This window comes from Mucilaginibacter sp. GW821-FHT07G05 (genome assembly GCF_059418565.1).
On record NZ_JBWKQC010000002.1, the window covers coordinates 1 to 115,343 of the forward strand.

The 115,343-nt window shown below is 44.0% G+C and carries 88 protein-coding genes; 40 read left to right on the forward strand and 48 right to left on the reverse strand.

What is annotated here, in order from left to right; translation table 11 throughout:
* Positions 1–176 precede the first annotated feature (176 nt).
* The 4 genes from aroC to AC07NA_RS04445 form a co-directional block, all read right to left on the reverse strand.
* Positions 177–1,268, reverse strand: a complete 1,092-nt coding sequence (gene aroC / locus AC07NA_RS04430; RefSeq protein ID WP_494896014.1) for a chorismate synthase — start codon at positions 1,266–1,268, stop codon at positions 177–179.
* A gap of 298 nt (positions 1,269–1,566) precedes the next feature.
* Positions 1,567–2,880 carry a 3-phosphoshikimate 1-carboxyvinyltransferase gene (aroA, locus tag AC07NA_RS04435; protein ID WP_494896015.1) on the reverse strand — a complete coding sequence of 438 codons (1,314 nt, stop codon included), beginning with the start codon at positions 2,878–2,880 and terminating at the stop codon, positions 1,567–1,569.
* Positions 2,881–2,885: 5 nt separating this feature from the next.
* Positions 2,886–4,010, reverse strand: coding sequence for a chorismate mutase (locus AC07NA_RS04440; RefSeq protein ID WP_494896016.1), 1,125 nt, complete (start codon positions 4,008–4,010; stop codon positions 2,886–2,888).
* A 227-nt stretch (positions 4,011–4,237) separates the two neighbouring features.
* Complete coding sequence (locus AC07NA_RS04445; RefSeq protein WP_345210387.1) at positions 4,238–5,077, reverse strand: prephenate dehydratase; 840 nt, start codon at positions 5,075–5,077, stop codon at positions 4,238–4,240.
* Between the two features lie 657 nt (positions 5,078–5,734).
* Here AC07NA_RS04445 and AC07NA_RS04450 point away from each other — a divergent pair.
* Positions 5,735–6,277 carry a hypothetical protein gene (locus tag AC07NA_RS04450; protein WP_494896018.1) on the forward strand — a complete coding sequence of 181 codons (543 nt, stop codon included), beginning with the start codon at positions 5,735–5,737 and terminating at the stop codon, positions 6,275–6,277.
* An 89-nt stretch (positions 6,278–6,366) separates the two neighbouring features.
* Here AC07NA_RS04450 and AC07NA_RS04455 read toward each other — a convergent pair whose 3' ends face one another.
* The 3 genes from AC07NA_RS04455 to AC07NA_RS04465 form a co-directional block, all read right to left on the reverse strand.
* Positions 6,367–7,215 carry a PH domain-containing protein gene (locus tag AC07NA_RS04455; protein ID WP_494896020.1) on the reverse strand — a complete coding sequence of 283 codons (849 nt, stop codon included), beginning with the start codon at positions 7,213–7,215 and terminating at the stop codon, positions 6,367–6,369.
* A gap of 348 nt (positions 7,216–7,563) precedes the next feature.
* Complete coding sequence (gene aroB / locus AC07NA_RS04460) at positions 7,564–8,625, reverse strand: 3-dehydroquinate synthase (protein WP_494896021.1); 1,062 nt, start codon at positions 8,623–8,625, stop codon at positions 7,564–7,566.
* A gap of 1 nt (position 8,626) precedes the next feature.
* Positions 8,627–8,833: an RNA-binding S4 domain-containing protein gene (locus tag AC07NA_RS04465; protein WP_345210391.1), complete on the reverse strand. Its 207-nt coding sequence runs from the start codon at positions 8,831–8,833 to the stop codon at positions 8,627–8,629.
* Between the two features lie 70 nt (positions 8,834–8,903).
* Between AC07NA_RS04465 and AC07NA_RS04470 the strand changes: the two genes are divergently transcribed.
* The 3 genes from AC07NA_RS04470 (at position 8,904) to AC07NA_RS04480 (ending at position 12,099) form a co-directional block, all read left to right on the forward strand.
* A complete protein-coding gene (locus tag AC07NA_RS04470) occupies positions 8,904–10,115 on the forward strand; it encodes a proline dehydrogenase family protein (protein WP_494896024.1) in 1,212 nt (403 codons plus the stop codon).
* A gap of 121 nt (positions 10,116–10,236) precedes the next feature.
* Positions 10,237–10,800, forward strand: a complete 564-nt coding sequence (locus AC07NA_RS04475) for a carboxymuconolactone decarboxylase family protein (protein WP_494896026.1) — start codon at positions 10,237–10,239, stop codon at positions 10,798–10,800.
* Positions 10,801–10,827: 27 nt separating this feature from the next.
* Positions 10,828–12,099: a sensor histidine kinase gene (locus AC07NA_RS04480; protein WP_494896028.1), complete on the forward strand. Its 1,272-nt coding sequence runs from the start codon at positions 10,828–10,830 to the stop codon at positions 12,097–12,099.
* Here the strand turns inward: AC07NA_RS04480 and AC07NA_RS04485 are convergent.
* Both AC07NA_RS04485 and AC07NA_RS04490 read right to left on the reverse strand, forming a co-directional pair.
* Positions 12,096–12,479, reverse strand: coding sequence for a DUF779 domain-containing protein (locus AC07NA_RS04485; protein ID WP_494896029.1), 384 nt, complete (start codon positions 12,477–12,479; stop codon positions 12,096–12,098). The genes AC07NA_RS04480 and AC07NA_RS04485 overlap by 4 nt on opposite strands.
* 75 nt (positions 12,480–12,554) lie before the next feature.
* Positions 12,555–14,057 carry an aldehyde dehydrogenase family protein gene (locus AC07NA_RS04490; RefSeq protein WP_494896030.1) on the reverse strand — a complete coding sequence of 501 codons (1,503 nt, stop codon included), beginning with the start codon at positions 14,055–14,057 and terminating at the stop codon, positions 12,555–12,557.
* Positions 14,058–14,217: 160 nt separating this feature from the next.
* Here AC07NA_RS04490 and AC07NA_RS04495 point away from each other — a divergent pair, with 160 nt between their 5' ends.
* The 9 genes from AC07NA_RS04495 to AC07NA_RS04535 all read left to right on the forward strand — a co-directional run bounded on the left by AC07NA_RS04495 (position 14,218) and on the right by AC07NA_RS04535 (position 28,120).
* Positions 14,218–15,144 carry an AraC family transcriptional regulator gene (locus AC07NA_RS04495; RefSeq protein ID WP_494896032.1) on the forward strand — a complete coding sequence of 309 codons (927 nt, stop codon included), beginning with the start codon at positions 14,218–14,220 and terminating at the stop codon, positions 15,142–15,144.
* Between the two features lie 120 nt (positions 15,145–15,264).
* On the forward strand, positions 15,265–15,519 hold the full coding sequence (locus AC07NA_RS04500) for a hypothetical protein (protein WP_345210400.1): 255 nt from the start codon (positions 15,265–15,267) through the stop codon (positions 15,517–15,519).
* 144 nt (positions 15,520–15,663) lie between these two features.
* Positions 15,664–16,197: a 5' nucleotidase, NT5C type gene (locus tag AC07NA_RS04505; protein WP_494896033.1), complete on the forward strand. Its 534-nt coding sequence runs from the start codon at positions 15,664–15,666 to the stop codon at positions 16,195–16,197.
* Between the two features lie 168 nt (positions 16,198–16,365).
* Entirely contained in the window at positions 16,366–16,701 is a 336-nt protein-coding gene (locus tag AC07NA_RS04510) for a hypothetical protein (RefSeq protein ID WP_494896034.1), read from the forward strand.
* A gap of 1,028 nt (positions 16,702–17,729) precedes the next feature.
* Positions 17,730–20,909, forward strand: a complete 3,180-nt coding sequence (locus tag AC07NA_RS04515; protein WP_494896035.1) for a SusC/RagA family TonB-linked outer membrane protein — start codon at positions 17,730–17,732, stop codon at positions 20,907–20,909.
* A 19-nt stretch (positions 20,910–20,928) separates the two neighbouring features.
* On the forward strand, positions 20,929–22,908 hold the full coding sequence (locus tag AC07NA_RS04520; RefSeq protein ID WP_494896037.1) for a RagB/SusD family nutrient uptake outer membrane protein: 1,980 nt from the start codon (positions 20,929–20,931) through the stop codon (positions 22,906–22,908).
* A gap of 40 nt (positions 22,909–22,948) precedes the next feature.
* Positions 22,949–24,154, forward strand: coding sequence for a DUF5000 domain-containing lipoprotein (locus AC07NA_RS04525; protein WP_494896039.1), 1,206 nt, complete (start codon positions 22,949–22,951; stop codon positions 24,152–24,154).
* 31 nt (positions 24,155–24,185) lie between these two features.
* Positions 24,186–25,433, forward strand: coding sequence for a DUF4998 domain-containing protein (locus AC07NA_RS04530; RefSeq protein WP_494896041.1), 1,248 nt, complete (start codon positions 24,186–24,188; stop codon positions 25,431–25,433).
* A gap of 239 nt (positions 25,434–25,672) precedes the next feature.
* Positions 25,673–28,120: a TonB-dependent siderophore receptor gene (locus tag AC07NA_RS04535; protein WP_494896043.1), complete on the forward strand. Its 2,448-nt coding sequence runs from the start codon at positions 25,673–25,675 to the stop codon at positions 28,118–28,120.
* Positions 28,121–28,209: 89 nt separating this feature from the next.
* Here the strand turns inward: AC07NA_RS04535 and AC07NA_RS04540 are convergent, their stop codons facing one another.
* Positions 28,210–29,088, reverse strand: coding sequence for an AraC family transcriptional regulator (locus AC07NA_RS04540; RefSeq protein WP_494896045.1), 879 nt, complete (start codon positions 29,086–29,088; stop codon positions 28,210–28,212).
* 356 nt (positions 29,089–29,444) lie between these two features.
* Here AC07NA_RS04540 and AC07NA_RS04545 point away from each other — a divergent pair, with 356 nt between their 5' ends.
* The 3 genes from AC07NA_RS04545 to AC07NA_RS04555 all read left to right on the forward strand — a co-directional run bounded on the left by AC07NA_RS04545 (position 29,445) and on the right by AC07NA_RS04555 (position 37,369).
* Positions 29,445–33,578 carry a hybrid sensor histidine kinase/response regulator gene (locus AC07NA_RS04545; RefSeq protein ID WP_494896047.1) on the forward strand — a complete coding sequence of 1,378 codons (4,134 nt, stop codon included), beginning with the start codon at positions 29,445–29,447 and terminating at the stop codon, positions 33,576–33,578.
* A 336-nt stretch (positions 33,579–33,914) separates the two neighbouring features.
* Positions 33,915–35,051, forward strand: coding sequence for a glycoside hydrolase family 43 protein (locus AC07NA_RS04550; RefSeq protein WP_494896049.1), 1,137 nt, complete (start codon positions 33,915–33,917; stop codon positions 35,049–35,051).
* A 158-nt stretch (positions 35,052–35,209) separates the two neighbouring features.
* Positions 35,210–37,369 (forward strand): glycoside hydrolase family 43 protein, encoded by a 2,160-nt coding sequence (locus tag AC07NA_RS04555; protein ID WP_494896051.1) that lies wholly within the window; start codon positions 35,210–35,212, stop codon positions 37,367–37,369.
* Positions 37,370–37,537: 168 nt separating this feature from the next.
* On the opposite strand, the gene AC07NA_RS04560 is transcribed toward AC07NA_RS04555, so the two are convergent.
* Positions 37,538–39,811, reverse strand: a complete 2,274-nt coding sequence (locus AC07NA_RS04560) for a GH92 family glycosyl hydrolase (protein ID WP_494896053.1) — start codon at positions 39,809–39,811, stop codon at positions 37,538–37,540.
* A gap of 661 nt (positions 39,812–40,472) precedes the next feature.
* Here AC07NA_RS04560 and AC07NA_RS04565 point away from each other — a divergent pair.
* Positions 40,473–41,717, forward strand: a complete 1,245-nt coding sequence (locus tag AC07NA_RS04565; protein ID WP_494896055.1) for an SMI1/KNR4 family protein — start codon at positions 40,473–40,475, stop codon at positions 41,715–41,717.
* Between the two features lie 368 nt (positions 41,718–42,085).
* On the opposite strand, the gene AC07NA_RS04570 is transcribed toward AC07NA_RS04565, so the two are convergent.
* From AC07NA_RS04570 to AC07NA_RS04580, 3 genes are all read right to left on the reverse strand, one after another.
* The gene (locus AC07NA_RS04570; RefSeq protein WP_494896057.1) at positions 42,086–44,911 is read right to left on the reverse strand and encodes an outer membrane beta-barrel protein; all 2,826 of its coding nucleotides are present in this window, start codon (positions 44,909–44,911) and stop codon (positions 42,086–42,088) included.
* A gap of 5 nt (positions 44,912–44,916) precedes the next feature.
* Complete coding sequence (locus AC07NA_RS04575; RefSeq protein WP_494896059.1) at positions 44,917–46,182, reverse strand: DUF4934 domain-containing protein; 1,266 nt, start codon at positions 46,180–46,182, stop codon at positions 44,917–44,919.
* A 152-nt stretch (positions 46,183–46,334) separates the two neighbouring features.
* Positions 46,335–47,114: a DUF5995 family protein gene (locus tag AC07NA_RS04580; RefSeq protein WP_494896061.1), complete on the reverse strand. Its 780-nt coding sequence runs from the start codon at positions 47,112–47,114 to the stop codon at positions 46,335–46,337.
* A 129-nt stretch (positions 47,115–47,243) separates the two neighbouring features.
* Here AC07NA_RS04580 and AC07NA_RS04585 point away from each other — a divergent pair, with 129 nt between their 5' ends.
* Positions 47,244–48,446 carry a glycosyltransferase WbsX family protein gene (locus AC07NA_RS04585; protein ID WP_494896063.1) on the forward strand — a complete coding sequence of 401 codons (1,203 nt, stop codon included), beginning with the start codon at positions 47,244–47,246 and terminating at the stop codon, positions 48,444–48,446.
* A gap of 358 nt (positions 48,447–48,804) precedes the next feature.
* Here AC07NA_RS04585 and AC07NA_RS04590 read toward each other — a convergent pair whose 3' ends face one another.
* Positions 48,805–49,578, reverse strand: coding sequence for an HAD-IIA family hydrolase (locus AC07NA_RS04590; RefSeq protein WP_345210427.1), 774 nt, complete (start codon positions 49,576–49,578; stop codon positions 48,805–48,807).
* Positions 49,579–49,816: 238 nt separating this feature from the next.
* Positions 49,817–51,250 carry a cyclodeaminase/cyclohydrolase family protein gene (locus AC07NA_RS04595; protein WP_494896066.1) on the reverse strand — a complete coding sequence of 478 codons (1,434 nt, stop codon included), beginning with the start codon at positions 51,248–51,250 and terminating at the stop codon, positions 49,817–49,819.
* A gap of 785 nt (positions 51,251–52,035) precedes the next feature.
* Here AC07NA_RS04595 and AC07NA_RS04600 point away from each other — a divergent pair.
* The 5 genes from AC07NA_RS04600 (at position 52,036) to AC07NA_RS04620 (ending at position 65,753) form a co-directional block, all read left to right on the forward strand.
* A complete protein-coding gene (locus tag AC07NA_RS04600) occupies positions 52,036–56,166 on the forward strand; it encodes a hybrid sensor histidine kinase/response regulator transcription factor (RefSeq protein WP_494896068.1) in 4,131 nt (1,376 codons plus the stop codon).
* 293 nt (positions 56,167–56,459) lie between these two features.
* Positions 56,460–59,651, forward strand: coding sequence for a SusC/RagA family TonB-linked outer membrane protein (locus AC07NA_RS04605; RefSeq protein WP_494896070.1), 3,192 nt, complete (start codon positions 56,460–56,462; stop codon positions 59,649–59,651).
* 11 nt (positions 59,652–59,662) lie between these two features.
* Positions 59,663–61,360 (forward strand): RagB/SusD family nutrient uptake outer membrane protein, encoded by a 1,698-nt coding sequence (locus tag AC07NA_RS04610; RefSeq protein ID WP_494896072.1) that lies wholly within the window; start codon positions 59,663–59,665, stop codon positions 61,358–61,360.
* Positions 61,361–61,485: 125 nt separating this feature from the next.
* The gene (locus AC07NA_RS04615) at positions 61,486–63,882 is read left to right on the forward strand and encodes a glycoside hydrolase family 2 TIM barrel-domain containing protein (RefSeq protein ID WP_494896074.1); all 2,397 of its coding nucleotides are present in this window, start codon (positions 61,486–61,488) and stop codon (positions 63,880–63,882) included.
* Positions 63,883–63,917: 35 nt separating this feature from the next.
* Positions 63,918–65,753 (forward strand): glycoside hydrolase family 35 protein, encoded by a 1,836-nt coding sequence (locus tag AC07NA_RS04620; protein WP_494896076.1) that lies wholly within the window; start codon positions 63,918–63,920, stop codon positions 65,751–65,753.
* A gap of 108 nt (positions 65,754–65,861) precedes the next feature.
* Here the strand turns inward: AC07NA_RS04620 and AC07NA_RS04625 are convergent, their stop codons facing one another.
* Positions 65,862–66,416, reverse strand: a complete 555-nt coding sequence (locus AC07NA_RS04625; protein ID WP_494896078.1) for a hypothetical protein — start codon at positions 66,414–66,416, stop codon at positions 65,862–65,864.
* A gap of 237 nt (positions 66,417–66,653) precedes the next feature.
* On the opposite strand from AC07NA_RS04625, the gene AC07NA_RS04630 reads away from it, so the two are divergent.
* Positions 66,654–67,673 carry a patatin-like phospholipase family protein gene (locus tag AC07NA_RS04630; protein ID WP_494896080.1) on the forward strand — a complete coding sequence of 340 codons (1,020 nt, stop codon included), beginning with the start codon at positions 66,654–66,656 and terminating at the stop codon, positions 67,671–67,673.
* A gap of 437 nt (positions 67,674–68,110) precedes the next feature.
* Here AC07NA_RS04630 and AC07NA_RS04635 read toward each other — a convergent pair whose 3' ends face one another.
* Genes AC07NA_RS04635 through AC07NA_RS04645 form a run of 3 tightly spaced genes read right to left on the reverse strand, consistent with a single transcriptional unit; the run spans position 68,111 to position 69,822 of the window.
* The gene (locus tag AC07NA_RS04635; protein WP_494896082.1) at positions 68,111–68,869 is read right to left on the reverse strand and encodes an alpha/beta fold hydrolase; all 759 of its coding nucleotides are present in this window, start codon (positions 68,867–68,869) and stop codon (positions 68,111–68,113) included.
* A 45-nt stretch (positions 68,870–68,914) separates the two neighbouring features.
* The gene (locus AC07NA_RS04640; protein WP_494896084.1) at positions 68,915–69,370 is read right to left on the reverse strand and encodes an organic hydroperoxide resistance protein; all 456 of its coding nucleotides are present in this window, start codon (positions 69,368–69,370) and stop codon (positions 68,915–68,917) included.
* A 17-nt stretch (positions 69,371–69,387) separates the two neighbouring features.
* Positions 69,388–69,822 carry a MarR family winged helix-turn-helix transcriptional regulator gene (locus tag AC07NA_RS04645; protein ID WP_494896086.1) on the reverse strand — a complete coding sequence of 145 codons (435 nt, stop codon included), beginning with the start codon at positions 69,820–69,822 and terminating at the stop codon, positions 69,388–69,390.
* Between the two features lie 374 nt (positions 69,823–70,196).
* Between AC07NA_RS04645 and AC07NA_RS04650 the strand changes: the two genes are divergently transcribed.
* The 5 genes from AC07NA_RS04650 to AC07NA_RS04670 all read left to right on the forward strand — a co-directional run bounded on the left by AC07NA_RS04650 (position 70,197) and on the right by AC07NA_RS04670 (position 77,140).
* Positions 70,197–70,679 (forward strand): hypothetical protein, encoded by a 483-nt coding sequence (locus AC07NA_RS04650; protein WP_494896088.1) that lies wholly within the window; start codon positions 70,197–70,199, stop codon positions 70,677–70,679.
* 78 nt (positions 70,680–70,757) lie between these two features.
* Positions 70,758–72,044 carry a serine hydrolase domain-containing protein gene (locus tag AC07NA_RS04655; protein ID WP_494896090.1) on the forward strand — a complete coding sequence of 429 codons (1,287 nt, stop codon included), beginning with the start codon at positions 70,758–70,760 and terminating at the stop codon, positions 72,042–72,044.
* Between the two features lie 344 nt (positions 72,045–72,388).
* On the forward strand, positions 72,389–74,785 hold the full coding sequence (locus AC07NA_RS04660) for an ABC transporter permease (RefSeq protein ID WP_494896092.1): 2,397 nt from the start codon (positions 72,389–72,391) through the stop codon (positions 74,783–74,785).
* Positions 74,786–74,960: 175 nt separating this feature from the next.
* On the forward strand, positions 74,961–76,211 hold the full coding sequence (locus AC07NA_RS04665; RefSeq protein WP_494896094.1) for a BamA/TamA family outer membrane protein: 1,251 nt from the start codon (positions 74,961–74,963) through the stop codon (positions 76,209–76,211).
* 86 nt (positions 76,212–76,297) lie between these two features.
* Positions 76,298–77,140, forward strand: coding sequence for a hypothetical protein (locus AC07NA_RS04670; protein ID WP_494896096.1), 843 nt, complete (start codon positions 76,298–76,300; stop codon positions 77,138–77,140).
* Between the two features lie 54 nt (positions 77,141–77,194).
* On the opposite strand, the gene AC07NA_RS04675 is transcribed toward AC07NA_RS04670, so the two are convergent.
* From AC07NA_RS04675 to AC07NA_RS04695, 5 genes are all read right to left on the reverse strand, one after another.
* A complete protein-coding gene (locus AC07NA_RS04675) occupies positions 77,195–77,662 on the reverse strand; it encodes a DUF983 domain-containing protein (protein WP_494896098.1) in 468 nt (155 codons plus the stop codon).
* Between the two features lies 1 nt (position 77,663).
* Positions 77,664–78,038: a phosphoribosylpyrophosphate synthetase gene (locus tag AC07NA_RS04680; protein WP_494896100.1), complete on the reverse strand. Its 375-nt coding sequence runs from the start codon at positions 78,036–78,038 to the stop codon at positions 77,664–77,666.
* Positions 78,039–78,121: 83 nt separating this feature from the next.
* Positions 78,122–78,661, reverse strand: coding sequence for a carboxymuconolactone decarboxylase family protein (locus AC07NA_RS04685; RefSeq protein WP_494896102.1), 540 nt, complete (start codon positions 78,659–78,661; stop codon positions 78,122–78,124).
* A 92-nt stretch (positions 78,662–78,753) separates the two neighbouring features.
* The gene (locus tag AC07NA_RS04690) at positions 78,754–79,314 is read right to left on the reverse strand and encodes a DUF417 family protein (RefSeq protein ID WP_494896104.1); all 561 of its coding nucleotides are present in this window, start codon (positions 79,312–79,314) and stop codon (positions 78,754–78,756) included.
* Positions 79,315–79,476: 162 nt separating this feature from the next.
* Positions 79,477–80,382, reverse strand: a complete 906-nt coding sequence (locus AC07NA_RS04695) for an alpha/beta fold hydrolase (protein ID WP_494896106.1) — start codon at positions 80,380–80,382, stop codon at positions 79,477–79,479.
* A gap of 240 nt (positions 80,383–80,622) precedes the next feature.
* Here AC07NA_RS04695 and AC07NA_RS04700 point away from each other — a divergent pair, with 240 nt between their 5' ends.
* The 9 genes from AC07NA_RS04700 to AC07NA_RS04740 all read left to right on the forward strand — a co-directional run bounded on the left by AC07NA_RS04700 (position 80,623) and on the right by AC07NA_RS04740 (position 91,181).
* Entirely contained in the window at positions 80,623–81,549 is a 927-nt protein-coding gene (locus AC07NA_RS04700) for a SphA family protein (RefSeq protein ID WP_494896107.1), read from the forward strand.
* Positions 81,550–81,765: 216 nt separating this feature from the next.
* On the forward strand, positions 81,766–82,509 hold the full coding sequence (locus AC07NA_RS04705) for an SDR family oxidoreductase (RefSeq protein WP_494896108.1): 744 nt from the start codon (positions 81,766–81,768) through the stop codon (positions 82,507–82,509).
* Between the two features lie 85 nt (positions 82,510–82,594).
* Positions 82,595–83,410 (forward strand): alpha/beta fold hydrolase, encoded by an 816-nt coding sequence (locus AC07NA_RS04710; RefSeq protein WP_494896109.1) that lies wholly within the window; start codon positions 82,595–82,597, stop codon positions 83,408–83,410.
* 43 nt (positions 83,411–83,453) lie between these two features.
* Complete coding sequence (locus AC07NA_RS04715; RefSeq protein ID WP_494896111.1) at positions 83,454–84,821, forward strand: NAD-dependent succinate-semialdehyde dehydrogenase; 1,368 nt, start codon at positions 83,454–83,456, stop codon at positions 84,819–84,821.
* A gap of 50 nt (positions 84,822–84,871) precedes the next feature.
* On the forward strand, positions 84,872–85,390 hold the full coding sequence (locus AC07NA_RS04720; RefSeq protein ID WP_494896112.1) for an FUSC family protein: 519 nt from the start codon (positions 84,872–84,874) through the stop codon (positions 85,388–85,390).
* A gap of 293 nt (positions 85,391–85,683) precedes the next feature.
* On the forward strand, positions 85,684–87,012 hold the full coding sequence (locus tag AC07NA_RS04725) for a sensor histidine kinase (protein WP_494896114.1): 1,329 nt from the start codon (positions 85,684–85,686) through the stop codon (positions 87,010–87,012).
* 39 nt (positions 87,013–87,051) lie between these two features.
* Positions 87,052–89,022 carry a sigma 54-interacting transcriptional regulator gene (locus tag AC07NA_RS04730; protein WP_494896116.1) on the forward strand — a complete coding sequence of 657 codons (1,971 nt, stop codon included), beginning with the start codon at positions 87,052–87,054 and terminating at the stop codon, positions 89,020–89,022.
* A gap of 222 nt (positions 89,023–89,244) precedes the next feature.
* The gene (locus AC07NA_RS04735) at positions 89,245–90,090 is read left to right on the forward strand and encodes an alpha/beta hydrolase (protein ID WP_494896118.1); all 846 of its coding nucleotides are present in this window, start codon (positions 89,245–89,247) and stop codon (positions 90,088–90,090) included.
* 164 nt (positions 90,091–90,254) lie between these two features.
* Positions 90,255–91,181, forward strand: a complete 927-nt coding sequence (locus AC07NA_RS04740) for a LysR family transcriptional regulator (protein WP_494896120.1) — start codon at positions 90,255–90,257, stop codon at positions 91,179–91,181.
* A gap of 35 nt (positions 91,182–91,216) precedes the next feature.
* Here the strand turns inward: AC07NA_RS04740 and AC07NA_RS04745 are convergent, their stop codons facing one another.
* The 13 genes from AC07NA_RS04745 to AC07NA_RS04805 form a co-directional block, all read right to left on the reverse strand.
* Entirely contained in the window at positions 91,217–91,480 is a 264-nt protein-coding gene (locus tag AC07NA_RS04745) for a hypothetical protein (protein ID WP_494896122.1), read from the reverse strand.
* Positions 91,477–92,106: a pyridoxamine 5'-phosphate oxidase family protein gene (locus AC07NA_RS04750; protein WP_494896124.1), complete on the reverse strand. Its 630-nt coding sequence runs from the start codon at positions 92,104–92,106 to the stop codon at positions 91,477–91,479. Before AC07NA_RS04750 ends, AC07NA_RS04745 begins: the two co-directional genes overlap by 4 nt.
* 28 nt (positions 92,107–92,134) lie before the next feature.
* Positions 92,135–93,424, reverse strand: a complete 1,290-nt coding sequence (locus tag AC07NA_RS04755) for an MFS transporter (RefSeq protein WP_494896126.1) — start codon at positions 93,422–93,424, stop codon at positions 92,135–92,137.
* 200 nt (positions 93,425–93,624) lie between these two features.
* Positions 93,625–94,497: an alpha/beta fold hydrolase gene (locus AC07NA_RS04760; protein ID WP_494896128.1), complete on the reverse strand. Its 873-nt coding sequence runs from the start codon at positions 94,495–94,497 to the stop codon at positions 93,625–93,627.
* Positions 94,498–94,601: 104 nt separating this feature from the next.
* Positions 94,602–95,006, reverse strand: coding sequence for a GlcG/HbpS family heme-binding protein (locus AC07NA_RS04765; protein WP_494896129.1), 405 nt, complete (start codon positions 95,004–95,006; stop codon positions 94,602–94,604).
* Positions 95,007–95,040: 34 nt separating this feature from the next.
* Positions 95,041–95,343, reverse strand: a complete 303-nt coding sequence (locus AC07NA_RS04770; RefSeq protein WP_494896131.1) for a putative quinol monooxygenase — start codon at positions 95,341–95,343, stop codon at positions 95,041–95,043.
* 115 nt (positions 95,344–95,458) lie between these two features.
* Entirely contained in the window at positions 95,459–96,136 is a 678-nt protein-coding gene (locus AC07NA_RS04775; RefSeq protein WP_494896132.1) for a type 1 glutamine amidotransferase domain-containing protein, read from the reverse strand.
* 100 nt (positions 96,137–96,236) lie between these two features.
* Positions 96,237–97,304 carry an NADH:flavin oxidoreductase/NADH oxidase gene (locus tag AC07NA_RS04780; RefSeq protein WP_494896133.1) on the reverse strand — a complete coding sequence of 356 codons (1,068 nt, stop codon included), beginning with the start codon at positions 97,302–97,304 and terminating at the stop codon, positions 96,237–96,239.
* Between the two features lie 71 nt (positions 97,305–97,375).
* On the reverse strand, positions 97,376–98,185 hold the full coding sequence (locus tag AC07NA_RS04785; protein ID WP_494896134.1) for an alpha/beta fold hydrolase: 810 nt from the start codon (positions 98,183–98,185) through the stop codon (positions 97,376–97,378).
* Positions 98,186–98,663: 478 nt separating this feature from the next.
* Positions 98,664–99,080 (reverse strand): SRPBCC family protein, encoded by a 417-nt coding sequence (locus tag AC07NA_RS04790; RefSeq protein WP_494896135.1) that lies wholly within the window; start codon positions 99,078–99,080, stop codon positions 98,664–98,666.
* 22 nt (positions 99,081–99,102) lie between these two features.
* Positions 99,103–100,122 (reverse strand): aldo/keto reductase, encoded by a 1,020-nt coding sequence (locus tag AC07NA_RS04795; RefSeq protein ID WP_494896137.1) that lies wholly within the window; start codon positions 100,120–100,122, stop codon positions 99,103–99,105.
* 221 nt (positions 100,123–100,343) lie between these two features.
* Complete coding sequence (locus AC07NA_RS04800) at positions 100,344–100,589, reverse strand: DUF2630 family protein (protein WP_494896139.1); 246 nt, start codon at positions 100,587–100,589, stop codon at positions 100,344–100,346.
* 100 nt (positions 100,590–100,689) lie between these two features.
* Positions 100,690–101,163: a Dps family protein gene (locus AC07NA_RS04805; protein WP_494896141.1), complete on the reverse strand. Its 474-nt coding sequence runs from the start codon at positions 101,161–101,163 to the stop codon at positions 100,690–100,692.
* A gap of 445 nt (positions 101,164–101,608) precedes the next feature.
* Between AC07NA_RS04805 and AC07NA_RS04810 the strand changes: the two genes are divergently transcribed.
* Both AC07NA_RS04810 and AC07NA_RS04815 read left to right on the forward strand, forming a co-directional pair.
* Positions 101,609–103,888 carry a histidine kinase dimerization/phosphoacceptor domain -containing protein gene (locus AC07NA_RS04810; RefSeq protein ID WP_494896143.1) on the forward strand — a complete coding sequence of 760 codons (2,280 nt, stop codon included), beginning with the start codon at positions 101,609–101,611 and terminating at the stop codon, positions 103,886–103,888.
* Positions 103,889–104,238: 350 nt separating this feature from the next.
* Positions 104,239–105,051, forward strand: a complete 813-nt coding sequence (locus tag AC07NA_RS04815) for an SDR family oxidoreductase (protein WP_494896145.1) — start codon at positions 104,239–104,241, stop codon at positions 105,049–105,051.
* A gap of 117 nt (positions 105,052–105,168) precedes the next feature.
* On the opposite strand, the gene AC07NA_RS04820 is transcribed toward AC07NA_RS04815, so the two are convergent.
* From AC07NA_RS04820 to AC07NA_RS04865, 10 genes are all read right to left on the reverse strand, one after another.
* Positions 105,169–106,083 carry a hypothetical protein gene (locus tag AC07NA_RS04820; RefSeq protein ID WP_494896147.1) on the reverse strand — a complete coding sequence of 305 codons (915 nt, stop codon included), beginning with the start codon at positions 106,081–106,083 and terminating at the stop codon, positions 105,169–105,171.
* Between the two features lie 353 nt (positions 106,084–106,436).
* Positions 106,437–107,063: a phosphatase PAP2 family protein gene (locus AC07NA_RS04825; protein WP_494896149.1), complete on the reverse strand. Its 627-nt coding sequence runs from the start codon at positions 107,061–107,063 to the stop codon at positions 106,437–106,439.
* A gap of 9 nt (positions 107,064–107,072) precedes the next feature.
* Complete coding sequence (locus tag AC07NA_RS04830) at positions 107,073–107,486, reverse strand: EamA family transporter (protein ID WP_494896150.1); 414 nt, start codon at positions 107,484–107,486, stop codon at positions 107,073–107,075.
* 153 nt (positions 107,487–107,639) lie between these two features.
* Entirely contained in the window at positions 107,640–108,266 is a 627-nt protein-coding gene (locus AC07NA_RS04835) for a phosphatase PAP2 family protein (protein ID WP_494896152.1), read from the reverse strand.
* Positions 108,267–108,290: 24 nt separating this feature from the next.
* Positions 108,291–111,410 carry an efflux RND transporter permease subunit gene (locus AC07NA_RS04840; protein WP_494896153.1) on the reverse strand — a complete coding sequence of 1,040 codons (3,120 nt, stop codon included), beginning with the start codon at positions 111,408–111,410 and terminating at the stop codon, positions 108,291–108,293.
* Between the two features lie 7 nt (positions 111,411–111,417).
* Positions 111,418–112,329 (reverse strand): efflux RND transporter periplasmic adaptor subunit, encoded by a 912-nt coding sequence (locus AC07NA_RS04845; protein WP_494896154.1) that lies wholly within the window; start codon positions 112,327–112,329, stop codon positions 111,418–111,420.
* 5 nt (positions 112,330–112,334) lie between these two features.
* Positions 112,335–113,618 carry a TolC family protein gene (locus tag AC07NA_RS04850; protein ID WP_494896155.1) on the reverse strand — a complete coding sequence of 428 codons (1,284 nt, stop codon included), beginning with the start codon at positions 113,616–113,618 and terminating at the stop codon, positions 112,335–112,337.
* A gap of 2 nt (positions 113,619–113,620) precedes the next feature.
* A complete protein-coding gene (locus AC07NA_RS04855) occupies positions 113,621–114,322 on the reverse strand; it encodes a YncE family protein (RefSeq protein WP_494896157.1) in 702 nt (233 codons plus the stop codon).
* Between the two features lie 4 nt (positions 114,323–114,326).
* The gene (locus AC07NA_RS04860; protein WP_494896159.1) at positions 114,327–114,551 is read right to left on the reverse strand and encodes a hypothetical protein; all 225 of its coding nucleotides are present in this window, start codon (positions 114,549–114,551) and stop codon (positions 114,327–114,329) included.
* 154 nt (positions 114,552–114,705) lie between these two features.
* Positions 114,706–115,320 (reverse strand): VTT domain-containing protein, encoded by a 615-nt coding sequence (locus AC07NA_RS04865; protein WP_494896161.1) that lies wholly within the window; start codon positions 115,318–115,320, stop codon positions 114,706–114,708.
* Positions 115,321–115,343 lie beyond the last annotated feature (23 nt).

Below are 115,343 nucleotides of genomic sequence, written 5' to 3' on the forward strand. Positions count from 1 at the left end.
TTTTAAATACGTGTCATGAGGGCCCTCTATGTTTCTCCTTTTCTTCTGATCTATTATAGTACAAAGATATGAGAGGGTGGTCCAGCGAAGCGTAGACCGGGTGAGTTGACTATGCGCTTTGCTTTAACCCTTAAGTTGACGGCCGCCCTCCGGAGGGAGGGATAATATTTGATTTATTACAACACCGATGCCCTATTCCTCAGCAACTGATCGGCAAGCACCAGTGCAGCCATGGCCTCAACAATAGGTACAGCGCGTGGTACTACACAAGGGTCATGGCGGCCTTTGCCCGATATTTCGGCGGCATCACCGGCACTGTTAATGGTGGCCTGGTTGTGCATAATAGTTGCCACCGGCTTAAATGCCACCCTGAACTCGATAGGCATACCATTGCTGATACCGCCCTGTATACCACCCGAAAAATTGGTAACGGTTTCTACATTACCCAGGTGGTTCTTTACAAAAATGTCATTATGTTCTGATCCGCGCATTTCACTGCCCGAAAAACCCGAACCAAACTCAAAGCCGTGCACCGCGTTAATGCTGAGCATGGCCTTGCCTAAATCGGCATGCAGTTTATCAAATACAGGTTCGCCCAAACCAACCGGAACGCCTTTTACATAGCAGCTAACTTTGCCGCCAACGGTATCGCCGTCTTTACGCACGCCATCAATAAAGGCGATCATCTCTTCGGCAGTAGCCGGATCGGCACAGCGTACAATGTTCTTTTCACGCTCGTCAATAAACTCCTGCACATTGGCAATGCTTACGTTTGGCGCGTCTATTTTGCCTACGCTGCTCACGTGGGCTACTATCTCAATACCTTTCGCTTTTAAAAATAACTTGGCCAAAGCACCGGCAGCCACACGGGCAGCAGTTTCGCGGGCCGATGATCGACCACCGCCACGATGATCGCGAATACCATATTTGGTAAAGTAGGTATAATCGGCATGCGAAGGGCGAAACACATCCACATTATGACCATAATCCTTTGAGCGCTGATCTTCATTAGGGATGATCATGGCGATAGGGGTACCTGTGGTTTTACCTTCAAATACGCCCGAAAGAATCTTTACGGTATCGCTCTCTTTACGCTGGGTGGTTATTTTCGACTGGCCCGGCTTGCGCTTATCCAGTTCGGCTTGTATATAGTCAATATCAACCGGTAACTGCGCCGGACAACCGTCAACAATTACACCTATAGCCTCGCCATGCGATTCACCAAATGTTGTTATCCTGAATATTTGTCCGAAGGTATTGCCTGCCATTATTTTAGATGTGAGATATTAGATTTGAGTATTGAAATACTGTATTGTTGTTTTATTTACTTGTCATTGCGAGGTACGAAGCAATCTCGTAGTGGTTATCTAACAGAAATGCTTCGTACCTCGCTATGGCAAGTGTTTATTGGTTTATTCTATTTGTCATTTCGAACGTAGTGAGAAATCTTCTTCATGATGCACAACTTACATCCGTAGAGATTGCTTCGTACCTCGCAATGACGGGTTGGGTGCGCTTTCGCCTTTCACCTTTATGCTTTCACCTTTCCGCTTTTACCTTTCCGCTCTATGCTTTCCGCTCCTCCACCACAAACCCTACTTTTTCCAGGTCAGTCCAGAAAGCCGGGTATGATTTTTCTACCACTTTGGCTTCTTCTACTTCCAGTTGGGGCACTATCTGGGCCAGCGGCGCGAAGGCCATAGCCATACGGTGATCCTCGTAAGTGTTGATAAACATGGTTTCGGGGATGAACTTCTCGCTGCAATCCAGTTTGTAAACCTGGCCTTTTTCAATCAGCTTAACACCAATTTTAGCCAGTTCGTTCTGCAATGCTTTAATACGGTCGGTTTCCTTAATTTTTAATGTTTCGAGCCCGGTAAAGGTAGCTTCGTGCCCTAAAGCAGCACATACAACAATTACAGTCTGCGCCAAGTCGGGACATTCTTTCATGTCGAATATCTTGCGAACAATAGGTTTTACCTCTTTTGTAAGATACACGCCGCCATCCTTAAATTGCGAGGTGATGCCAAAATTGGCCATGATCTCGGTGATCACGCTATCGCCTTGCAAGCTGTACGATGTTAAACCCGGCAAAAACAGTTCGGCTTCGTCGGCCAGTGCCGCGATGGCGTACCAGTATGATGCCGCGCTCCAATCCGGTTCAACAGGCAATGCTGTTTCGCCGAACTCCTGGTTTTCAATGCTGATCACGTTATCAGTCCAGGTATGTTGAATACCCGCCTGTTTTAACATAGCCAAAGTCATTTCCACATAAGGGCGCGATGTTAGGTCGCCCTCAATATGCAGCTCCAAACCAAGGGGCAAACGGGCAGCAATAAGCAACAGCGCGGTAATATACTGGCTGCTGATATCACCTTTGATACTGATTTTGCGTGTAAACTGCTCAAAACCACCCTTTATGTTGATAGGAGGGTAGCCCTCTTTTTCCACATAAGTAATATCGGCACCTAACGTTCTTAAGGCATCAGCCAAAATGCCGATAGGCCTTTGTTTCATCCGCTCGCTGCCGGTAAGTATTACCTCGCCCGGCTGCAAAGTATAGTAAGCCGTTAAAAAACGCATCGCCGTACCGGCGGGGCCGATGTTGATGAGTTGCGGGTTGTGAGTTGTGGGTTGTGAGTTATTCCCCTCAACCCAACTTCCGGACTTTCCGACTTCCGGACTTTCCAACTCCCCACCATTCAAAATCCCTGCCAGTGTAACCGTATCGGCAGCGTCGGACAGGTTTTTAACCTTTACCCGGCCGCCGCTTAACGCCTCAATAACAAGCGCGCGGTTGCATTCGCTTTTTGAGCCGGTAAGGTGTATGGTGCCTTTTGCTGTTTTGCCTTGTTTTGTAAGGATGATGTTATGGCTCATTACAATTACACGTGCGTTAATTTCTCTGCCGGTTGTTCTTGTCCTTCGTTAAGTACTTCACCCTGGCGACGGATAGATTCGCTGTGGATCAATTCCAGCAGTTTCTCGGTAAACTCAGCGCTAAGTTTTAAAGCTTTACCATAGTCGGTAGTTTTCTTTAAAATTTCTTCCCAACGGTTAACCTGTAAAATGGTGATGTTGTTATCTTTTTTGTATTTACCAATTTGCTCGGCAATGGTCATACGCTCGGCTACTTTTTGAATAACCAGGTCGTCTATCTTGTCAATTTTGCTGCGCAGTTCTGCCAGTTTATCACTTACAGCAGGGCTTTTCACTTCCGGTTTGCGCAGGGTGATGTTCTCAATTATGTCAACCAAAGCAGCAGGGGTAACTTGTTGTTTAGCGTCAGTCCAGGCTACAGATGGGTCAATGTGCGACTCTATCATTACACCTTGCATATCCAGGTCGAACGCTTTTTGCGCTACGTAGCCAATCAAATCGCGGTTACCGGTAATGTGGCTCGGGTCGTTGATGATAGGCAGGTCGGGCGCATGTGTTTTCAGACTGATGGCCAGATCCCACATTGGCTCGTTACGGAAAGTTGACGCGCCATGTGATGAGAAACCACGGTGAATAGCCGCCAGTTTTGTAATACCTGCATTGTTGATACGCTCTAAAGCGCCAATCCATAATGAAAGATCGGGGTTAACCGGGTTTTTAACCATTACAGGCACATCATGACCTCTTAAAGCGTCAGCAATTTCCTGCACGGTGAAAGGGTTTGCAGTTGAACGCGCGCCTACCCATAAAATATCAACACCTGCATTTAACGCTTCTTCTACGTGTTTAGCAGTAGCTACTTCAACAGCGGTAGGCAAGCCGGTTTCTTCTTTAGCGCGTTTTAACCACTCTAAACCAATGCTGCCAATACCCTCAAACTCACCCGGACGGGTACGTGGTTTCCAGATACCTGCACGCAGCGCGGTAATTTTACCGGTTTTGGCCAGTAAATGCGCTGTTGCAACTAATTGATCTTCAGTTTCGGCACTGCAAGGGCCTGCAATTACCAATGGCTCTTTGCTTAGGTTTAACCATGAACTAAGCGGCTGTATGTTTAAATTTAGTTTCATTTTCTTTTTTATTTAGTCCGGAAGTCGGGAAGACCGAAAAGTCCGGAAGTTTTACTCTTTTAGACCGGAAGTTGGTGAAAGACCGAAAGTCCGGAAGTTGATTGTATATTTTTGTTAATTAATTGTTTTGTTTTTTCTTCCGGACTTTCGGTCTTACCGACTCTCGGATGGCTCACCATACTGGTTATTTCCTTCTTTCGGACTTTCCGACTTCCGGTCTTTGCGGACTAAAGATTTTCCTCATATCTCTTATATTCTCCCAGTATGTTAAAGTTGTGCGTGTATTTCAGTATCTGGCGCAGGCTGGCATCGTATTGCTTTTGCTCGGTCCATTCTACATCTACATAAAAATTATATTCGTTGCGTTTACCTAACACGGGCATGCTTTGTATTTTGCTCATGTTAACGCCTTCTTCGGCCAAAATATTAAGCACCTTGGCCAACGAACCAACCTCGTTACTCACCTGGAAACATAACGACGCTTTGTTGGCCTCAACCTTACCGGCATTATCATGCGTGGTCAATATCAAAAAACGGGTAAAGTTCTTCTTGTTCGATTCTATCCGACGCTCCAGTATCTCTAATCCGTAAAGCTTTGCCGCTAAGGTGTTGGCAATGGCCACGGTATCGGTCAGTTGCTCCTCGCGGATGCGTTTGGCACAGGCGGCGGTATCGTTACTTTCTATTACCTTAATTTGCGGGTATTCGTCCAAAAAATCAACACACTGGCGTATCGCTATCGGGTGCGACATAGCCACCTTAATATCCTCAAACGCCACGCCCGGCAGCGCCATCAGGTGTAGTTGTATAGGCAGGTAAACCTCGCCCACCACCGGGAAGTTGTAGTTAAGCAACAGCGAATAGTTAGGCAACAGGCTGCCGGCAATGCTGTTTTCAATAGCCATTACCACGTAGTCGGCCTCGCCATTTTTAAGGGCCTCAAAGGTTTGTTTAAAAGAGTTGCATTCAATGGTTTGAATGTCTTCTCCAAAAAACTTGAAGGCCGCTTCTTCGTGAAAAGAAGCGCGTATTCCCTGTATTGCAACTCTTGGTGTTTTGTGTGTCATAAACCCTGTTAAAGCAAAAAGTCCCGGCTTGTTGGGCCGGGACTTTTCAGTTTCTTGTATATGTTTTGGTTATTGCATATCAGTCCCGGCTTGTACTGGTAAAGTAAAAGTAGTAGCCGTAAAAATATGCAGTGTTAAATTTCATTTGTTGTTTTTGTATTGCGCCGTAAATGTACACGTTAAAATGAAAAGTCCAAAATAAAATTTTATTTTTTTGAAATAAAAGAGGGGGAACCAAATTTAATTGGGTGAAGGGGTGTTTTTGTGAGTATTGTAGTGTTTTTATTTGGAGCGACGGCGTGATGGTGGTTAAAAGTTTTGTTACGCACCTACGGTTAGGGTTGTTAATTTTAGTAGAACATACTTTTAAATACTGCGGCAGTAGCGTTTACTTAAGAACCAGGTTTCGTTTTGGGCGTTGCCTTCGGCCGGGCTTTGCAGGGCTCCGCTTCGCTGCGGTACCTCCTTCGTCGGCACTAAACCCTTACAATCCCTAACGCGGGAGGGTAGCGAATAGAGCTTTGTTAAAACAATTAGCTATTCGATGACTGGTATTTGCAATAAAAGTTGCAGTTTCACTGCTATAATAATATCGCTATATTTATAGTGATGCAATTATAAATACTAAGTGTCTTTTTGTAATGAAACCCTAAACCAATGAAACTCAACAAAAAAATGTTATTGTTTTTAATGATACCGGCCTCGCTTTTATTAGGTAGCTGTGAGCGTAAATTAAAGACTGAAAAAGCGGCTAACCTAATAACAGCAGAAGATACTGTTAAAACAGATAATGTGGTGTCGGTTAAAAATATACAGCCTTATAAAAAGGTTGATAGCCTGATGCAATTATTAACAAATAATTACAATGTTGCTTACGTAAACGAGTTGGAAAAAATTTGTACAAAAAGCGATGGCGACTTATCTGAATACATTAACGCTGCCAGTTATAAATTGTTTAACGAACAAATGAATGATTTTACCGCTTATTTGGTAGCTAATTCAAACGCTTGCTTGAAAGATAAGTTGATAGAGGAATTAGGCGCAAAAATTGCAGTTTACCCGCAAAGTGAACGACTTGGGAAACTACTAATAGAACAAGAAAAAACGCTTGCTTTAGCCTCTAAACAAAAGCTATCTGCCACAAAGCTTGCTTTTATAAAGCAAGTATTTAAAAAAGTAAACCCCGGATTATTTGATTGAAGGCCTAAAAGTTAACGCCTCTTTTGCTATGTAGAGTTTAGGCAGCTCGTGGCAGCGGATATTTTTTGGATTTTACATCCGGTATTTTATCAAATCAATGGATATAACCTGAACTTTTGCTTTATAATGTCCTGCTGAAATTTAGATTGTAATATATATGGCTTTATTAATAAGTTAGATAGTTTTATAGAGGTGCCATCTTTGAAAATCAGTTCCGAATAATTTATCAGGCTATTACGTTTTGTGCGGGAAAGCGGTATGGAAATTTCCACCACATCGGCTTTATCATAAACTATTGTTTTATTATCACTAATAATCTTAAACGTTTCTTTCCCCCTTGAAATTTCCAGTATGATATTTTTTGATTTAGAATAATGATTATATAACAAGCATATTAAAAAAAAGGCCACCCCCATAAAAGCAAACTCCAATAAACTGTTGGATGTATATAAAAAAAGTGTTTTACAAAAGATGAATACAGACATTGCCAAAAAAAAGGTTGCCAAGATAAAGAAGATTGAAATATGGGTGGTATTTAGGCTATATTGAAATTTTTTTGTAGCAAACACCTTCTTTACGCCAAAGGCTCTATGTCGCTCGAATTTTTTCAGATCGATATATTTTTCAAAAAAGCTTGTAACTGTTTCGGCTATCTGTTGTAATGTTTCAACGTGTGCCTCGTAAAGTTGCCCGGCTTTGTTAAAATAATAAAGGGAGAATTTCCCATTGAAAAAAAGACCTATCTTAAGATATTCATTTACGCTGCTATGTATAGTTACTGAAGGCCCCGTTAACTTAACATCGGTTAAGTGCCGTTCGGTATCCCAAGGGAAGTTTTTTATTAAAGCAAGTGTTTCTTCCAGTGATCTTTCTTGCTCATCAATAAACTCGCCGGGTTCGTAATTTTTGTATTGTAGTTTCGATATAAATTTAGGCATAGCTTTGTGAAGCCCAATTTATAAATAAATCCGAACTAATCACATCCTTCATGTTGAACTTGTTTCAACATCTCACAGAGTGTTTGATAGTAAGTTTTCCGTCATGTTGAGTTTTAAAATCCGGGGAGCTATAAAGGTGAGATGAGGCGTATGGCTTGTCACCCTGAGCTTGTCGAAGGGTGCGTGGATAAAGGCCTCTGCGCACCATCCTTCGACAGGCTCAGGATGACCCATTTATAAGCATTTTTAAACACGTAATGTTGAACTTGTTTAAAAATCCCACCTGCTAAGCATCGCGTTTGATTAGTTCACCCTTTGAGATGCCGAAATTCTTCGGCCCATGATATCTTAATTCAACCCCACATAATAATCCAGCGCTTCAAAAAGCTCGGGCTGGGTGCAAACGTTGTCTATGTTGAACTGGCCTATTTTGGTTAGCAGGGTACAGTTCACCTTGCCGTCGAGGTTCTTTTTATCTTTCAGCATGTAACCGTACATGGCTTCGTAGGCACTTGGTTTGAGGCGGTATTTTGGGTACAGCTTCATGATAACCTCGCTGATCTCGGCCAGTTCTTCGGCGCTTAAGCCTGTTTTTTTATGGGCCAGGTAGCTCTCGCATATCATGCCCAGCGCAATGGCTTCGCCGTGGGTAAGCGGGTTGTTATCGTTCATGAGCGACCATGTTTCAACCGCGTGCCCAATGGTATGGCCAAAATTGAGGCTCTTGCGTATGTTTTGCTCGGTAGGGTCTTCGGTAACTACCTTGTTCTTCAATACTACTGAAGCATGGATTTGCCCGGCTGATGGCAAACTAAGGTCGCTGTTCTTCAGGTCGGCCCAGTAGGCGGCGTCCAGTATCAGGCCATGTTTCAGCATTTCTGCCAAACCCGACAGGCGTTGCCTTGGCGATAAGGTTTTCAGAAAATCGTACTCAATAAAAACCGCTTTCGGTTGCGCGAAGGTGCCGATGATGTTTTTTACGCTATCTACATCAATACCGGTTTTGCCGCCAACAGAGGCATCAACCTGCGAAAGCAGGGTGGTAGGCATGTGTATAAAATCGATACCGCGTTTGTAGGTTGAGGCCGCGAAACCGCCCATATCGGTAATAACGCCGCCGCCTAAATTAATGAGCAGACTTTTACGGTCGGCACCAAAATCTATCAGCATTTTCCATATGCCAATGCAAAAGTCGATGTTCTTGCTTTCTTCACCGGCGTTTATTTCAATGAGGTCGTAATTATCAATCTCGTCCACCTCTTTTTTTATCAGCGGAAAGCAATGGATACTGGTATGCTCGTCGGTTAAAATAAAAAAACGCGAGTAATTGCCCCTTTTTATAAAGCTGATCAGCTCGGCAATGGTATTCTCAAAAAAAATTGGGTAGTGGTCGGTTTGTATCGTATCCATATTAAATCACCTTGATCTTATTGTTCCTGAATTCAACAATATCACCCTGCCTTACCTTCAAACGTTTGCGGTAATCAACTGTGCCATTGTATTTTACTTCACCTTCGGTAACAACAATTTGCGCTTCGCCACCGGTTTGTACCAGGTTGGCGGCCTTTAATAACTGTATCAGCGGAATGTATTCGCCTTCTAATTTAAACTCGATCATGGATAGGCAAAAATAAAGTATTAACTTGATAATGGGTTATGTTAATGCATTTTCTACTTTTGTACCTGATATGACCTCTTCTTCTGTACAAACCACCGGCAGCGCTGCGCCCGGCAGTGAGCTGTCTTTTGATAATACCGAAATCGCTTTTCGGCATTCGTCTAACCGCGACCTTAAACGTGCCTATTGGCTGTTTAAACTCATTAATGTTAACTTTTTGGTTAAAGTAGGCCCGCCTATCACCAATTTTGCCATCAATATAGGCTTGCCTATCAAGGGCATTATTAAGGCTACCATTTTCCGCCAGTTTTGCGGCGGCGAAACCATTACCGAGTGTACACCAACCATTAAAAACCTGCAATCGGGCGGGGTAGGTACTATTTTAGATTATTCGGTTGAGGGCGAAGATGAAGAGGAAGTGTTTGATAACACCCGCGACGAAATCATCCGCACCATTGTACGTGCCGATGGCGATACCGCCATACCTATTACCGTATTTAAAATTACGGGCGTAGGCCGTTTTTCGCTGCTGGAAAAACTGGATGCAGAAGAAACCTTGACTGCCGACGAAGAGCAGGAATGGAAAAAAGTACAGGCACGTGTACTGGCCATTTGCCAAAAAGCTTATGATGCCGGTGTGCCGATCATGATAGATGCCGAAGAAAGCTGGATCCAGGAAACCATTGACGGCCTGGCGTTGGATATGATGCGCCGCTTTAACCGCGAAAAGATCATCATTTACAATACTTACCAATTATACAGGCACGATAAGCTGGAGTCGTTAAAGGCCGACCATGCTATTGCCACTAAAGAAAGCTTTATACTGGGCGCTAAAATTGTACGCGGCGCCTATATGGAAAAAGAGCGTAAACGTGCCGAAGAACGCGGTTATGTATCGCCGATACAGCCAAATAAACAGGCTACAGACCGCGATTATGATGAGGCTGTAAAGTACTCGGTACAAAATATTAACAATCTTGCCATAGTGGCCGGCACGCATAATGAGCACAGCTGCCGCCTGCTGGCCGACCTGCTGAATAAGCACAATGTAGACCACAATCATCCGCACATTTATTTCTCACAATTACTCGGTATGAGCGATAATTTGAGTTTTAATTTGGCAAATGCGAGGTATAATGTGGCAAAATATGTACCTTACGGACCAATTAAGGCTGTGTTGCCTTACTTGTTCAGAAGAGCGCAGGAAAATACCGCTATTGCAGGCCAAATGAGCCGTGAGCTTGGGCTAATTGTTAAAGAAACAAAACGCAGAGGTATATAATCGTTATTCTTTTCGGTACAGGTAACAACGCCGTTTTAATAAAAAAATATTACCACACATATCCCCCTGATTAGTTGCCAAAACCGGTAAGGTAGTGATATGTATATTTATGTGCGATTCTATGTCCGAAAGGTTTAAAATTGTTGATTACCAAAGCGCGAGCCCCGAAGTAAAGGCCATCTACGAAGAAACCATGAAGGAAATGGGGATCCCATTTGTACTTAATTGGTTTAAATGCCAGGGTAACAATGCCACCGTATTACGAGGTAACTGGGAAAAACTGCGCAACACCATGCTGCGCGGCAAAGTGCCTTTCGTTTTAAAACAGCTTATTATTTATAATATATCAAACCTTAAGGGTTGCGATTATTGCTCGCAGGCACATGGCATTATTGCCGATAGCCTGGGTAAATCGCTCACGGGGACTGATGATATTAAGCTCACTGCCGATCTGAACAGCACATACATCCCATCGTCGTATCGCAAAGCTATAGAGATAGTTACTAAGTGCGCCCTTGTGCCGCGTAATACTACCGATGCCGATTTTGAATCGCTGCGCGATGAAGGTTATAGTTTGGAAGAAGTGCAGGAGCTGATGGCGCTGGCTGATTTAACCAATATGATCAATACCATTGCCGATATATCAGGGATACAAATAGATAACGAACTGGTAGAGCCCCGTTAAGTAGTTATGGAAGCGCTACAGGGGATAATGCAAAACGCAAAAAGACTTCGGTACGAAGCGCTGTCGGCCTTTGCGGCCGACCTTAATAAGGCAGCCAAGTATACCGAAATATGCGATGCCCTGTCGGCCCATATCAAATACATTATCGATTTTTTTCAGTTAAGGCTGCATCACTTCAACAAAGGCGAGTCGGGTTGTTTTGAGATGTCGCGCGGGGAATGCGTTTTTTTTAAGCCCCGTCAGGATGGCTTGTGGAAATACGAAATGGAGGTTTTTGAAGCCGGTTTACCCGTTAACTATTTCGGCGATGCCATTCAGGAGCATAAACTACTGGCCCGGTCGGTTTTTAACAACCCCAAGGTAGCGGCCGTGTATTCACTGCCTGTATCTTATTTTAAAGATCAGAAGATCCTCATCACCATAGCAGTAAAAAGCCAGATCCATTATATTGATATCGACTTTAAGTTTCTGAAATCGATAGCAGATCTGGTGGCCAATAAACTAATGCAGCTCGATCTGCTTAAAAAGATTGAAAATACCAACAAGGAGCTGAAGGCGAAAAACGCGCAGATCACCAAACTGAACTATGACCTGGAGCAAACGGTAAACCTGCGCACCGCGGAACTAACCAACGCCAACGAAGAACTCAAAACCCTGTTTTACCGTACCTCGCACGATTTTAGGGCTCCGCTTGCCAACATCATGGGTTTGGCCAACATAGCCAAACTGGTAACCAAGGATAAGGACGCGCTGAATTTATTTGAAAAATGCGAAGAGGTGGCCCATAAAATGGATGCCATGCTATCCAAGCTGAATGTGTTAAGCACCTACTCGTACGAGCACCAGATAAAGCCGGTAGATTTCAGGCAGATATTAAGGGAATTGCGCGCTAAGTTTCAGGACAAGCTGCAAGAAATAGGCGGGCGTTTAATTTTTGATATAGTACTTGACGATGAGCACCTCGCCAACCCCGATACTTACGTAACCATCCTCGAAAACCTGCTCGAAAACTCCATCAATTACCATAATAATAACCTCATTGTACAGGTATACATCTTCAGGTACAAGAACGATCTGGTGATCAAATTCAGCGATAACGGACAGGGGATCCCGCTCAAAATAATAGGTAAGATATATGATATGTACTACCGCGGCAATTCCGAATCGACAGGTAGCGGCCTGGGTTTATACGTGGTACGCAAACTGGTACGTTCGCTCCATGGCAACATTTTCGCGCAAAGCAAGCCTAAAAAACATACTCACTTTATTATTAAAGTACCATTGGTACAGCCGTCTTAATAAGCATCATCCTCCAAATATGTAACGGGTGCTAATTGGCCTAATTCTTCATCGGTAAACAACCGGGAGTGGATCATGAAGCGGTAGCCGGTTGGTATCTCGATAGAAAAGCTGGAACCCCGGCCTTTGGTAATGCCAATGGTAAGCTGGGTATGCTGCCAATATTCAAACTGATCCTTACTCATCCAAAATTCGCAGTCGTCAATTTCGCCAAGGCATACATCGCTGCCGCCAAGTTTAAAATCGCCTTTTGCAAAACACATGGGCGATGAGCCATCGCAGCAGCCCCCGCTTTGGTGAAACATCAGTTCGCCGAAACGGGCTTTCAGGTCGGCTATCAGGTTTGATGCTTCGGGGTTTACCAGTACTCTCTTTATCATTGGGCTGTGCATAATAGTAAAAGGCACATACAAGAAAAATGTTTCCCTGCACGTGCCTTGTCCCTTTTTGTGTTTTTAAAAGAAGCCTAATTTGTTTTTGTTATATGAGATCAGCATATTCTTGGTTTGACGATAATGCGCCAGCATCATCTTGTGGTTTTCGCGCCCGAAACCCGATTTTTTGTATCCGCCGAAAGGCGCGTGTGCCGGGTAAGCATGGTAATTATTCACCCAAACACGACCTGCCAGTATAGCGCGTGGCACTTCGTAAATCTCGTGCGCGTCGCGTGTCCATACGCCTGCACCGAGGCCATAAAGAGTATCGTTGGCAATGGCAATGGCTTCTTCGGTAGTTTTAAAGGTGGTAACGCAAGCCACCGGTCCAAAGATCTCTTCCTGAAAAATGCGCATTTTATTGTGGCCTTTAAACAAGGTTGGCTGTATATAGTAACCACCTTCCAGTTCACCGTCCAGCTTTTTAACATCGCCGCCGCAAAGTACTTCGGCGCCTTCTTCTTTACCTATTTTAAGGTACGATTGTATCTTTTCGTATTGATCGTTAGATGCCTGCGCGCCCATCATGGTGCTGCCATCCAGCGGGTGCCCCATTTTAATGGCATTGGTGCGTTCTATAACACGGGCTATAAACTTATCGTATATGTTTTCGTGCACCAATATGCGCGACGGACAGGTACAAACCTCACCCTGGTTAAGTGCGAACAGCACCGCACCCTCAATGGCCTTATCAAAAAACGCATCATCTGCATCGCCTACAGATTCGAGGAAGATGTTAGGCGATTTACCACCCAGTTCCATGGTAACCGGTATCAGGTTTTCAGACGCGTACTGCATAATCAGTCGGCCGGTAGTGGTTTCGCCGGTGAACGATACCTTGGCAATGCGTGGCGACGACGCCAGCGGTTTACCTGCTTCCGGCCCGAAACCGGTAACAATGTTCAGCACGCCCGGAGGCAAAATATCGCCTATCAGTTCCATCAACACCATAATGGAGGTTGGCGTTTGCTCGGCTGGTTTTACCACGCAGCAGTTACCGGCGGCAAGTGCAGGGGCAATTTTCCAGGTAGCCATCAGCAGCGGGAAATTCCAGGGGATGATCTGGCCTACTACTCCCAGTGGTTCGTTCAGACAAATACTTACAGTGAATTCGTCGTGTTCGGATATGCTACCCTCTTCGGCACGGATAACACCGGCGAAGTAACGGAAGTGATCTATCACCAGCGGTAAATCGGCGGCGCGGGTTTCGCGGATGGCTTTGCCGTTATCAATAGTTTCTACCACGGCCAGGTATTCAAGGTTGGCCTCAATGGTATCGGCTATCTTATTTAATAGTGATGCCCTGCTTACAGCCGAGGTTTTACCCCATGTTTTAAAAGCCTCGTGCGCGGCATCTAAAGCCAGTTCTACATCATCTTTTCCCGATCTGGCGGCCTGGGTAAATACCTTGCCGTCAATAGGAGATACATTATCAAAATATTCACCTTTAACAGGCGGAACAAATTTGCCGCCAATGAAATTGTCATACCTCGCTTTAAACGAAGGTTTTGCAGGAATGCTCATAATTAGAAATATTTAGTTTTAAATGGTAGTACTAAGGTAGCCGGATGGTTATTGGGGCATTTGCATTATGGTATCAAATGGTAGCACAATGGTGTCAATTTTTTTGGGGTATTGTTTATGCTGATATATATACCTAATTTGCTTTGAATTATGAGAGGCTATGAATAACAAGAACCTGTTATCACCTATAAACCTGTCTCACAGCAAACAAATACAAACACTGGTAGAAAACCGAAAGGCTTACACGCTTAACCACTGCGAGCTTAACGTTTTTGAGACTTATCAGCGCAGCGAACGGGTACCCTTAACTTTTAGCGACCTGGTAATTACCAGCATGCTAAGAGGGAAAAAGGTGATGCACCTGTTTGATAAACCCGGCTTTGATTACCTGCCCGGCGAAACCGTGATAGTGCCGCCCAATATTACCATGCGGATTGATTTTCCGGAAGCTACAGCGCAGCAGCCATCGCAGTGTACGGCACTGGCCATTAACCAGCAGGAGATTGCCAATACGCTCGATTTTTTGAACGAGAACTACCCGCGCGAGGATAGCCGTACCTGGCAGCTCAACTATAACCAGTTCCATTTTTTTAATAATTACGAACTGGCGCAGCTCATTAATAAACTCATCCGCATTAGTACGGGTGATGCCTTAACTAAAGATGTACTGGCCAACCTTACTTTGAAAGAATTGCTGATACGTATTATGCAAATGCAAAATCTGCACGATATACAGGATAACCTGCACGAGCTATCCAGCGGCAGCCGCTTTGCCTACGTGCTGGAATACATCAGGGTGCATTTGAGCGATAAGCTGAATATTGACGCGCTTAGCCAGATGGCCTTCATGAGCAAGGCCAGTTTTTTCCGGGCCTTTAAGCATGAGCTGGGCATATCGCCGGTTGATTATATTATAAAGGAACGTATACAACTGGCCAAGCAACTGATGAATAATCCGAATAACAGCATATCCGAAGCCTGCTTTAAGGCCGGGTTTAATAACCTTAATTATTTTAGCCGCGCATTTAAAAAGGTAGAAGGTATTACCCCGAGTTTGTTTAAAGCGCGCTACAGGGCGGTAGGTTAACCCGATGATTTTAATTGTGGATTACCGATGGTAAATAATGGTAAAAATTAAAACCATTTTGTGCTATATTGGGTTATCCAATTAGCAATAACAGTACGATCCATTTTTGTTTTTAAACTTATGCCTACTCATTTATTTAACGCCTATATTGATGCCCCCGATGGCACAACACTCGCCGGTCCGGTTACGATGGATAAAGACGAATACCTGTTTGTAAATAAGAACACGGTAGATGATATTTACTTCAACCTCAAAAAAGCTGACGACGGCTGGTATTACTCGGGCGGCCCGGTAACCCACGATGTGCCCAAACAATTTATTGACGAAGTAGGGCGGCAGATAGACGAATATCACGCCCATAAAGATAACCACTAATATAAGAGACAGAACAGGCCATGCTTAACCGTATGGCCTGTTTTGTTTATAAATAATTTACGCTGCGCCGATTTTTATTTAGCGATACTAATGCTATCTATGCATCAGCTTAGCGGGTAATGCTTCGCGTAAAAGATTATACGAATGAAAAGATCTGTCGCTATTGATATGGATGGGGTTTTGGCCGATGTGGAAAGCCACTTTTTTGAATGGTACAAACGCGACTACGGCGTAAGCCTTACCTTACAGGACATTATCGGGAAAACTGAGGATGATGCCTTTCCCGAAAAAATGGTGATCCGCAAGTTTGCCACTACTCCCGGCTTTTTTACTACTGTGCCCGTAATGCCCGGTGCTATTGAAACTGTTAAAAAGCTGATGGAAGATTTTGAGGTATACGTGGTATCGGCAGCTATGGAGTTTCCGCAGTCGTTAAGTGAAAAACGGATCTGGTTAACCGAGCATTTTCCGTTCATCAGCTGGCGCAATATTATTTTTTGTGGTGATAAGAGTATTATCAGTACCGACTTTATGATTGACGATCACATTAAAAACCTCGACTATTTTAAGGGTAAAACCATACTTTTCAATGCTTTTCATAATGTAAACTACCATCACCATACCCGTGCCAATAACTGGGATGAGGTATTGGCGCTGATGCAGGAAAGTCCACTTTAAAGATATCAGTTTACCGGTTAGGCAATAAAGAATATTTATTGCGTTTGTAACAAGGGATGCAGGTAACTATCTAAACCACGACTTGTTTTGTCATGCTTTGTTGATAAAATAATCGGCTCATTTATTATTGATTATCTTTTATCCAAAATATTCATACCTTGTAACTCAATGGAAGAATACCTGAAATTATTTAAAGACTTTGTGGTTAGTCTGGGCGAAAAGCACCAGGTTGATCCATTATTGCTTGGCTGCCTATACCTGGTAAGCAAGGTATCTTTGGTATTCTTTTTGGGCTGGGCACTGAAAAATTTAAGAGCCAAAAAGCCATTCTCCACACAACTCATCATAGCTTCGGTAAGTTTCAGCCTGCCTTATCTTTACCTAATTATCGCCGGTCGTAACCTGTCTGTTTGGGTATATGTATTTATCGGGGCGATGTTCGTTTACGGCGGCTACTCCATCTGGCGCAAGATCGCTACTAAGGCTGATCCGGCAGATGCTTGATGCCTGTTAATTAAATATTATATACTTGCCATTGCGAGGTACGAAGCAATCTCCTCGCGTTTTAGCTCATTTGCTATTATCGTTGTCATTGCTGTAAAGTACGAGCAATCTCTACTTAGACTGAAGCTTGTGCTGTAATTAACGTTAGCCTGCTCTTGGGCGCAGGGCCCCATTACTTTTGAGGGTAAAAGTAACAAAACCCTTGTCCAGCAAAAGGCTTCTTTGCTGCACAGGGCCATTGCCATGCAAACGTGCAGAACTTAGGGCTGGAACTTTTGCCCCTCCGCTCATTTCCTCCTCACATGCAACAAGTTCGCTATGCCCGCCTTTGCGCTCATTGGCCACCAAAGTTGTGCCCGTTTTCGCCCGAAGCTCTTTGCTGACGGATAGCTCCCCTCAAAGATCGTCATTGCGAACGTAGTGAAGCAATCCCCGAGTGGCAGAGCCGCTCTGTGAGTTTAGAGAATTGCTTCGTGCCTCGCAATAATAAAAATCATATTACATATTTTATTATTGTTTAAAAAACACTTAATGGATTTCTATTCAATCCTCCACTGATTCCTTTTGCTAAATCATATTACCTGCTATTTACCTAAATATAGTATTAGAATACCATAAAATAGTTGTTTTATAAGGTTTTTAAAACCCTTAACATTGTATTATTATAAATCATATATCAAATACTAAGCAGGCAATATTTTTTTATTTAGTTGGTTTTTAGCCAAGTAATAATATAAATAATTGTTGAACGCACACTATTAATTCATTGTTTGGCTATTAAAGCATCACCACTATAAACTTTACAGGTTTATTGATTGTGGCGACTCTCTTTTAACAAATCAACCATGCTTTTAATGGCTTGCGTTTTAGCATGTTATTGCTTGTATATTAAAATAAGCGTTGTATTAACACTAATTATTAAAATAAACTATCCTGATTATGGCAGAAAAACGGAGAGCATAGGCGTAGCGTACGGCATTCAAAGAAATGACCATTCCGAATCACAAAATTTTTAAGAGAGACATTATATGGAAAAATTATACAAAGCATTAATTTATACTTTAAAAGTACTGCCGGCAACGGTTTTGATCATGCTCAGTTCGGCGGCAATGGCGCAAACCGTGCATGTTGAAGGTTTAGTAAAAGATAAAACCGGTCCGCTGCCGGGCGTATCAGTAATGGTGGAGGGCACAACCAACGGCCGCACTACCGATGTTAACGGTAAATACAAAATAGATATATCTAAAACCAGTCTGTTAACATTTACATCGGTAGGGTATACCACGCAAAAAATAAACCTTAAAGATTATACACAGCTAAGCAACGGTACCTACGTTGTTGATATCATCCTTGTGGAAAGCGAAAACTCGCTGAACGAGGTAGCGGTTGTGGCTTATGGTACGCAAAAGAAGGCCAGTTTGGTAAGTTCGATCACTACCATTAACCCTAAAATATTAAAGGGGCCTTCAAGCAACTTAACTACTATGCTGGCGGGTGCAATTCCGGGTATGGTGGCTTATCAGCGCAGCGGCGAGCCGGGTGCCGATAACGCGCAGTTCTTTATCAGGGGGGTAGGTACATTCGGTGCCGGTAAGGTTGATCCATTGATACTGATAGATGGTATCGAATCAACTACTTATGATCTGTCTCGCTTACAGCCCGATGATATAGCCGGTTTTTCGGTACTTAAAGATGCTACGGCTTCGTCACTATACGGCGCGCGTGGTGCTAACGGCGTAATACTGGTGGTTACCAAAAAAGGTGATCAGGGTAAGGTGAAATTCAACGTTCGTGTTGAAAATTCTGTTTCACAAAACACCAAGAACATAGCCCTTGCCGATAACATTACCTACATGACGCTCGCTAATGAGGGCGTGCTTACCAGAACGCCGCTGGCTAATTTGCCTTATTCGCAAAATAAAATTGATCACACCGCCGCCGGCGATGATCCGCTGTTGTATCCTAATAACAACTGGATTGATCTGTTGATTAAAAAGCGTACCAATAATCAGCGTATCAACGTGAACGCGAGTGGTGGCAGCGAAAAAGCCAAGTACTACCTGGCCATGACCTACAATATTGATAATGGTATTTTAACCGATAACAAGCTGAACGATTTTAGCAATAACATCAAATTGAGCTCGTACTCCCTTTTATCAAACACTACACTAAACCTAACCAAAACTACCGAGGTGCTGGTGAGCCTTAAAGGGCAATTTGATAGTTATAGCGGACCGGTAGGCGGCGGCGCGGCAGTTTTTAACAATGCCTTGTACAGTAACCCGGTAGCATTTCCGGCTATTTACCCATCAAGCTTGTTGCCTTACGTAAACCACCCGTTGTTTGGTAATGCCCCAATTGTTAAAGGCGGTAGCGCGATATATAATAACCCTTACGCGCAGTCTTTATCAGGTTTTCAAACTTCTACCACCAGTACTTTAACGGCACAGTTAAACATTAATCAAAATTTAGATTCATTTACCAAAGGCTTGTCAGCGAGGGTAATGGCTTATACTACCCGTTTTGCCAACTTTTTTGTAACCCGCCAATACAGTCCGTACTACTACAGTTCAAATATAGTAGATGGTCAGTTCGCAGGTTTAACCCTGCTTAACGATGGTTCTATTGGTAACCCTTTGCCTGCGCCTACAGAGTATCTTACCTATAATCAAAACCCGGCAGCTACTGGTGTTAACGCCATCTCTTACATTGAGGCGGCAGTTAATTACTCGCGCGTATTTAACGAGAAGCACAGCATTGGCGCGATGTTAATTGGTACCATGCGCCAGTTCAATACAGGTAACGCGCCAACTTTACAACTATCATTGCCATCGCGCAACCAGGGTGTATCAGGCCGTTTTACTTATGGTTATGATACCCGTTACCTTGTCGAGTTCAACTTCGGTTATAATGGATCAGAGCGTTTTGCGAACAATCACCGCTTTGGTTTCTTCCCGTCGGTAGGTGCTGGCTGGATCGTATCTAACGAAAAATTCTTCGCTGGGCTGCGCAACACTATCGATCAGTTAAAGTTAAGGGCAACCTACGGTTTGGTGGGTAACGATCAGATCGGTTCATCGGTAGACAGGTTCTTCTATCTATCGGAAGTTAGCCTTAACAACGGTAACAGCGGTTCGTTTGGTACCAACTTCGGTACTAATCGTCCGGGAGTGGCTATCAGCCGTTATGCAAACCCGAATATTACCTGGGAAGAATCAAAGCAGCTTAACCTGGGTATGGACCTAACCGTTATGCAGAATTTTACCTTAACGCTTGATGCTTACCAGCAACACCGCGATAACATTTTAATGGTGCGCAGTACTATACCTACATCAATGGGTTTACAGGCCAACATATCTGCCAATGCCGGTAAGGTATTCAGTAAGGGTATTGATGTGGCTATGGATTATAAAAAGAATTTCAGCAATTCATTCTGGATTCAATCGCGCGGTACGTTCACTTACGCGGTTAACAAGGTGGTTAAAAACGAAGAGCCCGAGTACAGCGATAACTTAAAATACCTTTCGCGAGTGGGTTATTCAACTAACCAGGTTTACGGCCTTATTGCCGAACGCTTATTTATTGACGATAAAGATGTGGCCAACTCACCCTTCCAGGATTTTGGCGAATACAAGGCCGGTGATATCAAATACCGCGATATGAACGGTGATGGTAAAGTAACCTCTTCGGATATTGTGCCTATTGGTTATCCGGTAGTGCCAGAAATGATCTTCGGTTTCGGCTTTTCGGTAGGTTATAAAAACTTCGATATCAGCGCATTCTTCCAGGGCTCGGCACGGTCGGCATTTTTTATCAACCCATCTAACATAACACCTTTTTACCTGAACGGCGGTTACCAGAACGGTTTGTTGCAGGCTATCGCCGATAGTCATTGGTCTGAAGAAAACCGCGACTCTTATGCTTTTTGGCCAAGGTTAAGCAATACCATACAAGGTAACAACGTGCAAACTTCCAGCTGGTGGATGCGTAACGGCTCATTCTTAAGGTTGAAATCAGCCGAGCTGGGTTACAATTTCCCGCAATCGCTGGCTAAGAAAATACACATCGGTAATGGCCGCTTGTATGTTAACGGTTTAAATCTCCTGTCGCTCACAAGTTTCAAATTATGGGACCCTGAAATGGGTGGATCCGGCTTGGGCTACCCAATTCAAAAGGTGTTTAACCTTGGTTTAAGGGTGGAATTGTAAACTTTTTTAAGATAGTTTTATGAAAAAGAATTTTAGTAATAACAAAATATCCGGCCGTTTACAGCAGGTAAGCGGCAAAAGCAAATGGCTGGCGTACGCGCTGTTTGTTTGCATAATAATTCCGGCTTCTTCGTGTAAAAAGTCGTTTTTAGATGTAGTGCCCGATAACGTATCAACCATTGATAACGCTTTCGTATCAAAGTCAGAAGCCGAAAAATACCTGTATACCTGCTACTCTTACCTGCCTACCAATACCGATCCTACCTACAATGTGGGGCTTACAGCCGGTGATGAGGTTTGGGTAGAAGATCCGGCAAACGCCATTCGCTCTACCAACGTATTACGGTTACCGCGCGGCGGACAAAGCGCATCAGACCCTATAGCTAACTTTATGAACGGCACGCGTGATGCCAGCCCTAATTACAGAGCCATACGCGATTGTAATATTTTTATTGAGAACGTAAGTAACCTAAGTAAGGTGCCCGATCTGGATATTGATACCCGCGACAGGTGGATAGCTGAAGTGAAGTTTTTGAAGGCGTTTTATCATTTTGTATTGTTAAGAGCTTACGGCCCTATCCCAATTATTGATAAAAACCTGGCTATTGATGCCCCGATAGAGGAGATAAGGGTAAAACGCGAACCTGTGGATAAGGTGGTTGATTATATTGCCAACCTGTATGATGAGGCTGCCGCTAAACTGCCTTTAACCATTTTAAACAAAGCCAGCGAATTAGGCCGTATCACCAAGCCTGCCGCCTTGGCTATGAAAGCTAAACTGTTAGTTACGGCTGCCAGCCCGCTGTTTAATGGTAACTCTGATTATGGCTCATTTAAAGATAAAAGCGGTGTGCAACTCATTAGCACCACTTATAGTGCCGAAAAATGGAAACGTGCGGCTGATGCTTGTAAGGCGGCCATTGACTTATGTGCCGAGCAAAACATAAAACTATACAAGTTCCCTGAGCCGCTGATACACCTGAGCGATACCACCATGACGCAAATGAGCATCAGAAACGCGATGAGCGAAAGATGGAATGAAGAGTTGATATGGGGCCTTACAGCGAACAACAATATCAATTACAATAACTTCTTCCAGTCGATGTGTGCGGGTATGTATGATTTTGATAACCTTTCGGCTACCAAAACAGCTAACCGCCCGCTGATGGGGCCAAGCCTTAAAATGGCCAAAATGTTCTATACCGAAAACGGTGTACCTATTGATGAGGATAAAACGCTTGACTTTACCAACATATCTGAACTGCGCACAGCTAAAACCGAAGATCGTTTTAATATCAAGGAGGGCGAGGTAACGGCAAGGCTCAATTTCAACAGGGAAAACCGCTACTATGCCAACCTTGGTTTCGACCGTGGAGTATGGTACATGGAAAACAGCAAATCGAAAAGTGATGAAAATACCTTTTGGCTGATGGCCCGCGGTGCCGAGTTAAGCCAGTCGGCAACGGTGCCTGTGGCCGGGTTTTACATGAAAAAGTGTTTGAACTGGCACTTCGAGTGGACATCGGTAACCTACACCAACTACCCATGGCCCGAAATGCGTCTGGCCGATTTATATTTACTATACGCCGAAGCGCTTAACGAAGCCGAAGGCCCGGGTGGCGATGTGTATACCTACATTAACCGTGTGCGCGAGCGCGCAGGTTTAAAAACAGTACAGGAGGCATGGACTACCTACAGCACCAGCCCTACAAAATATACTACCAAAGAGGGAATGCGTGCCATTATACAAAGAGAGCGCGCGCTGGAGCTTTGTTTTGAAGGTGGTCGTTTTTGGGATTTGCTGCGCTGGAAAACCGCCGGTAAAGAATTGAACGCTAACGTTACGGGCTGGTCAATATCTGAAGATACCCCGGAGCTGTACTATCGCGAAATAAGCATATTCTCAAGACAGTTTGTAGTACCGCGCGATTATTTGTGGCCTATAAGAGAGAGCGATCTGCTTGTTAATCAAAACCTGGTACAAAATCCTAACTGGTAAAACACGGCTTAATTGAGGTTTTAACGAAAAATATAGCAAAATGAAAACAATAAAATATATACCTGTACTGGCTGCATTAACCCTGTTGATGTACTCGGGCTGTAAGCAGGATAGCATAAATACACCTACCATAACCAATAAGAACCAGCCGGGGGCGGTATCAAATGTTGATGTGGTTAATAAGAACGGGGCTGCAACGCTTACGTACTCATTACCATCAAACCCCGACTTGTTATACGTAAAAGCAGTTTATGAAACAGGCCCAGGTAAAAAGCGTGAGGTAATAGCCTCAAACTATACCAACAGCTTAACCATTGATGGCTTTGCCGATACGTTGGCTCATGAAGTGCAACTATACGCGGTTAACTCAAGCGAGGTGCTGTCCGCGCCGGTAACGGTTACGGTTACGCCATTGGTGGCGCCATTTATACTGGCTTTCCGCTCGTTAAAGGTAACACCAACTTTTGGCGGTTTTAACGTGGTTTGCGCTAACCCAAGCAAGGCCGATCTGAGCATTGTGCCTATGGTTGATACCGCTAACAACGGCCAGTTGGTGCAGCCAACCGGTATGGATAATATTTACGGTAACAGCGTAGAGATTAAGAAAGTACAGCGCGGGCAACCATCAGTTGAACGTACCTATGCCTTTTATGTGCGCGACCGTTGGCTCAACCATTCAGATACTCTTTTTGTAAAACTTACACCGTTTTACGAAGAGCGTTTTAACAAATCAGAGTGGACAACCTACACGCTGCCAGGCGATGCTACTATACTATATCCCGGTACTACCGATGTGCGTAAGATCTATGATAACGATTATACCTCGGGCTGGCCGAACACTTTGTTCACTGTTGAGGGGGTAGGTACACCGCAAATGGTAACTATCGACCTTGGTAAACAGCGCACCTTCAGTCGCTTTATCATGAATCCTTTTGTTGAATTGGGTAATGTGTATTACGTGCGTGGTAACCCTAAAGATTTTGAAATATGGGGATCAAACAGTCCTAACATCAGCGGTGCCTTAGATGCCTCATGGACCAAAATTATGACTGTAAACATTATAAAACCTTCAGGCTCACCTTCGGGCATTGAAACCGCCGCCGACCAAACTTATGCCCGCGATGGCTGGGAGTTTGATTTTCCGGTAGGGGTAAGCGCTTACAGGTATATACGCATACGCAATTTGCGCAACTGGTCAAACTCTTACTTTATCAGTATGAGTGAGTTTACCTTGTTTGGTAAGTAGTTAATAGTAAATGTTTTATTTAAGTATAATTATGAAACAATATAAAATAACAGTTTGCTACCTGCTGGCATTAGTAATGCTGGTGGTAGGTGCCTGTACCAAGATAGATGATTTTAAGGATAAGTTTGCAGCCGGCGGCCCGCTTACGTATCCCGGTAAAATGGATTCGGTAAAGATATATTCGGGCAAAAACAGGGTGCTTTTAAAAGGACTGTTCACTTCCGACCCGAAGATAACCAAGTATAAGGTATACTGGAGCAGCAAGCAAGATTCGGTAGAGATACCTGTAACCAGAACCAACGGTGTTGATACTGCTAAACTGATCATTCCCTATCTGCCCGAAGGCAACATGACCTTTGAGATAAGAACGTATGATAAAGACGGCCACATTTCTATCCCGGTTACGGCAACCGGTAACGTGTACGGTACTTTGTATCAAAACTCGTTAGTTAACCGGGGCGTTGCCAAGGCCGAAGTGCAAGCCGATGGTTCGGCGTTGATTAACTGGGCCGATGTAAATGCCAATGCCGGTTTAATATCAATACAAATACGCTATAACGATGCCAAAAATATAGCGCATGATACTATTGTAAAATCAAAGGCTACTGAATTTAGTACCTCACTGCCTAATTTTAAAGTGGGTAATGGCTTTAGCTATAAAACAGCTTTCAGGCCCGATACAAGTGCTATTGATACATTTTATGTTGACTTTCAAACCCATAGCGTAAAAGCCGAAATTACCAGCATTTACCTGTCAAACTCCAGCAAACCATTTCAGCGTAACACTTTTGACGGCAGATGGGGAACACTGGCCGCGCCATGGATCACTAACGCGGCCGCTAAAAATAAAGGCGGCGTAAACGGTGGTTACAGTTCAGACGAAGGCGGCGTAATTAACTGGGAAACCTGGGGCAATACCCCTGTGGTGAACGGTATCATTTATCAGCCTACCTCGGCACCTCTTCCGGCCGGAACATACATCGTTTCGTTTGAGGCCTACTCCGAAGTGCAAAATAACTCATCCGTTTACTGTATAGCCGCCGCGGGGGGGGATGGATTGCCGGTATTGGCTAATTTGAATACAGCTTTAGGTTATGTTGGTATGTATAACAGCATTAACGTAGGCAGCACAGGCCCAAGTACCAAAGAAACCCGAAGCTTTACATTTACACTTGCCGCGCCACAGGTTGTTTCCATTGGCTTTTTGGGCAATATAGTGGGCAGTGGTAACCCGGGCAGTTACTTCCAGGTGTTTAATATCAAATTGTTCCAAAATTGATATTTGGCAGAAGTATACCTAAAGTGCTTTAAACCAAAATATCTACATAAAAAAACGGGCTGTATACAAAGGTATGCAGCCCGTTTTTTTATGTAATAAATTTTATAAAATGTTGGATGATTAGCGGGGGCAGTAGCACGAGATTGATCATATGTTTAAACATTGAATTTTATATATAATTAGTCTAAGTAAGAATAAAGTGGTTTATTTGTGCTTTTGAACATATTAACTACCACATTATGCGCTACATTCTACTTCTTTTTTTCTTTTTTACATCCACACATCTGCTCAAAGCACAACAAATATCAAAAGGTGCTGTACATGGTACAATAACCGGGCAAAACGGAGAAACAATGCCATCTGTAACCATATCCGTAAAAGGCCACTCAATAGCTACAAGCGCGGATGTTGACGGCAAATACGAACTTAAGCTCGATGCAGGCAAGTACACCCTTGTATTTAACTACATAGGATATGAAGCTGTACAACAGGTTGTTACTATTGAAGGTGATAAACTTGTGCTGCTGAATATCCAACTAAAGGGATCGGAATACGGTTTGCAGCTGGTTGAAATTACCGGCCGTAAAGAGAGAGGTTATAAAAACACCACATCCTTTAGCGGTACCAAAACGGCTACGCTTATTAAAGAAACCCCTCAAACTATCAGCTATGTTACCAAAGAAACCCTGGAAGACCAGCAAGCTTTTAAAACCAGCGACGCGGTGAAAAACGTAAGCGGTGTAAACCAGGCTTCTTACAACAATAACGATTTTGTGTTGAGGGGTTTCCGTGCCAGTAACACACTCATCAACGGGCTGCGTATTTCAACCCGGGCCTGGTCGCAAAACTTATTGCCTTATGTAGAGCGAATAGAGGTGATCAAAGGCCCGGCTTCTGCATTATTTGCTAATACTGATCCGGGCGGTACCATCAACACCATAACTAAAAAGCCGTTGGATGTGGCACGCCGTTCGGTAAACTTTACTACGGGTAGTTTTAATACTTACCGTACCAGTTTTGATTTTACAGGGCCTATGACCGATAACAAAAAGCTGCTTTACCGCCTTAATCTCGCTTATCAGAATGCCGAATCGTTCCGGATGCTGCAAGATGGCTGGGCAATGGTTATCGCCCCATCGTTCTCTTTTATTCCTAATGATAAAACAAGAATAAATTTCGATCTGGTTTATCAATATAATAAAGGGCGTTTAGATCGGGGCCAGCCAATTTTTGGCGGAACAAGCGCTGCCGACCTTTATTCTACACCAACCTCCTTTGCGCTTGGCCGCAGAAACGATTATCAAAACGAGCTGAACTTGTTTTCAACCATCTCTTTACAACATAAATTTTCAGAGAATATCAGCTTTAACGCCTCTTATTTAAAATCGATGTATGACGAAGACTTGCTGGAACACCGTACATCAAACCGTTACGCCACCGACTCGCTGGGTACGCAAATACCAACGCTAATGGAAATGCAAACCATCAGAAGGTTACGCAAAAACTATGTGGATAATTTGAGTACGTATTTTAATTTCAGGTTTAACACCGGTGAATTTTCGCACCAGGTATTGGTTGGGTATGATCGTATTACAGAACGTTTTCCGTTAGGTAACTCCAGTTATAATGCCGGTGGTTACTTAAACGCCGCGGGTACAGGTACTATTAGTCGTTACGATAAAAACCACCCCGAACTTTACCAGTTTAAAAACGGTATCCCGGTACCTAATGTGCCTTACTTTGACCTGGCTAATCCCGATTATTCTATTTCCGAAATATCACGTTACATCAACGTGTCGCAGCAGGAAACACCAAGCCGTTATTTTGTGAACGGAATATATGTACAGGAGCAACTGAAATGGAAGCAGCTTCAGTTATTGCTGGGTTTCAGGCAGGAGTATTATACCGATCAGCTTAATTATACTAAACCCAACCAAAGAAATGTGCAGCAAAAAGCCTTTATTCCGCGTGTTGGTTTAGTGTATACGCCTATTGAGCCGGTAAGTTTTTACGCCACTTATGTAGAAGGTTACCAACCGCAGTCGGCAGGTACTATCGGCGCGCCCGAAACATTTGGTGGTCCGTTTGATCCGCTGATCAGCAATATGGTGGAAGCCGGTGCCAAAATGGACTTTTTTAATAAAAACCTTTTCGTTACCACTTCTTTGTACCGCATTGTGCAAAACAACATATTAGTTAATGCCAGTGCCGCCGAAAACCCTGATCTGCTGAGGCAAATTGGTCAGCAGCAGGCAAAGGGTGTTGAATTAGAGGCCTACGGAAAAATTTTGTCAAACTTTAGCGTTACCGGTAACTTCTCTTACAACGTAGCCAAAATAACCGAAAGCGACGACGCCACAGAGGTAGGAACCATTATGCCTAACGCGCCAAAATCGCAAGGTAACCTTTGGATGCGTTATAACTTTTTACGCGGCGCGCTCGACGGCTTCGGGCTTGGGCTTGGTGCCAATTATGCAACCGTGCGCAATACTGATAATACAGCGCTGCAATTGCCGGCGTATTGGGTAAGCAATGCCGCGGTATATTACACAGTTGATCAGTTTAAAATTCAGGCCAACGTTAATAACCTTTTGGATAAAACCTACTGGGTTGGCGGGTTCGATTTTAACCGCCTGTTCCCCGGTGCTCCGCGAAACGTGTTGGTTTCTATAGGTTATACTTTTTAACACGCGTCAAATTCTGATAATGTAAAAAGAGGCTGCTCTCCTGTCGTCAGGAGGACAGCCTCTTTTTTATATGATGAATAATTCCGCTGTTAGCTTGCCCGGCGCAATTGTACATTGCCGCTGCTAACCATAAAATCTTTCCTGAAGTTTGAGGGTGATACGCCCTTATAGCGCAAGAATTGTTTGTTAAAATTAGCCGGGGTATTGTACCCGCACCTCAAGAAAATTTCAGAAATGTTTAGTTCCGATTCGATGAGTAGCTTGCAGGCGAAGCTTAGCCTTATCTCGTTTAAAAATTCGATATAGGTCTTTTTAACGCTCTTTTTAAAGTATTCGCAAAAGGCCGGTATGCTCATGCTTACAATAGCCGCCACTTCTTGCAGGGCTATTGGCCGGGTAAATTCTTCAATGGTAAATTTAAATACCTTATCGAGCCTGTCGCGCTGCTGGCTGCAAAAGTTGTTGGTATCAATGGTGGAGAGTAACTGGTGCTCACTGTCGCACGCGATGAGGTTGAGGCAGCAGCACAGGTTGATGATACGGTCGAAGCCGGTTTGTTGTTCAAGCGCTTTTATCATGCTGTAAAGCTGCATTTTACAGGTATCGCTTACCTTGATGCCGCATTTGGCACGTTCAAACAGGTTCTTGATCTCGGCCGATTCGGGGAGGGCTATAAAATCTTCGCCCCAAAAGTTCGATTTAAACTGAACCAGCACCGCGCCCGACGCGCCGTTGTCATCGTGTCTTTTAAATGTATGGGGTACATTGGCGCCTATTAAAAACACATCGCCGGCTGTAAACTTGCCTGCGTAATTGCCTACAAAGCAATTGCCGCCGCCCTCCAGTATCAGTATAATTTCCAATTCGTTATGATGGTGCCAGGGCACATCAAAATGCGGCGACTTTAATGTTTTGGCAAAAAACGCGGCGCCGTGTGTAACAGGCAATTTTTGTAAAACTGGTACCATACAAGTTGTTTTAGTTTAAATAATTGGTTTAAAAGTGGTATCGTAACGGCGTTGCACCCGGTGTGCAGCAATCGGTTTAAAATTGGTTTATGGTATTACGATACCCGGCAACTAAATTACCCCTTGCCTTATTTTACAAAGGGGGTATAAATCTCAAATAAGGGGGATAAACTGTTAATTTAACACCGTTCGGGCTGGTTAATGCAAAAAGGTATACCTGATAAATTATATTTATTAAAAGATGCGGCTTAAATAAATGGTGTATATTAGCTGTTAAAGCCAATTGTCCTCTTACGCTCAACTATTAATTGCCGTATAAGCCCTAAGTAAGTATGCTGTATTTTTGCCGAATTATTGTGTTTTTTACACTTATAAATAGCTGCCTGCCGGTAGCTGTTCACGCGCAAAACCAGTTTTTGATCAGTAGGTTATCCATAAAAGAGGGCTTATCCAATAATTCGGTACGTTGCATTTTTAAGGATAAGAAGGGCTTTATGTGGTTTGGTACTTTTGATGGTCTCAACCGCTATGATGGGTACGATTTTAAGGTGTTCCGCAATAAATTTAACGATACCACATCGCTGCAGCACAATTACATTTACGCCATTGGCGAAGATAGCCGTCAGAATATTTGGATAGGCACCGGGCAGGGCTTAAGTATATTAGACCCGGTTTCGGGCAACTTCAGGTGGGCGTATTACATTGACTACGTAACGCGTAAAAAGTATAAACTGCAACGTAGTATCACCCAAATTAAAAGCGATGATAAGGGCAACCTGTTTATCGGTACCAATAGTTCGGGGATGTTCATAAAACCCTTTAACAGCGATGTATGTATTGAACTGCCTTACCAAAAGGCCGATATTAACCTGCGCGATTATACCTGCCAGGGTATAAGCATTGATGGCGATAAGCGGGTATGGATGTTCCTTTTTGATATCGGCTTGTGCTATTATGATTATACCACGGGTAAGATCAGGCTGTTTGATGCTTCGATAAAAACGGTTAATACGATTGCTGCCGATAGCGAGCACAATATATGGATGGCTACTTTTAACGGGCTGATCAAATATGGTATCCCCCATAAAAAAATAGTAGCCGATTACCATGCCGGACCGGGGCAGCTTTCGGGCAATAATGTGATCAGTTTGCTGGCAGGTAACAAACACGAGCTTTATATAGGTACCGATGGCGACGGCATGAGCATTTTGAACCAGGCCACAAACACCTTCAGCTATGTTAAACCCGGCGAAAACGAATGGTCGTTAGGGAGTAAGGCGGTGATGGATCTTTACCAGGATAATGAATCGCGAATCTGGATAGCTACATTACGGTCGGGCATTAACATTATCGATGCCCAAAAAAAATATTTCCATACCATTAGCCACGAAAAAGGGAATAGCAATAGTTTGGTAAACAACTATGTGTCTTCTTTTTGCGAACTTGATGAGAATGCCCTTTTTATAGGTACGGAAGACGGCGGTCTATCGCTGTGGAACAGGAAGAGCAACCACTTTACCAATTTTGTACACAATGCCGCTGATGCAGGTTCGCTAAGCAGTAATGTGGTTACCTGCCTGGTAAAAGATCAGCTGAATAAAGTATGGATAGGCACATTTGCCGGCGGTATTAACCGTTATAATGCCCAAAGCCGGTCGTTTGAACATTTTGATTGTTACAATCCATCAACCCGCAAAACAGATAAAGATGTTTCATTATTATATCGCGATAGCTGCGACAACCTTTGGGCAGGCACATTCTCTGATGGCACCTTATATAAGTTTGACAGGCAACTGCAAAAGTTTACCGTTTTCGATCAACGCATTAGCGACCCTTACACGTTTTATGAAGACCGTAAAGGTCAGCTATGGTGTGGTACCGCCGAATACATAATCAAGCTGGATACCCTTAAAAAAGCCCATGCCTATTATAGGTTAGATAAACCCGTACGGGCGATACATGAAGACAAGGCAGGTAACTTTTGGATAGGCACAGAAGGTGCGGGTTTGTGCCTGTTTGACAGAAACACCGGCAAAGTAACCAAGCGCTATACCCATACCGAAGGATTATCCAATAATGCTGTATTGAGTATTCTCGAAGATGAATCGGGTAAGTTATGGCTGAGTACCTTTCAGGGGCTCACGAGTTTCAATTATCGCGATCAAAGTATGGTTAGTTATTACGAAGGGGATGGCCTGCAAAGCAACCAGTTCTCTTTCGGCGCGGCCCTGCCTTTAATCTCGGGCGAACTGGCTTTTGGCGGTATTAATGGCTTTAACATTTTTTATCCGGATAGTATTGTCACCCGTAATTATATGCCTGCCGTTGCGTTTACCAATATCAACGTTAACAATAAAAAAATAAGCGATGCCAATACCATTGTAAATAATAACGGCGCACGCAATATTGTAGGGTTAAGGGTGCCTTATAACGAGGCGGTGCTGTCATTTTCGTTTGCCGGGTTAGAGTATTCATCGCACGATCATATCAAGTATGCTTATTACCTCGAAGGTTGGGATAAAAACTGGATACAGGCAGGTAACCAGCGCACCATCAACTACAATAACATCCCCGAAGGCAATTACCGGTTACATGTACGCAGCACCAATGCCTTAGGGAAATGGAGCACGAAGGAAACCACGCTGAAGCTCATTATTTTGCCGCCATGGTTCCGGAGCTGGTGGGCATATTTGCTGTATGTTAGCGCCGGGGTAGGGATGATCTTCGCGTTCATCAGGTACAAAACCAACCAGGCTAAGCTTAAATATCAAATCAAGATAGAACGGATAAACAGCGAAAAAGAACACGAACTGAATTTACGAAAGACCTCCTTTTTTACCCATGTGTCGCACGAGTTCCGTACGCCGCTGATGCTCATTATTAACCCGTTGCAGGAAGTGCTGGCGAGGGTGAACCGGCAAACCAACGCCGAGCTTGATATAGTTTACCGTAACGCCCGCCGCCTGCTTAGCCTTATTGATCAGTTATTGCTCTTCAATAAAACCGAAAATGATGGTACCGATCTGCACCTGAGCCGCATCAACTTTTACGCGCTGTGCAAATTAACTTATGAAAATTTTGTTTACCAGGCCCGTAACAAACATATACAGTACGAATTTGAGGCCGACAGCGAGGCTATATTTATTTACGGCGATAAAGCCAAGCTGGAGGTGATACTGTATAACCTGCTATCAAACGCGTTTAAGTTTACAAAGACCGATGGCAAGATCGTGTTTAAACTAACTGAATCGGCGGAGCGTATCGAAGTATCCGTTTACGATAACGGTACAGGCATTGCGCCCGAGGTGGGCGATCATTTGTTCGAAAAGTTTTACCGTTCGCCAGGCCAGGAATCGGCACAGAAAGCGGGTTTTGGTATCGGTTTGTATCTGGTGCACCAGTTTGTACAATTGCATAAAGCTGAGATAAATTATAAAAGCAGCGCGGAGGCCGGGACAACCTTTTACCTGAATTTCAGGCTGGGCATGTCGCACTTTGAGGGGCTGCCTGTAGCCGCCGAGGTTGATGATGAATGCGTCCTTTTAACCGAACTGGCAGGCGAGCAGGAGCTGGTATTGAATAATATTGATCGTTTAGCTAAACCAGACGGAGCAGAGGTGCAAAATAATGTGGTAAGGACTAATGATACATCACCCGAGCTGACCGGGCAAATGGTATCTGCCCAAAAAACAATGCTGGTTATCGACGACCATCCCGATATGCGTGCATACATCAGCCAGATATTTAAAGATCAGTTTATTATTATCGAAGCATCTGACGGTAACGAGGGCGTGCAAAAGGCTAAAGAGTATATCCCCGATATTATTATCAGCGATATTATGATGGATGGAAAGGACGGGCTCGAACTGTGTAAGGACATCCGCGAGAACCCTTCCCTGACACATATTCCGCTTATTTTGATCACGGCCAACTCATCGGCAGCTATCAAACTAAGCGGCATTAAAGGCGGTGCCGACGATTATTTTACCAAGCCTTTTGATAAGGACCTGCTAACGGCCCGTATAGCTACTTTGCTCAATAATCGTAACAATCTGCAAAACTACTTTTACAAAAAAGTAACGCTTAACGAGCAGAACGTAAAGATATCCGAAGAGGAAAAGCTGTTTATTGACAGGTGCATCACCATTATAGAAAACCGTTTAGATGATGACGATTTCACTATTGATGAGCTGGCCAAAGAAATAAACATGAGCCGCTCCAACCTTTTTAAAAAGATAAAGGCGGTATCCAGCCTGTCGCCAAACATATTTGTAAAGTATGTACGCTTAAGGCATGCCGCCGAACTGTTCATCAACACTACCCATAATGTAAACGAGGTAGCGGCCATTGTGGGCTTTAAGGATATTAAGTATTTTAGGGCACAGTTTTTTCAATTGTTCGGACTTAACCCATCAGATTATATCAAAAAATACCGGGATCTTTTTTCAAAGAAACTCTCCCTAAATCCCGGTCTTAAAAAAAGCAGGTAGCGGGGTTGTGTTGCTTCCTAATGATTGGTTTTCGGCCTGTTTGAGCCGATAATGCCGCTTATTAGTTAATATAGTTTATAATCTTGATAAAAAAATGGTGGTAATAAATACACTTATTATCTAAACTTGCTTGTACTAAGAGTTTTAAAAAAAAGGAAACAATTGTCATTGCGAGGAGGAACGACGAAGCAATCCCGTAGTTGTACAGAGCATACTTAAAGAGCTACGAGATTGCTTCGTACCTCGCAATGACAAGTTTTTTAGATTTTATTGCCACACAACATTCTTTAATTCAAAACTATACAGCATGCTTCAGCCTGCAATGAACGCATAAAAATGAGCAAAATAAAAACCCACCTGTTACTAATCATATTACTGGCCACCGCCACGCTGCAACAAGCCTCGGCGCAAACCGGAAATGCTATCAGCGAATTTAAACCCGGTACCGTATGGTACGATAATAAGGGCGTAGCCATTAACGCGCATGGCGGCGGCATCCTCTATAAAAACGGACTGTACTATTGGTTTGGTGAGCACAAGGTTGAAGGCTCGGCCGGTAATACCTCTATGGTTGGCGTGCATTGCTATTCATCTGCCGATCTGTATAACTGGAAGGATGAAGGCATAGCGCTGGCCATGTCAGATGATCCGCAGAGCGATATTGTGAAAGGCTGTGTACTGGAACGCCCTAAGGTAGTGTACAACAAAAAGACCAAAAAGTATGTAATGTGGTTCCACCTGGAGCTGAAAGGTAAGGGCTACAGCGCGGCCCGTGCAGCTGTTGCTGTGAGCGATAAGGTAACCGGCCCGTACCGGTTTATAAAAAGCTACCGCCCCAATGCGGGCAAAATGCCTTTCTATCCGCAAGGCACGCCCGAAACTGAAAAAGTAAACTGTGCTGCCGTAGCAGATAACGACAAGTTTTTTTGCCGTGACTTGGATGGCGGACAAATGGCACGCGACATGACCGTTTTTGTTGACGACGATGGCAAGGCCTACCACGTATTCTCATCCGAAGAAAATTATACCCTGCATGTAGCCGAGCTTACTGCCGACTATACAGGCCATACCGGCAAATACTCCCGCGTATTTATTGGCAAACAAACCGAAGCCCCGGCGCTTTTTAAGCGGAACGGCATTTATTATATGATTGGTTCGGGCTGTACCGGCTGGGCGCCTAACGCGGCACGATGGTTCACGGCTAAGTCCATTTTTGGCCCGTGGGAATATCATGGCAATCCTTGCGAGGGGCCTAAAAAAGAGATCACCTTTGGCGGGCAAAGTACCCATGTACTGCCTATAGCAGGTAAAAAGGACGCCTTTATATTTATGGCCGATAAATGGGTGCCCGATAACGCCATTGATGGCCGGTATTTATGGCTGCCCATTACCTTTAAAGGCGATGATATAAGTATTGCCTGGAAAGATAGCTGGAGCCTGAACGATAAAAGCAGTTTCAGTTTGGGTAATTAAAACCGATCGTATACCGAATTAAGAAAAAAAGGGGTGCACATGCCGAATGGTTAATTAACCCCTGTTGATTTACATATTTGTCCCCCATGCTTATTGATAAATTGGCGGATATTGCAACGTTTGATAAACTTGATCAATTAAAACGAAAATACAATTTAATGAGTTTCTCTATAAAGAAATGTACTTTACCGGCATTGCTGGTGCTTTTGGCGCCGCTTTTTACTAACGCGCAAAAGCAGCCGTCGGCACAAAAATATACCGGCTATTTGTTCACCTACTTTACCGGTAACGATAAGGCCGATGAATCGATCCGCTTTGCTTTAAGTAACGATGGCTATAATTACAGGGCCTTGAACGGCGATAAGCCTGTGGTGAGTTCAGAAAAGATAAGCTCTACAGGCGGCGTGCGCGATCCGCATATTTTGCGCGGCGCCGATGGCAAAACATTTTACATGGTAGCTACGGATATGGTATCCGGCAAAGGCTGGAACTCCAACCGGGCTATGGTGCTATTAAAATCAACCGATTTGATCAACTGGACATCGGCCATTGTCAACATTCAAAAAAGGTTTCCGGGGAACGATAATCTGCTGCGTGTATGGGCTCCGCAAACTATTTATGATGATAAGGCAGGTAAATACATGGTTTATTTCTCCCTAAAAAATGGCGACGACCCGGATAAGATTTATTATGCCTACGCCAATGCCGATTTTACCGACCTGGAGACTACGCCGAAACAACTCTTCATCAGCCCGACTAACGGTGCTTGTATTGATGGCGATATTATTTTAAAGGATGGTAAGTATCACCTCTTCTTTAAAACAGAAGGTTCAGGTGCCGGTATAAAGGTTGCCGTATCAGATAAGCTGACCGAGGGCTATGTATTACAGGATAAATACGTGCAGCAAACCACCGACCCGGTTGAAGGCGCAGGGGTTTTTAAGCTGAACAATGGCGAAGGATACATTTTAATGTACGATGTGTATACCAAAGGCCGCTACCAGTTTACCAAAACTACCGACCTGAAGAATTTCGCGGTGGTTGACCAAAACGTATCCATGAACTTTCACCCGCGCCATGGTACGGTTATGCCGATTACTGCTGCCGAGATGGCTCGCCTTACAGAAAAGTGGGGCGTGGCCGATGATGCCATTACCTGGGCAAACGCCAACGCCATTAAAAAGCAGAATGTTGTTTTTGATACCGCGGGCAAAAAGCTCTACCTGCCGGTTAAGCCGGGTACAGCGTTACGGTCGTTCGATCCGCAATTTATACAGTTCCCGGAGATAAGCATCACCCCTAAAGCCGCTAATTTTACAACAGGCTCGGTTAAGTATACCATCGCCATAAAAGGGCAGGCGGCACAACAATATGAAGTAACAGCCAGGGAAGTGCACAACCCGGTACTGGATGGTTACTATGCCGATCCGGATATTTTGTATGCGGAGAAGACCGGCAAGTTCTACATTTACCCAACCAGCGATGGTTTTACCAACTGGGCAGGTACCTATTTCAAAACCTTTTCATCGGCAGATTTGGTTAACTGGAAAGACGAAGGCGTAATACTCGATTTACCGAAAGATGTAAGTTGGGGCAAACGTAATGCTTGGGCGCCTTGCATTGTAGAGAAGAAGATAAACGGTAAGTACAAATATTTTTACTATTTCACAGCGGCGCAAAAAATAGGGGTAGCCGTGGCCGATAATCCAACCGGGCCTTTTGTTGACCTCGGTAAGCCGCTGATTGATAAGAACCCCGAGGGTAAAGGCGGGCAGGTGATTGACCCCGATGTGTTTACCGATCCTAAAACAGGTAAAAGCTACCTCTATTGGGGTAACGGCTACATGGCCGGTGCCGAACTGAACGACGATATGGTATCCCTAAAAACGGAAACCACTACCATACTAACGCCCGATGATACCTTTAGGGAAGGCACGCACGTGTTGTACCGCAAAGGAACCTATTACTTTATGTGGAGCGAAGATGATACCCGCAGCGAAAACTACCGGGTGCGCTATGGCACTGCCACATCCCCGTTAGGGAAAATAACGGTGCCTGCAAATAACCTCGTGATAGCTAAAGATAAGGCCGCAGGTATTTACGCCACCGGCCATAACTCTACCATACAAGTATCGGGTACTGATGATTGGTATATTATTTACCATCGCTTTGCTTACCCTAATGGTATTCACATGGGGCAGGCGGCAGGCTATAATCGCGAAGTTTGTATTGATAAGCTGGAGTTTAATGCCGATGGTACTATCAAACAAACCATTCCTACACACGAGGGAATCAAACCTGTCCGGGTGAAGAAATAGGCGAAATATTGATTCAACCAATGTTTTAACTTGCGCTCATTTATAATGAGTGCTTAATCTGGGTTGGCGATTGCATCGCCACCGGCATTACAAATGCCCGCCCATATTAAGCACTAATCTCAGATCAGCGCAAGTAGATTAAATAAAAAGAAACAAGACACCCCTTATTTACTTTGCTTTTGCCGACAGCGAGAACGGCTTATCTGCCACTTCAATGCCTCGTTGCTCGTTAGGTTTATCACTCATTTGCAGCACCAGCGTACCGCCGTTAATAATATCGTTATAAGTGATAAAATTATGGTTGTAGTCCTTGCCGTTCAGTGTGGCCGACTGGATGTAAACATTGCTCTTGCTGTTGTTATTGGCCACAATGGTGAATTTTTTGCCGTTCTCTAAGGTAATGGTCGCTTTGTTAAATACCGGGCTGCCTATCACGTACTCATCGGTACCGGGGCAAACACTGTACAAGCCCAACGCGCTGATCACATACCACGACGACATCTGCCCCTGGTCTTCATCACCCGGGAAACCTTTAGGCCCTGCATTATACAGCTTATCCATAATTTGCCTTACACGGTATTGGGTTTTCCAGGGCTGGCCTACGTAGTTGTACAGGTAGGGCACATGCATATCGGGCTCGTTGCCGTGGGCGTACTGGCCCATTTTACCCAGCTGCATTTCCGTCATTTCGTGTATTTGCTGGCCGTAAGTGCCCACCTTAAAGTTGCTGTTGGTGGTAAAAAAGGTATCCAGCTTGGTTGCTACCTTTTGGTCGCCGCCCATCAGATCAACCAGTCCGTTTATATCCTGAAATACCGACCAGCTATACTGCCACGAATTACCCTCGGTAAAGGGGCCTCCCCATTCAATCGGGTCGAAATTAGGGAGCCATTCGCCATTAGGCAGCTTGCCGCGCATAAAACCTATCGATGGGTCGTACAGGTTTTTGTAGTTATACATCTGGCGGGCAAATATCTCCTGGTAAAAAGTATCGCCCGTAGCCTTGGCCAACGCGTAGGCGCAAAAATCGTCGTAAGCATATTCGAGTGTTTTGGCGCCGTATTCGTATACCTCACCTTTGGGTACATAGCCCAGCGTGAAATAATCCTTCCACCCTTCGCGGCCGTTTGAACCTCCCCAGGGGCCTTTATTGGTAGCCTCGTGCAGGTAGCCAGCCAGGGCTTGTTTCGGGTCGAACGTACGGATGCCCTTTGCCCAAGCATCAGCCAGCAGCGAAATGGCATGGTTACCCACCATTACGCCCGACATGCCCGGGTTTGACCACGTAGGGAAAAAGCCGAACTGCTGCTGCGCGTCGATCAGGCTCTGCATATACCGGCCCTGCATTTCGGGGTGTAAAATGTTACTCAGCGGGAACTGCGCCCTAAAGGTATCCCAAAAGCCGTTATCAGTATACATGTAGCCGCTATGCACCTTTTCATCATACGGACTATAATAGTAAGGCTTGCCATCCTTATCCAAATCATAAAACTTGCGCGAAAACAGGTTAGCCCTGAACAGGCACGAATAAAAAGTCGCCTTGTCCTCCTCTGTACTACCCTCAACCGCTACGCGGCCCAGCAGCGTGTTCCATACCTTGGTGGCTGCGGCCTCCGTTTCGTTAAAGTTTTTGAACTTGCCCAGTTCGCGGGTAAAGGTAAGCTGCGCTTGCTCGGGGCTGATGTATGACGAAGCCATTTTAGCCTCCACCACGGCACCTTTTTTAAACTGAATGTATGCGCCTACAGCCGTGCCCTTATTGGTTTTAGCGCCTTTGGTGATTACGCCGCCTTGCTTTTGCCATGTACCGTAAGCGGTGAAAGGTTTATCGAATTGTATAACAAAGTGGTTTTTAAAGTTTTTGGGGATGAATGTGCCGTTGGTTACAAAACCGATGATCTTGCGTTCTTCGGGGATGATCTGTAGTTCGCAATTGCCCTTATAGCCATCAAAAACAATATAGCTATCCTTTGTGCCGGTAAAGGCGAAGCGCATGTGCGCGCCGCGTTCGGTAACGGTAACACCGGTGGTAATGCCGTTATCAAACTTTACCTTGTAATAGCTGGGCTTGGCAGTTTCGTTAGCATGTTTAAATGAGGCGGCACGGTCGTCGTCGGTAACCTTTAGGGGGCCTTCAACCGGCATTAACGAAAATACGGCATAGTCGCCCATCCAGGGGCTACACTGGTGCACCTGCTGAAAGCCGCGTATTTCGCCCGCTTGGTACTGATACTTCCAGCCCTCGCCGTTTTTGTTGGTTTGGGGCGAATAAAAATGCTCGGCAAATGGCAAACCAACGGTAGGGTAGGTGCTGCCGTACGACAAGCCAAAGTCGGAATGTGTACCCTGCAAGGTGTTCACATACTTTACATAATCTTGCGCACGGGCGGTAAAAAATGAAAATACCACCAATAGGGCAGTGGTTAAAATTGGCTTTCTCATTCAGGTAAATCGTTTTTCAAATAAACGATTTAATATCTGTTTTTCTAATTTAATATCAAAAAATATGGATGATATGGTTTAAAGCCAAAAATGGGCATTTGTCTGACTAATAACATATTAAATGCTTTACAACCTAAAGGAATTGTTTTTTATTTCTTATTTGTAAATACAATTGCTTACCTTTGAAGCAATGTATTCTTAATACATTATGTGATAAGGTTTAGGTTGAAATCCCCAGGCAGCGAGTGCTCTGGGGATTTTATTTTTTAAGCCTTTTTTATTGGGTGGTAATTGGTGGGTTATTCTAAATTGGTTAACATGATGAAATGCCCCTGTTGCCTATAGAAACCACGAAGTAATAGCCAGTTTTGGTTGATCTGTATAGTCTATGTTATTGGCATACGTTTTTTGTATTACGCTTTTCTCCAACACTTTTCCTGCATCCTAAAGCGTCTGTCTCAAATGTATCTCTTGTGTCCTGATTCTCAACTCTTGACTCTAATGTATTACTTCTCTCTTCTTGTATCCTGATTCTCAATTCTTGCTTCTAAACAATACGGTAATTAGATCGGGGCACACGCGACACGCGTGCGCCAGCACAGGGACTGCGCTCGCTTGTTGTTGTAAATAATTATCTTAGCAATGCTTTATCACATTATACATGTCAATAACCCGGATAATACAACGACTGCAAACTTACGATGGTAAACTTGGGCTAACACTTCATAGGGGTGCCGATGAAGCATTGATACAGGCAGTGGAATTGACTTACGGCATAACAATGCCCGACGATTTTAAACAGTTTTATAGGTTTACCGACGGTTTTGAAACTATTGAGGATATCTTTAACATGATTTCGTTAGCAGATATCGTTGCCCGCTACGAAGATAAAAATACACTGTTCGAAATTGCCGAATACATGATTTATATTGATAGCTGGCAATTGGAAGTAAATGCGGAAAACCACAATGATTACCGTATAGTTTACCATGATTTGAATAATAAACTGGTTTTAACCAATTCGCTTGCCCAATTTATTGGCAGGTTTTTAGATGGCGGTGTTTTCTTTGATGGTGGTTTGTACGATTGGCATACCGAAATTAAAGCAGATCGGGATTATCACCTCAATCCCAAGGAGTTTATGACGCTGTTGAGTGTATATCGAATGGCGCTGATATACAGTTTGATTAGCAAGGAAACAGTCATCGCATGGGCGAATGAAATTATTTTATCAAGAAACGATGCCGATAATTTCTTTATTGAACTCTCGCTTAGCAGTGACGTTAATGGGGTGCTTAACGTTCTTAACGCATTGCCTGTTACCGATAGTATTATAACAGTAAGGGTTGTATTAGGCCTGCTATATAATAAGCTGTTAAACGGTGACATTGCTACATATGCCGCTATCAATATAATGGAGCAGAATAGTTTTATAGATTTGCTTACACCTGCTGAAGAGTATGATATTGGGTATTTGACAGATGGATTATGGATGAACGCAGAGGGCGATGCCAATAAATTAACCGATGATATATTAGCATTTTTGGCCCGGTATAAAGAGTTTAACTTGCAAAACGATGATCAATGGGTGTATATTAACTTTGCTATACAAAACAATATAGATAAAGAAAAAAACCAATATGATACACGCAGGGAGGCCGAAAGACACGAAAAATTAGCAAGAACAAACAAAAAGATAAGGATTATAAGTTTTGGTATACATGCGTTAGCATTGTTTGCTTTTATTAACTGTGCTATTAATTACCAGGCCGTAGTAACAGGTAGTATACACTCAAAGGTTCAGAATGATCTATATACTGTTTCTGTTTTATATATGGTATTGTTTGCAAGCTTTTACATTATCCGGTTAATTACATGGGCTTTAGAAAAGGTTTTTTACAGATAATTCTATTGCTTATACAAACAAATATGTTGTTTTAACCTCCCGCTGGCGCACGCGTGCCGCGTGTGCCTCATCCAACTATCCTCGCGTAAGGGATAGAAGTGGATACCGGCCAAGCGCATAATGCCTTGTGCGCGTATGAACGTATAGCCCGACCCGTAGGGATACGCCCTTAGATTAGAAGCAAGGTTAAAGAATCAGGAGACAAGATGATTGCGAGCGACAGACAATAAGGTATCTCGACTAAAACATGATGTACAACCAAGACTTACGAAGTTTTTAAAACTTCGTAAGTCTGTCTTTCTACTCCAATCTGCAAATTATCGCCTCTTGTCTTGATTCCTGACTCTTAACTCTTGCATCTAACAGAACTACTTACCCTTCACCCCAAACATGCGCGGGTAGTACGATAGCGTAGCCATAAAGTATTGTTTCAGCACGGTTTGGGTGCCGGTGGTGAGGCTGTTAGAGCCGGTATAGTTGATGATATTGGTATTTTGATGCAACAGATCGAGCGCGGATAGTCTGATTTCGGCATTATTGCCCTTCAGCATGCGGTAGGTGGCGCTGGCGTTCCAGATGGTGAAGTTCACATTTACGTTGCTCGATGAGGTGTTTTTGTTGAATATGATATTACTGCTCAGGTTAAAGCGCTTAGTAACATTGTAACTGCCACTAAAAGTATTATTGTAGTTCTTACTGCTGTATTTGGTATTGAATAATACCTGCCTTGAGCTTGATGGCGAATAGCCGGTACCGGCCTCTATAGATAGCTTGTCTTTATAAGAGTAAAATATTTGCAGGTTGTTGTTACTATTAGTTGAGTTGGAGGTATTGAGCGCCCCGTTAATATAATCGGGCGATTTACGGAAATTAATGTTCGACGAAAAGCGCAGTTGCAACTGCCCTGCTTTTAAGTTGAAGGCTTTGTTAATACCTATATAGCCATACACATTTTTTTGGCCGTTAACATTGGTGTAGTATACCTCGCGGCGGTTTTGATTATCTATTTGTACGCTATCAACAATAGCATCATTAGTAATTGACGCGCTTACACTGGCGTTAAGATAAAAAGCGTTCTTAGTTTTTTGATCGTTGTGGCTAAAGTTAACAGACAAGCTTTGCGTCCTGGCTTCTTTAAGGTTAAGATTGCCGCGTACCAGGTTATAAACGTTGGTACTATCGGTTAAAGGCGCCAGTTGCCATATTTGCGGTATTTGAATGCTATTGTCATAGCTCAGGCTTAAATTGCGGTAATACTCGCCGTACTGGTTATCATAAGCGCTGATGGATGCCTTTGGCAAAAAGCGGCTGTAAGAACGGCTGATGTTTTGAAAATCTTTAAGCGAGGTGGTTTTTTGGGTGGTAAAGTTTTGCACCGCGCCAACGGTTATGTTAAGGCTTTTGTTAAACCGGTTTGACAGGCCCTTGTAAAACGAACGCTGTATCCTTAGTTCGGGCATTTCTTCAACAAAATCCGTCTTTAGGTTATTACTTAAATAGCCGTTATCAACAAAGCGGTTGGTAAGGGTATCTAAATCGGTTACGTTGTTATTATTTTTATTGGTATTTATGCGCAGGTTGTTGGCCAGCGTAACATCAATGTTTCTGAAACCATCCTCCTTAATTATATCATCCACTCCCGGAAACTCTAACCTTAGCCTGTGGGTTACATCGTTTACCGCATTATCATACTGCCGGTTTATTTTACGGTTTGATGCCGGATTAATAAACGACCGGAAATCGCTGAGGTTACCGCTTTCATTATTCCTGTCGCTCAGGGCAAATTCATAATTAGCGCTCATATCATTAAACAGCGGGAACCCTTTGCGCGGGTAAGTATAGTTACGGCGCTGGTAATTGGCGTTAAAATTGAATGTTTTATAGTCTGAATTGTTAGTATTTTCAGACCCGTTGCTGCTCACCATATCCATGTTGTTGTTCAGGGAGTTGGTTAATGAGCGGCCGGTTGATGTACTGTTACCCGTTGTGAAAGATTGTGTAAGGTTAAGCGTTCCCTTTTTTGTGTTCAGCTCGTAACGGCTATTGAATTTTTGATCGTTATTGGTTTGAATATTGGTGTTCTGAAATTCGCTGTATAGCTGGTCGGCAGCACCTATAGTGCTTTGGGTTTTGCTTACGGTTGTATTTTCAAAATCGCGGTGCTGTACAAAGTAATCTGCACTTAGGCTGTTCTTGTTATCCCATTTGGGGTCTTCATAAAAATCGTACTTAAAGGTAACACCGCCCGATGTTGGTTTGGTGATACCCGTCGCCCTGAAATCGGGCTGGTAATCAACATTGGCACCCACGCCCTTAAAGGTTGAATTTTGAATAAGCCTATCGGTGCTGAAAGCCGTTTTATTGATATTGTTGCTGGCCCCCACAATGCCTATCTGCATTTTGGAGGTGTATATATTTAAGCTGGCATCCCCCTCGTACCGTTTATCAGTACCATAGCCTCCGCTGATCTTACCGAACATGCCGAACTTTTTGGCCTTTTTCAGTTTCAGGTTCATGGTAAGGGTAGAGTCGAGCAGGTTCTTTTCGTTTGCTTCGCGATATACCTGTACTTTTTGAATAGCCTGGTTGGGTAGGTTTTGAAGCGCTACTTTGGCATTGCCGCCAAAAAAGGGCTTGCCATCTACATACACATTCTTTATTTCGCGGCCGTTAACGGTAATAACGCCATCGCCCCATAGCTGCACGCCCGGGGTACGGCGCAGTACATCTTCAATCACCGCGTTTGAGTCGAGCTTAAAGGCCGAGGGGTTTATTTCGAGCGTATCACCATTCATGGAAATAGGCGGCACACGGATCTTCACTTCCTCCAGTGTAATATCGCGCATCTGCATAAAGATGGTCTTAAAATCAAAAACCTTAGTAGCGGCAGGTATGGTAAAGGACTTTTCGAGCAGGGCATAACCGGTATAACTTACTTCCAGTTTAAGGGGTACATCAAGCGGCAGGTTATTAATATTGAACTCGGCAGACCCATTGGTGAGCTGGTAGTTTAGCAGGGTAGTGTCTTTAGCATTGTAAATGGATACGGTGGCGGTACGTAAAATATAATTGCGGGCAGTATCTTTCAGTGCCCCCTTCGCGCTACCCGGTAGCAGGGCTTTGGTTTGCCCATACGTGTGCTGATAGCCCGTTAGCAAAATAATGCTAACGATCATGGTATAAATAAGGCGCATAAGGTTTAGTTGGTTTTAGGTTTAAGCTTAACTATGATAGGATTGCTTTTGCGGCTGCCTTCTTTAAAAAGCTGTGTTAAAAGCGGGTTATAAGTGCGTTGTTTATCGGCGTTTTGGTCTTTTACGTTAAATAATACCAACGATGAATAGCTGGTATAAAAATAACCGCCTTTGTATAACTGAAAACCCCGCTGCCTGAAATCGTAACCCAAACCGGCATCTGTTACCGGTAAAAATTGCGACAGGGTATCGGGTTGCAGGTCGACAAGCGACAGTAGCCTGCCATTTTTCAAATTATAAACAAGTGCATTTTTTTGCGATTGGTTATATTCCCACTGGTGGGTTTTAAAAAACAGGTTATCGCCAATGAGGTATGAATTGCCTATGGCAAATATCTTTTTATCGTTTTTTTGCAGGTACTCGAACCGCTTGTTCTTGTACTCGGGGGCGGTTAAAAAATCGACAGGCAAGCTAAGGCTCATCGGGAAAATAAAACGGTAGGCCATATACAGCTTATCGGGCGTAGCCATGTAAATGGTATAATCGTGTGCACGTATGTAGAACAATTCTTTAGCTGCACCATAATCATATACGCCTGCGCCATTTGAAATTACACCATCCTCATTAAACTTATTGGGCGAAAAGCCGAAGTATTTGCCTGTTTGTTTATCGCCGTTATAGGTTACAATTTCGTAGTATACAGAATCTTTATCCCTTTTTTCGAGGTGATAGGTTTCAACATGCGCGCCACCTGCCCCGAAATAGGTTTTAGGTACGTTCTTCTTGCGCTCCTCGTCGTCGTTAGAGATCTTTTTTATCACTTTACCGTCAAGGTCAAAAAACAGTGTGCTTTTCCTGGTACGTACGGTAACACGCTCGGTGCCGTCGAGTTTTTCTACCACAAAGCCCCAAAAGTTGTTTTCCTCTTTTTTAGTGCTTTCCTGCGGTACCTTCTTGGCATCTATCTTGGCCCTGAATTTACCCTGGTTAGTGAAAATATATACAGAACGGGTGTCATAATCAAAAAACACAAAGTGGTTTTCAACGAGCTGTAAATTGTCAATATTGCCGAAAAGGCTTTCCTTAGTGGTTTCGAGGGGGATAAACTCAACCTCGCTGAATACATCGGATACGGCCGCGCCCATGGCGTTAACAGGGTCTATACGTAATTTAACAAGTTTTGAGCTATCGGGAAGATCTGACTGGGCCAGTAAGGTAAACGGTAATGAAATAAATAGTGATACTAAAACGAGTGCTTGATTAAGTTTCATTTAATTGTGGCTGGTTTGGTGCCACAAGTATATCAAATTAAATCATTTATGTATGTTAAATATGGTATCATTTAAATGACAAAGGGCCTAAATGGTATTTATGGCATATTATTTTGCAAGGGTTTGAAAGCAATTTAACTTTTTGTTAAATATCAGATTGTTAACGCTGCTTTCGCATCTTCTTTCTGTAAAACATCAATAAGGCCTTTTACATCTTTGCTTTCCATTATTAGCACGGGCTTTAGTAAAAAGCTTACAAAAAAGCCTGGTTTTATAACGCGTTGAGCAATCAGCAGCACGTTATCGTCAATCAGCTTAATATGCTGGGTTTTGGTATGGGCATCCTCATAAGCAAGCAGCAGGGCATTTGCCCAGGCGGCTTTGCGGGCTGCGGATATACTGAAGTTAAGAACCGCCTCTTCCCGTTTGTTGCTTATTTTGGTAAGTAAACGCAGCGGAAACCAAATCTGGCTCAGCTTTTCCTGAATGTTATTGCTGAGTACGGCGATCACCTCGTTTATTTTATTAAAATCTTTCTCCAACCCCTTGATGCTATCGCCGGGGCAGCATTCGGCCGCGGCTATTGATAGATCGAGGTTGATGTGGGTATTGATGCCCAGTAACAGGTGTTGCAGTACAATGAGGTTACCGGTATCGCAGGCGTCAAAAGCGGCACACCAGGAGTTGCTGCACGGTTTCTTGTTTCTGTAAGCATCCCAGGCACTGATGTAGCGGTTGGCAAATATTACATCAAACTTTTCCATGCGGGCGGCATCCTCAAACGCTTTATTGGTCATGCCGTTTTTAACGGCCAGGGTCATTTGCCGGTACAGTACCGCGAAATAACCTACACGGCTGTTCCGCTGCCTGCAATCGGCAATTATAGCATCAAGGCTGCTAAGTACTTCATTTATAGTAGCAGGTAACATCATATACATAGTTATAAAAAATAACGGAGAGTTTCATCGGCCCAATAGTATTTACTTAATAGCGGCATGAAAGTACAGGAAGGTTAACCGCGAAAAACAAGTAGGTTTGAAGGTTATAAACCAATCGCGCTCATGAAACCTAAAAAGATATTGAATTTACCGCTTGCCATACTTGCGCTGTTTTGCTGTTATACGGCCATGGGGCAGGCTAAAAAAACGCAGCCGAAACAGCATTATGATGTAGCGGCATTTTTGTACCCGGCCTACGCCACCGGCGACCCTCGCCTGCGACCGTTTTGGCCATCGGGTATTGGCGAGTGGGAAACCGTAACTAATATGCAAGAGCGTTATCCCGGCCATTACTGGAACCGCAAACCGCTATGGGGAACGGTGAACGAGGCCGATCCGGCTGTAATGTCGATGGAGATTAACCAGGCGGTTAAGCATGGCGTAAACGTATTTATTTTTGACTGGTACTGGTACGATGGCCGCCCGTTTATGGAGACTACCTTAGACAACGGTTTTTTAAAGGCCGACAATGTTGACCAGATGAAGTTTTACCTGATGTGGGCCAACCACGATGTGGTGAACACCTGGGATACCCGCCTCAATAAATACAACGAAAACAATGTGATTTGGGCAGGCAAGGTAAGTCGTGCCGAATTTGAAAAGATCTGTAAACGCAATATTGAAAAGTATTTTAAGCGGCCGCAATACTATAAAATTGATGGTAAGCCCGTGTTTATGATATACGATTTGCCGCAACTGATCGACGGACTTGGCGGCGTAGAGCAGGCGGTTGACGCGCTGAAATGGTTTAAGAACGAAACCAAAAAGGCAGGCTTCCCGGGGCTCGATCTGCAACTCACCATGTGGTCTATCAATGTAAATTATAGTGGGTTTGATGGCAGCAAGACTAAAAACCCGGAGAACGCCTTTGTTAAAAAGCTTGGATTTACCAGCGCCACCCACTACCAGTTCGCGCATTTTGTAAACGTGAACGATGATTATATGAACATTATGGAAGGCGTTAAAAAGGAATGGGCCCGTATTGATACCACTTTTGAACTAACGTATTACCCGCACATTAGTGTCGGTTGGGATAACAGTCCGCGTACGGGGAGTAGCGCCGTGGTGAAGAACAACACGCCTGCAAACTTTGAAAAAGCCCTGCGTTCAGCCAAAGCCTACGCCGACGCGCACCCTAAACAAGCCCCCCTCATTACCCTCAACAGTTGGAACGAGTGGACCGAAACCAGCTACCTGCAACCCGATAACGTATACGGCTACGGCTACCTCGAAGCAGTGAAAAGGGTGTTTGTGGATGATAAGTAGGGGAATATGTGCTTAAACGGGCTATATCAACTCACCCCGACTTCGCTTCGCTCGTCACCCGTCTCTCCGCAAGCGGAAAGAGGGGCTTTGCTTTTTTTACCCTCTTTGCGAAGCAGAGAGGGTGGTCCAGCGAAGCGTGGACCGGGTGAGTTGACGGCTATACTCTCAGGGAGGGGAAGCGCACATTGACCCACGCTTTTTATGAAAGCTATTATCAAGTTACCACTTGCGCTGATCTGCGATCAGTGCTTAACGTGGGTGGGCATTTATAATGCCCATGTGGCGATACAATCGCTGACCCAGATTAAGCACTCATTACAAATGAGCGCAAGTATTTTGGTAAGCCGGCATTGCTAATCTACCACCACTTCAACGGAAACTGTATCTTATCTACCGAGCCTACCACCATGTCGGGTTTAAAGGCGTAATCGCCAAGCTGACTTTGGGCGGTAATGCCCGATAGCACCAGTATGGTTTTGTAGCCCATTTGTACGCCGCCCTGTATATCGGTTTCCATGGTGTCGCCAATTACGGTGGTTTCGGCGGTTTCCAGGCCTAAGAATTTCCTTGCCGAACGCATCATAACCGGACTTGGCTTACCTGTTACAAAGGCTTTTTTACCGGTAGCTTCCTCAATCATGGCTGTGGTAGCAGCAATGCCGAGGTTGTTCCATCCCGGTTTTTTTGGGGAAGGGTCGCGGTTGGTGGTGATGAATTTAGCGCCCGAAAGTATCATGTCTATAGCGCGTTGCACCATTTCGAGCGTAAAGTTGCGACCTTCGCCTAATACCACAAATTCAGGGTCGGAGTCTACCAGGGTAATACCGTTTTCGTGCAAGCTGGTAAGCAAACCGCCCTCGCCTAAAACGTAAGCGGTGCTGTTGGGGCTTTGGTCGCCCAGGAACTTGCCGGTGGCCATGGCGCTGGTATAAACATGTTTGGTTTCTACAGTAATGCCCAGTCGTTTGAGTTTGCGCACAGCTTCGAGGGTAGTCCGTTGGCTGTTATTAGTCATGAAGGTGAACGGTATATCTTCTTTTAAAAGGTGAGCTATAAATTTATCAGCGCCGTAAATCATTTCTTCGCCGCTGTAAATAACGCCGTCCATATCAATCAGTAGTCCTTGTTTCATGGTATAGTTGTTAGTTGGTCAAATATAGCGGGAGGAATGATAAAACTATGGGTTGTTTACCGAAAAAGAATTACGGAATATACATGGGCGTACCCCTGCGGGTCGGGCTATACGTTCATACGCGCACAAGGCCTTAGGCGCATGGCCGGTATCCACTTCTATCCCTTACGCGGGGGAGGGGTAGAGGCACACGCGACACGCGTGCGCTGACGTTGGTATTAAATGCACTGAATAACGTTTAATCAAACCGAACCAATTGAAGCTCTTCAAGTCGAATAGCCATAGTTTCTATAGAAACATTAAATATCTCCGCCATTGATTTAAATGACACATTATCATAGAACGTAGCAGATGAAATGATTCTGGATAGTTCACGCAAATTTTTACATTCTTGCCTAAACCTGCCTACACTAACTCCTCTTAATGCGAAAACGGTGCTTTCATTTATTACAAAATGGTTAGTCAGAAATAATTGGCTAAAAAAGCTCTTTACTTGCTTTTTCGGCATTAAAAAATATGTGGCAAATTTATCTGCCTGAAGTTCTACAGGCTCTCTGGAATTACCTGAATTCGACCCATCCAATGCCTTGTCTCTATGTAATAAATTTTGTTTGTGTAAAAATGCATGGCCAAGTTCATGAGCAGCAGTAAAATTCTGTGTCTCTTTAGAAAACTGCTCAGAAACTAAAACTTCTTTTTTTTCTTTATCAATAATTCCAGCTATTTCAAATATCTCTCCACCAACAGGATGCTGGCCCAAAGTGTCCATTTTCAAATATTGATAATTTAATATTTTGGTCAATACATTTTGGGGTTTAAGTACGTCAATTGGATTTTCATATGATTTTTGCTTAAAAAGTTTCTCCTTGTGTTTCCATAAGGTGTTTTGTACAAGGCAAGCAACTTGTTCAATTTCTGCGTAGGATAGATTTGCACCTACCCATTGGTTTGATGAAAGCAGTTTTAAATCTTTTTGATATATTTTATTTCGTTCTGCTTCATCTTCAATAGCTGCAAGGCATTGATTTGCTTTTTTTGTCAAATTCAGATAGCTTTCCTTTAAAATATCCGTATCATTTCTAATCTGTGCGATATGATCATCTTCACCAATAGATAAAAAATTCAAGTTGACAATAGATAGACAGCCAGCAATTGCTGCTACTGCGTTATTCAACGCAACACCAGAATCTCCCCTTGCTGACTGAAAACCTTTGTGGAACAAAAACAAAGCAAAATCAGCTAATTCGGCACACTGTTTTGCAATATCAATGGGCATTTTTGTTGCAATAATCATTGCCTCATTTAATTGTTTATTTAATTCACTTTTTTTCAAGGAAACTGTCTCCTTCTTCAGATTATTACGAAGTTGTATTACAGTGTCAAATTGCTCTGAATCAGTTTGAAATAGATGAAGTAGTTGCGGATAGATGCGATTTTTTATTTCAAATTCCATCGAATTAAGCTTCGTAAGCCATTTGCTGTAAGCCGACCGTTTTTTAGTGAGATCTATCACTGTTTTAATTAATTGTGCAGCTAACATTCCCTGTAGAGCGGCCGCACTACCTGAACCAGGCTTATGTTTGCCTAAGCCAAATTTCTCAAGAAGTTCTTCAGTTGATAATTTTATTAACTCACCGTGCATAACTATCATTAATTCAAAAAGTTGTATCATATAAATTTACGAATAAATTTAGTAAAGACAAAAGTTTGGCATCGTGTAATCTCACTCCGTTCTGCTAAGCTTTTAATTTATTCATCCCAAGTTACACAGACTTATTTCTGGAACCCATCAAATGCTCAACCTCCAAACGCTCAACCTTACATGTGAGATGTTGAAACAAGTTCAACATGACCAGACTTGTGTGCCTACACATTCCCTCTACCACTCAATCCTCCCAACTACCGCCCCCGCGTTAGTGATGGCAGCGGATACCGGCCTTGCGCCTAATGCCTTGTGCGCGTATGAGCGTACAGCACGGGCCGCAGGCAACGCCCTTGTTTAAAACTAAGAAACAAGGAAATAGAAGCAAGAAATAAGAATCAGGAATCAAGAGATCGGAAGGTAGAACCGAGAAATAAGAATCAAGAAACAAGATAGAACCAGGAAATGAGAATCAAGAAACAGGAGATCAGGAAATATAAGTAAGCCTTTGCATTCTCATTCATTATCTTATTAACTATTGAAAAGCTTGATCATCAGCTTTATACCTGTTTAAAGAAAAACTGAAAAGACCAAGCCTTAACTTATTTCAATAAAAATAAACGGTAGCTTCATTTTAAAGCATTGATTTTTATTGTGTTACGGTTATTTTACTGTGTAAGATAATGTATGCCCCGTCGCATGCTATTTACATGATAAAATTTTACCTATTTTTACCACAACCAAATTATCAAACTGCTACTCTGCCGGCTTGCATACGGAAAAGAATAGGGTAACGCGTAAATTCAAAATTAGTAATGAGAGTACTGCCCGTGTTTTTATTTATTGTATCTGTAAGTTTTGGCTTTAATGCGGCAGGGCAGGTATGGCAAAAAAGTGCCGGTAAACAATTCGACCCGGGTAATTACGCGCTTAAAACGTACACTATTAATGATGGTCTGCCATCAAAAAGCACCACCGCGGCGTTAAAGGATGAACGCGGCTTTATGTGGGTAGGTACAGAGAACGGCCTGTGCAAGTTTGATGGTTACAGCTTCAAAACCTTCGTAAATACATCGGGCGATAGCTCAACCATTACCAACAATAACATTACCGCCCTGGCCGAAGATAAAAAAGGCCGCATTTGGGTAGGCACCATGGATGGCCTCAATATATTCGACCCGCTTACCGAAAAATTCGAACGCTTTTATCACCAGGACAATAACCGCGCCTCGCTAAGTAATAACAAAGTATGGGCCTTACTGGCCGACAGGCAGGGCATGGTTTGGATTGGTACCGATGATGGTTTTAACCTTTTTAACGAAAAAACGCGCACGTTCACGGTGTTCCGGCCCGATGCAGGCAACCCTTATGCCATGAAGGGTAAATCGGTAAATGCCATAATTGAAGATAAGGCGAACAACCTTTGGCTGGGCAACTGGAGCGGCGGTTTAAACAAGTTTGATAAGCGCAGCAGGCATTTCAGCAATTACAAACAGCAACAGGCGCCGGGGCAAAAAAACCCGAACGATATATGGAGCCTTTGTTACGCCGGTGACGGGCAAATATGGGTAGGCACTTACTGGAAGGGGCTTTTTAAGTTTAACCCGGCAACTGCCGCGTTTACCGCGTGGCCCTGCGGCGCGCAAAACAATACTACCATATACAATATTGGCAACGCCGGTAAAAATGAGTTGCTGGTAAGTGGCAATACCGGCTTTTACTGGCTCAACGTTAACGGCAAGCAACAGCAAAAAATTGAAGACCTGGCCAGCCTGTCAAACGGCGATATTTATACCGACAGGGGCGGCATTGTTTGGATATGCGCTAAAGACGGCCTTACCAAGCTCGACTTTAAGCAGTATAAATTTAACCTGCTGCCATTATCGCTCAGGCAAAAAGAGGTTAAAGATTTTACCGTGCGCGATTCGGTATTTTGGATAGCTACCAATAACGGCTTATTAAAGTTCGACTATAAAAAGGGTACCAATACCACCTTTACACACAATGCTAACCCCAAAAGTTTGGCCAGCAGCGAGATCCTTCGCCTGTATTTTGATAGCCGAAACACACTGTGGGTACTAACCGAGAACGGGTTCGACCAGTTTGATCAAAGCACCAATACATTTTTGCACCATCAGCATCACTCGGCCATAGGCAGTTTATTTAATGAGGATGTTTTTAGGGATATACTGGAAGTAAACCCCGGCGAATACTACCTGGCTACAGATGCGGGCCTCAAAATATATAACAGTAAAACCGGCGGCTTTACCCACTATTATAACGATAGTAATAACCCGGCATCGTTAAGCAATAATCACCTGTATTGCCTGCAAAAAGATGCGGGCGGTGATGTATGGATAGGCACCAGCGGCGGCGGGCTTAACCGTTTCAACCAAAAAACAAGGCGTTTCCGTACGTACATGATCAATAATAAGGCCCGTGGCGGTATTAGCAGTAATACCGTAAATAACATATTTATGGATAGCCATAAAAACCTGTGGATATGCACGCCCGATGGCTTAAATAAGTACGATGGCAAAAGCGATTCGTTCACAGTGTACTCAAAAAACAACGGCTTTGCCAGCAACGTATTCACCAACATTACCGAAGATAAACGCGGCAACTTATGGACAACCACCGGTAAAGGCATAGCCATGTTTAACCCAACCTCGTTGGAGGTTAAAAATTTTGATGAGGCCGATGGCGTATACGTAAACACCATATTAAGCAAAGTGCCATCGGGCGAAATGTATATTGCCGGTAATGATGGCGTAGTATATTTTGATCCGCTTAATATTAAGTATAACCGCGATGCCCCGCCTGTGTATTTTTCTGATTTCCAGGTGTTCAACAAAACGGTGTTGCCGGGTAAAAAATCGCCCTTAAAGGAAAGCCTTACCACGGCCGGTAAAATAGTGCTCAACTATAGTCAAAGTGTTTTCTCGCTGGAGTTTGTGGCGTTAAACTACAGTCATTCTGAAAAGAACGAGTACGCTTACCAGCTACAGGGCTTTGATAAAAAGTGGAATTACGTAGGCAAACAGCGTAAGGCAACCTATACTAACTTAAATCCGGGCGAATATGTATTGCATGTAAAAGCCTCCAATAACGATGGCTTGTGGAACGAAAAAGGGCGGTCGATAACCATCATCATTACCCCGCCATGGTATAAAACATGGTGGGCGTACCTGCTGTACCTGGCTACGGTATGCGGTATTATTTACGCTTATATTTTATACCGCGACAGGCAGGCTAAACTGAAATACGAAATACAAATAGCCCACATGGAGGGCGAAAAAGAGAAGGAACTCAGCGAAAAGAAGCTATCGTTCTTTACCAATATTTCGCACGAGTTTCGCACGCCGCTTACGCTGATCATTAACCCGGTTAAGGAGCTGCTTTACAAGGATGATAAAAATGTGGATACCACCAACCTCAACATTGTTTATCGTAACGCGCGTCGCTTATTGAGCCTTGTTGATCAGTTATTATTGTTCCGTAAGGCTGATGCTGAGGCCGATAAGTTGAACATTGCCTGCCTCAACCTGGTTAATTTGGCCAAGGAGGTATTTTTATGCTTTACACACCAGGCACGTACCAAAAACATCACCTTTGAGTTTGATTGCGCCGAAGACCATATTGAAGTATATGCCGACAGGGAGAAGATGGAAATCGTGCTGTTCAACCTGCTCTCGAACGCTATTAAGTTTACCCCCGAAGGCGGTACGGTAAAGGTTACGGTAAATTTATTGGCCGATGCCATACAGATAGCCATAGCCGATACAGGCTGCGGCATAACCGAAGAAGCGGGCGAAAAGCTGTACAATCGCTTTTACCAGGATCAATATGGCAGCACTTCAGTAAAGGGAGGCTTTGGTATAGGGTTATATTTGGTAAAGAGCTTTATTGAAGGCCACGGCGGTAATATCAGCTACAAAAGTAAGATCAATGAGGGCACTACCTTTTCAATTACACTGCTTAAAGGACGAAACCACCTGCCCGCAGACCTCGTACTGGACAACGCGGATACCGGCTCGGTGTTTTTAAAGGAACTGATTGAGGATGAGATAACCGCCAACCAATTGGTTGAAGCCGCCGACGAAAATTTGTACGATGAACAGTTGGCTACCGACAACAAAAGCCTGCTCATTATTGATGATAATAACGACATAAGGGAATACATAAAGCAGGTTTTTAAGCTCGATTATATTTTATACGAGGCCGATAACGGCGAGGATGGTTACCGCATGATAAAAGAACACCTGCCCGATATTGTGATATGCGATGTAATGATGCAGGGTATGAGCGGTATTGAGCTTTGTAACCTGGTAAAAGAAGACATTACCATATCGCACGTACCCATTGTTTTACTAACCGCGAGCGCTTCGCCCGAGATAAAGCTGAAAGGTATTGAGGGCGGTGCCGATGACTATATAAGTAAACCTTTTGATAAGGAAATACTTAAGGCACGTGTGGCGGGTATACTGAAAAGTAAGAACAACCTGCAAAAGTATTTTTATAACGAAATAACGCTCAACTCAAACAACCTGCGCATATCTGCCGAGTATAAAGACTTTTTGGATAACTGTATCCGTATAGTTGAACTGCACATTACCGAGCCCGACTTTACCATACAGGTACTTGCCGATGAAATAGGTATGTCGCGGTCAAATCTGTATAAAAAGATAAAATCGGTTTCGGGGCAATCTGCCAATGGTTTTATACGCTTCATCCGCTTGCGTAAGGCGGCGGAGATCTTTATCAATACCGATAATACTATTCTGGAAACCTCTTACCTGGTGGGTATTAACGATGCCAAGTACTTCAGGGAACAGTTCAATAAGGTGTTTAACATGAATCCGTCGCAGTATATTAAGAAATACCGCAAGCCATTCTCCAACAATTTAAACCTCAGTCCTGAATTGGCCAGGGCAGGCCGGCGATAATTTTATTTCCGGGCTCGGCCATATTTACTTCAACAACCTGTGGTTTTATCCGTATTGTTTGTTTTTATCGTTTTTAGGGGGTGAAATTATCTGTTCACCCCTGTAATATTGCGCATTTACCCCCTGCCAAATTATTGGTTTAGCACCAATTTAGCACTTGTAAACCAGTTAAACCATGCTAATTATTTCGGAAACGAGAAGTGGATATTCCCATTGATCGATCAATCCAATTAATCACCGTACCGGTTTTCTGCTTTAGCCAAACCAATTATTAAAACTAATTATTACAAAAAATGAGAAAAAATTTACTGTGTGAATTTTCGCCGCCATGGTCGTCAAAAAAGGCAATGTATGTGTGTGCCGCCATTTTACCCGGTCTGCTTTTAATGGCAGATACCGGATATGCCAATACAAGCATTAACAAAACACCGGGTCATTACAAAACGGCTAAGCAGGCCGAAACAACCGTAAAAGGTACCGTAACCGATGAAAAGGGAAGCCCGCTGCCGGGTGTAAGCGTTAGCGTAAAAGGTACCACCAACGGTACCATGTCTGACGTTAAGGGCGAATATAGTATCCGCGTAGCCGGCGAGAGTGATGTATTGGTATTTTCATCGGTAGGTTATGTTACACAAGAGGTAACGGTATCTGCCAAAACTACCATCAACATACAATTACAGCCCGATTCAAAATCACTTAACGAGGTGGTAGTAGTAGGTTACGGTACGCAAAAAAAAGCTACCGTAACAGGTTCAATATCGCAGGTTAAGGGTGCCGATCTGGTGAAGAGCCCGCAGCCCAACTTATCTAACTCGCTGGCAGGCCGTTTTTCGGGTGTGGTGATCAATAATCGTGGTGGTGAGCCGGGTTATGATGGTTCAAGCATTACCATACGTGGTTTGGCTACTACAGGTAGCAACAGCGTATTGGTAGTGGTTGATGGTATCCCCGGGCAAGTAGGCGGCCTTGAACGTCTCGACCCTAACGATATCGAAAGCGTATCGGTATTAAAAGACGCGTCGGCTGCTATTTATGGTAACCGCGCCGCTAATGGTGTAATACTGGTAACTACCAAAAAAGGTAAAACCGGTAAACCAACCATTAATTACAGCTTTAACCAGGGCTTTAGCTCGCCAACACGTTTACCGCAAATGGCCGATGCTGCCACTTACGCGCAGATCATGAACGAGATCAGCTATGACTCAAACCCGGCGGGTGGCTTAAACCAATCATATACCGAAGACCAGATTCAAAAGTTCAGGGATGGCTCTGATCCGCTATTATATCCTAATACCGACTGGATCAAAGAAACGCTGAAGGATGTTACTACGCAAAATCAGCATAGCCTTTCTATCAACGGGGGTAATGAGGATGTAAAGTACTTCGTTTCATTGGGTACCGTTAACCAGGATGGTTTATACAAGAACGGCGCTACCAAGTACAAGCAATACAATTTCCGTACAAATGTTGATGCCAACGTATCAAAACTACTGAAAGTAGGCTTGTCATTATCGGGCAGGGAAGAAGATCGTTTCTTTCCGCAGGTAGGCGCAGGTGGTATTTTCAGGTCGATATACCGTGCTAAACCTATCGCGGCAGCTTACTATCCAAACGGTTTGCCAACTACAGGTATTGAAAATGAAAATCCTGCCGTTCAGGTTACTGATATTGGCGGTTCGGTAAAAAGCCCTACACAAACACTTAACGCTATTTTGCGTGGTAGTTTCCTTATTCCGGGAGTGGACGGCTTATCATTGGATGGTTTTTTCTCTGTGGATAAATCAAACACCTTCAGCAAAAGCTTCAACAAACCATACCTGCTGTACAGGTATGATCAGGCTACCGATTTGTATAACAGTGTAATTGTAGGCGGTAATAACCAAAAAGCTACTTTAACCGAAATACATAATAACACATCACTTATTACCTCAAACATCAAATTGAATTTTGCACGCCGTATTGGCAAGCACGATATCAACGCGTTTGTTGGTTACGAGCAAAGCGATAACCATTACGAGTATTTTGACGCGCAGCGTTTCAATTACCTGTCAACCTCGTTGCCCGAGCTTTCGCAGGGTGGTACCGCGGCTACTGATTATTTAAACTCGGGCTACAGCTCAAACTATACCCGCCGAAGCGTGATCAGCCGTTTGGCCTACACTTTTGATGAAAAGTACTTGTTTGAAGGTCAGTTCCGTGCCGATGGATCATCGATATTTCCGCAGGGTAAACAATGGGGTTATTTCCCGTCGGCATCAGTAGGCTGGCGCATATCAAAAGAAGACTGGTTTGCCGATAAGGTAAAAGCCATAAACGATCTAAAGCTGCGTGCCTCATACGGTTCGTTGGGTAATGATAACGTAAATGGTTTCCAGTATTTTGATAACTACACCCTGGTAGGCAACGGTTTTGTAGCCATAACACCTAACGATAATGCATCTGTAATACAGCCGGGTGTAAACCTGGTTAAACTGGCCAATCCTAATATTACCTGGGAGGTAGCTAAAAAGCTCGATATAGGTGTTAACGCCGTATTCCTGAAAAACTTCACGTTAGAGGCTATCTACTTCCAGCAAAAAAGGTCGGGTATATTGGCCACACGTAATGCTTCTATACCGGGTTCATCAGGTATAGTAAACCCTTACGGGTCTGATCCGCTGGTACCTTCAGAAAACATAGGTAAAGTAAACAGCAACGGTTTTGAAGGAACGCTGGGTTACAACCATACCGGCAAAGATTTTAACTGGGGCTTATCAGGTAATATCACTTATGCCAAAAGCAAAATATTATTTATTGACGAGGCAAGCGGTACGCTTGATTACCAACGCCAAACAGGCGGCCCTTTAAATACTTACCTGTTATATAACAGCATAGGTATATTCCGTACGCAGGCCGATCTGGATGCCTATCCGCATGTATCGGGCGCTAAAGTGGGCGATTTAATGTACGAGGATTATAATGGCGACGGACAGATCACTGCTGATGACCAAACCCGTACCAAATACGGTAACATCCCGCAAATTACTTACGGTTTTACCTTCAACGCGTCGTACAAAAACTTCGATATGTCGTTGCTCTTTTCAGGGCAGGCGCAGGTAAGCCAGTACGTACTGCCGGAGTCGGGCAGCGTGGGTAACTTCTACAGCAGCTGGGCCGATAACCGTTTCAGCCCTACCAACACCAACGGAACATTCCCGAGGGTAACAGATCGCGCGTCGAACGCTATCAGCGGCGGCCAGTTCAACAACACCTTCTGGTTAAACAACGCGGCGTTCTTACGTCTTAAAAATGCCGAGCTGGGTTACAATTTCAAATCGTCGGTATTATCAAAACTCAAAATTGGAGGTTTAAGGCTGTATGCCAGTGGGTTCAACCTGTTTACCATTACCAAGGTTAAAGATTACGATCCGGAAGGTAACAGTGGCAGCGGGCAGTTCTATCCGCAGCAGCGAATTATAAACATAGGCGCCAACGTTAAATTTTAACACTTACAAAAATGAAATTAACATATAAAAAGCCGTTATTCTTAGCGTTATGCACCATAGTATCGTTGGCGGCATGTAAAAAAGATTTCTTAGATGTGCAGCCTACCGATAGGATAGCTACATCGGCCATAGAAAGTGATACAGCGGTTTTTGAGGCTTTTGTAACCAACCGTTACATAGGCGCACGCTTGCAGGACAAAGAGGCCGACGGTTCAAACCCGGGTTTTGGCCGTGGTTTTGAATACAGCATGATGAGCTCATTTACCGATGAATCCATCTACAATAATGACGATGCTACCTGGCTGATTCAAAGAGGCCAGCTGGCACCCGAAAATTTGGGAAGCGCCGGTGTAATATGGGGCCGCAGTTACAGGGGCATCCGTGAGTGTAATTATGCTTTAAGCATATTGCCAAAGCTTACCATGAGCGCGGGGCATAAGAGCAGGCTGGAAGGCGAGCTGAAATTTGTAAGGGCTTTCCGCTACCAGGACCTTATTCGTAATTACGGTGGTGTAGTGCTTATGGGCGATAGGGTAGTTAACCTTACCGATGACCTGCAAGATCCTACTCTGTTTGCAAGGGCTACCATTAAAGAGAGCATTGATTATGTTTCGGCACAGCTTGATGATGCCGCGGCTAAACTGCCTTTAGATAATAGCGGCACCTGGCTGCCCGGTCGCGCTACCAAAGGCGCTGCGCTGGCCTTAAAATCGCGCTTGCTGTTGTATGCCGCAAGTCCGCTTTACAATGCCGGTACCTGGACAGCCGCGGTTGATGCCGCGCAGGCAGTTATCAGCCTTAATAAATACGGTATTTACACCGGTGGTTACAATAACCTGTTTTTAATTAACGAAAACAACGAGGCTATCTTTTCAAGATACTTCACCAAAAATGCCAACCATACCCACCTCGAAATTGCTAACGGACCTAACGGCTACGGAGGCTGGGCAGGTAACACGCCGCTGCAAAACCTGGTTGACGATTATGAGATGAACAACGGTAAGGCTATTACCGACCCTACATCGGGTTATGATGCCACAAAGCCGTATGAAAACCGCGACCCGCGCTTTGCTGCCACTATTTTATACAATGGCGCCGCTTATCGCGAACGTAATATAGAAACGTTTGTACCGGGCGGCAAGGATAGTAAAGACGGTATTGATAACTGGAATACTACCAAAACAGGCTACTACCTTAAAAAATTCATGAACGATGCTTATCCGCTGCAAAACCCATGGGGCAACGCGGGCTTTCAGCCGTGGATCTATTTCAGGTATGCTGAGATTCTGTTAAACTTTGCCGAGGCTGCTAACGAAGCTTACGGACCGGATGTGATCCCTACCGGGTCTACGTTTTCGGCAAGGCAGGCCATTAATATGATCAGGCAGCGCCCAAGCGTAAACATGCCCGATTTGCCGAGCGGTTTAACAAAGGAGCAAATGCAAACTGCCGTACGTTACGAAAGGCGTGTTGAATTAGCTTTTGAAGAGCACCGTTTTTATGATGTGCGCCGCTGGAAAATAGCTGCTGTAACCGAAAATAAACCTGCCGCCGGGGTGGTGATCACCAAAACAGGAACAGGGTTTACCTACACATCTAAAGTAGCTTTGGATGGCCGTAAGTTTGAAGACAAGCATTACTGGCTGCCAATTCCGCGTACCGAGATACAGGCCTCTAACGGTTTGCTTAAACAAAACGACGGATACTAAAAAAATGCCATAAATGCCGGGGACATGCTCCCCGGCATTTTAATACTTTTTACCAAAGAATAATTATTAAGCTTAATAGGTAATTCTGTTTCATGCAAATAATAAATACACTACCACGTTACTTTTTGCTGATAGTACTTGTGCTCACGGGCTTTGTTCAGGCATCGGCACAAAACGTTAACGAAAAAGAACTGTTCAATACCGGCTGGAAGTTTCACAAAGGCGACCTGAGCGATGCCCAAAATGTAACCTATAACGATGCCGGCTGGCGTAAACTTACCCTGCCGCACGATTGGAGCATTGAAGAACCGTTCAGCGAAAAATGGGCCAGCGCCACGGCTTACCTGCCGGGCGGCATTGGTTGGTACCGCAAAATATTTACGCTTAGCGCCGCGCAGGCAGGTAAGCGCCTGTACATCTATTTTGATGGTGTTTACATGAACAGCGATGTTTGGATAAACGGCCATCATTTGGGCAAGCGGCCTAATGGTTTTACACCATTCGAGTATGATATTACACCCTTTGTAAATAAGAACAAACCCAATGTGATAGCCGTAAAGGCCGATCATAGCGAGTTTGCCGATTCGCGCTGGTATACCGGTTCAGGTATATACCGTAACGTGTATTTAAAAGTTAAAAACGATGTGCATTTTAAGCTGTGGGGAGTAGGTTTTAGTACCCCCGTTGTTGGTAAAGATAAAGCGGAAGGCAAGGTGAATGTCGCCATTGCTAATAACCAAAACGCGAAAGCGTCGGTTGCCGTAAAAGCCTCGCTTACAGATGATTCCGGTAAGGTAGTAGGCCAAAAAAGCAATACGGTTACCATAGCCGCTAAGGACAGTGCCGATACCGGGCTCGACTTTGTGGTGAACAACCCGAAGTTATGGTCGGTAAACAAGCCTGAGTTGTATACTTTAACCGTTAGCCTTTGGCAAAACGGCAAAAAAACAGATGAGTGGAAAGATGAAGTAGGCATCCGCAAAATAGAATTTGATGCCGATAAAGGTTTCTTTTTGAATGATGAGAAACTGAAGCTGAAAGGCGTGTGTATCCATGATGATGCCGGTGCCCTTGGCGTTGCCGTACCGCCCGAAGTATGGGTGCGTCGTTTACGTAAGCTAAAAGCCGGCGGTACCAATTCTATCCGCATGAGCCATAACCCGCATGCCGATTACCTGTACAAGCTATGCGATAAAATGGGTTTCCTGGTGATGGATGAAGCTTTTGACGAATGGGAATACGGTAAAAATAAATGGGTAGAAGGCTGGAACGTGGGTAAACCTGCCAACTTTGGCTACCATACTTATTTTAAAGAATGGGCCGAACGCGATGTACACGATATGGTACAGCGCAGCCGCAACCATCCTTCAATTATTATGTGGAGCATAGGCAATGAAATTGATTATCCTAATGATCCTTATACGCACCCTGTGCTGGATAGTGGGCGTAATCCGCAGATCTATGGTAAGGGTTACATGCCCGAGCATCCGCCGGTAAGCAGGCTTGGCGAACTATCAAAAAAACTGGCAAACGCGGTAAAAAGCGTGGATAAAAGCAGACCTGTAACTGCCGCCCTGGCCGGTGTGGTGATGTCAAACACTACCGATTATCCGGATAATTTGGATTTAGTGGGTTATAATTACCAGGAGTACAGGTATAAAGACGACCATGCCAAATACCCTAAAAGATTTATTTACGGCAGCGAAAACGGTATGGCTATCAGCGCCTGGAACGCCGTTGACAGCAACCAATACATATCGGCCCAATACCTGTGGACGGGGATCGATTACCTGGGCGAAGCCGGTAAATGGCCTTGGCGCAGTAACGAAGCCGGTTTACTGGATATGGCAGGCTTTGAAAAGGCATCCTACTATTTACGTAAAGCTTTGTGGACTAATGAACCCGTAATTTACCTGGATAGCTTTGACGGCGCCGCTAATGACAGGGCGGTGAAAAATCCGCGTGCTACCAACCGTAGCTGGAACTGGCCTGCGGGTTCAAAGATCAAAATACGCTGTTCCACCAATTGCGATGAAGCCGAACTTATACTGAACGGTAAATCGTTAGGCAAACAGGCAGTAAAAAACGATCATACATTGTTTTTTGATGCTTTTGATTATGAACCGGGCGAGCTATTGGTTAAGGGATACAGGAACGGTAAAGAAATTTGTACCGATAAGCTGATTACCGCAGGGCCCGTAGCTGCTATTAAAGCTAATGTTTACCGCGACGCTTTAATTGCAAAGCAGACTGCTTATCAGCAAATTGAGGTAAATATTACCGATGCAAAAGGTATATTAGTAAACAATGCCGATGGCGTGCTCAATGTAAAAACAAACAAGGATGCTGTTATTATGGGTATAGAGAACGGCGATGCCACCAGTCATGATTCGTTTACGGCTGCCGAACATAAGGTGAGGAATGGCAGGCTCATTATCTACCTTAAAAAATTAAACCCTTTAACAGCCGCCGGTATCGTGCTCACCTACCCGGGAGCCGCGCCTGTAACGGTTACACTATAAATACGAACAAACTTTAAAACCAAGCACATATATACATGAAGTTAATTTACCGCCACTATTTTTTACTGTTAAGTATGGCAGTGCTGCTATCGTTCAATAGTTGCAGCAACAAAGCCGAACATACCTTCGCGCTTAGCGATTCAACCTTTTTGCTGGATGGCAAACCTTTCCAGATCATTTCCGGGGAGATGCATTATCCGCGTGTACCGCGCGAAGCCTGGCGCGCCCGTATGAAAATGGCCAAGGCCATGGGCCTGAACACCATTGGTACCTACGTTTTCTGGAACCTGCACGAACCGCAAAAAGATCATTTTGATTTTACAGGCAATAACGACATTGCCGAATTTGTACGCATAGCCAAAGAAGAAGGCCTGTGGGTGCTGTTAAGGCCAAGCCCTTACGTATGTGCCGAATGGGAATTTGGCGGCTACCCGTACTGGCTGCAAAACGAAAAGGGTTTAATAGTACGCAGTAAAGAAAAGCAATACCTTAAAGAGTACCGCGAATACATAAACGAAGTAGGCCGTCAGCTTGCACCGCTGCAAATAAACCACGGCGGTAACATATTAATGGTTCAGGTAGAGAACGAATACGGATCGTACGGGAAGGATAAGGAGTACCTGGCTATCAACGAAAAGATGTTTAAGGAGGCCGGTTTTGATGGTGTGCTTTCTACCTGCGATCCTGTGCCTGACGTAGCTAACGGCCACCTGCCGGGCTTGCTGCCGGGTGTGAACGGTATCGATGATCCGGTGAAGATTAAAGAATTGATCAACAAAAATAACGGTGGTAAAGGCCCATATTTTGTGCCCGAATGGTACCCGGCCTGGTTCGACTGGTGGGGAACGCCGCACCATACCGTGCCTGCCAAAGAGTACGTTAACCGCTTGGATGCCGCGCTTAAAGGCGGTATATCCATCAATATGTACATGTTTCACGGCGGTACTACCCGTGGTTTTATGAACGGCGCCAACGATAAGGATACCACCCCTTACGAACCGCAGATCAGTAGTTACGATTACGATGCCCCGCTGGATGAGGCAGGTAACGCTACCGATAAGTTTATGCAGTTTAGAGAGGTGATCAAAAAGAACCTGCCTGCCGGGCAGGTATTGCCCGAAGTGCCCGCGGCTAAACCGTCGGCGGCAATGGCGGATATCACGCTGGGTAAATCGGTAAGTTTGTTTGATATTTTGGGTACACCGAAAACCAATGCTACGCCGCTTACCTTTGAAGATATGAACCAGGCTTACGGCTTTATGCTGTACCGCACCACCGTAAAAGGCGGTGCGAAAGGTCTGCTGAAAATTAAGCAATTGCGCGATTACGGTATTGTATTCGTAAACGGCAAACGTGTAGGTGTGCTCGACCGCAGGCTGCGCCAGGATAGTTTGCCGCTGACATTACCGGCGGGCGACGTAACGCTCGATATATTGGTAGAGAACATGGGCCGCGTGAACTTTGGCCCCAACCTGCTGAAAAATAAAAAGGGTATTACCGAAAAGGTAACCTTTAACGGCACAGATGTAAATGGCTGGACAATGTACCCGCTGCCTTTTGATAAGGTGAACACCGCCCAAATAAAAGGCAACAGCACCAAAGCCGACCAACCCGTTCTGAAATACGGAGAGTTCAACCTCGCCAAAGCGCAGGATACCTATCTGGATATGCGTAAATGGGGTAAAGGCCTGGTTTGGGTGAACGGGCACAACCTGGGCAAATACTGGAGCATAGGTCCGCAGCAAACCCTCTACCTGCCCGCCGAATGGCTAAAGGCAGGCAGGAACGACGTGGTGGTATTGGAGCTGCTTAATCCTGCTCAAAGTGTGTTGCCAAGTTTGGCGAAGCCGATATTGAGTGAGGTGAAGTAGGGGGAGAAGTTAAACTATTTACAAAGCCGTTTTCTTTTTGAGGGAACGGCTTTGTTGTTGTTAGAAATACCAGCAAAAAGTTTGTAATTGCTGCCGATATTATAACTATCAGTAAGTATCTAAAAATTCATCTAATACATCTTCGCTATCTAAAGCAAAGATTGCTTCAGCAAGCTTATGTTGACCTTTTGATACTGCAATAGCAGCTAAAGCGGAACTCGCTAATGCCAAATCCCAATCTTTATTCATGCTGAATTTGGCAAGCTCACCTAATGTAGCCAGTGCTTCATTATAATAAGGCAATAAAGCATTAGGTATTTTCGGGTTATCCCTATATCTGCGGACTTCAATCAATGCAACAAGCGCCAGTACATTATAATCAACTAATTGTTTTTCCGATGCTATTCGTACCAAATAGGGAACAGCATAATAAGATGCCAAGCCTATATCGCCCTGATGATATAATTCATCCCATAATTCTTTGTAAACCTTATCACATTCTGCTAAGTTATTTGCTTTTTCAAGTATTTTTAGAGCTACAGAGGCATCGTATTTTGTATTTCTATAACCGCCCTCAAGCTTTTTCCAGATGGGGTTATCTAAATCTAATGATGGCTCGTTAATTGGTTTACCGGCAAAGAAATCTCTTAATTTAAAGGTCATACGGCATATAAGCTTTATTCAAATATATTGAAATGATAGATAGGAAACCTCTTAATAAACTTAAAGGTTTCTTATTCCCATACGCCTCATTTTCTTATCAATTATTTAAACTTTTATTCACACCGAAACTTTTGCGGGTTGAAAACAAATAGCTAACTTTCAGCCCGTTGCAAACGGATACCCCTCGCTGCCAATTATTAACCATAATTAAAGCATATAACCAAAATTTAATTCAGTATGAAAAAGATACTATCAATTGATGGTGGCGGTATCAGGGGCATCATCCCGGGGCAGGTATTGGTGGCGCTCGAAAAAAAGCTTCAAACAAAATCAAAAAATCCGGAGGCACGTATTGCCGATTATTTCGACTTTTTTGCAGGTACCAGCACAGGTGGCATACTTACCTGTATCCATCTTTGTCCGGATGAGGAAAAACCCGGGAAAGCCCGTTTTTCGGCACAACAAGCGGTCGACCTTTATGTAGAACATGGCAGCAGAATATTTGACGTTAGCTTGTATCAAAAAATTAAGGCCGCTAACGGGATTCTGGATGAAAAGTTTAACGCGGCCGCTATTGAAGCCTGTTTGAACCAGTACTTCGGGGATGTTAAACTTAGTCAGTTGTTAAAGCCCTGTATTATCACCTCTTACGATATTCAAAACCGCGCGGCCCATTTCTTTGCCCAGCACGACTACTTAAAACGTGGCGACGGCGGCGATTTCCTGGTGAAAGACGTATGCCGGGCCACTTCGGCCGCGCCTACCTATTTCGAAGCGGCTAAGGTTAAGTCGTTAAGCAATGTAAGCTACCCGCTGATTGATGGCGGCGTGTTCGTTAATAACCCTGCCTTGTGTGCTTACTCGGAGGTGCGCAATTCCAACGGGTTCCCTACAGCCGAAAATATGTTTATCGTTTCCATAGGTACAGGCAGCGAGAACAAGGAGTATGATTATGACAAGGCCAAAGACTGGGGCGCGGCAGGCTGGATCCGTCCGCTTATCGATATCATGATGTCCGGCGCGTCTGAAACCACGCATTATCACTTAACAAAAATGTTTTCTGCCCAGGGTCATCAGGATAATTACATCCGCATCCAACCATCAAAAATGAAGAACGCCAAATTTGAAATGGACGATGCCCACCCCGAAAATATTGCCGCCCTGGTAGAGGTAGGTACTGTTACAGCAGAGGATTGCCCCGATCTTGATCGTATTGTAGATACTTTGCTTAACGATAAAGATTCGGTGACTTTTTAAGTTAGTAATTTAAATGATGTGATTAAAAATCAGTTATTTATAAATTACGTCATTGCAAGGGTTTTAATTTTTTTTGAACTTTGAAGGCAAAATGACGATGGCTCACACCCACTCTCCACTGTCATGCTGAGGAACGAAGCATCTATCGCAGATAAGCATAGCGAAGAAGATTCTTCACGATGTTCAGAATGACAGTTTTTTTTAATTCGTCAGGAATTTTTGCTGCCCCACCACGCTTATCCGGCCCACATGCAACAAGTTCGCTATGCCCGCCTTTGCGCTCATGGCCATCACAGTTCTGCCCGTTTTCGCCCGAAGCTGTTTGCTGACGGATTGAGTAGGCTATCGAATAACTAAGCCTCGGTAAAAAAACAGCCACATCTCCATTGGAGATGTGGCTGTTTTTTTACCGTATACCTAAACTTAAACCTTTTAAATTATTTAGCGCTGTTGGCAGCTTCTTCAATAATGCTTGTTACTTGTTTGGCATGTGATACCATTACAACGTGACTGGCTTCTATTTCGGTTGTTTTGGCTTTTATTCTTTTTGCCATAAAGCGTTCCAGTTCGGGGTTAATGGCTTTGTCGCTTTTGGCTACTATGTACCAGCTTGCTTTGGTTTTCCAGGCCGGTTCACCGCTTTTGTCGCCAAATACGGTTTGTGATGCCGGGGTTTGTGTTGCATAAATGGCGGCTTGTTGTGCAGCAGTCAAATCTTGCGCGAATACGGTTTCAATACCGGTTTTTGACAAGTAGATAAAACCATCCTGTGGTTCAAAATAGTCTGCCAGTTTAACAGCCGGACCATTTGCCGATAGGGTAGGTACGGTTTCGCCCAGATCAGGTACCAGCGCGGCAACATAAACAAGACCTGCCACTTTAGGATCATTACCGGCCTGGGTGATCACAAAGCCACCCCATGAATGGCCTACCAGTATTACTTTTCCTTTGGCACGTGCAATAGCCCTTTTGGTTGCGGCAACATCATCGGCCAGCGAAGTAATAGGGTTTTGTACCGAGATTACAGGATAACCTTTTGCCTGAAGCGCAGTGATCTGGTCGGCCCATGAAGAACCATCGGCCCAAATACCGTGAACAAAAATGATGGTTGGTTTAGTGTTTGTTGCCTGTGCGTTTACTTGTAAACCGCCTATTAACAAGGCAAATATGATGGATAATATTCTGAAAGTTTTCATTGTTGTGATAAATTAAATATGTGTTTGTGATGAAATGATTTTTGATCAATTAGCTGCGGCGAATTCTTCGGCGCTTAAAGTAGTGGTGGTTAAAGTAACCTCTATATTACCTCGTGTAGCGTTAGAGTACGGACAAACCTGGTGAGCTTTTTCAACTAAGGCGTTAGCTGTTTCCTGGTCAACATCGGGTACGTTCACGGCCAAACTAACTACAAGCGCGAAGCCGCCGGCATTGTTAGAGCCGATACCTACACTTGCCCTAACGCTGGTTGTACCGGTGGTCGCTTTTTCGTTTTTTATAACGAGGTTAAGCGCGCTATCAAAACAAGCAGAATAGCCTGCTGCAAATAATTGTTCGGGGTTGGTATATGCGCCGCCCGCGCCGCCTAATTCTTTAGGCATCCTTACGTCAAGGTCGAGTACGTTATCTGAAGAAACTACGTGACCGTTTCTGCCGCCTGTAACGGTGGCTGTTGCTGTATAAATTGCTTTTACTGACATGATTATTGGTTTTTATATTATTTATTATTTTGTTTAGTTCGTTCAAGTATTATGTTGATGCTGTCGCGCAGGGTGCCCATTTCTTCAATGGTAAGGCCAAGGCTGCATTTAAAAGATTCGGGTACGTTCGCCGCTTTTTCTTTTAGGTCGGCCCCGTTTTGTGTAAGGCTTATCATTACCACGCGCTCATCTTCGCGGCTTCTGCTGCGGTTAACCAGTTTCTTACTTTCCAGCTTTTTTAACAGCGGGGTAAGTGTTCCCGAATCAAGCAACAGCTTTTCGCCTATCTCTTTAACCGATAGTTCGCGGTGTTCCCAAAGTAGCATCATCACCAGGTATTGCGGATAAGTAACATCAATACCATCTAAAATGGGTTTGTAATGTGCCGTTAACACCCTTGATAGGGCGTACACCGGGAAACATGCTTGGTTTTCTAATTTTAAGTAATCCATCTTTTGCTGATTGTTGAACAAATATACATTGAGTAAAATTAAATTGTATACAATTTAATTTTACTTGACAATTGGATTACATTGATCAATCTTATAAAATGAAATGCGCCGTGTAAAAGCAGGTGCATTATGTTGCACCATAACTGACAGAAGATTGGTTTTATAGCTATACGACACCATAATTGAACTGTATACAGGCTAAATGATGCAACAAAATCGAAAGCATTTGCAACATATTCGAAAGTGTTTTTTTAGTGGGATATGTTTATTTGTAAGTAATTGCGCCGCTGTTACAATAGGTAATAGTGCTTATTATCGATGGTGGCAAAAGTTTTCTACCTAACGCATATCCTATATTTTATCTAAACCTGTAAATGAAAAAACTACAAATTATACTCATACTAAGCAGTGTACTATTTACCGCGTGCAATTTTAGTAAGGGTACCAAAAAAGACCTCCGCACCGGCTTATCTTTCACCTATAATGGCTTTAGGGTAGATGATGTGCTATTGGTTGACCCTATAGGTAAACCAATGACCGATAATAAAGTACAACTGAACACCCGCGTAGCTGTAGTAGCCGTGGGCATAAGCAATTATGCGCTTAAAGATGGCAAGGCTTATCCCGGCATGATGTTGTTGGTTACCGACAAAAAAGGAACACCTGTGATTAATGCCGCCGACTTATTCAATGGCGACCAAGGCCATCCGCCCACCGAAGCTACCGAACTACACGGCGATATCACCATAGGAAAACCAATGATAACGGGCGAAACCTACCACGTTAAGCTGCGCATTTGGGATAAGGTAAAAACCGATAACGCAATCAACGTAGAAACAGACCTGGCGGTACAATAAGTTTACCCGGCTGATACAGATATTCAGTAACATAACAACTCAATCAACACTAATCAATAAAGTTTTATAACACTACCTATGAAAACAAATTTCTACTCCGGTGCTAACCGCTTTGCGATGAACTCGTTAAAATTTACCCGGTTAATTGCCATTATCGGCCTGCTGCTGTTTGCCGGTTGCAAAAAAGATTCGCCTTCCGAAACTAAAACGGATACCGGCAACGGAACCGGAACGGGCACAGGCACCGGGACGGGAACGGGTACCGGAACAGGCACGGGGACAGGCACTGTTACCGATACCCTCACGGCCAGCAAAGTTGCGGTAGCCGCTTTGGATGACGAGGTTAATGCTTTTATGACGGCCTACAATGTTCCCGGGGTATCGGTAGCCATTACTAAGGGGGAGAAGCTGGTTTATTTAAAAGCTTATGGCGTAAGCGATCAATCAAAAGCTACCAAAGCAGTTATTAGCGACCGCTATCGTTTGGCCAGTCTTTCAAAACAGATCACCGCTGTTGCCATTATGAAACTGCTCGACCAGGGTAAGATAAAGCTGGACGATAAAGTATTTGGCGATGGCGCCTTATTGGGTAAAACCTACGGTACCAAAACTTACGGCGCTAATGTTACCAATATTACGGTTGACCAATTGCTGCACCATACATCCGGAGGTTGGGGTAACTCCGTGAACGACCCTATGTTCACTAACCCCACCTTAACGGCCGCGCAGCTCATCACCTGGACTTTAGACAACCGCCCGCTCGACCATGTACCCGGCACCAGCTACGATTACTCGAACTTTGGCTACAGTATTTTAGGCCGTGTGATAGAAAAGATCACCGGGCAAACTTATGAAGAAGCCGTAAAAACGTTAGTACTAAAACCTATCGGCATTACAGATATGGTTATTGGCGGTAACACCCTTGCCGATAAAAAAACGAAAGAGGTTACCTACTACGGCCAGTCCGGCGAAAATCCTTACGCTTACAACATCAGCCGGATGGACGCGCACGGGGGATGGATAGCTACAGCTGCCGATCTGGCCAGGTTCCTGGTTTATATTGATGGCTTTTCAGTACGTACGGATATTATTACGGCATCATCATTAAAAACCATGTATACCGGCTCAACAGCCAATGCTGCTTATGGCTGCGGCTGGTCTATAGCGAACAAAAACTATTTCCACACCGGAAGCTTGCCCGGTACAGCTACCGAACAGGCACGTTTAGATAATGGGTTTAACTTCGTTATCCTCACCAATACGCGCAGTTTCAAAGCCAATTTTGACCTTGCCTTAGACCAGATCTTCTGGAAGGCTTACGCTAAAAATCCTACCTGGGCCACGGAGGATTTGTTTCTTAAATAGTTAATTAAAAAGCCGGGGTGATCGCTCCGGCTTTTTTTATTTCTGTTTATTCTTGAATTTCCTTTCTTATTTTCCCATCCATTGTGCAAGTTATCGTTGTGCGATGATTATGATGGTATGAGCAAATAATAGTGTTCATGAGGCATACCTATCGCGCAAAATATGGCTGCGCTATTAACCGCTATTGTATCATAACCGCACACTTCGTGTTCGCAATCGCACGCTGAAATCTTACTGTTCTTTTTTTAAATTGTTGATTATTAGCTATTTTAAGATGAGGCATTTGTTTGGTTCATAATATAATTGATTATTAATCGACCTTAAACAATTTTGCGATGCTAAGTATGCGAATTAAAACAATATGGCGCAGCTTATTAAAACATAAGCTTACAAGTTTTATAAACATTGGTGGGTTAGCTGTAAGTATGGCCGCGGTAGTGTTAATATTTATCTGGGTGCAAAACGAGCTCAGCTTTGATAAGAACATACCAGACAATGCCAATATTTACCGCATCAAAAATTATATTTCGGTTGATAAAACCACTACCTGGGTTTGGGAGCACGCGCCGTTTAACATGGGCGAGGCAATGAAAAATCAAATACCCGGGATTGAAACCGTAGGCCGTGTATTGCCGCTCAGTAATATAAAAGTATACCTCAATATAGACGGGCAGTATTTTGACGAAACCCGCACCGCCTTTATTGACTCGGGCTGGCTTGATATGTATAAATATGATTTTGTACGCGGCAGCGCCAGCGCGTTTAATAGTAACGTTTTCGGTATAATACTTACCGAAAGCAAAGCCAAAAAATACTTCGGCACTATTGAAGCCATTGGCAAAACCATTAAGATAGATACCAATATTTACGCGGTGCAGGGCATAATAAAAGATATCCCCGCAAATTCAAGCTTTAATTTTGATGTACTGCGCAGCATAGCAGGCCGCCAAACCGACGCCCACGAAAAAAAGAACGACCTCAGCTGGGGCAATTTCAGCTACCTTACCTTCTTTAAGGCACAGCCGGGCACCAATGTTAAAAACGCGATGGCGAAGCTGCAAAAAATTGTAGCCAAGGCGCGTGATAATGACAATACGAAGATTTCCTATATTCCGCTTACCGACTTGCATTTTGAAAATGATTTGCAAAGCAGTTCGTTAGTGCAGGGTGATAAAAAGGTGGTGACTATTTTCGGTATATTGGGATTGTTGGTGCTTATTATAGCCTGCATCAACTATGTTAATATTACTACCGCGCGGGCAAGTCTGCGGGCTAAAGAGGTAAGCGTACGCAAAATTGTGGGCGCAAGCCGTTGGTCGTTATTTATGCAGTTTGTTACTGAAACAGCATTTGTAAGCCTGCTGGCACTTATTTTTACGCTGATAATAGTACAACTCGCACTGCCTGCATTCAACAACTTTACCGAGAAGCACTTTACCCTTTCGTTAAACAATATATGGCTTTGGATAGTACTGCTTGGTACTTTGTTCATTACTATTTTGCTGAACAGTATTTACCCGGCATTGCTGCTGTCATCATTTAAACCACTCAACTCGTTCAGGGGCATGAGTGTATTGCGTATGAACGATGCCTTGCTTCGTCGCGGGCTGGTAGTACTGCAATTTACATTCTCGGTATTTTTGATAGTGGGGGTGATTACCATTTATAAACAAATGGAGTTTATCCGTAACCAAAACCCCGGTTATAACCGCTCGCAGGTATTTTCATTTACCATGCCATGGCAAATGTTCAGAAAAGTGAGCAGCGAACAACGTGCCGGTGCCATGCAAAATGTGAAACAGCAAATTGCAGGTCAGAGTTTTGTAGAGAACGTTTCCCTTGTAAATGGTGCTTCGGTTCAAAACTTTGATAATCAATCATCCGGTGGTTTCGATTGGGATGGTCGCCAAAAAGACTTCGACCCGCCCTTCGCTGTGTTCCAGGTTGATGCGGATTTTAATAAAATAGTGAAGCTTAAATTTGTTGAGGGGCGCTGGTTCCTGCCCAACAGTAAAGGTGATGGAAAGAATATCGTTTTAAATGAAGCCGCCGCAAAGGCCATCAATCTGCATAAACCTTATGTAGGCCAGCGTTTTATTGCGCAGGGAGATACCGGCGTAGTAGTAGGCATAGTGAAAGATTTCGCTTACCGTAGCATGCACGAAAAGATTGGTCCGGCAGTGTTTAAAATCAGCAGCGATTATATGCTTACCAGCCTGGTTAAAGTAGCACCGGGTAAAAACGCGCAGGCCATTGCCGCCGCAGGCAAACTGTGGGACAGTTACAACACTGGCCGACCGTTCAGCTACCAATTTTTGGATGATGAATTTGACCGCATTTATAAGAATGATATTAAAGCATCAGGACTGATCACGGCCTTTGCCATTATAGCCGTGATTATATCGTGCCTGGGCTTATTCGGTTTGGCGGCCTTTACAGCCGAGCAACGCGGAAAGGAGATAGGCATCCGCAAGGTGCTGGGTGCAAGCGTTTCGGGCATTGTATCGCTGTTATCGAAAGATTTTATCATACTCGTAGTGCTTGCACTGGTAGTTGCAACGCCGCTGGCCTGGTGGCTGATGAGCAAATGGCTGCAAAACTTTGCCTATCGTATCCACATGGAATGGTGGATGTTTGTTGCAGGCGGATTGCTCGCGCTGATTATCGCCTTTGTTACGGTAAGCTTTCAGGCCTTCAAGGCAGCAATGATTAACCCGGTGAAAAGCCTGCGCAGCGAATAAGCGTTGCCGGTTATCATAAAGTGCGTACGGGTATTTCAAATGATAAGGTATAAGCCGGTCTGACTCGCGTCGGCAATCATCAAATGCTTTAAACAGGGGCGGATGTTTTTTCAAATAGTATATTTGCGAAAACAATTGTAACGCCTGTGGTGATATCTTACCTGTATAAACACGCATGAGAATAGCATTATTGATATTGCTTATCGGAGGGATGTCGCTTTTATTGGGGGTAGTTAACGCTCAGCATAAAACATCTATCATTCCGCTTAACCAGCACCGCTTAAATGATACGCTGGTAGCCTCAAGTGCCGATACCATACAGCAGAAAGATATTTATGATGTTATCCTGGGCATTTTTAAAAAACACTCGGCTGCCGATAATAAATCGTCGGTAATTGGTACCAAGCCGGTATTTTCCGTTTTACCTGCCGTGGGCTATACATTGCAAACTCAACTGGCCGCCACACTTTCGGGTAACGTTGCCTTTCGTATGTCGCCGGGGGCGCGTATTTCAACCATATCTTCCAACATCGCTTATACCCAGCGAAAACAGATCCTGATACCGATCCAATCAAACATCTGGACTAATAACAACGCCTTTAACTACATAGGCGATATTAAATATTATAAATACCCGCAAAGCACGTTCGGATTGGGTAGTAATTCATCTACAGCCAATAATGACCCTATGGATTACACCCTGATCCGTTTCTCCGAAACCATCCTGAAAAAAATCAAGGGCAATTTTTACGCGGGGGCGGGGTTTATTTTTGACCATCGTTACGGAATTGAAGAAAAAGGTAATCCGGATGGCAGCGTGTCTGATTATGCCCGCTATGGTCAACAAAATAAAACGATATCATCGGGTATAACGCTTAACGGGCTTTTTGATACGCGCAATAGTACCATTACACCTACAAGGGGCTTTTACGCGGCGTTAATTTATCGTGATAACAAAAAGTTCTTGGGGAGTACTTCATCATGGAAATCACTTATAGTTGATGTGCGCAAATATTACAGGCTGCCTGCCGATTCTAAAAACGTTATTGCCTTTTGGAGTTACGACTGGCTGGTACTAAGTGGAAAGCCGCCATACCTCGACCTACCCGCAACCACCTGGGATCAAAACAACGGTACAGGCAGGGGATACATACAAGGGCGTTTCAGAGGCGCTCAAATGGTTTATTTAGAGAGCGAATACCGGTACCGCATAACAGCCAATGGCTTGTTGGGCGGAGTGGTGTTTGTAAATGGCCAGTCGTTTTCGGCAGCTACCGGCACCGGCTTGCAGGCCATACAACCCGGTTACGGTGCCGGATTGCGTATCAAACTAAACAAGGTATCAAGAACCAATATCGCAATTGATTACGGCTTCGGCAACCATGGCTCAAACGGCATCTTCGTAGCCGTAGGGGAGATTTTTTAAGAGATACATTAATTTCTATAAATTGGTGTTATTGGCGTCGAGCCAGTCTCAGTATTTTTATCAGGCAATCCTGAAAATAAGGTATTATGATAAATGTCAATTTTGAAATGCTAAACAAGTGGAAGAATAATATTTTAATATTTTCCATTTACATCTTTACGCTGAATACTTTTTTTAATAGCATTCAAGCTTCTGCACAAGAAATAAAGCTTAGAGCGATAGTTCGCAAAGACAATAGTTTCGTAACAATTAATGATACAGCAAGCGCAACGGAACAATTACCTGCTCAAATTGATAAGAAAATAAAAGCTCTTTTGAAATTATATCCCTACTTCGATGAGTCAATGACTATTAAAGAAAGAGTGTCTGTTTTCAAAGTCCGCTATGAACAGGGTGTTTCAATTTACATAATAAAAATAAGGGCATTGAATACTATTGTCTATCATTTGGTTGCCTATAACAAAATCAATAACCGGGTATCATCATCATGCCCATCCATTAATGGTAAATGGATGGAGAATAACGAAGCCGGCTTTGTTAAAACTGATAGATTGCTTACCAGTCCACTTATTTCTTTCGGAAAGTTGTTCAATCGTTCCGGAAAATACGCTTTTGTAAAAGAGAGGGCTCATAATGGAACAGCTTATAATGCAGAAATTGATCATATTTATTCGATTGACAAGGAAATGAATATAACGCAGATGTTGTGCATTGAATCTAAATGCATTAGCCCAACAGATGGTTGTGTGTATGTGAGGTCACTTAAGAATCGAACACTAACAACGCGATTAGTTTGCGGAAAGAAAACAGATATTTTGGGTGTCGTAGTAATAAATAAAAACCTTGAAGGTTTTTCAATTTCTCATGTACAAGATGGCTTTAACGGCTTTCTAATTACGGCAAGTGGAATTAATGAAAAGGTTTCTTGAAAACAGGTTATACCATGAGGTATTGATGTTTTCTTCTTGAAATTCAGTTTGATATTACAAGCGGCTTTGTACATTGTTGTCCGTAGTAGTTTTGGTTTCCTGTGTTAATCGCACATGCCGTTGTTCTGCCCGTTCAGGTTCGAAATGTACACCGGGTGTAAGCCAATACAACAATATGACTCGTGAATACCTGAATGTAAACGGTGAGAAAAGAAATGCAGGAATTAACGTTGCCGCAATATATACCCAGGGATTCGAGTTGCCGGTCAGGATATAAGTTCCAACAGCGCAAATTATCATTATGGCCACGTTCATTGCATAACTTACAAACATGGCAACATAAAAATAACCCGGCTCAATTTCAAAGTGAAAACCGCAATAAGGGCAGCTATTATTCATCTTTTGCTTAAAAACGGAAGATAGTCCATTGGTAAACATCTTTCCGATTCTGCATTTTGGGCATTTGCCATGTAATGCTGCCTGAAAAGAAGATTTTGTGTAAGGTGTATTTTCGCTCATCATATTAATCATATTGGGTATCGGTATCTATTTTGAGTCGCCTGATTAATTCGCTATCATCTGCACTTGAGTAAACACCGTAAGCTTCAACCAGTATTCCCTTTTCACCACTTGCTGTGCTGATAGCGTATAAAATGTTGTTATCAGATGGGTCCGTATCACCTTCGAAACGATATACAAAGTCGACATGAAATTGTGGCAAAGTGTTGTGCTGCTTAATTTCTGAGCCGGTTTCATGATTTTCTTTCAAATTGAAATCAATGGCATAACCGTTTTTACGAAGTTGTATGATCGCATCTGTTAGCGTATTAAATGTTGTCATAATTTCAAATATTACAGCCCCCCCCAATTTTACTTGTCTCTTACGGAATTGCAGCATGCCGGGCAGGCGCTGAAATATTTATTTAATGCCTGCCAGGTTTTGTAAAGGGTGATGTACCGCGTTATCACCTTGCCGCCCATTTAAATTGGTGGGGCCAACGGAAAGTCAATCTCAATGGAGCTGTTGGTAAAAATATAGTTGGTAAAGGTTCTCACTGTAATTAGCCCAATCAGGTTAACCAATGCCTTCTCGTTGTAACCCAAACTAAAAAAGGTTTCAATTAACGGCCGATCAACGCTTCCTTTGTTCATAGAGATAGACCGGGCCACTTTGATCGCCGTATTTAACCTTTCTTCTTTATACTCGGCTTTTCTGATCGAGATTGTTTCTTCTTCAGAGAACCCCCTCATTTTTGCGAGCGCGGTATGTGCAGCAAGGCAATAATCGCATTGGTTTACCTGCGATACAATGAGATTAATAGCCTCTTTCTCTTTTGGACTAAAAACAGCCTCGCCGCTGAGCAGGGTTTCAAAATCAAGCATGCCTTTTAATGCAGCCGGTGAATAGCCGATGGTAGCATAAAGATTTGGGATTTTGCCAATTTGGCTTTTAACGTGATTAAGTATTACCTGTGATGGTTCAGGTAATTTATTAAAATCAGGTAAATTCAGTGTTTCCATTTTTGATAATTTGATGTATTACTTTCCGTTGAAATGATCAATGTGACTTTTCAGCAGTGAATCGGTTATCCTGCCGAATCCCGGTGTTTTTTTTAATGGCTTACTTCCAACATTTGTCTTGCGTTATCCGACGCGACTATTAAACCACCTGCTAACATAATGATATCCTTAATCACCAATCTTCCTGCTCCTGAAAGAAATGGGAATCCATGTGCCGGTCCACCAAGGTCGGGCACATAGGCTTCCGGCGTAGTGATCAAAAAAGATAGTGTAACTAATGCCATTATAGAGGTAAGCAAACCTCCGATAATTCCGCTAACGGGAAACCATATGCCAAGCAAGGTTAATAAGCCGATCAAGAAAATAACGGAACCAAGAACATAGGCAAACACATAGGTTCCATTTGCTTTATGGTATGCAATATTGGCCGGTACTATCTGCCCTTCCTTATTGATATGCTCTTTATAGTTCTCAGGATGCCTGTAAAAGAAACGCATTATAGGACTATTGGCCACGAACGGAACTATTCCGTCCGCTTCGTACTGAAAAGCTTTAAGCCCCCCGATCCAGGCCATCACAACAAAAATGGCGATCCTTAAGAAGTTGATAAGCGATAATTCGTTCGCTGCCAAAAAGTTTAAGATCATCTTCATAATTTCATTTGTTGGTTTTTAGGACAGATCATCAGCACGCCGGCAGGTTCAGTTGAATAGCTATGATTCAGTAATCCTGTTATTCAACTTTCTTACCAATTTAAAGCCTGTTCCGATAATCACGATTTCATGAATCATCCCATTTAGTATACGTATCATTGATTAATTGCCATTATCTCTTTTATCCAATTTTTTCAAAAAATTGAGTATGAGCTCCGCTATTTCTTTTCCGTATTCTTCCAGCAAAAAATGCCCCCCGTTAAACAAATGGATTTCCGTATATGGTAACACACTTTTATAGGCTAAGGCACCTGAGCCCGGAAATATTTTATCGTTTTTTCCCCAGGTGATCAGCACCGGGGGCTGGTGCGTACGGAGATATTGCTGCCACTCCGGATATTTTGGAAAGTTGCTGCCATAATTTTGAAAGAGTATCTTTTGTATCTCCTTTCTGCCGGGTTGCTCAAAGAAAAGGTGATCCATATAGTAACTGTCGGGACTGATTGATTCTGTGTGAACGGTACCAAAAGTATATTCTTCCTTAATACCCTCTAATGACATCATAAAATCTATCTCGGCTTCGAGTCCGCCAAAATTGTTGGCTTCGGTTAACGTTCTTATGTTTTGTACATCGGGGCCAAGCCCCTCCATAAATACGTTAGCGTTTTGAATGATCAAACTTTTAACCAATTCGGGTCTTTTGTTAATGATCCTGAAACCGATGGGGCCACCATAATCCTGCATATAAAAACTGATATCCCGAAGGTTCAGCTTATCAATAAAGCGTTCCATAATTAGCGCTAAATGGTCAAAGGAGTAATCGAAATCTGCCGGGGCAGGGGCGCTGCTGTGTCCAAAACCAGGATAATCGGGTGCGATCAGGTGAAAATTGTTCGACAATGATTCGATCAGGTTCCTGAACATGTGTGAGGAAGATGGAAAACCATGTAGTAATAATATCGTTGGTTTGGCAGTATCTCCGGCCTCTCTGTAAAATATCTCCAAGTTTTCAATCTTTGCTTTACGATAATAAACGCGCTGTGCAGTATTATCCTGGGTTATTTTCATTATTATTTATCTTTTAGTTTTATTTATTTACATATACTGCTATAGCCCGGTACAGTTGCCTTTATCTTCTTTTACTTGTAAGCAGAAATCCTGGTTTTGCACCGTGCCATTGCGCTCAAAATTAAGCAGATATGTGGTTAGCCGTTAAGTTTGAGCTATCACTTGAATTGTAACACTTATTGTTTTTATAATATATTTCGCCCGGTATCATCGTGTAGGTTTGATAAATAAAAACAGCCGATGAAATCTATCTGTAAATTATTATCGCTGATGCTATTCCTGTTTCCAACGGTTCCTGTATTTGCTCAGGATCCCGCGCTGCCATCGGCAAATTTTGGTTTCAATAACCTGAATGCAGGTGTCGCAAGAGAACCGGGATTGTATTATGCTGGCTACCTGCAAACTTATCAATCGTCCTCCGTTAGAGATGCACAGGGGTTGGTTATTCAGGATGCGCCGGCCCGAGGTTCTATAACTTCGCTACAGCAAGTTACTTTTGTAAGCAGTACCAGGGTGTTTAATACTCGCCTATGCGCAACCATTTTAATACCTATAGTAAAAAGTACTACCACCGCAAGCGCCGGTCAAAGCGTTAACCCGAATTCTTTCGGTGATCTGTTAATAGGTCCGTTCCTGGAAGGGAAGAACGATTTCAGGAACGGTTCGGAAATAAATTACAGGTTCGGGGTTAATGTGTTCTTTCCGACGGGTGCTTACAGTGATGCTTACAATTTTAACCCGGGCGCGCACCGGTACCGCATCTTTCCTCATCTGGAATGTACCTACATCATTGTTAAGCATTTTGCAGTAAGCATTAAAAATAATCTTTATTTCTACTTGCGTGAGATCGGTTCGCCCAGAAAGTCGGGAACGGCTTACAATCTTAATTATGCTTTTGAATACCGTGTTACCAACCGTTTTACTTTTGCGGTAGTTGGTTACTATCTCAAACAACTGGAACAGGATGCTTACGGCGGAGATAAACACTACTATCAGGATCATTACGGTATAAGAGATACCAGGGAACAGGTTTTTGCAGCCGGCCCGGGTGTGGGTTTTAAAACCCTGTCGGCAGTAACCATAGAAATGAAGGCCATGTGGGAAACAGCAGCCCGCAACCGGCCCCAGGGATTTAGGACTAATCTTCTGGTCGCTATTCCCCTATAATTAATTGTCGGCGGCTATTGCGTTTATACGAACAAACAAGCCTGGTGTGATTAAATAACTAATTGATAATTAGTTATTTAATTTATTATTTTAATGATAACACTTATCATACCGGTGATGGGCAAAAGTGCTTCCGGTTCAATTAAATCAAATACTTTCGCATTATCAAACCATTTATCAAACGTGTGAAAATTGCAATTATAAAAAACAAAAACAATGGGAAATAACATCGAAAAAAAGGTCGTCGTTATTACGGGGGCCAGCAGTGGTTTAGGTGAAGCAACTGCAAAGTACCTGGCCGAAAAAGGTGCTATAGTGGTGCTTGGCGCGCGTAGGGCAGAGCTATTAGAAAATATAGTTAAGGATATTATAGCCAATGGTGGCACCGCGATCTATCAGCAAACTGATGTTACCGTTAAAGAACAGGTAAGCGCGCTTGTAGATAAAGCGGTTGCTACTTATGGTAAAATAGATGTGATCATCAATAATGCCGGGATCATGCCCATTGCGCCCATGTCTGAGGTACGTGTCGATGAATGGGATAATATGATCGATATTAATATCAGAGGTGTGCTTTATGGTATCGCGGCCGCCCTGCCTGTTTTTCAAAAACAAGGAAGCGGCCACTTTATTAATATCGGTTCTGTAGCAGGTATCAAAGTTTTCAGTCCCGGAGGTACAGTTTATAGTGGTACTAAATATGCGGTACGTGCAATCAGCGATGGGCTGAGGCAGGAAGTAGGTGGCAGTATCCGCACAACCACCATCGAACCCGGAGCAATTGAATCAGAATTAAAGTTCAGTACCTCCCATGCGGAGAGTTCGGCTAATATTAAAGAATTTTATAAAATGGCTATACCTGCTCTTACTATAGCTAAAGCGATTGCTTATACCATTGAACAGCCTGCGGATGTGGATATTAACGAGATCGTCATCAGGCCGACCGTTCAGGATTTTTAATAACCGGGCCAGCCTGGTTTTGCCGCCATGACATACCAATGCCGACCGACCGTTTTTTTATTTGAACAATCCTACATCAATAGCTATGAAAACGAATTTCCTTAACCTGTTCCGCATCGGCGCGCCTAAGTTCTTATTTGTCATTTTACTGGTGGTTGCCTTTTCCGGTGCAGCGCAGCCAAAATCATCGCCCGCTGGTGCGCACGTTAAACCAACTATTGTGCTGGTGCATGGTGCTTATGCTGATGGCTCCTCGTGGAATAAGGTAATACCAATTTTGCAAGGAAAAGGCTATCAAACGGTTGCCGTCCAAAATCCCCTGACTTCCCTTGAGGACGATGTGGCCTCGGTAGAACGGATATTATCAGAGATACAAGGCCCGGTGATACTGGTAGCGCATTCCTGGGGCGGCGCTGTTATTACTCAGGCCGGCAATAACGATAAGGTAAAAGCGCTGGTATATATTGCAGCCTACGCCCCGGATGCCGGGCAAAGTGTTGACAGCATCAATCGGGAGGCATATGATATACGCAAATTACCCAATAATCGTGCTTTGCTGGCCCCGGTAAACACGAATGGATATTTAAAGCTCAGAGAAGAAACGGTGGTAGCGCATTTCGCCCAGGATCTTCCGGCAGCTGAGGCTAAAGTGGTGGCTGCGGTACAGGGCCGGTTTCATATCAGCGCAATCAGGGGTAAGATCACTCAGGCAGCCTGGAAAACTAAACCGAGCTTTTATATAGTATCCGATAACGATCATATTATTTCACCACAGCTGGAAGCGGAAATGGCGAAAAGGATACACGCGAAAATCTATCATCTCCCTGCCAGTCATGTTGCTATGCTATCAAAACCTGTAGCGGTAGCTGAAGTGATTTTGACGGCTGCGGCAGGCAATTAATTATCGGGTTAGCAATTTAAGTACAAAACTAAATAAATGTGTTATGAGTATAGTTTCAATTAATCCCGCAAACGGGAAGGAAATCAAGACCTACACCGAGATCAGCACAGCGGATGTCGATCAGAAAATAGAAGATGTGCACGAAGCCTGGAAAAAGTGGAAAAAGTCGGCACCGGATACACGCAGCCAACTACTAAAAAAAATGGCAGACGTTTTACGAGGCCGCAGAGAAGAATTGGCGACATTGATGGCCAACGAAATGGGTAAACCCATTACCCAGGGCCTTGCTGAGGTAGAAAAATGCGCGGTATGCTGCGAGTATTACGCCGAGAATGGCGCCAAACACTTAGCTGACCGGCTGATAGAAACGGAAGCCAGTAAGAGCTTTGTCACCTTTCAGCCGTTGGGAGTGGTACTGGCCGTTATGCCCTGGAATTTTCCGTTATGGCAGGTATTCCGTTTTTTGGCACCGGCGCTTGCTGCCGGTAATTGCGGCGTATTAAAACATGCATCGAACGTACCCGGATGCGCGATTGCCATTGAAGAGATCGTCAGGCAGTCGGGTTTCCCGGAAAATGTTTTCCTGACATTGCTGATCGGCAGCAGCAAAGTTGCAGCAATTATTGAACATCAGTATATTAAAGCGGTTACCATAACCGGAAGTACCAACGCCGGGATACAGGTTGCTACCAAAGCCGGCTCTGTATTAAAAAAAGTGGTGCTTGAACTTGGAGGCAGTGATGCTTACGTTGTACTTGCCGATGCTGACCTTGAGGCCGCCGCCGAGATATGCGTGGGCAGCCGGCTAATCAATAGCGGGCAAAGCTGTATCGCGGCAAAAAGATTTATTGTAGAGAAACCAGTTATCAAGGAATTTACGGAATTGTTTCTTAAAAAAATGCAGGCTATGAAAATGGGTGACCCGTTAAACCCAAATACTGACGTGGGGCCGCAGGCAAGGGCAGACCTAAGAAATGAACTCCATGATCAGGTAACCAGGTCGATCGAAAAAGGCGCCGTTTGTATTCTCGGAGGCGAAGTACCGGCCGGGGACAATGCTTTTTATCCGCCAACTATTTTAACCCAGGTAAAACCCGGGATGGCGGCTTATAGCGAAGAATTTTTCGGCCCGGTAGCATCTATCATTGAAGCTGCCGACGAAACCGATGCCATCAGGATTGCTAACGACAGCATATTTGGCCTGGGTTCGGCGGTATTCACTAAAGATTTGTCAAAAGGCGAAAGGATTGCGAAAACAGAGCTGGAGGCAGGTTCCAGCTATGTAAACAGCCGCGTGCTGTCTGATCCGAGATTGCCGTTCGGTGGTACAAAAACATCGGGGTATGGCAGGGAGCTAAGCGATTTCGGTATACATGAATTTGTTAACATCAAAACCGTGTATATTAAATAGGGTATTGTTGTCATTCCTGTGCTAAGCGGGTTGTTTTTTAAAGTTCACTTATGTTAAATAATGTTCCCGGTTCTCTGAAAAATAAAAGCGCGGTTTCACGTACTGCGGTTTATGCATTGTTTATAAAGTCTGCTTTAGGACTGGTCATCTGTTATTACTTTTATATCACATGGCCCGGTTACCCGTTTGACTGGGCCATGATATCTGTTGTATTATCACTTTCATTTGATAATAGCAAAAAACCGGTTACAGACCGAATGATCTCGAACATATTAGGTTGCATAGTCGGTCTGATCTTGTTTCAGTTGCCTTTGCCGTATGTGCTTATTTTAATAATCGGCGTCATATTGGTGATCGCCATTTCTTTCATATTAGAACTAACGGATATGGTACGGCCGGCTCTTGCCGCTTTTGTGATTGTGATATTACGGGAAAAAGACGCGCAACAATGGTTTGTTCCCTTACAGCGTGTGGGTGCAGTAATGGCCGGATGTATCGTTGCTCTTTTGCTCACCCTGCTGGTGGGGCTTTTATTACCCCAACATTTTAATAATGAGAAATTAAAATGATGTTTACTATTTAACATTATAAAGGCAGCAAACATTTAATAGCAAAAATTGAACAGATATAAGTAAATATTCAATAACACCGGGACATATATTTAGAGGGGAACCGTATAGGCTGTTCCCCTCTATTTGTAAAAAAGGCTATCAGGGTTCCGTTATGGGGTTAATTATTTTGTTGATGGGTTTGCGTTTTTGAACATTAGTTATTGTATCGAGAAGTCGTATTAATTATATTCGTTCAAGCGCTAACTAACCTTACAGTTCACGGATTATGAACTCTTTCCGGCAAATTTTATATGAAATATTATAATCAGCTGAAACTGCAGGCTACTGGCTTAAAATTAAGGGTAATCGGCTTGTGCCTCATCTTGTTTTCGCTGCTGTATGTTAAAAAGGCGCATGGTTATACTAATACAGGCGGTTATAGTAACGTGCCCAGGCAGTGCCTGCTGGCCCTTATCACCGCGCAATACGGGCTAACCTGCGAAAATCTAAAAAGTAGGCAATCTGCTGAGAATATTTATAGTGAGTTTGTTGCAATGGCTAAGCATTTTCCGCTGGAGTATATCCATGTTGAATTTCCATCCACCCTTTACCGGATCTCCGGTTTTTACCGCATTATCGGTAATATTAAAAAATCCCGGGAACTTTTGTTGCAGGATAGAGCGCTTATTTCTGAGATAGACATTGCGGGGATTGGAAATTGTTACTATAACCTGTTTAAAATCGACTCTGTTAAAAAGCGATATCTGCCGGCAATTGGAGGTCTGCAAAAAAGTGTAATTTTTACTAATTCAGCTTTTAGTTATGATCAGATCAGGGCGGCCGGGGCAAATAAAACAAAAAATATAACGCTGGCCGATTCCATGCTCTTAACGATCATCATTCTCTTGCTGATCGTTCTCTATGTGAGCAAACAAAGAGCCAATCGCAAACAGGAAGCCAGCCGGAAGGAACTGGATCAGAAGAACACCTATTTGGAAAAGGCCAACACGGATAGGGACAAGCTATTAAAGGAAAAGGAATGGTTGCTCAGGGAGGTTCATCATCGTGTAAAGAACAATCTTCAGATGGTGACCAGTTTGCTTTATTCGCAATCGGTTTACCTGGAAGACGGCGCAGCCAAATTGGCTGTTAATGACAGTCTTCGCCGTATGCAGGCGATGTCGCTGATCCATCAAAAACTTTATCAGGATCAAAATACGTCGGTAATAGCGATGACTGAATACATTAATGACCTGGTGAGGTACCTGCACGAGAGTTTTGATACCGAGAATAAAATCGTCTTTGAGCAGGATATTGAGGAATTGAACCTTGATGTAACGCAGGCTATCCCCTTGGGCCTAATCGTTACTGAAAGCATTGTAAACGCTATTAAATATGCGTTTTTAAACGAACAGAAGGGGATTGTAATAATTGTATTGCAGCATATAGAGTCGGAAATTTTGCAACTGAAAATATCTGATAACGGAATTGGGCTTCCCGAGGGATTTGATACCATGAAGCACAGCTCACTCGGCCTTGACCTGATGCAGGGACTGGCCAGGCAACTGAATGGTGATTTTGATATAGAAACTGATAATGGTGTCCATATTACGCTTAAATTTAAGACTTTAAATAATTGATGGTTTGATCAGTCGGGCACATCAAATAGGAGAATTAATATGAGTAGTAAAATACTGATTGTTGAAGATGAATTTGTAGTAGCCAATGCCCTGCGCCTGGTTCTTAAACAGGCCGGGCATGCAGTATGTGCGATCGCTACGTCGGCTGATGAGGCCGAAGCTGCCATTCAAAAATATAAACCGGATATCGTACTGTTGGATATTCATTTAAGCGGTAAACGGACAGGGATAGATCTTGCCCAAACGCTTAAGGCACACCAAATACCTTTTATTTACCTTTCGGCCAATTCAAGTCAAAAAATTCTTGAAGAAGCTAAGGCTACCGAACCTTACGGGTTTTTGGTAAAACCGTTCAGAGAGAAGGATGTGCTTGTAGCACTGGATATAGCGACGTACCGTCATAAAAACAGTGTTGAATCAAAACTGCGCCGGGAACAACTGCTGCAAGAGCAACTGGTAGATATCAGCAATGAGGTTTCAGATCCTGTGAAAGGTATTTTAAAGATCACTCACTTACTGCAACCTTATGTGCCGAATGATTTGATCGTATCGGGGAGAAAACCCCTGAAAGGCGAAAATTGTACCGGGTTTGGATTTATGCGAACCGGACTGGAAGAATATCAGGTAATGGGGAATGATGAACTGATAGCTATTGTTGGCTTAACACCCAATTATTTTTTTGAAAGAGGTGCGCTTACCGGTAACGGAAATTCTTTAATCTATAACACCGGCATCTACAATAGTATGGATAAGCTTAGTGAAATGGAGAAGAAGTTGTTTGATCATTTCAAGATAGAGTCGAATCTTATCTATAGCGTAGTATTGAATAATAAAACACAGGTCAATTATTTCTTCTACAGCCGCCAGCGAGGTATTTATAATCAGGAACATATCGCTTTGCTAAATCGGCTGCAAATTCACCTTAAGGATGTATCAGAAAAATATTTTGGTGCAGAAGCTAAGCCGATGGTCAAGCCATCCGCACAACCGGATCGTGCCATCGTTCCGGCATCGCAAATTCCGGAATTTGATTGTATCGTAGGCAAGCATCCGCTTTTGGTAGCCGCGCTTGATCTTGTCAAACAAGTAGCACCCTACAATTCCTCTGTGTTAATACTTGGCGAAAGTGGAACCGGAAAGGAGCGGATCGCGGAGTGTATCCATTTGCTTTCGGGGCGGGAGAAGGCACCTTTTGTAAAGGTAAACTGCGCCACTATTCCCGCTGCTTTGGTAGAGTCAGAACTTTTTGGGCATGAGAAGGGCGCTTTTACAGGCGCTACTGAAAAAAGAAAGGGGAAATTTGAGCAGGCTGCAGGAGGAAGTATCTTTTTAGATGAGATTGGAGAGTTGCCGCTTGATATGCAGGTGAAGCTGCTGCGTGTTTTGCAGGAAAAGGAATTTGCCTATGTGGGGGGCAGCGTTACCAAAAAGATAGATGTACGGATTGTTGCAGCTACCAACCGTAATCTTGAAAAAGAGATCGCTGCCGGAAATTTCCGCCTGGATCTGTATTATCGCCTTAATATTTTCCCAATCACCATGCCTCCGTTGCGAGAAAGGAAAAGCGATATCAAGGCGTTGGCGTTATACTTTGCAAATAAGTATTGTGCGGAGTTTAATAAGCAATTTATTGGTATTGCCGAATCTATGTTGGCAGAAATGCAGGCTTACGACTGGCCCGGAAATATTCGTGAACTGGAAAACGTTATGGAACGTTCCGTAATTCTTAATGACGGGCGATCTGAATTAGTATTAAAACAAAACCTTACAGAAAATGGCATCACAGCAGCAGGGCCGGTTAGGCTTAATACATATGATGATGTGAAATATGTTCAGCGGGAAACAGAACGGGATTATATTATTTCTATCCTGAAACGAACCGAAGGCCGCATCAGGGGTAGCGGCGGAGCCGCGGAATTATTGGATATTAAACCGACAACCCTTGAATCAAAAATGGCCAGGTTAGGGATTCGGCGGGGAGATTTTTTGAATCCGGCGGGTGGTTTATAACCCGGCCGGCAATTTCTTGGCTACATACAGGGAGTGAAATTATCCGAAATATAAGGGGGCAATAACCGGCCACTCCGATAATTTCGGAGCATACACAGAAAACAGCAATATAACGGATCTTATTATTTGATTTAAGGCGTTGAAAATGAAATATTTAAAATAATAAATAGGAAAGCGCTTTGTTTTTTGCTCAAGTGGCATGCAATTGACATAGTCATATGCATGGATACATCAGAAAAACAAAGAACCTCAACCTTCACTAACCCGCGCGGGCAACGAATATTCTTCCGGAACTGGATAAATAGTAACAAACTTAGGGGCATTGTTCTGATTGTTCACGGACTGAACTCCCACAGCGCGTATTACCGGAATTTTGCGCTAAAGCTTAACGAAAATAATTACGAAGTATATGCGCTCGATCTTGTCGGTCGGGGCCAGTCCGACGGCGAGCGATATTATATTCCCGACTACATGGACATTGTGGCCGACATCGATCAATTTCTTACGATCATCAAAACTGCCCACCCCAATGTACCGATCGTGCTTTTTGGCCATAGCGCGGGCGGGGTTTTCGCTTCGGTATATACATTATTCCATCAGGACAAGTTGCGCGGCCTAATCTGCGAAAGCTTCGCATTTCAGGTGCCTGCGCCGGGATTTGCGTTGGCGGCCATGAAATTGTTTGGAAGTATTATTCCGCACGTTCGTTTGGTGAAAATACACAACAAATATTTTTCGCGTGATCCGGCTTTTGTTCTTAAAATGGATAATGATCCACTGGTTCGTGACGAAAAACAACCGGCTAAAAGTATGCAGCAATTACTGCTTGCAAATGAGTTATTGAAAAAGAAGATGGCAGAGATCAGGTTGCCGCTTTTTATTATGCACGGTACGGCAGACCGGGCCACTATGCCCGGCGGCAGCGAATATTTTATGGCGCATGCATCTTCACCGGATAAACAACTGAAATTATACGAGGGGCATTACCACGATTTGCTTCACGATAAATATAATAGCATCATCGTCAGGGATATCCTGAACTGGCTGGACGAGCGCCTTGCCGTTTAGTCCGATCTCGCCGCCATTGCACGTAAATCTAAATAAAATGATATGAAAACATAATTTACACTCAAATACCCGCTGTAATCTATTACATAATTTACAATGCTACCGTTTTACCATGGCCCGAATATAGGGTCAATAATTTTACGCAAACGCTTAATTTACACACTATGATAAATTTGGAATGGTTCAGAACTTTTAAAGTTACCTACGAGGCGGGTACGCTTTCGGCTGCTGCACACACCTTGTGTATTTCTCAGCCCGGCGTTAGTCTGCATTTAAGTTCGCTGGAAGCTTACACAGGTTACCGTTTATTTGACCGGGATACACGAAAGATGATGGCGACCGATAAAGGAACTATGCTTTATAATTTTATTCTTGAGCATATGAATAAACTTGAAGAGGCCGAAAATATCTTTCACCGCAAATCAAAGGCAGAGAAGCCAACGGTTAGCGTGGGTATGTCTATGGAGATATTTCAATACATGCTTGAAGCCCATGTTTCTGAATTGCCATTCAATTTGATCACCAGGTTCGGTGAGTACCCGCAAATGTTGCAGGAGCTGAACAACGGATCACTGGATCTTATCTTAACTCCGCAAAAAGGTACACAGCATAACCTTGAATATACGCCGTTCACAAAAGAAAAGATCATTCTGATTTGCGGCGGTAAAACGGATACTACTGAATTGGAAAAGCTATTGATAAATGATGACAGAACGGCGGTTAAGGACTGGCTAACCGGCCAAATATGGTACACCACAGCCGCTGATATGGAACATTTGAAAAGGTTTTGGTCGGCATGCTTTAATACATTACCTGGTTTACGCCCGAATTATGTTGTACCTTATTATGGATCAATACTGCGGTGCCTTTCCAATAACAAAGGTTTCGCTGTAGTTCCCGAATATTTATGCAGGAAAGAAATTGCCGACAACGTGATCAAGCTGGCATGGGAGGGTAGCCCTCCGGTTGAAAATACCATCCATTTTGGTAAGCGGAAAAATACAGCCTATCCCGAAGAAATTAAGCAGCTTGAAACCATTTTATCAAAAAACTGGCCTGTATATGCAGATCTGGAATCCGTTGCTATATAAATGGACACAAAAATATGATACCTGTTATCAATATTTTATGGCGTAGTGCCTGGGGCAGCATCAGGGTCAAAATCGTAACGGTCACAGCGGTCTTCATACCAGGCTTTTACAAATTGCTCCAGCCGGTCTAAATATGATTCAATAGCCGGGATGCCTTCCACCCGTTCTTTTCCATCTGTGAGGACCGGCAACGTATGCGGATGTTGCTCGATCAGTTCGTATTTGAGGGATAAGCTGTCCAGGCGCTCTTTCCAGCTGGCTATCAATTTGTCGTTAGGGGAGTAGTATAGAGTGATCATTGTTGATTTCTTTTAAATTCTTCGATGGTTGATCTCATTTTTTTGTTTTCCTCTTCCAGTTCAGCTACATATCGGCGTTGCGGCGCAAATGCCTTATCTATCTCTTCAGTGGTATAACGCGGCGTAATATGCTGCGGGCAGTTCCAGTCATAGGCTTTAATGTCCAACACAATCATGCGTTCAGGCCGGTGTTTATAGTTTAGCGGGTCTATTTTTACAAGCAGTGCGGGGTCTTCACTTAATTGAACGATCCGGGCTTCGGCGTACAATTTCAATCTTGCACGATGTGGATACGAGATCATGATCAGTGACACATGAGGGTTGGTTTCAATATTACCGGCTGTGATATATTGCTTATTCCCCGTAAAATCTACAAATGCCAGCGTATGATCATCCAATACCATGACAAAGCCCGGCGGGCCGCCGCGATGCTGTATGTAAGGATAGCCATTAATACCTATACTGGCCATGTAAAAATGATCCTGGTTGGCGATGAAAAGCTCCTCATTCGCAGTAAGCCCCTCTACAACCTGCTTCTTTTCAATTTGCTGGTACATTTGCCGGCTACCATATTGTTCCTGCAAAACCTTGGCCGCATCGGAAAAAGCCAGTTGACTATAATTCATAGTGGTAAAAATTATTGTTTCTTCAAAATTAATGTCCGGCAGAACCATCTTTGTTTAACGCTAAGGGTGTGGCGCCGCGTATGCTTTGTAACCGGTGATGCAATTCCGGAATGCGCCATATCCTGCGTGAAAGCCACGCCATTAGGGTTACCAGTACAACCAGGAACAGGATCGGAATAGGCCGGCCTGTACCGAGCAGCGTACCCATGATGAGCGGCCCGGTTCCGTAACCTGCAAAAAGTATTCCGCTCCCGAGCGCAATGAGCTTGCCGGCAGCAACGCCCGCAGACGGAAGTTTAAGTATTCCGATGAATAACGGTTGCGAAAAACAGTACCCGACCGACATGATCGCCAGTAAACAATCGGCCAGCCATAGCGGTAGCTCTGCCAACATTACAAAAAGGCCCGCTATAGTCAGGAGAAGTCCGGAATAAAGTATGCGAATCACCTTGGAATCCAGATGATAACGGAACATGAGCATCGTGACCGTTAGGCCCGGAAGCCCGAAGATGATCAGCGGGTTCGCGATGCTAAATTCATCCAGCGCGTATTGTGTGCTGAAATAATAAATGATCCATACGAACACCGCAGAATGGAATACACCTGATATAAAAACGAAGCTGTAAATGATCCGGGCTTTCCAAATGGTCTGAAGGCCGGAATCTGTTTTAGCCGAACGTTGCACGCGGTAAACAGGTTGATGGTTTCGCTTTACAAAAATCACGTAGGCCAGCCAAAGCAACGCCGCTGCAATTCCGATTACCTGATATAAATAACGCCAGCCCAGTGATCTGTACAGCCAGCCTCCTGTACTTGGCGCGAATGTCATCCCTGTTGCTAAAAAGAAAATGATCACGGCCAGGTTGGTAAACGCCCCTTTTTTGTCAACCGATCTGCTGGCCATAATAAGGGCCGCCGGCAACATGGTGCCGCTGCCGAAACCGGTTAATGCCCTGTTGAGGAGAAAGCCCTCCCAGGATTCGACCCTGCTCAGCAGCAGAGAACCCACGCTGAGTGCGAGCAATGAGAAAGCGAACCATTTGTCGGGCTTTTTGAGCGCTGTAGTGAACCAAGCCATTGCTGCTGCAGCCATAGCAAAGGGAATAGCGAACGCCGGAATAGCCATACCTGTTAGCGAAGAATGGAACTCCCGGGTATATACCGGAACTAAAGGTGCTATCAGATAGAGCTGAAACATAAGCAGAGCGCATGACATACCCAGTATGATATTAAACAAATAGGGATAGGGTTGTGCCTGCGGCAAGGTTAACTCTGTTGTCGCCGGGTAAATGTCAGTGTCTTGAGCTGGTTCCTGCATCGCGGTCAAAGGTTAATTTTATATAATTAGCAGAAATAAATTAACTGATAAATAGCAAAGGTTTTTCGCTGCTTTGCTCATTCTTCTTTTGTAAAGCCGACTTAATGATCCGGGCTAACACAGATATATCCATCGGCAAACCCTAGCACTAATTTTTGATGGGGACAGATATGTAGTGTGGATGAATCAAGTACCGGCAATTATTTACCGGTTTTTCTATCTAAAAAATCCCTTATGATTGCCGAGATCTCTATGCCATGACTTTCCAGGGCAAAATGACCCGCATCGAACAGGTGATACTCCAGGTTTTTGACATCTTTTTTATAGGCTTCAGCACCACTCACCGGGAAGATATAATCATTTTTACCGTAAACGATGAGCATCTCCGGATCATGATCGCGCAGGTATTGCTGCCATTCCGGATATTTCGGCGGGTTTGTCCGGTAATCATAAAACATGTCTAACTGAATTTGCCCGTTCTCCGGTCTTTCCAGGTGACGAAGGTCTATTTCCCAGTTATCGGGACTGATCACGGAAGTATCACCGAGGCCATGTGTGTATTGCCATTTTAATCCGTCCGGATTATGGAATGTGCGTAAAGTGTCTTCGGCTTGCTTGTCATTCCTATCTTTCCAGTAAGCTTTGATCGGGTCCCAAAAAGTTTCCAGCCCCTCAGCGTAGGCGCAGCCGTTCTGAACAATCAGCGTTTCAATCCTTTCCGGGTATTTAGCGGCCAGCCGCCAGCCTACCGGAGCGCCGTAATCCATCAGGTAGAGGCTATACTTGCTAATGTTCAGTTTAGCGAGCAATTCTTCAATGATCACCGCGTAATTATCAAATGTATAAGCGAAATCCGCGATGGGGGGCTGCTCGCTTCTTCCATAACCCGGGTAGTCAGCGGCAATCAGGTGATATTTATCAGACAGATCTTCGATGAGGTTTCTGAACATATGTGAAGATGCCGGGTAGCCGTGCAAAAGTACCAGCGTAGGCGCATCTTTAGGCCCTGCTTCCCGGTAAAAAATGTTTGTTCCATTGATGTCAATAAAATGATACGTGGTTTGATTTTTCATATGTATATGTGTTTAAATATGTTGAATTGACCCGGAAACTGTCCCGGTAAATTACCTGTTGAATTATATTTTGACAGGTTAAAGGGTATATATGCGGCCTTAGCTCAGCCCCGGTAGGCGGCAGCTCCGGCACTGGCTACCTGGAAGTCCTGCTCAACGGCGCCGCCCGATACGCCAATAGCACCGATAACTTTGTTGGCGCTGTCTTTAATAACGATGCCTCCCGGAAACGATACCAGTCCGCCGTTCGTTTGTTCGATGTCATGCAGGGGGCCGCCGGGTTGTGATAATTTGCCGATATCCCCGGAATCGCGGTTAAAAAGACTGGATGTCCGGGCTTTCTTCAAAGCGATATCTGCGGAGCCCAGCATCGCGTCATCCATCCGGATAAATAATTTGATGTTGGCACCTTCGTCCACAATAGCGATGTTCATCGGAACCCCGATCTCTACAGCCTTATCTCGGGCCGCCTCGGCTATCCGCTGGGATTGAATAAGATCAATGCTCATATAACAGAATTTTAATAATAGAAAACCGGTAACTTTAAAAAATGAGGGGAGTGGTTACGTTAATCTCGCGCGCTTCAAGCAGCGGAACGATCTTCCCGACTACAATGCTTTGAAAGTGAACGGAATTACGATGTTCGGCTGCTGCCGTTTCATCTCTGTATCCTTCAAATAAAAGGAGGATGTTTGGGTCTGACTTGTCCTGTTGTATCTTGTAGAACAAATTACCTTCTTCGGCCGCGCTTGCTTTGGCAACATCCGGTAACAGGGCAAGTACATGAGTTAACTCGCCCGGCTTAACTTTCCATTTAGCGATAACATGGATCGGTGAATTTTCCATTTGACTGGGGAATTAGTTTAATTTAAAAAGATAATTGGCCTGCTGAGATTGCCTGGCCTGTTCAAAGAAAAATATGACCGCCGCTTTTACAAAAGCAACGGTCATAAACTCATTATTAATTAGTGCCTTCCAGTATGGCTTTTACCTTTTCGCCCACACCTGTGCCTGAAGCCGGGTTTTGGCCGGTAACCAGTCTGCCGTCAGCAATGCTGAAAGGCTGCCATGGATCTACGGTATGATAGATCGCACCCTGCGCGGTCAGCGCTGTTTGCAGATCGAAAGGCACATCTTCCCTGGCGTAATTATCTTCTTCGGCGGTGGTAAAAGATGATATATTTTTACCGTTTACGAGGTAAGAACCGTCGCTTAACTTCACATTCAGCAGAGATACAGGGCCATGACATACGGCACTTACCACCGCGCCGCGTTCCCAGGTTTCGGCAATTATTTTTTTCAATAAAGGAGCCTCGGGCAAATCTACCATTGGTGCTAAACCACCCGGAACAAATATGGCATCATACTGGCTCACATCTACCGTATCCAATTTTACCGCCTTTTGCATATCAGCCCAGCCTTTACCGGTCAGGAACTTGAGGTTACCGGGGTCTGCGGCTAAATTAAGCGCGTCCAGATATGGAGTATCGCCGGTAAGCGTAGCGAAATCAATCTGGTAGCCCGCTTCGCTCCATACCTCATAAGGGTGCGCAACTTCAGGCAAAAAGTTACCGGTTCTTCTGTTATGCGGACCGATAGCGTTAGCGTTAGATACGATGATCAGGATTTTCTTTTTCATGGTTGGTTTAATTTAAAATAACAATTATTGATTTGTTTTTATATCACTGTATTGGCTTCTAATATGGCCGATTATCTAAATTCGGGAGAAGGATGCCAATCTACTTAGGCTTCGCCCTTTGATATTGATGTGGCCAAGGCACATCGGCATGCACAATAGGCGCCGCTTTTAGCGGGAAATAAGGATCCCTTAACATTTCGCGCGCCATCATAACTACATCGGCGTCGCCGTTAGCAAGAATGGTTTCCGCTTGGGCGGCATCTGTGATAAGGCCAACAGTTCCGGTAAGCATGCCTGTACGTTTTCTTACTGCGGAGGCAAACGGTAACTGATAGCCGAAACCAACCGGTATTTGCTGCTGTGCGACCAGGCCGCCGGTAGTTACGTCCAGCAGATCGACCCCCTTAGCCTTCAGTACTTCAGCGGTTCGTACTGCATCTTCCAGTTCCAGGCCGCCATCAGCCCAATCCGTTCCGGTCATGCGAACAAAAAGTGGGCGGTCTTTTGACCATACCGAGCGTACGCCATCTATAATTTCCAGTAACAACCGGATGCGCCCGTCAAAACCACCGCCGTAATGATCTGTGCGATGGTTGGTTAGCGGAGAGAGGAATTGATGTAGCAGGTAACCATGCGCCGCGTGTATCTCTATCACCTTGAAACCGGCACGTACGGCGCGGTCGGCCGCCCTGGTAAAATCACTGATCACTTTTTCGATATATGCGAGATCCATGGCTGCAGGCTGCGGATAATCATCTGAGTAGGCAATAGGTGAAGGCGCAAGTGCCTGCCAGCCTCCTGAACCGGGAGGTATTTTGCCATGACCGCGCTGCAGGGCCATGGTGCCGGCCTTCCGGCCGGCATGTGATAACTGCACACCGGCTACGCATTGCTGCGAAGCTAAAAAAGAGGTGATGTGCTGTAGACCCGTTATGTGCTCATCCTTCCAAATGCCGAGGTCCTCCGGTGAGATCCGACCTTCGGGCGATACGGCAGTTGATTCCGTGATGATGAGACCCGCCCCGCCGACGGCACGACTGCCCAGGTGCACAAAGTGCCAGTCGTTGGCAAAGCCGTCAATGGCAGAATACTGACACATCGGCGACACGACTATCCTGTTTTTCAGAGTAATATTCTTAATCACGAGCGGTTCAAAAAGCTTTGCCATATTTTATTCTTTTGAGTACGATTCCCGGTTTTGAATAGGCTATATGCGAAGCCGCAATTGTTTCTTACGGTCTATTTTGCAGTTGCAGCTTTAAGTATGAGATCTGCTATCTTTTGGGGCTGTGCAAGCATGGCAACGTGGCTGCTGGGCACCATAATTGTTGTAGCACCTATTTTCTTGGCCGCATCGCGTTCTATTTGCGGCGAAATGATGTGGTCGTTCTCTGCAACCGCAAAGTAGCTTGGTTTATTTTTCCAGGCGGGGTTGCTTACCTTAGTTTGAATGCAACTTACATGGAACCTTCCCTGGCCGGCCGCAATTAGCCGTGCTTCCTGTTCCGGCAGATCCTGAGCGAAGTGGTTAATTACATCCTCATCGCTCATACGGATAAATCCATCGGTTACTATCGCGTTGATCAGGCCCGGCACAACCGGTATTTTCTTTACTTCATGAGCGTCCTTTTCAATATCTTCGATACTCTGGCCTTCATCCGGGGCATAAGCGGAAACGTAAACCAGTGCGCTAACCTTTTCATTATTGCCCGCCTGTGTAATAACTACGCCGCCGTAAGAGTGGCCTACCAGTATCACTTTGCCGGTCACTTCACCAAGGGCTCTTTCGGTAAAAGCAACGTCGTCTTTTAATGAGCTAAGTGGATTTTGAACGGCAATTGTTTTGTACCCTTGTTTCTGTAATATCGGGATCACCTTGTTCCAGGAGGAGCCATCGGCGAATGCGCCATGAACCAGTACTATGGTCGGTTTTTCGGCATCAGGTAAAGTGTCGCTTTTCTCAGGCGCGGTTTTGGCCGAGATAAGGGAAAGGCACATGATAGATGCGATGCTGGTAATTGAAGCGGCGGCGGCAATGTTGGTTTTCATAAGTATTATTTCTTAAGTTTTTATGTTTCTATTTCACAATTTGGGTTGGAATATCTGAGAGAAATTCAACTCTTCCCGAAAGCGTTTTTACTAAAACAAATGTCGTTGCAGGTAAGATGTTCTGTATATCAGTTTACTGATATGAGTTATCAAATCAATAATATATGAGCTATCTTAAAAACGAGTGCGGAACTTTTAGGCGATTTTGAGTCGATAATTTGTCTGATATTTATTCCGCATAAAAGTGAACTCTAACTACTGAGCTTTCAATGATATTTAACACAAAAAGTAAGATGATCGACTATAATTCAATGTTCATCATTCCTGTGTGAACAGCGGATAGAGGCATGTCTTTCAGGAGAGTTACTGCCAAAAAAGGAAAGGTTGCGGAGAGGATCTTATATAAAACAACACAAGAATTCGGCATCAGCGAACTCTTGTGTTTAATTGGCTTCACCGCTCCAAAATAACCATTGTATCAATTGGCATAATGCGCTTTCAACGCTTTAAGCCCATCTTCGTAAATGCCTTGAAATAGTGCAGACACCTCTTGTTCTGTAGCATTCACAGGTGTGAACTCTCCAAACCATTGGATAACGGCACCGTGCCCATCAGCGCTTTGGCTAACCCGTAAGGTAGAGAAATAGTTTTTTACCGGGAATGGCGCCTGTAAGATATGATAGGTATAGCTGCGTTTTGTTTCGTCGAAAATCATTAATCGCTCAATAATTATACCTCCGTCAGGATTGACGAGGTGCCTTACTCTTCCGCCCTCCCGCAATTCTGATTGCGGAATATAAGGTAACCAGTCGGGCAGCGCGTTGAAACCGCCAATCAGTTGCCATACCTTGTCGGCCTCAATCGGGATCTCGATAGATGCAGATGCTTTTGCCATATTGGATCTTGATTAATTGTTCTTATATTCTGTTGTCGATAGGAAGTGGTGCGGCAGGATCAACTAATTTTTGAGAGCGTAATTGATGCCAGAATTCGTCCGGAACGATCGCGTTAAGGGCTTCAATATCTTCCCTTATATGACTTGGCCGGCTGCCGCCGGGTATTACGGCAGCCACTGCCGGGTTAGCCAGGGAAAACTGCAAGCCGGCCGATTTCATGCTTACTCCAAGGCTATCTGCGATGGTTTTGATACTAATAACCTTGTTAAGGATCTCCGGAGAAGCCGGGGCATATTCAAAATGCTTACCCCCCACAAGCACACCAGAACTGTAGGGGCCTCCTGCCACAATGCTTAGGTTTCGCTTAAATACTTCCGGCATTACCCGCTGCAACGCAAGGCTGTGATCAAGTAAGGTATAACGGCCGGCAAGCAGAAAGGCATCAGGATGAGGGCTTTCCAAATTTAAAATGGTTTCGATAGGTTCTACCCGGTTAACGCCCAGGCCCCAGGCTTTGATAACGCCTTCGTCGCGAAGGCGGTCAAGTACCCTGAATGCGCCGGTGCGGGCGCTTTCAAATTTATTTAGCCATTCATCTCCATAAAAATCCTGCGAAACGTCATGAACCCATACAATGTCAAGGTAATCGGTTTGAAGCCGTTTCAGGCTATCTTCAATTGATTGTAAGGTGCCGCTGGTGGAATAGTCATTAACCATTTTATTAGGGCGGCCGTATTTAAATATATCGCCCTTTTCACCCAGGTCCCTGGCGCTAACGTCTTCAATTTCATCAAGAATTACGCGGCCGACCTTGGTGCTGATCACATAGTTTTCGCGCGGGTACTGAGAGAGGATATTGCCCAAACGGATCTCGGCTAAGCCTGCGCCATAAAAAGGCGCGGTATCGTAATAGCGTATGCCTTGATCCCAGGCGGCTTTAACAGTGGCTAATGCTTCCTCTTCAGGGATGTTTCTGAACATGTTACCCAGAGGAGCTGATCCAAAGCCTAACTTACCCGGAATTAGTTTTTTGATAGACATAGTTTTATAATTTAATTGATTACTCTTATTTTAAAGACGATCCTTGTTATTGCTGATCGCATCGCATTCAGCAGTATATGGGGTATAGCTTATTAAAACATTAATAATGCTGCTACGGGCGCTTGAAGAAGATCTCTCTCTGGTTGAAGATGGCAAATTGTCTTTCCAATGCCTGTTATTGGTTACCGGGCATCCCAGACGGAGCGTGTTAGGCTGTAAGGCTATTCTTTATAATGTTCAATCTGGTCAACCGGGCGTATTCGCGCGCTGTCGGGGTTTTGACCGGCATTAAGGAGGGCGCGGCGCTGACGCAAAAGATCCCAGTATTGGTCAAGTTCTAACTTGATATGATGTAATTCTTTTACGTCGGCATCTGTAATATTTGCCTTCGCATATAGATGTTCTTCGCGTTCAGTAAGTTTAGTAATATGTTCAAGAACAGTATCGTCTTTTAGGTTGTTTTCCATGGTATCCAAATAAGTACATCCTGTATTATAATATGATTATTGGTCAGGTTAAATTATAATCAAACCTGATGTAGGCCATCGCTCCCCCCCCAAGCATTTTTTAGCTCAGGTGTGCCCGGAGCATCCAGGCCATTTTTTCATGTGTTTGCGTTAACCCGGTCACAAAATCACTGGTCCCTGAATCCTTAAGATCGTTGGCAAAATGGTTGATAAGTTCGCGGAGTTTGATGATCAGGCTTTCGTGGTCATTCAATAATTCATCAACGAATCCCCTGCCGGTATTCTTTTCATGCATCACTTCTGAAAAATGAGTTAGGTCAAGAAAGTTTTTTAAAGTAGCCGGGGCGTAATGGCCGAGTGATCTTATTCGTTCAGCCACACTATCAACAATCTCGTCCAGTTGTGCATATTGCCCTTCAAAAAAGATATGCTTACTGTGAAAATCAGATCCTTCTACGTTCCAGTGCGCGCGCCTTGTTTTTGTGCACAACACAAATTCGTCGGCAAGAATGCTGCTGAGTTTCATCGCGACAGCAGCTAAATTTTCTGATGATATTCCAATTTTTGGTTCCATAAGTTTTTTTGTGACAGGGCCGGGAGAAGTCGTCCGGCGCTGATAAGGTCAAAATTAAGGAGCCTGTTTAACTCGCGTATATCAGAAAAATGATGATTGATATTAATACGATAATGCTAATGTTGCGGGGGAAAGATTTTCTTTATAGCAGTGCAACGATAATGATTTATATTCAATTCCGGTAAGCCAACTATTGTTATATCAGGCATCTATTCTATTATATAAATTATAACTATTATCAGTATTTTTATAGAGTACTTATAATGAGAATAGGCTTACAGCTATCTGCCGTAATAGAATGGATAAGCGGAAGTGTTTAAATATATTTGCAAGAAATACTTTGAGAGTAGATGAGGGGAAGTCTGCTGATCCCGCATTTTTCACTTAAGTCGTTATTATATTATATTCGGGTATAAAAGCTTCGGAAACTTCGAAACAAACCTATATGAGAAGCGCATTTTTATGCATATTCCTGCTTCAACTGGCCATATCGGCACTGGCACAAACCAGTAATCTGGATGAATTGCCTATGCCCGTATTACGACAGAAACTGGCAACAAGTACCGACGATACGACGAAGGTACAGCTACAGCTTGCCTTAGGGCACTTAATGCTTGCAAAACCTACAAAAGGAAAAAAGGACATTGATTCGGCGATAAGGTTTGCTGCGGAGGCTAATATGCTTAGTCGCCGGCTTAACTATCACTTTGGAATTATTAATGCGATGCTGCTTAATGTAGAAATATTTTATGACAAGGGCGATGGAAAAACCGGTGTAAAGATTGCTGAGAATGCCCTCGCTTTTTCGCGGCAGCACAATAATAGTGATGGAGAGGCAAGGTCATATCATATGCTCTCCAAGCACTTTAATATAGGTATCCCGGCCGAACTTCGGAACAGGATTTTATATAATAATAAGGCTATCGCTATATTCAGAAAAAACAGGAACTTCCATTTGCTTTCCGATATGCTGACCGTAAACGCAGACCTGCTATTTCAGGAGGACCGCACCACAGACGCACTCAGATTACTTTTCGAAGCGTTGAACCTGGGAAAAGGTGTAAGCCGGAGAACTGTAGAAGGGATTTACTGGAATCTTGGCCGAACTTCATATAAGTTAGGCGATTACGATAACGCGCTAAAATACACATTGCTGGCTCGTGAAACCGCCAGGGAGGTTAATGATACAACCGTGCAAGTGTGCGTTATCAATTATTTTATTGCTTCTTCCTATATTAAGAAACAGGATTATCACCGGGCAATTCCCTATTCGAAAGAGGCCGTTGATATGGCCAAACGGTATCATGAGGAGGGCTTCGTCCGGTCGGGATCTTTCGCGCTGGCCCTGGCATACACCCGTACTAACCAGCTCGCCAAAGCATTAGCTGTACTCAATGATGTGAAAAGCCGGCCCGGCGGTTTTTTGAAAAACTTAGCGCTAACCATAGAGTTTTTAAATAACCTGACCTATGCAAAGCGCTTTAAGCAAGCTGAACAATATGTGAATGAGTTGGAAGCCTTGTTGCCGAAGACCTATCCGGAGAATGTTAAAGAACTAATGAACGTTCATAACGCGCTCGCTTACTATTATTCTGAAACGGGCCAGGTAAAAAAGGCTTACCATTATACAGAGTTATATGCCACCATGGCACATAAACTAAATTATGCAGCAGGTATCAGAACTGCCGAATATCGCTATTACCAGCTGGTTTCGCTAAACGGGGATAAAAAGTCTGCCCTGGCGCACTTTCTTAAGGAACAGCAGATCAAAGATTCGATCGATAATGTTTCAAAAGCTTATCAGCTCTCCTTATTACATATTGAAAACGAGGCATTGGAAAAAAACAGGCATATCGACTCGCTCACCAGGGATGCGCTGATCAACGATGTTAAGCTAAAACGCAACCAACTCATTCAGAAGGTGACCATTGGCGGAACGGTTTTACTGCTGATTATTACCTCGCTTATTTATAGCCGGTACCGGCTAAAGCAACGCAGTAATGCACTGTTGTTACTACAGAAATCTGAGATCGATCAGCAAAATATTTCCCTTAAAAACCTTATATCAGACAAAAATCAACTCCTTGGAGAGAAAGACCTGCTTTTTAAAGAAGTAAACCACCGGGTTAAAAACAATTTGCAAATTGTGATGAGCCTGCTTGCGTCACAATCCGTTTACCTGTCTAACGAAAGTGCGCAGCAAGCCATTTTGGAAAGCCAGAACAGGGTTCAATCGATATTGCTTATTCATGATCAGTTATACAAAACCGATAATATTACAGATATTAACCTTTCATTATATATTAAAGAATTAGTTCATTCGTTAAACGATTCCTTAAATTACAAAAATAACAAGATCACGATAGAATGTGAGGTTGATGATATCATTCTTGATGTTTCCCAAGCGATACCTGTGGGCATCATTTTGAATGAAACCGTAACCAATGCCTTGAAATACGCATTCCCGGATGATCAATCGGGCACTATCACTATCCTTGTTAAATGGGTAGAAATGTTCATAGAGGTACAGATCAGTGATAATGGCGTAGGATTGCCGATGGGTTTCAGCCTCTCAGATATAAATACACTCGGAATTACGCTTTTGGAAGGGCTAACAGCACAACTTGAAGGATCATTTCATATCGAAAATAATAATGGACTGACCGTCTTTTTGAAATTTCCTGTAAAAATTGCCCAGATCCAGGCACAACCGTTGACCCAATAAATTGACATGCCTGCCAAAAAAATAATACTGCCGGCTTATTGGCCGTAAGGCGATACTCTGCTCATGGAAGATTTTACCGCTCTGTTTATTTAAAAACCAAACCACATAATAGATACTACCTCTTTTTATTTCCAGTTGATGGATGTTAACAGCCTTTGATTCTGCTGGTAAGCTATGGTGAGCCGGTATAATATCTTCGCAATTGCATAACCACATTGTTTTTTAATTAATGATTAGTTAAGTAATGACTGATATCAGCACGCTGATTTTAATCATAGATGCATTCCCTCGATTTTTGATCCGCGGGTATACCGCATAAATATCTAATCAAATAATTAAATTTTAGCATCATGCCAAAGAGTAAAACAATTCTGATCACCGGAGCGGGTTCCGGTTTAGGGGAAGGAACAGCTATCGGCCTTGCGCAAGCAGGCTTCAATGTGATTGCCGGTGTACACATCTACCCGCAGGCCACCGCGCTGCGTATTAAAGCAAAGGAACTGGGCCTGGAAAACAATCTGCGGGTTGAAAGATTGGATGTTCTCGACCAATACGACGTAGGTAACGCCCTTCGCTGGGATATAGATATACTGGTGAATAACGCGGGTATCGGCGAAACCGGTCCCTTATTCGAAATGCCGATTGATTTGGTACACAAGAATTTTGAAACCAATTATTACGCACCGCTGAACCTGGCGCAAAAATTTATAGCCAAATTTATCAAGGAAAAGAAAAAAGGGAAGGTAGTTTTCCTTTCTTCAATGGGAGGCTTGTTCTTACCCGAACATTTCGGGTCATATTGTTCCACCAAACATGCGGTGGAAGCCATGGCTGAATCGCTGCAGCAAGAGGTAAGGAAATATGGTATTCAAATACAAACCATCAATCCGGGCGCTTTCCTGACCGGCTTTAACGAAACTATGTTGGAAACTTCATTTCGCTGGCTTGATGATGAAAAGAACTTCACCAAGAAGGCCGACCTGCACGCATCCATCAACAAGCAAATCGACTCCCCGGATTGGAAACTGGTACCGCAGGATATGATCGACGAAATGGTGAGGGTCATTCCGGCAGAAACCGGCAAGTTTCGCAATGTATTCCCACAATTTGTGGAGGATATGCTGAAGGACAGCCAAGCCAAGGCCTGGACGAATACAATATAAAGGATAACGGACCGTCTCATAAATCAATTATGAGACGGTTTTAGTTTTTAGGATGATTTGTGATTATGGGATTGGTAAAGCGTCTGTATACGCCCCTCAATGTAAAAATCAACTTCACTATTTACATTCATATGTCCAGTTATCAATAAACCCTCCTGTTGATGTTTGGCCGTCACGGCTGGTAGAGGCCTGCCGCTCTGTTGGCTGACCTTTATCGTCATACGTATATTTGTAATCTTCGGTGTAATAAGAACTTTGGCCTGTATCAACATATTTGAATCCAAGTATATTATGCACGCTTTGTCGTTCGAACATGTAACGCATCTGGTCATAGTCTGTTGAAAAAACCATGAAATCATGTTGCAGGAACCAGCTGTTTTTAATATTGTGAAAGGGTGTGGGATGATTGTCGTATCCTTTAGCAGTGTAGGTTTTTACTACTTTGCCCATGTAGGTATAAGTGATTTTGCTTACGTCATTATTGTCATCATAAAAAAAAGTAGCCGTTGTAGCTGCGGTACCTGAAAATACACCGTTTTCCGAATACCCGCCGGTAACGGTTAATAAACGGCCTTTGGTATCATATGTAAATAGCCCTATGATCCAGTCGTTGGCTGATGCTGTACTGATATGATAGCTGCCCGGTTGTTTTTCGAGGTATTTGGTATCGTACTTAATTCCCAAATATAAAGCAGTTGAGGTGCCTTCTTTGAATAACATATAGTCGGGCTGTACAGTTTCTACCCTATTCAAAACACCGTTGTTATAAGAAGTTATTTTTGAAGGGTTATTATTAGCATCGTATTCGAATTTATAAAGCAGGGGAGTATTGCTCTGTGCTTTATAATACTCCTGGGTAAGTTTACAGCCGGTAACACTTACCGGAGGAGTTGTAGTATCAACCGGCGTTGTTTTTGTGGTGTCGCTTTTGTCAGGAGGCGGATTGCTCTTGTTTTTTTGGCAGGCCGAAAAAAGCAATACAAGGGTCGCGAAAATAATTTGCGCACACTGTGTTTTTTTAAAATAATTCATAGGAAGTGTTGTTTTCGGGTTTTTGTGCGGTTAGTATTCCTGTAGCCCCAAAGGATCAAAACACGTTAATTAATAGCAGTAATACTTTCGCGTATGTTGCATATCCTTACGAATTTGTTTCATCAGCCAACGATTAATTGTTACATCAACATCATTTATAATCCTATTTGGCTTCCAATGAAACCACCGTACATCTGATTAAACAACACATCTTATCAGCCTCGTGATTAATGATTAACCTTTTCAGCTTGAAATATGGCTTTCAATCCCCTATAAAGTAAAATTTACATGCCGCAAACTTTGATTTAGTGGAGTTAACCCTATAATTTAATTGCGTTATATTACTTGTGGAATTATTTAATTAACGCTTTGCGGCTGATAAATAAGGAAATCACCGTAAATGTGGCCCATGATGAGGCGCTGCTGATTGCCACTCCCCCTAATACATCAGAAGGATAATGTACGCCAAGATAAACGCGTGAAACGCCTACCAGTACAGCCCAAAAATAACAGGTACTCAAAAGAATCTTTCTTTCCGGATATACCAGCTTTAAAATCGCAGCCAGAAAAAAAGCATCCGATGTATGACCGGATGGATACGACCAACCTCCTCCCGGGCCCAGTGGATGAATCACAGAAAAAAGGTGAAAAGGACGGATCCGTGTTATAGCAGACTTAACAAGTAATACCGTTAAGCCTGAAACAATACCGGCTATTCCAATGGTACAAAATTTGATGTTAATGGTGCGGCTTTTGATAAAAATTGATGCGAAAAACAAAACTACAACTGTACCATAGGAGATTATTCCTGCGCTATTGGTAATGGTTAAAAACACCGTATCCCAAAAATCATTTCGCTGCGCATTGAAATGTATAACGAGCGCTTTATCATACGGGTAAAAAACGGTAGCCAGCATTACGGATAAACTCATTATAAAAAGCAAAAGCAGACTTGCTTTTGAATTGAAAATTAAATTCATGTGCATCATTTAAAAGATCAATACCAGCGTTCCACCAATAATTAAAACCGCACCTATCGCAGCTTTAACCGAAACAACCTCCTTTAAGAACACAGCCGACAAAATGATCGTTAGCGCTACACTAAGTTTATCAACCGGTGCTACCTGCGAAACCTTCCCTAATTGTAGTGCCCGGTAATAAAATATCCAGGAAAGACCTGTTGCGAGGCCGGACAAACCCAAAAATATCCAAGTGTTTTTAGTGAGCTCGCCAATGCCTTTCAGCTCACCACGCGCCATGGCTATTCCCCAGGCAACAACCAGGATCACTATTGTACGGATAGCAGTTGCCAAATCAGAGTTAACTTCCTTTACGCCGATCTTAGCAAAAATGGCGGTTAAAGACGCAAAAAATGCAGATAACAAAGCATAGATCCACCACATACTTATTGCGTTAATATCAAGGGTGAGTTTTTCAGGAGAAGATCGCAAAGGTCGTCTTTAAGATGCAGTAAGGATTCCTGTGCCCGGCTCATTGTGCCACAGTATCTGACCGGGATGATAATTATTTTGATGTTTCGCATGCGGATGGTATTACTATTCATTGGATACTTTCGGGTGATGTGTATACTTTTTGCGTAACCATTGATTGGCTTTGTAGGTAAGGTATGCCGTGCCGGTGCCAAGTATTGCCCCACCGAGTACATCTGTTGGGTAATGAACGCCGAGATACATCCTCGAATAGCCTACCGCCGCTGCATAAGTGTAAGACGGAACAATCACATACCATTTGGGGATGGCCAGGCTAAGTGAGGTAGCCGTAGCAAAAGACACGCTGACATGCCCCGACGGGAAACTATAATCTGTTGGTCCCTGCTTACCGGTGATCAGGTCGGGATGGGCTAAGTAAGGGCGCTCACGCTGGGTAATTCCCTTTACAGCGGTACTTAACACTACGGAACCACCGATAGCCACCAAGCCAACCAAAGCCTGCTGTTTCAGGTAATCGTTATGGCCCAACTGCCCCGCAACGAATAAACCAAGGGGTTCGGCTACAGCTGCAGGAGCCATAGTATTGGTGACGAAACGCCAGCGGGAATCCGGTCCGGGGTTTACCGGCCCGTTGATATGTTCTAACAAACGGAGATCCCAGTTCTGCGCTTTTACTGTTGAAGTGCCTGCCAGTAATGTAATGGCCAGCATCAGTTTAATCAATTTATTCATATATAGGTAATTATTTATTGAGCTTTATACTTCGTGGGTTTTCATGTGTTTGCGGTAACCCAGGCGTATCAAAGAGGGAAAAACAAAAAGTAGTAGTGGCAAGGCAGCAACAAAGCCGCCAATAACTGCTACAGCTAAGGGTTGCTGCATTTGCGCACCCAAGCCAATGCCCAAAGCCAAAGGCATTAAAGCCAATATGGCACCTATGGCCGTCATTAGCTTTGGACGGATACGCAGGCTGATAGCATAGTTAATGGAGGTGTCCACATCGCCGGTATCCGCCAGATTAAAGCGGAACTGGTTCAGGGTGAAAATGGCATTCTCGGCAATAATGCCCACGATCATGATAATACCTGTGTAACTGCTTACGTTGAGCGGGATATTGCAGATGAATAATGCCAGGATGCTGCCGCCTATACCCAATACCGAGATGAGGATCACCAGGCAGGCTAAAAGCCAGTCGCGGAACAGGAACAGCAATACCGCGAACACCAGCACAACGGCTAATCCCAGGATCAACAGCAGCTCTTTAAATGACTGTTGCTGTTCAGAGTATGCCCCACCGTAGCTGATAAAATAGCCTTTTGGCAATTTCACGCCGGCATTCAGCTTTTGCTGAATCTCCGTAATAGCGCTGCCCAGGTCACGGTTATCTAATCGTGCCGTTAAAATAATGTTGGGTTTCAAATCTTCCCTTTTCTGTTCTATCTCACCGGGTAAAACATTAACGGTGCAAAAGAAAGACAGCGGCCTTGTTTGGCCATTTGGCAAAAAGATGAGCTGCTTTTTGATATGCTCTAAATTGTTGTCTTTGAAATTGGTAAAGCGCATCAGTATCTTTCGCATTTGTTGCCCGTCCTGTAGCTCACCTATCTGGATACCGCCTGTTAATGCCGCCTGTGAGGCTGAGGGTTCAATCACATTAGCGTTCATCCCCAGCGGAACGCCGCCTGTGTAAGCCGATAATTGCATTTGGAAGTCCGTCATCGAGATTCCAAAAAGATCCAATTTGTCCTGGTCGGGCACAAATTCCAATGAAGGCCCGGCTGCAATCAATCCATCGTCTAAATCAGTAACACCCTGAATTTTATGTAGTATGCCAGTAGCTTGTTTATCCAGTTCCTGGAGCTTGTTATAATCATCGCCGAAGATCTTAACCTCTATAGGCGATGGTGTGCTCATCAGGTCGCCCAGCAGATCGGATATGCGCTGGCCAAATGAAATATGCATCACAGGTACCTGTTGGCCTATCTTCTGGCGTAGGTCGCTGATCACCTCATCCGTTGTTTTCTTACGGTCTTTTTTAAGCTGAATGGAGTAATCCCCAAAATTGGGCTGGGAAGTTTTGAATGCCATTTTTACACCTGTACGGCGGGAATAGGTTTCCACTTCCGGTTGGCTGGTAACAATCTTTTCCATCTGCTTACAAAGGCGGTCGGTTTCCTCAATGGAGGTGCCCGCAGGCGAAAAATAATCGAGCACAATGGTGCCCTCATCCAAATTAGGCAAAAAACCGGTTTCCAATTTACCGGAAGCCAAGTAGGCAGATACACCCAGCAACGCAATAAATATCAGCGCAAATACGGGCTTCTTAAAAGTCCAGGTAAGCCATGAAAGCTTATTGGTTGAAAAATCATTATGCTTATGTTCACTTCCCTTATGGGGGCGGTAACCAACTACCATGTGCAACACTGGTAACAACAGCCAGGTAACTAAAAACGAACAGATCAGCGTAACCTGCATGGTATCCGATAATTCCTTGAAGAAGCTACCAGCCAACCCACTCATGAGGCGGAATGGGAAAAAGATAACAATAGTAGCCAGCGAAGAGCCGATCATGGCCGGGAAAAGTGCTTTGATAGCATCGATAACTACATCAAAAATGTGCTTTTCCGGGTATTCCTCGTGCTCACGGTGAATCTGTTCTATAATCACAATGGCATCATCAATCACCAGGCCTACCGAAGCTGCAATAGCGCCCAGCGACATGATATTGATAGTAATGCCGGTTAAATACAATATGCTTATGGTAAAACCCAACGTTACAGGGATCGACAACATCACCGCCAAACTGGAGCGCCACGATTTCAGGAAAAAGATCATCACGATAATGGCCAGGATCAAACCTTCGTAAATGGTTTTGATAACGCTGTGAATACTGTCGCCTACAAAAGCGCTCTGGTCATAATAGGGGGTAAGTTCATAACCGTCCGGCAGTGCTTTCCTTACTTCATCGGCTTTAGCCGCGGCATCCTTGGCGAAATCGATGAGGTTTACGCCCGGTTGTTTCACGAGGTCAATTTGTACCGCGTTTTTACCATTGGCATTCACAATCACAAATTCCTGCTGCTCCTGTAAATCCACAGTAGCGAAATCCTTAAGCTTGATCAACCGGGAGCCATCATTACGGATTGTTAAATTAGATAGCGCATCAACATCCAGTACGCGGGTATCGGTGAGTGTGAGGTACAACCGGTTAAAATCTGCCAGGTTGCCGTTGGATAATACAAAATTGTTATTCGCAAAAGCAGCTTTTACAGCAGCGGGCGATATGCCCAGTGTGGACATTTTTACGGCGTCGGGAATAACAATAAACTCTTTAGAACGCCCGCCGCGGGTTACCACGTTGGCTATCCCCTTTACTCTCGAAAAGATAGGCCTTAACACAAGATAGGCCTGATCTTTTAATGCCACCTGCCCATGCGTTTTACTGGTTAACGTATAACCGTAAACCGGGAAAAGCGACTGGTTCATGGCCTCGATGGACATGTTTATACCCGCAGGCAAAAAGTTCTTGATCTCGTTTACCCGGCTTTCTATCTGTGTTTTCTGCGCATAGGTATCAAGCCCCCAGTCAAAATAAACATCAATGGTAACGCTGCCCCGGCTGGTACTGCTTTTAACAATGGTAACACCGCGCACTTTTTTTACCGCGCTTTCCAGTGGCTTGGTCACGGTAAGCATCATCCTGTCTATCGGTAGCTGTCCTGCGTCGGCGATGATCGCCACACGCGGGAACAGCACCTCGGGGAAAAGGTTCGTTTGCATATGGGTGTAGAAGTACACCCCGGCGGCCAGCAGTATCGCGCCTACAAATATGATCGGCCTTGAAAATTTCTGGAAATAGTTCTTTTTTTCTTCCATGGCCCTGTTATTTGTTTACTGTTACCAGGGCGGTATCCGCCAGTCCGTAATTGCCGCTAACCAGTATCTTGTCGCCCTGCTGAAACTTGGGCGAAAGGATCTCGATATGGGTGTTATCCTTTGTGCCCGTCTTAACGGGAATTTTAACGGCCGTGCTGTCATTCACCAGTTTCATTATCCAAAAATCTTTCAGTAACTCGTCGCTCAATACACAGCTTTTGGGCAGCATTTGCCTATTGCCGGATGGTGCCTGGTCAAACTGAACTTTTCCTAACAGGTTTTCAGGCAGGAAAAGATTCTGCGCGGGTTTTGCAAGCATTACCTGAGTTTGTTCCGTAATATTCATGGTTGCCAACGGCGTGTTGATGGTTGCGGTGTGTTTTGAGCCGTCAGGCAGGGTTATTACGCACACTTTCCCCGGCTTAACAACGTCCGCGTATTCATAAGGTACGTTCACCTGGAAAGCCAGGTCCTGGCTGGCTGCTATGGTGCACAACTGTGTCCCTTCCAGTACGTACTCCCCGGTTTGCTGTTTATCAAAAGTGGTAATGATACCCGATGCAGGCGCAGTAACCGTGATCAAACCGAAGCCTTTGAGCGATGGGTCAACCCTGGTGATATCGGTACCGAGGGCTTTGCGTTCTTTGGATTCCAGCAGGTAAAGCGGCTGTCCTTTTTTCACATGATCGCCCAATTTAACATACACGTTAGTGATAAACGCCGCAATGGAAGACGTAACCATGTTCCGTTTAAGGTATATAGAGGTGGCGGATAAAACCAGGTTATTGCTGATCTTGCCGGAATCTATTTGAGTGATCTGTACAGCCGCCCGGGGTTTTGTTTCATTAACCGGTGGGGTAGTGCTATGGCAGGCGCTTAAAAAAAGCAGGGCTAATAATATGATAGTTGATGTTTTCATGATTTTTACCAATTCCAGTAATTGTAGGCGTTGATTAATAAGTTGCGGTTGGTTTCCAGTTGCAGCAGATCGCGTTGTGCAGTAGTGCGGTTTTTCAGCACATTTATAAAGTCGATCACAGACAATTGCGCCTGGATAACCTGTGTGCGGTAACTGCTGAGCAGCGACTGGTATTCCTTTAATTGTTTTTGCTGGTTTTGCAGCCTGCCGTCGTAGGATCTGAGTTCGTCGAGCACCTGGGTTTTGCGCAGTTCATTTTGAAATTGCGCGTTACTTTTGCTGAAGGCGATGGTTTGCAGTTGGGCCGTCGTTTTTCGCCGGGTAATATTTTTTTGATGCCCGTCAAGTATGCTCCAGCTCAGGTTCAAACCGGCACTTAAGCCGAAACGGTCATAAATATGATTGAAATGCGTAGCATTCAGCCCGGTATTACTAAAGGCGCTAAACTGCGGCTGATATTTCGTTTCGAAAGCTTTTTGCGTAGCTACGATGTTCAGGCTGTCAAGCCTGTATTTCTCCAGGTATTGTGAACTGGCTACAGCAATATTTACCTTTAAATTCAGGCTATCCAGTTCTACGCTCACTGTATCCCTGCTGCCGCTCATGATGCGCAGTTCCAGCAGATCTTTATGGTATGCTGCCTGGTAGGTAAGGAAAATATTCCGATTGTTTTCGTACTCAATGTTCAGCAGGATGAGGTCGGAGTTTTTGAGTAAGCTGGCGTTAACCAGTTTTTTAACGATCACTCGTTGCTGATCGATGATCTTCATGTTTTCTGAAGCGTTGCCGATCTGTTTTTTATCCAGCAGGCAAAGGATATATTGATCAGTGACGGATTTTTCCAGGTCGTGACGGGTTAGTTTAATGGTATTGGCGTTGATTTGCGAACCAACGCGCGATTGTTCTGAAAGTATCTCTGCCCGTTTCGCTGCAAACAGCGGCTGATTAGCGGCTACGAGCCCTTGCATGCTGCCGCCATTGGTGGTGCCGAGATCAAAACCGTAGTAATTGGTGGCACCTGTTGAGTTAAGGTCAAAGCCCTTATGCCCTGCATCGGTCACGTATACCGGGGCGAAAATATAATTGGCGTTCAGGCTCAGTTGTAGTTTGGTTGTCATGGCCTTGATCCGTTCGGCTTCGGCCTGGTTGGTAATTTGCTGATTTTTATTGTCGTTGATCAGCGGGCTGTTGGTGTACGCCAGGTCCAGGAAAGCAGGCAAGTTAGTTTGGGCCTGCAAACCCGTTACGGAAAGGCATATCAGTAATGTAAATGCGATGAAGTATTTCATGATTATTTTGCCGGGTGAAAAATCTGGATGGCTGCCGGTTGAGATGTCGTACGCGGTTCGGCCAGGATATACTGATCGGTTGATGGTATGAACAAAGCGGTTCCGGCGTGGCTTCGTGTTGGTATCTGTTGTAATGGTGTTAACTTCCCATGTGTACTGCTGAAAACATCGACAAAGCCTTCGCTGCAAGACACATAAACCTGTGATCGCTTACTATCAAAGTAAACCCCATCTACATCTTTATGGATTGCCGCACGGCCCACTTCTTTGCCGGTGACCATAGAATGCACCACTAACTGGCCTCCACCACAACCAATGTATAGTAGCTGCCCCGGCCTGTCTATGGCCATGGGGATATTATCCTTTTGGCATTTAACCGGCCAGTTAGCGATAACCCTGTTTTTTTTACGGTCGATTACCTGGATCAAACCTTGCCCGGGTTCGTTCACATAAATACGGTCTGCCGTCAGTTCAAATTGTTTAGGGAATCCGGCAAGGGGAATTTCACCGGTGATTTTATGTTGTTTAAGATCAATGATGCCGATAGCGCCAAAACTTTGGCCTACTCCCACGAATAGTTGCTGCGTAGCCTCATCAAAACGCAGGTTATTGCATTTTTCCTTAAACCGGTAGGTTTTAAGGGTTTTTAAGCTGGCGGCGTTAACGGCGGTTACTTTACCATCTAAAGCTGTAGCTACGTACAATGTGTTACTTGCCGCATGATAGAATACCCATTTGGGTTCCTGAAACCCCGGGACTACCTGTGTGTTTATTGGTCTTCATATCGAATACCTCTACAGAATGGTTATCCTGGGCGGCAAGAAATAATCTTTTGTTACCGGCATCATAGGCCATCAGGTCAAAATCGCCTTTAACATTGGGCATGGTGATCTCCTGTTGCCTGGTTAGTACGGCCTGTTTTTGGGCTTGCAAGAGTGTTGTTCCTGAACACAGGAAAACAAGAGTTTGTATAAAAAAGAGCCTGTTTAATTTCACGTTTATGCGGGCAGTTGTTTAATGCTGCCGAAACAAAACTCCCGCAACAATCTGAAAGGTTTCTGAAAAGCAAGCCCTTCAAATCAAATACTTAATTATTTTTTTTGATGGCAGCAAAGCCTACCGGAAGAAGTGATATAACCACTATGCCGATCACAAATAAGGAGAAGTGATCTTTGATCAAGGGTATTTGGCCAAAGAAATAGCCAAGTGATAAAAATAATATTACCCATATGCTGCCTCCGGCAATATTGAATTCTAAAAATTTGGCTAAAGGCATTTTACTCACCCCGGCAACAAAAGGCACAAATGTGCGGACGATGGGTACAAAGCGCCCTAAGGCAATGGATTTGCCGCCATGCTTGTCGAAGAATGCTTCCGCGCGCTGGTAGTAGTCCAGCTTTAGTATTTTGTTGTTCTTTTTAAATACCCTGGGGCCGAAATAACCGCCAAGCTTATAATTCAGCAGATCACCGGTAAAGGCAGCGAAGATTAATAGCAACCCTAACAACAAAATATTTAAGCCGGTATTACCTCCTGCTACCAATGCCCCGGTTGCAAATAAGAGAGAATCTCCGGGAATAAAAGGCATGATCACTATACCTGTTTCTATAAAGATCATTCCAAACAGGATGAGGTAGGTATAGCCGTGGTACTGGTTAATCAAATCAGCCAGGTATTTGTCAATATGCAGCAAAAAATCCATAGGTAGCAGTTATGCCCAAATAA

Excerpts from the sequence above, each read along its gene's own strand:
- aroC (WP_494896014.1), bottom strand. The coding sequence starts at position 1,268 with ATGGCAGGCAATACCTTCGGACAAATATTCAGGATAACAACATTTGGT.
- aroA (WP_494896015.1), bottom strand. The coding sequence starts at position 2,880 with ATGAGCCATAACATCATCCTTACAAAACAAGGCAAAACAGCAAAAGGC.
- AC07NA_RS04440 (WP_494896016.1), bottom strand. The coding sequence starts at position 4,010 with ATGAAACTAAATTTAAACATACAGCCGCTTAGTTCATGGTTAAACCTA.
- AC07NA_RS04445 (WP_345210387.1), bottom strand. The coding sequence starts at position 5,077 with ATGACACACAAAACACCAAGAGTTGCAATACAGGGAATACGCGCTTCT.
- AC07NA_RS04450 (WP_494896018.1), top strand. The coding sequence starts at position 5,735 with ATGAAACTCAACAAAAAAATGTTATTGTTTTTAATGATACCGGCCTCG.
- AC07NA_RS04455 (WP_494896020.1), bottom strand. The coding sequence starts at position 7,215 with ATGCCTAAATTTATATCGAAACTACAATACAAAAATTACGAACCCGGC.
- aroB (WP_494896021.1), bottom strand. The coding sequence starts at position 8,625 with ATGGATACGATACAAACCGACCACTACCCAATTTTTTTTGAGAATACC.
- AC07NA_RS04465 (WP_345210391.1), bottom strand. The coding sequence starts at position 8,833 with ATGATCGAGTTTAAATTAGAAGGCGAATACATTCCGCTGATACAGTTA.
- AC07NA_RS04470 (WP_494896024.1), top strand. The coding sequence starts at position 8,904 with ATGACCTCTTCTTCTGTACAAACCACCGGCAGCGCTGCGCCCGGCAGT.
- AC07NA_RS04475 (WP_494896026.1), top strand. The coding sequence starts at position 10,237 with ATGTCCGAAAGGTTTAAAATTGTTGATTACCAAAGCGCGAGCCCCGAA.
- AC07NA_RS04480 (WP_494896028.1), top strand. The coding sequence starts at position 10,828 with ATGCAAAACGCAAAAAGACTTCGGTACGAAGCGCTGTCGGCCTTTGCG.
- AC07NA_RS04485 (WP_494896029.1), bottom strand. The coding sequence starts at position 12,479 with ATGATAAAGAGAGTACTGGTAAACCCCGAAGCATCAAACCTGATAGCC.
- AC07NA_RS04490 (WP_494896030.1), bottom strand. The coding sequence starts at position 14,057 with ATGAGCATTCCTGCAAAACCTTCGTTTAAAGCGAGGTATGACAATTTC.
- AC07NA_RS04495 (WP_494896032.1), top strand. The coding sequence starts at position 14,218 with ATGAATAACAAGAACCTGTTATCACCTATAAACCTGTCTCACAGCAAA.
- AC07NA_RS04500 (WP_345210400.1), top strand. The coding sequence starts at position 15,265 with ATGCCTACTCATTTATTTAACGCCTATATTGATGCCCCCGATGGCACA.
- AC07NA_RS04505 (WP_494896033.1), top strand. The coding sequence starts at position 15,664 with ATGAAAAGATCTGTCGCTATTGATATGGATGGGGTTTTGGCCGATGTG.
- AC07NA_RS04510 (WP_494896034.1), top strand. The coding sequence starts at position 16,366 with ATGGAAGAATACCTGAAATTATTTAAAGACTTTGTGGTTAGTCTGGGC.
- AC07NA_RS04515 (WP_494896035.1), top strand. The coding sequence starts at position 17,730 with ATGGAAAAATTATACAAAGCATTAATTTATACTTTAAAAGTACTGCCG.
- AC07NA_RS04520 (WP_494896037.1), top strand. The coding sequence starts at position 20,929 with ATGAAAAAGAATTTTAGTAATAACAAAATATCCGGCCGTTTACAGCAG.
- AC07NA_RS04525 (WP_494896039.1), top strand. The coding sequence starts at position 22,949 with ATGAAAACAATAAAATATATACCTGTACTGGCTGCATTAACCCTGTTG.
- AC07NA_RS04530 (WP_494896041.1), top strand. The coding sequence starts at position 24,186 with ATGAAACAATATAAAATAACAGTTTGCTACCTGCTGGCATTAGTAATG.
- AC07NA_RS04535 (WP_494896043.1), top strand. The coding sequence starts at position 25,673 with ATGCGCTACATTCTACTTCTTTTTTTCTTTTTTACATCCACACATCTG.
- AC07NA_RS04540 (WP_494896045.1), bottom strand. The coding sequence starts at position 29,088 with ATGGTACCAGTTTTACAAAAATTGCCTGTTACACACGGCGCCGCGTTT.
- AC07NA_RS04550 (WP_494896049.1), top strand. The coding sequence starts at position 33,915 with ATGAGCAAAATAAAAACCCACCTGTTACTAATCATATTACTGGCCACC.
- AC07NA_RS04555 (WP_494896051.1), top strand. The coding sequence starts at position 35,210 with ATGAGTTTCTCTATAAAGAAATGTACTTTACCGGCATTGCTGGTGCTT.
- AC07NA_RS04560 (WP_494896053.1), bottom strand. The coding sequence starts at position 39,811 with ATGAGAAAGCCAATTTTAACCACTGCCCTATTGGTGGTATTTTCATTT.
- AC07NA_RS04565 (WP_494896055.1), top strand. The coding sequence starts at position 40,473 with ATGTCAATAACCCGGATAATACAACGACTGCAAACTTACGATGGTAAA.
- AC07NA_RS04570 (WP_494896057.1), bottom strand. The coding sequence starts at position 44,911 with ATGCGCCTTATTTATACCATGATCGTTAGCATTATTTTGCTAACGGGC.
- AC07NA_RS04575 (WP_494896059.1), bottom strand. The coding sequence starts at position 46,182 with ATGAAACTTAATCAAGCACTCGTTTTAGTATCACTATTTATTTCATTA.
- AC07NA_RS04580 (WP_494896061.1), bottom strand. The coding sequence starts at position 47,114 with ATGATGTTACCTGCTACTATAAATGAAGTACTTAGCAGCCTTGATGCT.
- AC07NA_RS04585 (WP_494896063.1), top strand. The coding sequence starts at position 47,244 with ATGAAACCTAAAAAGATATTGAATTTACCGCTTGCCATACTTGCGCTG.
- AC07NA_RS04590 (WP_345210427.1), bottom strand. The coding sequence starts at position 49,578 with ATGAAACAAGGACTACTGATTGATATGGACGGCGTTATTTACAGCGGC.
- AC07NA_RS04595 (WP_494896066.1), bottom strand. The coding sequence starts at position 51,250 with ATGATACAACTTTTTGAATTAATGATAGTTATGCACGGTGAGTTAATA.
- AC07NA_RS04600 (WP_494896068.1), top strand. The coding sequence starts at position 52,036 with ATGAGAGTACTGCCCGTGTTTTTATTTATTGTATCTGTAAGTTTTGGC.
- AC07NA_RS04605 (WP_494896070.1), top strand. The coding sequence starts at position 56,460 with ATGAGAAAAAATTTACTGTGTGAATTTTCGCCGCCATGGTCGTCAAAA.
- AC07NA_RS04610 (WP_494896072.1), top strand. The coding sequence starts at position 59,663 with ATGAAATTAACATATAAAAAGCCGTTATTCTTAGCGTTATGCACCATA.
- AC07NA_RS04620 (WP_494896076.1), top strand. The coding sequence starts at position 63,918 with ATGAAGTTAATTTACCGCCACTATTTTTTACTGTTAAGTATGGCAGTG.
- AC07NA_RS04625 (WP_494896078.1), bottom strand. The coding sequence starts at position 66,416 with ATGACCTTTAAATTAAGAGATTTCTTTGCCGGTAAACCAATTAACGAG.
- AC07NA_RS04630 (WP_494896080.1), top strand. The coding sequence starts at position 66,654 with ATGAAAAAGATACTATCAATTGATGGTGGCGGTATCAGGGGCATCATC.
- AC07NA_RS04635 (WP_494896082.1), bottom strand. The coding sequence starts at position 68,869 with ATGAAAACTTTCAGAATATTATCCATCATATTTGCCTTGTTAATAGGC.
- AC07NA_RS04640 (WP_494896084.1), bottom strand. The coding sequence starts at position 69,370 with ATGTCAGTAAAAGCAATTTATACAGCAACAGCCACCGTTACAGGCGGC.
- AC07NA_RS04645 (WP_494896086.1), bottom strand. The coding sequence starts at position 69,822 with ATGGATTACTTAAAATTAGAAAACCAAGCATGTTTCCCGGTGTACGCC.
- AC07NA_RS04650 (WP_494896088.1), top strand. The coding sequence starts at position 70,197 with ATGAAAAAACTACAAATTATACTCATACTAAGCAGTGTACTATTTACC.
- AC07NA_RS04655 (WP_494896090.1), top strand. The coding sequence starts at position 70,758 with ATGAAAACAAATTTCTACTCCGGTGCTAACCGCTTTGCGATGAACTCG.
- AC07NA_RS04660 (WP_494896092.1), top strand. The coding sequence starts at position 72,389 with ATGCGAATTAAAACAATATGGCGCAGCTTATTAAAACATAAGCTTACA.
- AC07NA_RS04665 (WP_494896094.1), top strand. The coding sequence starts at position 74,961 with ATGAGAATAGCATTATTGATATTGCTTATCGGAGGGATGTCGCTTTTA.
- AC07NA_RS04670 (WP_494896096.1), top strand. The coding sequence starts at position 76,298 with ATGATAAATGTCAATTTTGAAATGCTAAACAAGTGGAAGAATAATATT.
- AC07NA_RS04675 (WP_494896098.1), bottom strand. The coding sequence starts at position 77,662 with ATGATGAGCGAAAATACACCTTACACAAAATCTTCTTTTCAGGCAGCA.
- AC07NA_RS04680 (WP_494896100.1), bottom strand. The coding sequence starts at position 78,038 with ATGCTGCAATTCCGTAAGAGACAAGTAAAATTGGGGGGGGCTGTAATA.
- AC07NA_RS04685 (WP_494896102.1), bottom strand. The coding sequence starts at position 78,661 with ATGGAAACACTGAATTTACCTGATTTTAATAAATTACCTGAACCATCA.
- AC07NA_RS04690 (WP_494896104.1), bottom strand. The coding sequence starts at position 79,314 with ATGAAGATGATCTTAAACTTTTTGGCAGCGAACGAATTATCGCTTATC.
- AC07NA_RS04695 (WP_494896106.1), bottom strand. The coding sequence starts at position 80,382 with ATGAAAATAACCCAGGATAATACTGCACAGCGCGTTTATTATCGTAAA.
- AC07NA_RS04700 (WP_494896107.1), top strand. The coding sequence starts at position 80,623 with ATGAAATCTATCTGTAAATTATTATCGCTGATGCTATTCCTGTTTCCA.
- AC07NA_RS04705 (WP_494896108.1), top strand. The coding sequence starts at position 81,766 with ATGGGAAATAACATCGAAAAAAAGGTCGTCGTTATTACGGGGGCCAGC.
- AC07NA_RS04710 (WP_494896109.1), top strand. The coding sequence starts at position 82,595 with ATGAAAACGAATTTCCTTAACCTGTTCCGCATCGGCGCGCCTAAGTTC.
- AC07NA_RS04715 (WP_494896111.1), top strand. The coding sequence starts at position 83,454 with ATGAGTATAGTTTCAATTAATCCCGCAAACGGGAAGGAAATCAAGACC.
- AC07NA_RS04720 (WP_494896112.1), top strand. The coding sequence starts at position 84,872 with ATGTTAAATAATGTTCCCGGTTCTCTGAAAAATAAAAGCGCGGTTTCA.
- AC07NA_RS04725 (WP_494896114.1), top strand. The coding sequence starts at position 85,684 with ATGAAATATTATAATCAGCTGAAACTGCAGGCTACTGGCTTAAAATTA.
- AC07NA_RS04730 (WP_494896116.1), top strand. The coding sequence starts at position 87,052 with ATGAGTAGTAAAATACTGATTGTTGAAGATGAATTTGTAGTAGCCAAT.
- AC07NA_RS04735 (WP_494896118.1), top strand. The coding sequence starts at position 89,245 with ATGGATACATCAGAAAAACAAAGAACCTCAACCTTCACTAACCCGCGC.
- AC07NA_RS04740 (WP_494896120.1), top strand. The coding sequence starts at position 90,255 with ATGATAAATTTGGAATGGTTCAGAACTTTTAAAGTTACCTACGAGGCG.
- AC07NA_RS04745 (WP_494896122.1), bottom strand. The coding sequence starts at position 91,480 with ATGATCACTCTATACTACTCCCCTAACGACAAATTGATAGCCAGCTGG.
- AC07NA_RS04750 (WP_494896124.1), bottom strand. The coding sequence starts at position 92,106 with ATGAATTATAGTCAACTGGCTTTTTCCGATGCGGCCAAGGTTTTGCAG.
- AC07NA_RS04755 (WP_494896126.1), bottom strand. The coding sequence starts at position 93,424 with ATGCAGGAACCAGCTCAAGACACTGACATTTACCCGGCGACAACAGAG.
- AC07NA_RS04760 (WP_494896128.1), bottom strand. The coding sequence starts at position 94,497 with ATGAAAAATCAAACCACGTATCATTTTATTGACATCAATGGAACAAAC.
- AC07NA_RS04765 (WP_494896129.1), bottom strand. The coding sequence starts at position 95,006 with ATGAGCATTGATCTTATTCAATCCCAGCGGATAGCCGAGGCGGCCCGA.
- AC07NA_RS04770 (WP_494896131.1), bottom strand. The coding sequence starts at position 95,343 with ATGGAAAATTCACCGATCCATGTTATCGCTAAATGGAAAGTTAAGCCG.
- AC07NA_RS04775 (WP_494896132.1), bottom strand. The coding sequence starts at position 96,136 with ATGAAAAAGAAAATCCTGATCATCGTATCTAACGCTAACGCTATCGGT.
- AC07NA_RS04780 (WP_494896133.1), bottom strand. The coding sequence starts at position 97,304 with ATGGCAAAGCTTTTTGAACCGCTCGTGATTAAGAATATTACTCTGAAA.
- AC07NA_RS04785 (WP_494896134.1), bottom strand. The coding sequence starts at position 98,185 with ATGAAAACCAACATTGCCGCCGCCGCTTCAATTACCAGCATCGCATCT.
- AC07NA_RS04790 (WP_494896135.1), bottom strand. The coding sequence starts at position 99,080 with ATGGCAAAAGCATCTGCATCTATCGAGATCCCGATTGAGGCCGACAAG.
- AC07NA_RS04795 (WP_494896137.1), bottom strand. The coding sequence starts at position 100,122 with ATGTCTATCAAAAAACTAATTCCGGGTAAGTTAGGCTTTGGATCAGCT.
- AC07NA_RS04800 (WP_494896139.1), bottom strand. The coding sequence starts at position 100,589 with ATGGAAAACAACCTAAAAGACGATACTGTTCTTGAACATATTACTAAA.
- AC07NA_RS04805 (WP_494896141.1), bottom strand. The coding sequence starts at position 101,163 with ATGGAACCAAAAATTGGAATATCATCAGAAAATTTAGCTGCTGTCGCG.
- AC07NA_RS04810 (WP_494896143.1), top strand. The coding sequence starts at position 101,609 with ATGAGAAGCGCATTTTTATGCATATTCCTGCTTCAACTGGCCATATCG.
- AC07NA_RS04815 (WP_494896145.1), top strand. The coding sequence starts at position 104,239 with ATGCCAAAGAGTAAAACAATTCTGATCACCGGAGCGGGTTCCGGTTTA.
- AC07NA_RS04820 (WP_494896147.1), bottom strand. The coding sequence starts at position 106,083 with ATGAATTATTTTAAAAAAACACAGTGTGCGCAAATTATTTTCGCGACC.
- AC07NA_RS04825 (WP_494896149.1), bottom strand. The coding sequence starts at position 107,063 with ATGAATTTAATTTTCAATTCAAAAGCAAGTCTGCTTTTGCTTTTTATA.
- AC07NA_RS04830 (WP_494896150.1), bottom strand. The coding sequence starts at position 107,486 with ATGTGGTGGATCTATGCTTTGTTATCTGCATTTTTTGCGTCTTTAACC.
- AC07NA_RS04835 (WP_494896152.1), bottom strand. The coding sequence starts at position 108,266 with ATGAATAAATTGATTAAACTGATGCTGGCCATTACATTACTGGCAGGC.
- AC07NA_RS04840 (WP_494896153.1), bottom strand. The coding sequence starts at position 111,410 with ATGGAAGAAAAAAAGAACTATTTCCAGAAATTTTCAAGGCCGATCATA.
- AC07NA_RS04845 (WP_494896154.1), bottom strand. The coding sequence starts at position 112,329 with ATGAAAACATCAACTATCATATTATTAGCCCTGCTTTTTTTAAGCGCC.
- AC07NA_RS04850 (WP_494896155.1), bottom strand. The coding sequence starts at position 113,618 with ATGAAATACTTCATCGCATTTACATTACTGATATGCCTTTCCGTAACG.
- AC07NA_RS04865 (WP_494896161.1), bottom strand. The coding sequence starts at position 115,320 with ATGGATTTTTTGCTGCATATTGACAAATACCTGGCTGATTTGATTAAC.